Source organism: Streptomyces sp. NPDC093221 (genome assembly GCF_044753885.1).
GTDB lineage: Bacteria > Actinomycetota > Actinomycetes > Streptomycetales > Streptomycetaceae > Actinacidiphila.
Map to the genome: position 1 here is coordinate 284,518 of NZ_JBIVOA010000001.1, position 114,014 is coordinate 398,531.

Below are 114,014 nucleotides of genomic sequence, written 5' to 3' on the forward strand. Positions count from 1 at the left end.
CCGCCCACACCAGACATATCAGGACACATCGACCGTCGCGCCGCCTTCGCTGATCCGCCCTTCGGTGAACGCGACCCCGACTCCGTACGAACGTACGGAGTCCACCCCCCAAGGGGAACGCCCCCGCCCGCCCCGGCCGCCCCCCGCGCGACGAGATCAGGCCACGCTGGCCAGCCCCGCGAGGTAGGTCGCGTTGAGGGACGGTTTGACGTATTGACGGGATGATGGTGTCATTGCGTCATGTTGTATGAAACGCCTGGCCTGGACGACGTGGATGAGCGGGTCCTCGGTGAGATCGAGGGGATGCGCGACCGGCTCCGGCTCCACCTGCGGACGCCGCGCCGTTGGGAGGGGCAGCTCCGCCGCAATCTGACAGCGCGGGCGATCGCCGGCTCGAACACGATCGAGGGATACGCGGCGAGCGTCGCCGATGTCGAAGACATCATGCTCGGCGAGGCGCCGATCGAGGCCGACCAGACGGTCTCCGCCGAGATCGAGGGCTACCGGCAGGCCATGACGTACATCCAGCGACTGACGGACGCCGGGCCGGACTTCGCCTACGGCAAGGGTCTGCTCAACGGTCTGCACTTCATGATGCAAGGCCACCACCTGCTCAAACGTCCGGGCTGGTGGAGGTCCGGTGCGGTGTACGTGACCTCACCCGAGGACCCGACCATCGCGGCCTACACCGCGCCTGACGCCGACTCGGTGCCGGATCTCATCGCGGAACTGGTCGTCTGGCTCAACGAGGGCGACCTGGAAGCGCCCGCTCTGGTGCGAGCCGCGATGGCGCACCTCAATCTCGTCGCGATCCACCCCTGGGCGGACGGAAACGGCCGGATGTCCCGCGCGCTCCAGACCTTGGTCCTGGCGCGGGAAGGGATCGTCGCGCCGGAGTTCTCCAGTATTGAGGAGTGGCTGGGCCGGGCCCGCAACACCTATCGCTACTACGACGTACTGGCGGAGGTCGGCGGCCCGGTCTGGACGCCGGACCGGGACACCCGCGCCTGGGTCCGGTTCTGCCTGCGCGCCCACCATCAACAGGCCCAGGCCGTACAGCGGCAGGTCGAGACCACCCGCACGGTGTGGTCCGCGCTTGAGGAGGCCGTCGAGCGACAAGGGCTGCCCGAGCGCACGCTGTACGCCCTGTACCCGGCCCTGATGGGAAACCGGGTCCGGCGGGCGACGTACCAGGCGGACGCGGAGTTGAGCGAGCAGCAGGCCCAACGTGACATCCGTGAACTCGTCAGGGCGGGATGGCTGTCGGCCCACGGTGAAGCGCAGGGGCGCTACTACGCACAGGGCCCCGGGGTGCCGGAGGAGATCGTTCGCGGAGTACGTGATCCGCGACCGCTCATCGAGCCGTACTCCGCGACGTGAGCCCCGCGAGGTAGGTCGTGATCGCTTCGGGGGGCCAGGTGTGGGCTTCGCGGAGGCCCGCGGCGAGGTGGGCGAGGTAGGCGGGGGACGGGGGGACCGGCCGGGCGTCGGGGGCGTGCCAGGGGGCGGTGAAGGTGAGGAGGGGGTGGGTTTCGAGGTCGCCGAGGTGGAGGAGGGTTTCGTAGCGGCCGGGGCCGAGGCGGTCGCGGCCCTCGGCGAGGACCCGGGTGAGGTCGAGGTCGTGGCCGGGGGCGGCGTACATCTCCTGGGCGGCGATGTCCGAGAACTGACCGAGGGTCAGGAGGTGGGCGCGGGCCCAGGCGCGGCCGGGGGCCAGCGGGTCGTAGAAGGCGCGTCCGCCGTGCCAGACCGGCGACCAGGTGGCGAAGTACACCGTCCCCGGCAGCTCGATCCCCACCGAGCGCTCCGGCATCCGCGGGTCGCGGCAACCGGGATACGTACGCCCGCCGCCGTCCGCGGTGTCCTGGGCCGTGCCGCCCGTCAGGTAGCAACGCAGGCGCGCCAGCGACATGTTGGAGCCGTACGACACGTACCAGACCAGGCGCTCCGAGGTGGCGGGCATCGGTTACGGGCGGGGGGTCGTCGGTTCCGTCGCGGGCAGGCCGCGCGGGAGGACATCGGGGAAGAGGCCGAACCGCGGTTCGCCGTCGCCGGGTTCGAGGGCCTGGGGATTGCGCCGGTGCGGGCGCGAGGCGCGGGCCGCGTCACCCGGCACCGCGAGGAATTCGTCGTGCGTCGACCACCCCGGCCACCGCGGCGCGCCCGGCGCCGCGCCTTCGCCGGTCGTGGCATACACGGGGGAGGGCATGGCTCCGATTCTACCGGGGGAGCGGGCCGGGTTTATTGAGTAACCGCTGGTCACTGAAGAGGTGAGGCTTGGGAGCAGTGATGTCCCAGCTTCCTACTGCTGTTGTCGATGACTCCGTTCGCGGAAACGGGTTCCGACTCAATCGCTGCGCGCGGAGCTCAGCAGTGGTCCTCGACGTAGAGCATGCGGTGTCCCGGCTCGGCGCGGAACTCGTGAGCCAGGTAGCGGCCGGTCGACCATGTTCCGCCGGGGCCCATGTACTCGTCTTTGATCCGGTCCCAGAGCAGGGGACGTTCGGCCGCCGTCGTGAGCCGGGGGCTCATACCGCCCATGTCTCCCCAGAAGACAAGTGTGGTGGCGTCCTTGACCAGCCGACGGACGATGCGCAGGTCAAGCCGCTTGCGATGAAGAATCCAGCTCGTCCCTTCGTCGTCAAGGAGGGTCAGGGGTCCGCTCAGACTGTCGGGGCTGGCGGAAAAAGACTGCATACGTCGATTCTTCCATGCGCCTTCACCGCGGCGACGTCGGCGAAGGCCGCCAAGGCGTCTGGGAAGTCGAACCTGTCCAGGCTGCCACCGACGGCGGCGAGGAACTCGGCTCCGAGAGTCGTGCCGATGCCCGGGACGCTCAGCACGATGTCAGCGAGCTCGTGCTCGCGAAACCGGTCCTCGATGAGCTTGTCCAGCTCGACAACATGCTCGTTGAGGGCCATCGCCAGCCGAGTGACCCCGGCACGGCGGATCGCATGCGGAGTCTGGCAGCCCGTCAGCAGCCTGAGTGGGCCGGTGTTGGCCATGTCCAGGGCCCTCTCCAGGGCCGGGAACATGGACAGCGGGGTGCCGCGCAGGCGGTTGACCACGCGGGTGAGGACCTCCTGGCCGTGGCTGACCAGCAGCGCCAGCAGCAGCGCGGGCTCACCGCTGGTCACCCCTGGGCGACCCAACCCTACGAATGGCTCGATCAACCCGATCAAGAAGGTAGAGCCGTTTGGGGGGGGGCGACAGGCGCGCGGCGCGGCTTGGGAGCCATGCGCTCATGGATCGTTGTTCTTCGGCCGGTCCCGGAACGCCGCAGGCCGGGGCAAGTCCGCCTTGGCGATGGCCGCGGTGGCATGCAGACTCGCAGGAGCAACCGCGTCAGTCGGTTGCAGGCGCTTCACTGGCTCGGGTGCCGGTTGAACCCACCGTACGGAGGAGTCGTGACCGAAGCAGCGGACCCGCAGGTCTACGCACGTATGCGGAAGATCGCGGAGGAGCTCTGGCCGCTGGCGGACCGCTTGCAAGGGGCTTGGGCGATCGAGATCGGAGCTGCCGGGGTCGTCGTGATGATGAGCCCGGTCAACCGCCACGAGGCCATCGCCACCCGCGTCGTCCGCCAGCTGAACGCTCAGCTCCCGGCCACGCATCCGGACCGTGACATCGTCGCCCAGTCAGGTGCCGAAGTGGAGCACCCGGCGGTGGGGCGGATGCGCCGACCGGACGCCGTCGTCCTCCCGCTCGACATCCTGGAAGAGCCGAAACCGACAGTCGACCCCGCTGACCTGCTCGCGGTGGTCGAGGTGGTCTCCGAGTCCAACCCGGACAACGACTACGTCGAGAAGGCCGCCGACTACCCCGCGATGGGCATCCCGCTCTACCTGCTCATCGACCCTCGCAAGGGTCTCGTCTTCACCTACGCCGACCCCGCCCCCGGCTCCAGCGGCCCGCACTACTCCACCGTGCTCCCCTACGTCTTCGGCGACCAGGTCCCCTTCGGCCCCTGGACCATCGACACCAGCGACTTCAAGCGCTACGACGACGAGTAACGGCCACGAAGGGTTCCCCGGCGAACGGCCCTCCCCGTCGCCAAAGCGCTGACAACACCGCACGTGGCGTCGTAGTTCAGAACGTTCCGCACGACCTGGCCCGACACAACCTGTGAAGCGCACGCCTCTCGGCCTCGGGTGCTCACATCGTGCGATGACACGGCCCTGGCACACTTTCGGCATGCTGGCAGGACGCGGGGTACGGCATTTCTCGCTCGAAGAGCTGCTGTTGGCGCTGCAAGCACCCCTGGACGGGTGTGATCTGGGCTACTCCGTTTTGGAGGCTTGCCTGTCGTCTGTCAGAGGGCCCTGGTATAGACGCATGGCTCCGGTGCAGGTAGAGGGCTTTCGTTGTCATTTGGCATATGCCAAGAGCCCTGTGTGGCATAATCAAGCGCGATGATCATGACTGGCATGCCTGGTCGCGCGCGGTATCAGCATTCGATCAGGCCTAGATGCACATGCATTGCGGTGGCATTATGTAGAGGCGTTGGCCATGGGACGGGGCGGTGCCAACCGAGATCAACCGTTCGAGGTATTCCTCAATGGGTGAATTTCTGGTGTTCAAGGCGCCTAACCGACTGTGATTTGCGTCACAGTTACCCTCTGTGGCCTGCACTGATTGCACTTTGTGCGGCTTTTCCCTAGAGCCGGTTCGTCGCGTGTTCGTGGCGGACCAGGTCTCCGGCAAGGCAGTATGAGAGAGGCGCATATTTTGCGTGACGCAGGTCACATGCGGTGATTTGCGTTGCTGTCGGGAAAACTGCACAAAGAAGGAGCGCCCCGCCGCTGCATGCTTGGTCGGCCGCACGGCGAAGCGCTCCAGTCGCAAGACGTGACCCTTGCCGGGTGACCCCGGTAAGGGTCACGTCGTCACAGGTGCCGGCTGATCACCTCGATCGCGTGCGTGACGTCCGCAGCTGCGGTAACAACCGCGGCGACTGTCACGACGATGCCGACGGCAGTGCGGGCCCTGAGTCGGGTCCATGCCTGCCACTTCTTACGGTTCTTGCCACCCTCACCCTGATCGGGCATAGGGGTCCTGCCTTTCCTCTGCGCAAAGGGCTGCACGGGATCGTGGGCCCCCGGGGGTCACGTTCACCTGGTCGCGGTCCAGCTCAGAGGACGAGCAGTAGCAAGATGTTACTCGGCTCCGACGCGAACTCCCGCGTAACTTCGCGGTCTCTCAGTCGACATGTCGGCTGCTACAACGCCACTGAGTGCAAAGGGCAGTTGAGGTGTAGACCACCCTAAGCCCTTTGGCCTGCAAAGTGCCTGATGGGACCACAGGTTCCGTTACGGCACCCTGTGCCAATGCTTCGCGCAGAGTGATGAACATCGCATCGGGCTGAACCCAACGTGACTGCGACGGGACATCTCGGTATGGCGTGGGACAGTCCGCCCACATGCCTTGAGATAGTCGCTGCTTCGCCAAAGGACGCGACGGCCTCTCTGTCACCTGATGGCGCAGGTCTGTGCCTGCCAGGGGCAGTCTTGCCGGACATCAACACACAAGGCGCTCGCACGTCATGGCCGCCGATCGTTGGGGCGCTTGTGCAAGTCAAGTTGGGTGGGAACTGAGGCGGACGTGGCTGAGGGCAACATGGAAGTTCCATGTTGCCCTCAGCCACGTGTTGCTCGTGGCGGTAGCGGTGGGATTTGAACCCACGGAGGAGTTGCCCCCTCACACGCTTTCGAGGCGTGCTCCTTAGGCCGCTCGGACACGCTACCGAGAGAGATCCTAGCCCACGCGGGGGGGTGGTCAGAAATCGGTTGTACGGAAGAAGCGGGTGAGGAGGGCGGCGGAGGGGGTGGGGAGGACGTCGGGGATGACTTCGGGGCGGTGGTTGAGGCGGCGGTCGCGGACCACGTCCCAGAGGGAACCGGCGGCGCCCGCCTTGTCGTCGGCGGCGCCGTAGACGACGCGGTCGAGCCGGGAGAGGACGATCGCGCCCGCGCACATGGTGCACGGTTCGAGGGTGACCGCGAGGGTGCAGCCGGTCAGGCGCCAGCCGCCGACGGAGGCGGCGGCGCGGCGGATGGCGAGGACCTCGGCGTGGGCGGTCGGATCGCCGGTGGCCTCGCGCTCGTTGCGGGCACGGGACAGCACCGTGCCGTCGGGGGCCAGCACGACCGCGCCCACCGGTACGTCACCGGTGAGCGGGGCCTGTGCCGCCTCTTCCAGGGCCAGCCGCATCGCGGCGACCCAGGGGTCCTTCAGAGGGTCTGTCAGCGGACCGCCTCCAGCACGTCCCCGCACCCCAGCGCGTCGGCGATCTCGCCAAGCGCCTCACCGGTCAGCGCGCCGTCACCGCTGAGCGCCAGCAGTTCCCTGGTGCTCATGCCGAGATCCGTGAGGATGTCGGTTTCGCCGAGCGGACCGGTCGGCACATGGTCTTCCGAGGGGCCCGCCACGGCGTCCTCGGTCTCGTCGTCCTCGCCGTCCTCGGTGCCGTCGAGGTCCACGAGTTCGTCCAGGTCCTCGGGGTCGCGGCCCAGCACTTCGTCGGTGAGCAGGATCTCCCCGTACGAACTGCGGGCGGCGGCAGCCGCGTCGGACACATAGATCCTGGGATCCTCTTCACCGTCCACACGGATGACGCCGAACCAGGCGTCCTCCTGTTCGATGAAGACCAGAACCGTTTCCTCCTCGTCGCCGGCCGCGCGGGCCAGATCGCTCAGATCGGCGAGGGTTTCCACATCGTCGAGATCGGGTTCGCTCGCTTGCCAACCGTCCTCGGTGCGCGCGAGCAGTGCGGCGAAGTACACCGTGACTCTCCCACAGGGTCTCAGGCCGTCCGGACCGGATGGGGGCCGCTTTCGACTTCCGTTGGCCCCACCCACTCGGCATCGTGGCAGAAACCGGGGCGTTGCGAAGGGTCTTCTGCACCGCGACGTGCCAGGTCTTCGTCACTTCTCTGGAAAGTCCGGCCATCGGGGGCCCGGAACGGTCACCCGTACGGTACTGATCCGTCACGCTGTGTACGCGGCGCGTACGCGGCGTATACGTGATCCGTACCCGGTCACCCGCGCGGCGCGGTCACCAACGGAAGGTGCGCATCCGCATTTGCTGACGGAGCCGGGCGACCCGGGCGCGTCGCGGCTGGACCCGCTCGCGCAGCTCCTTTGCCTCGTTCAGCTCCCGCAGGAACAGCGCGCGCTTGCGGCGCCGCTCGATGTCCGTGTCGCGGGCGGGGGAACGGCCGGGGGACCGGTCCGCGGATCGGTCAGCAGTACGGTCCGCGGATCGGTCCTCAGATCGGTCCGCAGCGTCGGCGGGGGCGCCGTCGGAGGCGCGATCCGGAGTGCGGTCGGTGCGATCCGCGTCACGGTCGATGGCTCGGTCGGTTGCTCGCTCGGCTGCTCGGTCGGGCTCCGGCATCTCGGGCACCATCCCTGGGGCTCGCTTCACCCGGAAGGCACACCGGGCGTATCTGGCCAGTTTCCCTCGTTCGCGCCGTTTACCCCACGCCAGGCGCAGAAGGTGCGCGGAGCCGGGCTGCTCATCGCACTGGCGACGCGCCCCCCACCCGGCGGATACAGTCATATTCATGCGTCTCCATGTTGTCGACCACCCGCTGGTCGCGCACAAGCTCACCACCCTGCGCGACGAGCGCACCGACTCGCCGACGTTCCGGCGGCTCGCCGACGAGCTGGTCACCCTGCTCGCCTACGAGGCCACCCGCGACGTGCGGACCGAGCAGGTCGACATCCGCACCCCGGTCGGCCCGACCACCGGGGTCAGGCTCTCCTACCCGCGCCCCCTCGTGGTGCCGATCCTGCGCGCCGGGCTCGGCATGCTCGACGGCATGGTGCGGCTGCTGCCCACCGCCGAGGTCGGCTTCCTCGGCATGGTCCGCGACGAGGAGACGCTGGAGGCGGCGACGTACGCCACCCGCATGCCGGAGGACCTGTCGGGACGGCAGGTCTACGTGGTCGACCCGATGCTGGCGACCGGCGGCACCCTGGTGGCGGCGATCGACCTGCTGATCGACCGCGGCGCCGACGACGTCACCGCGCTGTGCCTGCTGGCCGCGCCCGAGGGCGTCGAGTCGATGGAGCGCGCCCTGGCGGGCAAGCCGGTCACCGTGGTCACGGCCGCGGTCGACGAGCGGCTGAACGAGCGCGGCTACATCGTGCCCGGCCTCGGCGACGCGGGCGACCGGATGTACGGCACGGTGAGCTGACAATCGGCCCGGCCCGACCCGGCGTGTCGCGGACGCCCCGGAAGGGCTGAACGGTCCGGACAAGCGCCACCCGCGCCAAGCCACCCGCCACGGCGGCGCCCGCCACGGCGGCTCAGTGCTTCGCCGGCGCGCCCGCCTTCGTCGTGGCCCCCGTCTTGCCGGGGGCGCCCCCCGACGCGCTCGGGCTCGGCGTCACGCACACCGGCTTCGGCGGCGGCGGGTTCGCCGCCACGATCCGGGCCTTCGCCACGTCGGTCGGACCGGAAAGCGCCGTGAAGGCCGTGCCGATCATCACATCGACGGTCTTGTCGGTCCGCTTGGGGTCGATCTTCACGGTCGAGCCCGCCACCTGGGTGCCCGCCGTGCGGGCCGCCGCCTCGCCCGCGGGCCCGGCGACGATCAGCGCGGACTCGCCGACCTTCTTGTCGTACGGGTCGGGCGCGTTGCCGAATTTGTTGACCTTGAAGCCGCGCTTGGCCAGCTCGTCGGCCGTGGTCTTGGCCAGACCGCCCTTGGCGGTGGCGTTGAAGACGTTCAGCGTGACGCCCGCGGGCTGCGGCAGCGGGGCCGGTTTACCCGTGGGGGCGGTGGGGGCCACGGTGACGCAGGGGCGGTTCTGCGGTGCCGCGTTCGCCTTCGTGTCGCCGTTGTCGTCCCCGCGGAAGACATGGACGAGTTGCAGCGCCCCGTAACCGAAGAGGCCGAGCACGACGACCGAGGCGAGCACGGCGGTGACGACACGGCCGCGGCGGCGCGGGCGGCGCATCCTCGGGTACTGCTTGCCGGTGACCCGGTACTTCCCGCCCATACCGGAGGGGGTCAGCATGCTCATGAGCGCAGCGTAAGCGGATTGTCAGTCCATCTCCAGGACCCGGGCGTGGAGCACCTGGCGCTGCTGGAGCGCGGCGCGTACCGCCCGGTGGAGTCCGTCCTCGAGATAGAGGTCGCCCCGCCATTTCACGACATGGGCGAAGAGGTCGCCGTAAAAGGTGGAATCCTCGGCGAGAAGTGTCTCCAGGTCGAGCTGTCCCTTGGTGGTCACCAACTGGTCCAGCCGCACGGGACGTGGGGCGACGTCGGCCCACTCGCGCGTACTCACCCGGCCGTGGTCCGGGTACGGCCGCCCGTTTCCGATGCGCTTGAAGATCACACGGAAAGCCTACCGGCCCGGCTTGTCCGGGCGCAGCACCGCTGCCGGGGTGCGATGGTGGCAAAAGCCTCATCGTCGTATGAATCGGGAGCATGTGATGACCGATCCCCAGCCGAATAGTTCCGCCGGTGAGGCCGTCACGGGTGAGGCGGCCGTGACACCGGGGTCGACTCCCGCACCGTCCGGGCCGACTCCCGCGCCGTCCGGGTCGACTCCCGCACCGTCCGGGCCGACAGCCCCACCGTCCGGGACGACTCCCCCACCGTCCGGGCCATCAGCGGCGCCGTCCGGGCCGACACTGCCGTCCCCCGCCGCCGACATCGCCCGCGGCTACGCCTTCACCGGCCCCGCGCTGGACCTCGGCGCGCTGCTCTGGGAGGGCGAGTGCCACCCCGACGCGCCGGTCCGCATCCCGCTCGGCATGCTCAACCGGCACGGCCTGGTGGCGGGCGCCACCGGCACCGGCAAGACCAAGACGCTCCAGCTCATCGCGGAACAGCTGTCCGCGCAGGGCGTCCCGGTCTTCCTCGCGGACGTGAAAGGCGACATCTCCGGCGTGTCGGCGCCGGGCCAACCGGGTGAGAAGGTCCAGCGGCGGGCGGCGGAAGTCGGCCAGAACTGGACGGCCACCGGCTTCCCGGCCGAGTTCTACGCGCTGGGCGGCCTCGGCCCCGGCATCCCGGTACGGGCGACCGTCACCGCCTTCGGCCCCGTCCTGATGTCCAAGGTGCTCGGCCTGAACACCACGCAGGAGCAGTCGCTCGGCCTGATCTTCCACTACGCCGACACCAAGGGCCTCGAGCTGTACGACCTCAAGGACCTGCGGGCGGTCATCGCCTTCCTGACCTCCGACGCGGGCAAGCCGGAGCTGAAGGAGATCGGCGGGATCTCGTCGGCGACGGCCGGGGTGCTGATGCGGACCCTGACGGCCTTCGAGGCGCAGGGCGCCGCCGCGTTCTTCGGCGAGCCGGAATTCGACACGAGCGAGCTGCTGCGTACGGCGTCCGACGGGCGCGGGCTGGTCTCCGTGCTGGAGCTGCCCGCCGTGCAGGACAAGCCGCAGCTCTTCTCGACCTTCCTGATGTGGCTGCTCGCCGACCTCTTCCAGGACCTGCCCGAGGTCGGCGACCTCGACCGGCCGAAACTGGTCTTCTTCTTCGACGAGGCGCACCTGCTCTTCAACGGCGCCTCGAAGGCGTTCCTCGACGCGATCACCCAGACCGTACGGCTGATCCGCTCCAAGGGCGTCGGCGTCTTCTTCGTCACGCAGACGCCCAAGGACGTCCCCGGCGACGTGCTCGCCCAGCTCGGCAACCGCGTCCAGCACGCCCTGCGCGCCTTCACGCCCGACGACGCCAAGGCGCTGCGCGCCACCGTCTCCACCTTCCCCAACTCCGCTTACGACCTCGGCGAGTTGCTCACCTCGCTCGGCACCGGCGAGGCCGTCGTCACCGTCCTCAGCGAGAACGGCGCGCCGACGCCGGTGGCCGCCACCCGGCTGCGCGCCCCCGAGTCGCTGATGGGTCCCGTGGACGCGGCCGTGCTCGACTCCGCCGTCAAGTCCTCGCCGCTGTACGGGCGGTACGCCGAGGCGGTCGACCGCGAGTCCGCCTACGAGAAGCTGGCCGCCGCCGAAGCGGCTTCCGCCGCGCGGGCCGAAGCCGCCGAGAGCGCGCCCAAGACCGCGCCGGAGAGCGGCCGTTCCTCCGCCAAGGGCGCCGCCGCCGACGCCGGAATCGTCGAACAGGTCGTCCACAGCGGCGCGTTCAAGTCCCTCGCCCGCTCCATGGGTACGCAGCTCGGCCGCGAGATCAGCCGCTCGCTGTTCGGCGTCCGCAAGCGGTAGCGACGCCAGGGGACATGGCGGCGGCGACGCTCACGGGCGCAGCGGGCGGCTCCATGCCTGGCGGGGGCCGTGGGTGTCGCCGAGGTAGGTCCACTCCCAGGCGCGCAGGGCGTGGACGGCGTCGGCGTCGGGCGCGGTGAGGACGGTGACGAGGGCCGCGTCGCTGCGCAGCAGGAGCTGGTCGAGCAGACCGGTCGCGATGCCCTGCCTGCGGTAGGCGGGCACGACCATCAGCTCGGCGAGCGCGAAGACCTGTCCCGAGGCGGTGAGCTCCTCGATGTCCGTGCCGTCGGGCCCCGCGCCGTCGGTGCCCGCGACCGTGAAGTCCCGCCACCAGCCGTCGGCGCGGTCGAGGACGTAGCCGTACGCGACCCCGGTCAGCCGCCGCTCGCTGGCCACGATCATGTCGAAGCCGGGCCGCTGCGTGGCCTCGGCGAAGCGCCCCAGGAAATCCTCCCGGTCGTGGAATTCCTGGCCCGGCACACCTCGGTACGCCTCGACGTAGACATCCGCGACGGCCTCGCGCTGCTGCTCCGCCTGCCATCTGGACATGCGGCGCGTGAAGACCTCGGCCACGTGTTCCCTCCCCCATCGGCCCCGTGTCCCGGCGGTCCGGAACGGTGACCTTCCATCATCGTCCCAGACACCCCGGACGGAGTAGGGTGAACGGACCGAGGGCATTCCGTACACCGGCACTCAAGTCGGCGTCGTTCGCGGTGAGCGACGGTGCCGGACCCGTTCCAGCGGGCCCGTGGACGGATTTGTTCCATGCTCTCCTCTCAGGATTCCGCACACCCCTCGGCGGTCCGTACGGTCCCGCGGCCCCCTCCCGCGCCCCCCGCGCCGCGGCTCTCGCTGTCGCCCGGCGTCAGCGCCCTGCGGATCGGTTCGGCCGAGCTGGGTCACGGACCGGGGCCGCTGGACGGCGCCTGGTGGCCCAAGTCCCGTGACCTCTCCCTCGAACTGCCGTCCCTGGTCGGCGCGTTGGACCTGCTGTGGGGACGGATCACCCGGGTCACCGTCAACCCCCTGTACTGGCCGACCGTGCCGAAGAAGGTGCCGGTCGCCGGGCACGTGGTGCATGTCGGCTGGTTCGTCGAGGAGCAGGACCCGCACAAGCTGCTGGTGCTCTCGTACCGTACGGGCCGCTGGGATCTGCTGATCGTCCCGCCGCAGACCCCGGCGGCGACGGCGGCCCGGCTGATGGCCGCGGCGGCGGACCCGGCCAATGTCCGTACCGCGAGCGAACTGATGGCCCAGGCCGACCCCGACCGCGGCGCGGACGCCGCCTGGGAGGCCGAGGGCGGTCCCGCGGGGCTGGCCCGGCCGGAGCGGGCGGCCTGATGCCCCCGCGCGAGAACGAGTCGGGCGAGCCGCGCGCGGCCGGTGCGGGGACGGGGGCCGATCCACGCATGGCGGGTACGGCCGGGCCGCCGCGGGGCCGTACCGGGGCCGGGCGCGACGACGCGGGGCGGGACGCGGCGGCGGCCACCGGCTCCGGCTCCGGCGGCGCGGAGCGGGCGCTGCCCGCGCCCGGCTTCGCCGAGGTCAGCATCGTGGCCGCGACCCCGGAGGCGGCCCGCAGGATCGCGCAGGTGCTGCGCTTCCGCTTCGCCGCGACCGAGCAGCCGCCCCCCGGCCGCCCGGTGGTGGACGAGGACGGCGGCACCCGGCTGCGGCTGACCGTGGACACCGTCCACTTCCCCGACGCGGGCCCCTTCCAGCTCCGCCTGGTCGGCGGCGAGGAGCGCGTACGGGACGGCACCGGGACGGCCGAGGTCACCGGCGTGACCGGCGTCACCGAGGCCGCCCAGAACCCGGACGCCGCCCAGGACGCGGACGCCGCCCAGGACCCGGACGTCAGCCGAGGCACGGACGCCACCGAGGGGACCGCCGCCGCCGACGTACCGCCGCCCGTACGTCCGCCGTCGCCGCCCCGCCCGCCGCGGCCCGCCCCGAACACGCGCTTGGCACCACCCACCACCCCGGACGAACCGTCCGGAGACAGGCCGACACCATGACGATCACCACCGCGACCGAGACACCGCCGCCGCTGCCCGCCTGCGCCCTGCCGGTCTGGGACGGGCCGCCCGCCCGGCTGTCCCTGATCCACCCGGGCGGCAGCCCCGTACGGATCGACGGCGCCTGGTGGCCGCGGACCCGTGACGTGACCAAGGAACTGCCGCCGCTGCTCGCCGCGTTGAACGGCCGCTGGGGCCGGATCACCGACATCACCCTCGACGCGGCGAACTGGCTCGACGGGCCCTCCGCCCTGCTGCTCGGCGGTCACACCCTCCGTATCCACCGCTCCACCACCACCGGCCACCGCGACTCGGTGTGCCTGCTCTGCCGGGGCGTCGGCCGCTGCGACCTGCTCGTCGTCCCGCCCGAGACCCCGGAGCGCCAGGCCCGTCAGCTCCTCACCACCTCGACGGTCCCCGTACGCGGCTGACCGGGCCCGGTCCTACACCGCTCGCGCGTACCCGTCCAGCGCGTCCCGTACATGGCGGGACATCGTGGCGCTGCCCTTGTGGCCCGCGTCGTCCACGACGGTGAGGGTGGCCTGCGGCCAGGCGGCGGCGAGGTGCCAGGCGGTGTCGAGCGGCGAGCTGAGGTCGAGGCGGCCGTGGAGCAGGGTGGCGGGGATGCCCCGCAGCAGGGGCGCGTCGCGCAGGAGGGCGCCCTCTTCGAGCCAGGCGCCGTGCGAGAAGTAGCGGGCGCAGATCCGGACCATGGCGAGCCGGGCGGCGGAGGGGCGGTCGCTGTACGGGCGGGCGGAGCCGCTGGGTTCGAGGGAGAGCACCGCGTCCTCCCACGCGCACCAGTCGGCGGTGGCCCTGGCCCGTACGGCCGGATCGGGGTCCTCGGTGAGGCGCGCGTACGCGGCGACGAGCCCGCCCGCGATGCCGCCCGCCGTATCGGACGCCATGCCGGTCGCTGAGCCGGGCGCCGTACGTGACCCCGTGCCGGATGCCGTGCCGGGCGCCGTACGTGACCCCGTGCCGTCGGACGCCGGACCGGCCGCCGCGCGGAAGGCCGCCCACTGTTCGGGGAAGAAGCGGCCGACGCCCCGGTAGAGCCAGTCGATCTCCGCCCTGCGGGTGGTCGTGACGCCGTTGATGACGATCTCCGAGACCCGTTCGGGATGCCGCTGCGCGTACGCCAGGATCAGCGTCGAGCCCCAGGAGCCGCCCGTCAGCAGCCAGCGGTCGATGCCGAGGTGGACGCGCAGGCGTTCCATGTCGGCGATCAGGTGGTCGGTGGTGTTGTGGGTGAGGTCGGTCGCCGGGTCGCTCGCGTGCGGCGTACTGCGCCCGCAGCCGCGCTGGTCGAACAGCACCGCCCGGTACCGCTCCGGGTCGAAGTCCTGCCGGTGCGACGGCCTGCACCCCGAGCCGGGGCCGCCGTGCACGACGAGCGCCGGCTTGCCCTCGGGGTTGCCGCAGGTCTCCCAGTACACGAGGTTCCCGTCGCCGACATCGAGCATGCCCCGGTCGTACGGCTCGATCGGCGGGTGGCTCCGCTGCGCCTCGGTCATGGCGGTCCGTTCCTCTCGACGGGCGCGACGCCTCAACCGTCGAAGCGCCGGGCGGCTGATCTAACAGCGCTGTTATATCAGCCCGCGCCCCGCGCCCCCGACCCCGCCGAGCCTCTCCGCCCCCCGAATCCCCGGACCCCCGGACCCCGTAGGACCGGCCGCCGCGCGGCCCCTCCGCCGTCCCGATTCGCGGCTCCGCGACCCTGCGTGCACTGTGGAACAGGTGAACGCGGATGAGTCGCTGTGGCGCGCGCTGCTGGAGGGGACGGCGGCGGGTGTCGCCGTACTCGGCCCCGACCTGCGCTACCGGTACGTCAATCCGGCGCTCGCCCGGATGAACGGCGTCGAAGCGGCCGCGCACATCGGCAGGACCATCGCCGAGACGGTGCCGGGCGTGGACGTGGGCGAGGGCGTCCTGCGGATGGTGCTCGCCGACGGCACACCGCGCGAGCTGCTCTCCAGCGGCCAGACCCGGGCCGATTCGCCGCACACCACGCGCTACTGGCAGTGCACGTACCACCGGCTCCAGGGCCGGGACGGCGGGGTGGGCGGGATCGGCGCGGTGATCATCGAGGTCAGCGAGGACCACGAGGCGCAGCGCGAGCTGGAACGGGCCAAGGAGCGGCTGCTGCTGCTCGACGCGGCGGCCGTCCGGATCGGCTCCACGCTGGAGATGGACCCGACCTGCCAGGAACTGGCCGACCTGCTGGTCGAGGTGATCGCGGACACCGCCACCGTCGAGGTGCTGGACAGCGGCCCGCGCGCCCGCCGCCGCCCCCCGCCGGACGGCGCGCTGCGGCTGCGCAGGGCCGCGATGGCCGCGCGGCCCGCGCTGCGCGAGCGGGTGCGGATCTTCGGGACGCCGGGGGAGTACGTGGTCTACCAGCGCGGCTCGGCGATCCCGACCTGCCTGGAGACCGGGCGTCCCGTGGTGCAGAATCTGCCGCGCGACGAGGAGATCGCCCACTCCGCGCCGAACGCCGAGCGGGTCGCCGCCTACCGCGCCGCGGGCATCCACTCCGTGCTGGTCGTGCCGCTGAGCGCCCGCGGCGACCGGATCGGCACGGTCACGCTGATCAGGGCCGGGACCTCGCCCGGCTTCGACGACGAGGACACCGCCATCGCCCGCGCGCTGGCCGACCGGGCCGCGATCAGCCTCGACAACGCCCGCCGCTACACCCGCGAGCACGGCATCGCGGTGGAGTTGCAGCGCGCCCTGCTGGCCACGCCCGGCGCCCCGCACCCCGGGGTCGAGGTGGCCACCCGCTATCTCCCGGCGGGCGCCACGGACCTGGTCGGCGGCGACTGGTTCGACACCCTGGCGCTGCCCGGCGGCGTGACGCTGCTGGCCATGGGCGACGTGATGGGGCACGGCGTCGAGGCGGCCGTCGAGATGAGCCACTACCGCTCGATGCTGCGCGTGGTCGCGGGCGAGGGCGACGCGCCGGACCGCGTCCTGCGCCGGATGGACGCGCTGCTGGCCGCCGCGGGCGCCCAGCGGCCGGGCACCTGCCTGCTGGGCCTCGCCGACCCGGCGCGCGGCGGCTGCTTCTTCGCCAGCGCGGGCCACCTCCCGCCCGCCGTCGTCACCCCCGACGGCCGTGTCCGGCTGCTCGCCGTACCGCCGGGACCGCCGCTCGGCGCGGACCTGCGGGGCACGTACGAGACGGTGTACGTGCCGTGGCGCGCGGGGGAGACGCTGCTGCTCTACACCGACGGGCTGGTGGAACGCCGTACCGAGGACATCGACGCCTCGCTCGCCCGGCTGGCCTCGCTCGTCCTCCCGCCCGACGGTGAACCGCTGGACGCGCTCCTGGCCCGGATCGTGCACCGCCTGGCGCCCTCCGCCGCCGAGGACGACGTCGCCCTGCTGGCCGCGCGGGCGCGGCCGTAACCTGGTACGTACGCCACCCGCTGCGTGCGCCCACGTGAGGAGCGAGGTATGACCGACCGCAAACCCGCCGGTGTCTCCTTCGAGACGTGGGTGGACAAGCAGATCCGCGAGGCGGAGCAGCGCGGCGACTTCGCCGAACTGCCGGGCGCGGGAAAGCCGTTGGCCTCGCTGGACACCCCGTACGACGACTTGTGGTGGATCAAGGGCAAGATGCACCGCGAGGGCCTGTCCGCGCTGCCGCCGACGCTCGTGCTGCGCAAGGCGGCGGAGGACGCGACGGCCGCGATAGCGCGGGCGCGCTCCGAGCGGCAGGTGCGGCAGATCCTCACCAAGATCAACGACCGCATCCGCGAGGCCCTGCGCCGTCCCCCGGAGGGACCGCCCCTCAACCTCGGCCTGTTCGACGTCGAGAAGGTCGTGGCGGACTGGCACGCGGCGCGGGCCGTCGGTACGGGCACGGACGACAGCGCGGATACGGATACGGGTACGGGTACGGATACGGGTACGGCCGCCGAAAGCGATACCGATACCGATACCGATACCGATACCGATTCCGGCAGGGGCGGGCGGCGGACGGGGTTCGGACGGCTGTTCCGCAGGGACCGTTCCGCCTGATAAGGATGGGCCGTGCGCTTTGACTCCGTGCCGATGCCGCCGACCGTCGAGGTCAGGCCCCGCGACCCGCGCGGCTACCCGGTGCCCGCGATCACCCCGTGGCAGGACGACCAGCCGCAGTTCGCGCTGACCGACTACGACCGCAGCGCCAACTGCGCCCGGCAGCGGCTGTGTTCGGTGTGCGACACGCTGATGCCGCGCGGCCCGGTGTGGCGGGTGGTGGGCGGTTCCGAGAGCGCCGCGATCGGCGAGGCGCTGGCGGCCGGGCGCCCGTACCGCAATCTCGCGCCGACCCTCGAAGGGCCCGGCCACCGCGCCTGCATGCTCTACGCCTCGATGGTCTGCCCGTACCTGGCGCGGCCCAACGCGCGGCGCGGCCTGGACGCGCGGAACCCGGACGACATGACCGCTCATGTCGTCCGGGGCGCGGTGCGCGGCACGCTGGGCGCCGTCGTCGGTTTCGCCGACTACGAGTTCGCGGTCACCTCGTCACAGGTGCTGTTCCGCTTCGTCGACGTGGTGGAATTCCTGCCGCACGACACCGCCGACGCCCATCTGGACGCGCTGCGGGCCGAGTTGGCTCAGGCGCGGTAGGCCGGGAGCCCGACGTAGTCGGAGACCTTGACCGGCGCCTGCGAGCCGTCCACGGGCAGCCGCACGATGCCGTTGGGCGTACGGGCCACGACCGTCCTGCCGTTCGGCTCGAAGGCGGGCTCGGTGTAGTCGGTGGTCGCCCGCGGGGTCAGGTCCTTGTACACGGGCGCGCCGTCGTGGGGCGTCTCCAGGAACAGGTGGTCGTGGCCCCCGACGGACCGGACGAAGACGATGCCGTCGTCCTCGGTCGGCCCGATGGCGGGCTCGGACCCCGGGGTGAGCGCGTAGCCCTGCTGCCGCAGGTAGTCGTCGCGGATGTAGACGTTGCCGTCGCCGGTGTTGGCGTAGACGGCGGTGCCGTACTTCCCCGCCGAGCTGGGCCATACGTTGCCGGTCTGGGGCAGCGGCTTCACGTTCTCGTCCGACTCGTGGTTCAGGCTCAGCACCTTGGGCGTGCCGCCGTGCGCGGTGGCCGGGACGCCGTACAGCCGGGCGGTGCCGCCCCGGCGGCCGGCGAAGAGGATGTTGTCGAGGGCGGGAAGGCCGTTCTGCGGGTCCTTCGCGCGCACCTGCCAGGTCGGGTGCGACCAGTTCTGGTCGCCCGGGTTCCTGGCGACGATCACGCGTCCGCTGCCGTCGGGGTCGCTGACCGCGAGGTCGCCGTCGCCGTCGATGAAGGCGGCCTTCGCGCCGTTCGGCGACCAGGCCAGGTCGCGGACCTCGGTGCCGAAGTCCACCCGGGTGCCGTTCATGACGACGTAGCGGGTGCCGTCGCTGATGGTCAGACCGGAGTGCGCGGTGCCGTTGAGCTTGGTGCTGCTGCCCACCGGGCTGGCCCCCGAGCCGTTGGCGCCGTCGTCCCCCGCGTTCCCCCCGCTGCCGCCGCTGCCGCCCTTCCCGCTGGGGGTGGGCTGACCGCTCGCGCCGCTCGTCGCCGAGGGCGCCGGGTCGGAGGCGGTGCCGTCCGCGGGGCCGCAGGCCGACAGGAGCAGGGCGGCACCCGCCGTGATCCCGGCGGTGAGCGCGATGGCGGCGGCGGTGCTGCGACGGCCACGGGCACGAACGGACATATCGGGTTCCCCCCAGGAACGGATGCGGTGCGGCGTTCTCCGGCCGCTCGCGGCGGTGTCCCGCTGTTCCGGCCGGCTCCGGCTGCTCGTGCCGGTGACACAAAGAGTGCTCCCGCAACGTCCGTCTCCTGTGCTGCCGTTGTCACGCCAGTGCAACAGCGGGGGCGCGCGCGGCGGGAGGGCCCGCGGTCCCGCGCCGACCAGGACCGGTACGGTCCGCGTGCCCTGCGGGCGGTTCGCGCGTTGTATCGATCATGAACGTAAGCCGAATCCTCACCACTGCCGCCGCCGGTTCCTTCCTGATCGCGGCGGGCGCCCCCGCCGCCATGGCCGCCGAGCAGTCCGCCGACCTGGGCTCCACCCTGAGCAGCACCGCGATCACCGCGAGCGCCGCGGGCGAGCAGGCCAAGGGCGCCACCGCCAGCGTGCTCGGCGACTACAAGGTCGACCAGAAGGTCCAGGACGTGAAGAACGTCGCCCAGGCGGGCACCGACGCGGTCACCGCCGCCAACGACCTGGTCCACTGACCCGAGCCGGACGCCGTACGCACGGGACGCGTGCGGGCGCGTAGGCACAGACCCACCACACGCAGGGGCGCCCCGCGGGACTTCTCCGGTCCGGCGGGGCGCCCCTGCGCGCGGGTTTCGGGCTCTAACCCTTGAGGGTGCCCACCGGCACCAGGCAGTGCGCGGCGGTGCCCAGGACGTCGGTGTCCCCGGCGAAGCCCTGGAGGGTCTCCTCGGTCACCGGGGTGCCCGGCTTGGCCTCGGGCCACGGGCGGGTGGCGAGGATGAAGTACACCGCGCCCCGGTCCTGCGCCGCGGCCACCCACTGCTCGGGCACCGGGCACGCGGCGTGCAGGTACGGCATCGTCAGCACGGCCTTGCCGCCCTCGACCAGCACCTTCACCGGGACGTTCGGCGCCTGCTTGACGTCGAGGATCGCGCCGCCGACCGGCAGCCCGACCTCCTCCGCGACGGCCAGCGCCGCCTCCTGCCCCGACTCCGGGCCGTCCGGCCCGTCACCGAGCGAATAGGCCATCAGGAACGGCATGTCGCGGCCGTCCTCATGGTGTTCACCGGCCCACGGAATCACCACGAGGGTGCCGAGTCGGCGCTGGAGGGCGGAATTCAGGGCGGTATTGGTCTGGCTCATGCGCCGGACCCTAACCGCCGGGAGAGCCCGGCCGGGGCGGATATCACCTCCGCGGGCGACCCGAGGCTCCCGGATTCCTCCGTTAGGGGAGAAGTCGGCCGCGCGTACGCACCCTAACGGCCCATCAGGGTGATGTGGATCGGCAGCGGTTGAAAACAGGAAATCCGCAGTTCACACAGTTCGCGCCGCCACCCTCGTGGGCGGCGGCCATTCTCAGCAGTTGCGGTAATACCGTCTGCTTTTCACGGTGGTGGCGTAGCTGTTCACCACCGAAGGGAACTGTTTTCCATGCGTACCCACCGGATCACCGGCGTGGTCGTCGCCTCCGCGCTCGTCGCCACCATCGCCGGCGGCGCGCTCACGACGACCGCCGCTGCCGCCACTCCCGCAGACACCAAGCCCGCGGGCACCGTGACGGCACCGGCCGCGCCGGACGCGACCGCGCTGCTCGCGCAGGCCAAGTCACTGGGAGACGTGGCAGGCGTGCTCACCCCGGTCACGAAACTGGTCCAGGACGTGCTCGCCAAGCCCGGCACCGTCAAGCCCGAGACCATCACCGCCGACGCCGCCGGGGCCAAGTCGGCGATCGACGCGGCGAAGGCCGCCGCGCCGGCCGCCCCCGCCGCTCCCGCCGCCCCTGCGGCTCCCGCTGCCCCGGCGGCTCCCGCGGCTCCTGCCGCCCCGGCTCTTCCCGCCGCTCCCGCCGCCCCCGCGGTGCCGAGCCTCGGCAGCCCCTCGGGCAAGGTCGCCACGCAGCCGTCGGCCAAGCCGTCCGCCACGCGGGACCTGAAGGCCGACGCCCTCACCGCGCTCCAGACGGCCGTCGACAACCTGGTCAAGGCGTCCACGGCCGGTGACCCGGCGGGGCTGCTGACCGCCGCCACGGCCGTCGTCACCGGCCTGGTCAACGTCGTCGTCGCCACCGTCCTCGGCGGTGGCCTGCCGGCGCCGAACCTGCCCGGTCTGCCCGCCCTCCCGTCGCTGCCCGGCGGCCTCCCTTCGGCCCCCGGCCTGCCGCTCTGACCGAGCGCCGGGCGTAGCCGGAGCCGTGGTTCACAGGGTTCCCGAGCGGCGCCACGAGCCGTGCTCCGGCCGGATGTGACACCCGAAGGGGTGAGCGCGAACAGCGCTCACCCCTTCGGCCTATTTTGATACGCCGTCACCGATTCAGCCCAACATGCGTGACTATTCGTGATCTCCCCCCGTTGCGCACAGCGTCAACGCCGCAGGTATTTGCGGTTGGGTTTCGTCTCAGGGAGATCTTGATGTCGCGTATCGCAAAGGCGGCGGCCGTCACCGCCGCGGCGGGTGCCGTTCTGGCCGCCGGCGCCGGTATGGCTGTTGCCGACTCCGGCGCGCAGGGTGCCGCTGTCGGTTCGCCGGGTGTGCTGTCCGGCAACCTCATCCAGGTGCCCGTGCACGTCCCGGTCAACGTCTGCGGTAACACCGTCGACGTCATCGGCCTGCTGAACCCGGCGTTCGGCAACCAGTGCGCCAACGTCTCCGGGCACGACGGCGGCGAGTGGTAATTCCGCGCCACCGCGGCCTCCCGTCACCTTGTGTGCGGGAGGCCGTTTTCTTTTCCCTCGGCGCGTCACCCTCGGCGCGTTTCCCTCCGCCTGTCACCCGCGGCCCGTCACCCGCGGCGCGAGCGCGTCAGCTCTCCTCGTAGCGGTAGAACGAGCGGTGGTCGAAGTAGTCCGACGGCTTCTCGTTCCACGGCGGCATCAGCTCGTTGCTGCTGATCACGCGGCCGTGCTCGGGGTCCTTGGCCGACAGCGGCATGGACGGCAGGTACGCCGACTTCGGGTGCAGCCGCTGCCAGCGGATCCACACCAGGTCGAGGAAGGCGTGGTGCATCCAGAACACCGGGTCGTTCGGCGAGGTGCCGCCGATCATGTGGCCGCCGACCCACTGGTGGACCCGGTTGTGCAGGTAGCCGCCCTTGGTGTCGCTGACCGTCCAGCCCTCGATCTTGTTCCTGAAGCCCTTGGTGGACGGGGCGGAGTTCCACGGCGCGACGTCGTAGACCGGCATCGCGAGCGCGTTGTCCAGCTCCGCCTTCGTCGGCAGCACGATCGGCCGGTCGGGCCGCCCCATGTTGCGGGTCAGGTACTTCTCCTGCGTGACCCCGTAATTGATCGGCCAGTCGCCGGTCTGGTACGCGAACGGGCCCGTCATCACCTGGCCGTCGCTGTCGCGGCCGTTGCCGCCCATGAAGTCCGGGCCCCACAGAGAAGAGCTCTGCGCGTTGTCGTACGTCCAGTCCCAGTACGGGATGGTGACGCCCGGGTCGAACATCTGGAGATCGGCCTCGAACTGGAGCAGGAACCGGCGGTGCCAGGGGAAGAAGGTCGGCGCCATGTGGGCGACCCGCAGCCCGCTCTCGCCGTCGGCGGCGAAGTACTTGCCGTGCGTGATGACGTACTTGTCGTAGCCGCCCACGCGCTTGAGCTCCAGCACGGCCTCGACGAACCGGGAGCGTTGGCTGCTGGTCAGATGCCGCTGATTCATTCGCGTGTACACAGGAACTGACCCCTCGGCGGTCGTACGGCGCTCAGCCGTCAGTGGTGGCGCGTGGTGCCGCGCTCAGTGGTGGCGCTCAGTGCGGGCGCCCGTGGACGGCGCTCAGTGGTGGTGCTCCGCGGTCGTGGACAGCTGGGCGCGGCCGAGCACGTCGACCGCGCCGCGGGCCGTGCCGAGGGCGGTGGGGAAGGGCTGGTAGTGGTTGGCCATGCTGATGAAGCTGCCGTCCACGCGCCGCATCACGTGCAGCGGGCGCCCGTCGATCCGGATGTCGACGCCGCTGTCCCGCGCGGAGCTGAACCCCTGGATGCGGCGTCCGCGGTAGACCTCGTCGAAGAGGGCGGCCCCCGCGCCCGGCACGGGAGCGGGCTCGTACCCGGCGGCGGCGCTGTCGTACCCGGCGGCGGGCTCGGCGACCGCGGTGTCCGACTGCCTCGCGGCCAGCATCGGACGCAGCGCCGCGGTGGTCCCCGATACGGCGGCCACGGTCGTGATGCCGCGCCTGATCAACCGCCGTCGCGTCGCCACCCGGGGTCGTGAGTGTTTTCCGCTGCCGTTCTCGATGGCTTCGCTCATGTCCGACACACTCCTCTCCTCCGGCCGTTTCCGCGGCTCATCATGCCGCCGTAGGGGTGAGTCACCCGGATAATCGGTGGGCGATGCAAGGAATTTCATCCGCCCGAGTGATATCGCGATCGGCCCGGTGCCGGTATTGACGGACCGCCAGGTTGTTTGAGGCCGGGTAGGAACTGTCGTGGGAACCGCTTTTGGTCTACGTCAGGGGGCGCGCTTATTACTCATACGTTATGACTGATCGTTAGGAGTCCGATTTCCGTGCGGTCGCACGGCGGTCACCGCACGACGCACCACGCACAGCGGACAGCGAACGAGGAGTGACCATGGCCAACCGACGCCAGTGGCTGACGGGTGCGGGCGTCGGGTTCGTGTCGGCCGCCTTGATCGTGTCAGGACTGTCCGGCATCGCGGGTGACCCGCCGGGCGCGGGCCGCCGCCTGGTCACCGCGCTCGCCGGTGCCGTCGGCGCGGAGGGCGCCACGGGACCGGGCGGCCCGGACGGCGTCAACGGGTCGAGCGGCGCCAGCGGATCGAACGGCCCTGAGGGCCCTGACGGCCCTGACGGCTCGAACGGTCCCGCCGGTGCTTCCGGGTCCACGCCCACGCCCCCGCCGCGCGCCTCGTACGCCCCCATGGGCGCCTTCACCGACTCCGGCGCCGAGGGCGTAGCACGGATCGGCGCCCTGGAATCCTGGCTCGGCGGTACGGAGGCGACGGTCGGCCATACGTATCTGCCCGGTGACGACTGGTCCGGCATCGAGGGCAGCGGCGGGCTGCTCCAGCCGTGGGCCGCCTGGAAACGCGCGAAGCCCGACCGGCTCTTCGTCCTCAACGTGCCGATGCAGGAGCACAACGAGGACCGCGTCCCCGACCGCGACGTACGCGAACTGATCCAGGAGGGCGCGCGCGGCGACTTCGACGGCCACTTCACCCGGCTCGCCCACCGGCTGGTCGACCTCGGCGTGCCCGACACCGTGATCGTCCTCGGCTGGGAGATGAACGGCACCACGTACACCCACCGCTGCGGGCCCGACCCGTCCGGCTGGAAGACGTACTGGAACCGGATCGTCAAGGCCATGCGCGCCGTCCCCGGCCAGCGCTTCCGCTTCGACTTCACGCCCAACCGCGGCCAGGACGCCATCGGCTGGACCGAGTGCTACCCCGGTGACGCGACCGTCGACATCGTCGGCATGGACTCCTACGACCAGCCGCCCGGCGAGACCTTCTACGACCAGGTCAACGAGGCGTACGGGCTCCAGGCGCAGGTCGACTTCGCCGACCTGCACGGCAAGGAGATCTCGTACCCGGAGTGGGGCCTGTTCAGGAACGGCGACAACCCCGACTACATGCGGCAGATGCTCCAGTGGATCAACGACCACCAGCCGGTGTACCAGACCATCACCGACTACTGCCCGCACGGCGTGTGGCAGTGCACGGAGAACCCGAAGTCCTCGAAGGTGTATCGCAACGCGCTGTTCGACCTGAAGCCGGCGCCTGCTCCTTCAGAGACGCCGACGCCTACGGATACGCCCACGCCTTCGGAGACTCCGACGCCTACGGAGACCCCGACGCCGACCGGCACTCCGACTCCCACGGACACGCCGACCGTCACGCCGACCGTCACGCCGACGCCCACGGATACGCCTACGGTGACGCCGACGCCCACGGATACGCCTTCGGGCACGCCCACGGATACGCCGACCCTCTCGGTCAGCCCGTCCGCGACGCCGACCGAGACCCCGACGCCTACGGACACGCCCACGGTGACGCCGACGCCGAGCGGCACGCTCACCCCGGAGCCGTCGCTGTCGCCGAGCCCGACTCCGACCGCGCCGACGACGCCCTCGGTGTCGCCGTCCCCTGACCTGTCGCCGAGCCCGGCGGTCAGCCCGAGCGCGAGCCCGACGCCCAGCGTGCTGCCGCCCGTGACACCGACCCCGGCGCTCACACCCGTGGCCGTACCGACTCCGCTTCCGGCCGTCACACCGGGCCCGACGCCGGTGCCGCAGGCCGGGCCCTCGCCGCTGCCGCCCGTGGTGGAGGCGTGCCTGCCGCTCCAGCTCAGCGAGGAGATGCAGAAGCAGTACGCCAGCGGTCAGGTCTGCATCAAGCTGCAACCGAAGGCGCCGGGGGAGCAGACGGCGACGCCGACGCCGAGCGCGTCGACACTCGGTTCGCCGACGCCTGGTTCGCCGACGCCGACCGCGCCGACGTCCGAGTCGCCGACGCCTGAGGCGCCGACTCCGGCCGTGCCGACGACACCGACACCCACGTTGCCGCCGACGGCCACGTCCGCCGTGAAGCCGGAGTCGGTGCAGGAGGCCGCGCCCGCGACGAGCCCGACGCCGCCGGCCGGGTAGCCGCAGGGCGGCTTACGCGCCCTGAGCCTTGCCGCCGCGCCTGGCGAGCCGGTCGTTCAGCCCGGCCCGCCAGGCGCGCAGCACCGGCAGGCGGCGCTTGGCGGTCGCGGCCAGGCGCGTGCGGGCGGCGGCCAGGGCGACGCGGCTGTGGAGGACGACGGCCAGCGGGCGGGTGGTCAGCAGCAGGCGGCGGTTGGCGAGGTGGTCGGGGCGCCAGTGGAATTTGTGCGGCTCCGCGCCGCGCAGCAGGCTGAGGGCGGCCCGGCCGCCGTCCTGGGTCTGCCGGACGCCGTGCCGCATCAGCAGCGTCGTGACGTCGACCTTGGTGGTGCGCAGGTCCGGGTGGGCGCCGTAGAGGTAACCGCCCGCCAGGCTCGGGCAGAGCACGGTGAGATTCGCGGCCACCACCTCGCCGCCGAGGCTGAACTCGGTGACCGCCGCGTCACCGTTCGCCACCATCAGCCGCGCGGCGCGGGTCAGGTGCTCGGCGAAGCGCGGGCGTACGTGCTCGGGGGTGACCCCTCGGCCCTGCCACTGGAGCAGGTGCAGCCGCAGCATCGTCTCGACGGCGGGCGCCACCTCGTGCGCGGGCACCGCGCGTTCCTCGACGCCCGCCGCGTCCAGCTTGCGCAACTGCGAGCGGATGCGCTGGCCGCGCGAACTGCCGACCCTCGCGATCAGGCCGTCCATCGGCAGGCCAGGCAGCTCCAGGCAGACCGAGTCCTCCAGGTCCTTGCGCGGGCCGCGCCACGCGCCGTACACCCGCTCGGCCGCCGCGCCCGGCCGTACCTCGCGCAGGTCGATCACCGCCGTCCGCGCCAACCGCCGCAGCGCCCCGGTCAACGCCGCCGCGTACGCCGGATCCGCGTCGTCCACCAGCACGTCCGCGTAGTCCGTGATCGCCCCGCCGAGCGCCACCAGCACCGGCACCGGCCGGTACGTCACCATCAACGGCGCCGCCGCGACCAGCTCCTCGCCCCGCCGCACCACCACGACCCGCAGCCGCCCGCGCCTGCCGTACGACAGCCACCACGAATACAGCCACGCGTGACTCTGGAACGGCGTCGCCGCCCCGCACCGCCCGTACAACCGCCCCCACTGCGCGGCCATCCCCCCGAACGCCTCGCCGTCCCGGCACACCTCCACCCTGAGCCCGCCCCCGTCCCCGTCCGGAGCCCCGCCCCGGTCCGCGCGATCGGCGACTGCCCGCCGTGCCCGCGCCGACGCGGGCGGGGTCTCGCGCCCGTCCGGTGCGCCGATGTCGGCGCCGGGGGCAGTGCGTGGCTCGGATACGCGTCCGGCCGCGTTGCCGCCCGTGCTGCCGGTGGTCGCTTGCGGTGCCTGCGCTGGCGCGGGCGCAGCCATCGGGGTCGTCGCAGGCCCGGAGGTGGGCGGGGTCTTCGGGGGGGTCTCGGGCGTGGGCCGGGGGTGGGCGGCGGGGGTGGTCATACGGATTCCCTGGGGATCGCTGTCGGGGCGTGGCCCGGGGTGGGGGCCGGGAGGGAGGCGCCGTAGGCGGGCTCGCGGCGGGAGCGGGGGCGGACCAGGAGGAAGAGGGCGCCGAGCAGGCCGCCCGCGCTCGCGCCGACCGCCGCGGACAGGGCGGTGGAGGGCGAGGAGGGAGAGGTCGGGGCGGTGGCGGGGGAGAAGACCAGCAGGCGGACGCCGGTGCTGCCGGCGTTGCGGTTGCCGGTCGCGGCCAGCGAATCGGCCACGGCGTTGGCGACCTTCGCGGCGGTCGCCCCGCGCCGGGCCGTCCCCGTGATCGAGATCATCGGCGCGTCGGGCGAGGTCGCGGCCTGCACGCTGCCCTTGAGGTCGTCCACCGCCATCCCGGACGCGGCCTGCGCCCCCGCGAGCACCGCGGAACCGGTGACGACCCGCCCGTACGCCTGCGCGAAACCGGTGGTGGTCGTCGCGTCGCCGTGCTGCGGCACCACGATGACGTAGCTGGTGGCGGCGTACTGCGGGGCCGCCGTCAGGCCGTACCCGAGGCCGCCCGCGAGGCCGATGCCCAGGCACAGGGGCAGCGGCAGCCAGCGCGGCGGCGTCCGCCACGAAGCGCGGCGCCCGCGCCCCTGCCCGCCCGCGGGGGCGCGGCCCTCGTCGCGGATCGCGGCCTTCTCCTGCACTGTGGTGTCCTGCATGAGCGGTCTCATTTCTTCTGTCCCGGCCCCACGCCGGATGCGGATGCGGATGCGGATGTGGTTGCCGTTGCGTACAGCCGCATCACGCGGTCGGCGGTGTGGGCGATGTGGTAGCTGTCGACGGCGGCGGGCACCGGCAACCGCCGTACGCCCGTGCCCTGTTGGGCGTGGAGCGCGGAGACGAGGTCCCGCGGGCCGGTGCCGATCCGGCGGGCGCCGGGCGCGCTGTCCGGCGGCAGGTCCTCGATCGCGGGGCACGCGGTGTGCAGCACCGGCAGCCCGGCCGCCAGCGCCTCGACCATGGCGAGCCCGAAGGACTCCTCGCGCGACGCGGACACGAAGACGTCCATCGCGGCCAGCAGCGCGGGCATGTCGGGCATGACACCGCTGCCGTCCTCCCCGCCCGCCGCGCCCACCAGATGCACGCGCGGCGCGACGCCGGTCGAACGGGCCAGCCGCAGCAGGGCGTCGTGCTCGGGCCCGGTGCCCGCGACGAGGAGATGGGCGTCCGGGACACCGGCCAGCGCGCGGATGACGGTGTCGAAGTTCTTGCCCGGTACGAGCCTGCCGACCCCGCCGACGACGAACGCCCGCTCGGGCAGACCGAGTTGGGCCCGCGCGGCGGCGCGCACCGCCGGGTCGAAACGGAAGCGGGCCGGGTCGATGCCGTTGGGCACCAGGTGGATACGCGGGTCGGGCACGCCCCACTCGCGCAGCCTGCGCGCGACCGTCGAGGAGACGGCGACGGTGGCCACGCCCAGCCGTTCGGTGGCCCGGTACAGCGCGCGGGTGCCACGGGTGAGCGGGCGGCCCTCGATCTGGGAGTCGCCGAGCGAGTGCTCGGTGGCCACGACCGTACGCACCCCGGCCAGCCGCGCGGCGAGGCGGCCGTAGACGCAGGCGCGGTAGAGGTGGGTGTGCACGACGTCGTACCGGCCCGCCCTGATCTGCCGGGTGAGCCGGGGCAGCGCGGACAGGTCGCGGTTGCCGGTCATGCCCAGGTGCGTGACGCGTACGCCGTCGGCGCGCAGCGCGTCCGCGACCGGGCCGGGGTTGGTGAGGGTGATCACCTCGCTCTCGCAGGAGGCGGGCAGGTGGCGTACGAGCAGCCGCAGTTGCTGCTCCGCTCCGCCGATGCCCAGACCGGTGATGACGTGCAGGACCCTCACCTGGGCTCCTCCGGAGCGGCCGTCCCCCGGCCGGACCCCGGGCCGGACCGCGCGCCGTCCCGAACGCCGGACTGGCCGCCGTCCCGCACGCCGTCCCGCCCGCTGGTCTGCCCGCCGTCCCGCACGCCGGGCAGGACGCTGATCCCGTCTCCCGGCACGGGCGTCGGCGCGGGCGCGGCGGGCGGCCCTCCGGCGGCCGTCGCCGTCCGCAGCTTGTGCAGCAGCCGCTTGGCGTTCAGCCGCCCCGCCGCGTCCCGTTGGCCGACGTACGCGCGCGGCAGCGCGAACGTCCCGGCGAGCGGGCCGGGGTCGACCGAGCACGCGTAGCGGTAACCGGCGCTGCGGGCGGCGGCCACCGTGCGGGCGTCGGTCGCGCCGTACGGGTAGCAGAAGCCGTCGGGCTCGTAGCCGGTGATCTCCCGCAACAGCTCGCGGCTCTCGGTGAGTTCGACGGTCAGCTCGTCCTCGTCGACCGCGGTGAGGTCCAGGTGCAGCAGGCCGTGCGAGCCGACCTCCATCCCGGCCGCCGCCGCCGCGCGGATGCCGTCGGCGGTCAACAGCGGCTTGCGCGGGCCCTGTTCGTCCCAGGCGTTGACGCCGCCGAGCCTGCCGGGCAGCACGAAGACCGTCGCGGTGTGGCCGTACCGGAGCAGCAGCGGGACGGCGTAGTCCAGGAAGTCGGCGTAGCCGTCGTCGAAGGTCAGCCCGACCATGCGGCTCGCGCGTCCGGCCGCGTGGGCGCGCATCAACTCGCCGACGCCGACGCCGGTCAGGCCCCTGCGGCGCAGCCACTCCAGTTGGCGGCCGAGCCGTTCGGGCGAGACGGTCACCAGATACGGGTCGTCCCGGCAGTCGCCCACCGAGTGGTACATCAGCGTCCACGGCAGCGCGGCCTGCCGCCTGCGGCTGCGCGCGGCGCTGTGCGCGCGGGCCCGGTCGGCGGCGCTGTCGGGCCGGGGACCTGGGACGGGTCCTGAGCCGGAGCGGGCGCCGGAGACGCGCACGGGCGACGGGCGGAACGCGGTCGTCCGCGCGGTGGTGCGTACCGAGGCCGGTCCGCTGGGGGACACGGGCGCGGATTCGGGGGCCGGGCCGGGGGACGGCCTGCGTACGGATCGGAGGACGGATTCCGGCGCGGAGCCGGGCATGGCGTTCGAACTAGGCATGGGACAGCCTTCGTTTCGCTGTGGCGAGCAGGTGCGGAACCTCCGGCACCCGCACCGCGGCGGCCGCCGCGGCGAAGGTGACGGGCACGGCGATGCAGCACACCGCCGTCGCGGCCAGCGGATCGGGGATCAGGGATCCGAGGCCCCAGCCGGCGACGGTGGCCACCGCCGCGGCAAGCGTGATCCGGCCTACGCCGGTGAGGAGTTGGCGTGCGCCGATCGCGATGGTGTGCGCCGCGAGGCCGCGGACCAGCAGTCCGGCCGTCACGGTGATCCCGGCGGCGTTGCCCGCCGCGATGCCGTACGCGCCCCACGCGCCGACCGTCGCCGCGTCGGCGCCGATCGTGACGAGCAGGCCCGCGGACATGGCGGCGGCCGGGTACCAGGTCGGCCGGGCGGCCGAGAAGTACGGCCTGATGAGCGCGCCCACCAGGCTCTGGCCGAGCAGCCCGAGCGCGTACACCCGCATCACGGCGGCCGTCGCCGCGGTGTCGGAGGCGTCGAACGCGCCGCGCTGGAAGAGCACCTGGATGATCTGCGGGGCGCAGCCGATGATGAAGGCGGTGCCGAGCAGCACCACGACGCACACCACCGTCAGGTCGCGCTGCACCTGCCGTCTGGCCCGCTCCCGGTCGCCGCGGGCGAGCGCCTGCGAGACGACGGGGAAGGTGACCGTGCAGATCATCACCGACAGCACCATCGGCATCTGCGCCACTTTCTGCGCGTAGTTGAGGTGCGAGATCGCGCCCGACGGCAGGGGCGCGGCGAAGAACCGCTCGATCAGCACCTGGGCCTGGCGGCTGACGGTGAAGAAGATGACGGGCGCGACCAGGGCGAGGCCGAGCCGGGACGCCTTGGGCCGCGTGGGGAGTTGGGTGCCGGTCCGGACGCGCGGGGCCCGGTGGGACCGGGCTCCGGCGCTCGCTCGGCCGCCTGCCGGGGCGGATTCGCGTGCCAGGGAGAGCGCTTCGGGCCCGGACCGGCCCGCGTTCCTCAACTGCCCCTCGCGTTGCGGCTGTTCGGGAATGACCGCGGTCTTCGCCGGTACGGTCTGCCGCCCGGTGCGCAACTCGGCCAGAAACGCCGGCAGTTGGATGAGCACCATCAGCAGGCCGCCGACCGCGACACCGGCCGCTGCGGCCCGCGCACCCCAGCGGGCGTGCAGCGCGAACAGCGTGCCGATGATGCCGACGTTGTACGCCACGTAGATCGCGGCGGGCGGCAGGAAGCGGCGGTGCGCGCGCAGCGCGGCGCTCAGGTACCCGGCGAGGCCGAAGGTGAAGACCGTCACGGCGGTCAGCCGCGTGCAGTCCACCGCGAGGCGGTGGTCGGTCAGTCCGGGCGCGAGCACGTCGACCACGAGCGGCGCGGCCACCGCGATGGCGGCTCCGACGGCGGCCAGCAGCAGCGTCAGCCGCGGCAAAGTGGCGGCCAGCAGGGCCCGTACGGGATCGCCCGTCCGCCCCGCCCGCCCGTCGGCCGCCCTTCCGTCCGCCCGCCGGCTGAGGGCTGCGGCGAAAGCCGGTACGAGCAGCAGCGCCATCGCGTCCTCGATCAGGACGGTCGCCGCCAGCTCCGGGACCGTCCACGACACGAGGAACGCGTCGCTGGCCGCCCCGGCTCCGAAGAGGTGGGCGATGGCTTGGTCGCGTACCAGCCCCAGCACGGAACCGGCCACCGACAGCACGGCGGTGACCAGGGCGGCCCGCGCGAGCCCCTTCGACCCCCGGTCGCCCCCGGAACCGGAACCGGAACCGGAGCCGGAGCCGGGACCGGAACCGGAGCTCGGGCCGGATTCGACGCTGGTGTCGACACCGCTTCTGGCGCCGCTTCCGGTGCCGCTTCCGTTGCCGTTGCCGTCGCCGTCGCCAGGAGCCGGGTCCGGGACCCGGAGCGTACGGCCGGTCGGCGCGTCGTCCTCGTGGGCGGCGGTCGCCGCACTCGCGGTCATCGGCGGCGGCCGTCCGTGGCGTCGGCGCCGAGGTCCGCGTCGGCAGCGGCGTCCGCCGCGGGCGACAGCGCCCACCAGGCCGTCAGGCCGAGCAGCACCGCGGTCAGCACGGTGGAGGGCCCGCCGATGTCGGCGTAGAGGAAGTCGACGCACTGCCAGATCAGTAGCCCGACGGCGGCCAGTCCGCTCGCGGCGGCGCCCGGTGCGCGGTTGCCCGCGCGGCGGGCGCGCAGCAGACGGTCGGTGCCGCGGGTGAGGAAGGCGGCCCAGCCGCCGACGAGGAGAGCGAAGCCGATCAGGCCCTGCTCGCTGAGCGCGAGCAGATACATGTTGTGCGGCGACAGCAGCGGTTCACGGGTGAAGCGCTGCCCGGCCCCCGCCGTGTCGCTGCCCGACGACAGCGCGAGCGAGGCGTGCCCGTCGCGCTCGTCGGGGAAGCGCTTGAGGCCGACGCCGGTCGCCGGGTGCTGGCGCCACATGCTGACGGCGGCGGCCCACAGCGTGTACCGGTCGGTGACCGAGGGGTCAGGGTCCGCGGTGACCTGCGTGATGCTGCTGACCCGCTGCCCGATCATCTGCGAGCCCACGCCGAGCCCGCCGACCAACAGCACGGCGGAGGCGGTCAGTACGCCGAAGACGCGCAGCGCCTGACGCCGCCCCGACAGCACGATCATCGCCGCGCACGTGACGGCCGTGGCGATCCACGTACCGCGGCTGAAGGACACCGCCAGCGGTACGAGCAGCGCCGCCGCGCAGGCCAGCGCGGCGGGGCGCAGCCAGCGGGGCGCGCCCGCCGCGGCCGGTACGAGCGCGCAGCCGGTGGCGATGACCAGGCCGTACGCGACGACCGTCGCCATCCCCATGATGTCCGAGGGGCCGAAGGTGCCGACCGCCCTGATGTCCTCGCCCATGTAGGAGGCGCCGGTCGCGGTCGCGTACTGCCACACGCCGATCGCGCCCTGGACGAGGGCGACCGCGACGACGGCTCCCGCCACCACCGCGAAGTCCCGCCGGTCGCGCAGCAGCAGCACCAGCGAGGCGGGCACCAGCACGAACACCTGGGCGTAGCGCAGGAATCCGGCGAGCCCGGCCGCCGGGTCGACCGAGGTCATCGCGGACAGCGCGAAGCCGACGACGGGCGCGCCCAGCACCACCGCGGCGGTCGCGGTCAGCGGCCGTGCCCGGTCGCGCAGCAGCCGTACGGCGACGGTCAGGATGAGTACGGCGGAGGCGGCGTCGGCAGGGGTGACCTTGCCCGAGGTGCTGACGTCGCCCGTGCTGACCGGCGCCGCGAGCAGCAGCACGGTCGCCAGGGCGGGCAACAGCGGTGCCAGCCAGCGGTATCGGGCGAGGCCCGGGGGGATACGAGGGGCGCGTTCGGCTCTGTGCGCGGGCGCCGTGTTTCGCGCGGGCGCGGGCGTGGCGATCGTGGCCATGATTCAGCTCCCACCGAACCGGAAGAGCGAAGTCGCCGTGCGGGCGAGGATTCTGACGTCCTGCCAGAGCGACCAGCTGTCGATGTAGTGGTTGTCGAACCGCGCGCGGTCGGCGATCGAGGTGTCGCCGCGCAGCCCGTGCACCTGGGCGAGCCCGGTGATGCCGACCGGCATCCGGTGCCGGTCCTGGTAGCCGGGGTGGGTCTGGCTGAACTGCTCCACGAAATAAGGGCGTTCGGGGCGCGGACCGACCAGGCTCATGTCGCCGCGCAGCACGTTCCAGAACTGCGGCAGCTCGTCGAGCGAGGTGCGCCGCAGCAGCCGGCCGACCGGGCTCACCCGGCGGTCGTGCGCGATGCTCCACCGCGTCGCGGACTCGCCGGGGTCGGCCGGCCGCAGCGTACGGAACTTCAGGAGCGTGAACGGCCGTCCGCCCAGGCCGATGCGCTCCTGCCGGAACAGCACACCGGGGCCGTCGGTCAGCCGTACCGCGAGGCCGCAGCCCGCGAGGACCGGCGCGAGCGCCAGCAGGGCGGCCGAGGCGAGCACGATGTCGAGGGCGCGCTTGCCCCAACGGCCGGGCGGCGCGGGCGGATACGGGTCGAGGCGGCGGCACGCGAAGCCCCACAGGTGGCCGGGGGCCGCCTGGCCGTCGCCGGGGCCGGGACCCGCGGTGACCTGCCACACGCAGGCGCCCTGCGCGGCCAGCAGCCGTACCGTCGCGGTCGTACGCGCGTCGAGCGGCTGCGGGCCCGCGACGACCGCGTACCGCACCGAGTTCTGGATCACCGCGCGCGTGATGTCGCCGTGGCCGGTCAGCACCGGCAGCGGGAAGTCGTCGGGCGCGGTGCCGTGTCCGGGCCCCGGGCCCTGCTCCTGCCCCGGCACCTGGCCGGTGGCCGCGATGCCCACCGGGTGCATCCCGTACTCGGGATGCGCGTGCAGCACGGCGGCGACCTCGCGTACGGACCCGTCGCCGCCCACGATCAGCGTCGATCCGGGGTGCAGCCGCGCGTACCGGCGCCGCGCGCCGTGCACGACCCCGCGCAGCACCCATTGGCCCAGCACGGTCAGCACGAGCGCCGTCAGCAACTCGCCCCACCCGAGAGCGCTTTCGGGCGCGGTCGCCGCGGCCGTCACGGCCACCAGGCCCCACGCCAGCGTCGCGCACAGCGCCAGCGCCGGCACCTCGTCCGACGCCGTCGGCGCGAACCCCGGCCGGTACAGCCGCGCCCTGCGCAGTGCCGGGACCAGGCACCCGAGCAGCGGCGCCAGCAGCAGCGGCCCCACATCCGCCCGCACCGCGAACGCGCCCATCAGCGCCGCCGCGCAGTCCGCCGCCACCAGTGGCCCCGCCACCCGCTGCCGAAACGCCCGGTGCCGCGGTCGGGACACCGTCGCGGGCGTCTGCCGCGGTGCCGACGCGGGCGTCTGCCGCGACGCCAACACGGGAGCCCGCCCTCCGCCGTCACCGCCCTGCCCCACGACCACCCCGAGCACCCGCCCGGCCGAGGACGCCTCAGCCGCCTGCCCGTTGCCCCGCCCGGCTGAGCCGGTCCCGGGCCCCGTGTCCAGCGCGACACCGACCCCCCGGTCGACGGCCCGCCCGGGCGCCGGGCCCGCAGCGGCTTCCGGCTCCTGGCCGCGCGTGACGGCGCGGGGGCGTTCCGGGGCGCGGGTGGCAGTCGCGGGGGTCGTGGACTCGGGGCGTGGGCCGAGGGTGAAGCGGAGGCTGCGGTCGCCGCCCCACCTCGGGGGCGTGCTGGACGCGGTGTCGGAGGCGGGGGCGAGCGCGAAGCTGAGCCTGCGGTCGGCGGCGCGCGCGGGCGCCGGTTCTGGCCCGCCTCCTTGGGCGCGGTCACCGCCCTGGCCGGGCGTCGCCGTGGTGTTCTCCGCAGCCTGGCCGACGACGCCCAGCACGCGCTCGCCACGGCCCCCGCTCGCGGGCGCGCGGTCGGCCGTACGGGCCGCGGGTGCGGCTGCGCGGTCGGACGTACGGGCCCCGGGTGCGGGTGCGCGGTCGGCCGTACGGGCCCCGGGTGCGGGTGCGCGGTCGGCGGGGCGGCTTCCCGACACGGGCGCGCGGTCGGCCGTACCGCCTCCGGACGCGGGTTCGCGGTCGGCCGTACGGGCCCCGGGTGCGGGTGCGCGGCTTCCCGACGCGGGTTCGCGGTCGGGCGTACTGCCTCCGCGGTCGGGCGTACGGCTCCCTGGCGCGGGTGCGCGGTCGGCGGGGCGGCCTCCTGAGGGGAGGGGGCGGCCGGTGGGGGTGGGCGGCGGCACGCGCGCGCTCTCCCACGTCATCGGGTGACCCTCTCGGTGGGGCGGCCCGGCTGGGGCAGCGCGAGGACGTCGCGGTAGAGGTCGGCGACGGCGGCAGCCGTTCTTCGTACGTCGTGCCGTTCGCGGACGTGCGCGAGCGCGCGGCGACCGGCGTCGGCGCGCCGTACCGGATCGGTGAGGAGCCGCAACAAGGCGTCGGCGAGGGCGCGTTCGTCCTCGACCGGGACGACGGAACCGGCGGCGTCGGCGGGCGGCACGCTCTCGCGGGCGCCGCTGACGTCGGTCTGGACGACCGGCCGTCCGCAGGCCATCGCCTCCAGGGGCGCGAGCGCCATCCCCTCCCAGCGGGACGGCAGGACGACGACGTCGGCCGCGCGGTACCAGGGCGCGGTGTCCACGGTGCTCCCGGCGAACAGCACACCGGGCGGCGCGTCCCGCAGCAGCGGCCGCAGCGCGGGGCCTTCGCCGACGAGCACGAGACGGGCGTCCGGCAGCCGCTCGCTGACCCGGGGCCACGCCCTGAGCAGCACGTCCTGGCCCTTCTGCGTGCAGAGCCTGCCGACGCACACGACCAGCGGGGTGTCGGGCCCGAGGTCCGACAGCGCGGGCAGCGCGGCCCGCGCCGAACCGACGTCCGCGGTGGGCGTGAAGTGCGTGAGATCCACGCCGTTCGGCACGACCGCCCACGTACCCCGTACCCCCGCGTCCTGTCCCGCGCGCCGCTCCGCGTCGCTGACGCACAGCACCCGGTCGGCCCAGCGGGCGGCGTACCGCTCCCAGCGCAGCGCGGCCCGCGCGGTCGGTCCCGTGACGGCGTCGAACGACCAGGCGTGCGGCTGGAAGACGGTCGGCAGGCCGCCGCGGACGGCCAGCCGTACCGCGAGCCCGGCCTTGGCGCTGTGGACGTGCAGCAGGTCGGGGCGGACGGCGCGGATCAGCCGGGCGACGGTACGGACCTCGCGCGGCAGGCCGGGCCCCGGCGAGCGGCCGGCCTGCCACCGTACGACGTGGCCGCCGGCCGCCGTGACGGCCTCGGGGAGCGCGCCGTGCGGCGGACAGGCCACCACCGCGCGCGTACCGCCGTCGAGCTGGGCCCGGACCAGGTCCGTGACGACGCGGGCGACTCCGCCCTCGACGGGCTGGGTCACATGGAGCACCGTCAGCCCGGCGAGTTCGTACTGGTGTTGCGGCATCGCGCGCCGTCTCTCTGTCCGTGACCATCTCCGTGACCGTCTCCGGTGGACCGACCGGGGCCGAGGAGAAGCCGATGGGTTTGCTGCGTGTCATGTGCGCGCCCGCGCGTTCGAGCGGGCTGCGTGGAGTCAACGAATCCCGTGCCTGTCAGGTAATCCTCGTGAAACAGGAATGCACGGTCGCAGACCTCGGCGCACGATTCACGTAAGGCGCGCGGCCCGCCGAGCAGGACGAATGTCTTATGACGATCACATGACCGGTGTTGACGAGACGTCAACCCACGTCACCGCCGTCACCCTTCCGATACGCCCTGGCGCCCGGCCTCCGGGGGTTCTATCCATTCGGGTGAAACATCATTACTAATCGCCTGGGAGCCGGTTGGTCAGTGCGACCCATGTAGACCCATGTACAGGGCAATCTCACCCAAGAAGGACCAACCGTGATCAAGAAGTTCCTCGCCACGGCCGCCGTCGCCGTCTCCATCGCGGGCGTCTCGGCGTCGGTGGCCCCCTCCGCGATGGCCATCGGTGACGACCACGGAACCACCACCGCCAACGGCAACGGTTCCGAGCAGAGCTACGGCAACACGTACACCAGCGGTTACATGAGCCCGTCGTTCGCGCTGGTCCAGGGCTCGCTCAACAAGCCCTGCCTCGCGCTGCCGCTCAAGGGCAACGTCGGCTCGCTGGTCGGCGTCGTGCCGGTCACCGTCCAGGACATCAACGTCCTGTCGTCGCCGCAGAACCAGCAGTGCACCGAGAACTCCACCCAGGCCAAGGGCGACGAGCCGCTGTCGCACATCCTGGACAACATCCCGGTGCTGTCCGGCAACGGTGCCGCCAACCACTGAGCCATTCCCCTGGCTCCGTACGGCCCCGGCCGTCGACTTTCCGTCGACGGCCGGGGCCGTACGCGTTTTCCGCGCCGGGATTCTGCTCCGGGCGGAAAAAGCCGAGCCATTCGAGTGGATGATGGAAGGCGCCGCACGCTGGGGAGTTGCTTACGGTCGGCACCCGTCGTTAGCCCGGTCGGTAGTGGTGTTCACGGACGCGGATTTCCTGTGTCCGGCCCGTACGAAGGACGTGCTGGTGCCAGACACCGCTCCGGAAAGGGAGCTCAACGTGAAGTACTCGAAGGTCGCGGCGGTCGCTGCCGGAACGCTCATGGCTGTGGGTGTCGCGGCCCCCGCGTTCGCCGACTCCGACGCCAGTGGCATCACCTCGCACTCCCCGGGCGTCCTGTCCGGCAACAGCATCCAGGTGCCGATTCACATCCCCGTGAACGTGTGCGGCAACACCGTCAACGTCATCGGTCTGCTGAACCCCGCGTTCGGCAACACCTGCGTCAACAAGTGACGAAGTGAAGTGACGTCGTCCTGTCAGGCCGTCAGGTTCTGATCCCGGACCGCCCCGGAGCGTGTGCGTCGCGCTCCGGGGCGGTCCGTCTTACGGGGATGGGCACGGGACGGCCGCGGGACGTATTCGGCGCAGCCGAAGAACCGAGCGGAGAAAAGAAGTCGATGCGACACATCTTGAGCCGGAGCCTGCTCACCGTCGCCGCCGCCAGCAGCATCCTCGCGGCCACCGGGGGGTACGCGAACGCGGATTCCGACGCGCAGGGCGGTGCGTCCAACTCACCCGGCCTGCTGTCGGGCAACAGCGTCGAGGCACCGGTCGACGTCCCGCTGAACGCGTGCGGGAACAGCGTGAACGTCGTGGGAGCCGACAACGCCGCGCTGGGCAACCACTGCTCCAACGAATCGCATTCCCACCACCACACCGCTTCCGGCGCCCCCTCCTCCGCCCATTCGTCGGGCACCCAGGGCTCCGCGGGCGTGGCCTCAGGGAACTCGGTGCAAATTCCGGTCGACGTTCCGCTCAATGTGTGCGGAAACACCGTGGACCCCCTGGCGCTGCTGAATGCGGTGTCCGGGAATTCCTGCGACAACGACGGCACGGGCGCGCACGCGGTCACCGGCACCGACGCCAGTTCGGTGCACACCGATCCGACGGTCGACGTCCGGAGGCTTCCGCCGGCTCCCGAGCCGAACCACGCGGTCCCCGCCGTCCTGGACGGGGTTGACCAGCGGTCGCTCGCCGAGACCGGCGTCGCCGGCGGCGAGTTCGGGGCGGCCGGGGCGACCAGCGCCGCGCTGCTGCTCGGCGGCGCCATGCTCTACCGCCGCGGGCGCGGACCGCGGGTCGCGCACGCCGCCGCCCACGGCGCGCACGCCGCGTCGGGCGCCCACGCGGCCTCCATGGCCCGTATTCGGCGCACGTATTCGTAACCCTGGGCAACGGAATTAATACGAGAATTGGGCGAGGCGGCTCTCACGTTCGGGTGATTGTCGAGAGGCCGGTTTACTCCTCGTTTCCGTTGCTATCCGCGGTCGTTGACCATGCCGACAGACACCGGCACTGAAAGGGTGGCAATGAAGTACTCGAAGGTCGCAGCAGTCGTGGCCGGATCGATGATGGCGGTCGGCGTCGCCGCGCCTGCCTTCGCCGACGGTATGACGGCGCCCGAGATGCCCACCGCGGCCACGATGCCCACCAGCATCAACGGCGGTGTCGAGCAGGCCCTGAACGAGCAGCCGCTGCAGCAGCTCAGTGACGGCCTCAAGGTCGACTCCGCGCTCCGGACGGTCAGCGCCGCCGCCGACCGCCTGCGCGGTGAGACCTCGACCGACGCGCTCCTCGGCCAGGCCACCTCCGCCACCAAGGATGCCGCCACCTCCACCGTGACCGGTGCGGTGCCCGGTGCCTCGCTGCTGGGCGGACTCCCGCTCGGCCGCTGACCCGGCCCCGGCTCCCCCACCTGCCGCGCGTCGGCTTCGGCCATCCTCGCGGCAGCACTCCGCCATCGGAGTGAATCGCCGGAACCAAACCCCACGTGAGCGGTTGATCAGATCGCTCCAGAACCGTGCAATCGAGCACCAAAAAGGGATTTCAGATGATCAAGAAGATGCTGGCCGGCGCTGCGCTCGCCGCCTCGGTTGTTGCTGTCGGCGTCACCGCCGCCCCGCAGGCCATGGCCCTCGGCGACGACCAGGGCACGACCACGGTGAACGGCAACGGCGCCGAGCAGAGCTACGGCAACACCCACACCGGCGGCACCCAGAGCCCGCAGATCGGCCTCGTCCAGGGCACCCTGAACAAGCCCTGCCTCGGCGTCCCGGTCAAGGCCAACGTCGGCTCCATCGTGGGCCTCGTGCCGGTCACGGTCCAGGACATCAACGTCCTGGCCTCCCCGCAGAACCAGCAGTGCGCCGAGAACAGCAGCCAGATCAAGGGTGACGAGCCCGCCTCGCACATCCTGGACCAGATCCCGGTCCTGTCCGGCAACGGCGTGCACAACGGCTGATCCGCCCCCCACGGCTGATCTGCTCCACCGCACCGCACAGCGAACTGCCCGACCCGGCCGCACCGGCCGGATCGGGCAGTTCGTCGTTGAGAGGTGTTCCTAGCGCAGCGTGGACGCGTCACGGCGGCGGCTGACGCGGGTGACGTACCAGTGGACGAGCAGGCCGGTCGCCATGACGATCGTGACGATCTGGGACCACACGGCGAGCTTCTTGTCGTAGAACCAGACCGGCTCGTACATGTTGGGGAACGGGCCGTGCGCGCCGACGTCCACATAGCGGTAGAGCATCAGGGCGAAGAGGCCGCCCGCGGCGACCAGCCAGGCCAGGGCGGCGCTGAGCGGGCGGCGCCAGACCAGGATGAGCAGGGCCGCGAACGACGCCATGCCCGCCTCGATCCGGAAGAGCGTGCCCTGGCTGATGTCGGCGGACACCGCGTCGTACTGGTCGGCGAGCTTGGCGTGCACATAGGCGTCCACGGCGAGCCCGGCGGCGGCGACGAGGCGTGCCGCCAGGTCGAGCGCTCGGCCGGTGGAGCTGACCCCGGCTGACGGCATGACGGATCCTCGTTTCCTCGTACGGCGCGTACCGGTCGTACGGCCACGGTGGGGGGAGCGGAACGCGCGGTGATCCGACGGCGCGTCAGTTCACGGTGAGCGTGCCCTTCATGAACTGGTGGATCGTGCAGATGTAGTCGTACGTGCCCTTGGCCGAGGGGGCCTTGAAGGTCACCGTCTTGCCCGGCGCGATGTCATTGGTGTTGAACTGGCCGCTCTTGACCGAGGTGACCGTGTGCGCCGTCGAGTCCTTGTTGGTGACCGTCACGGTGGCGCCGGCCGCGACCGTCAGCGACGCGGGCGTGAAGGCGAAGTTCTGGATGACGATGGTGTCCGCGCCACCGCCGCTGGAGGCCGACGCGGAACTCGACGCGGAACTCGACGCGGACGAGGACGCCGACGTGGCAGCCGCCGACGTACTCGTACCGCTACCGCCGCTCGAACCCGAGCTGGAGCAACCGGTCAGGGCCAGCGCGGCGCAGGCGGCGGCCAGCAACGGCGCACGGCGTACGCGTACGGGGACGCGCGAAGGCACGCGTACGGGGACGGGAGCGGTGCGTGCGTGGAGCCGGGTGACGATCAACTCGGGCTTTTCCCTTCGGAATTCGGGCGAGGCACGGGACGGCCCGTGTGGGGGTGCGGGCCGTCCCGTACAGGTGGGGTCAGACGGTGAGCAGGGTCGGGCTGGCCGCCTTGTCCACGGGCAGGAAGTCGTCGGGGACCGGGTACTGGCCCAGGACGAAGTTGAGGATCGCGGCGTGCTGCGCCTCGACCGGCGCGATGGTGGCGGCGGTCGCGATCCCGGCGGGGCTGGTGACGTTGTAGGTCGCGAAGAGATACGTCTGCGCGGCCTGGTCCTCCAGTTGCAGGGCCAGCTTGGCGACGGCGCCGTAGGTCTTCGCCTCGCCGAGCGCCTTGAGGGTGGCGGCCTGGTTGGACAGCGGCACATTGGTGATGGCGGGCTTGCCCGCACCCGTGAGTACCGCGTTCCACGCCTTCGCGTGGTCCGCGTGCTGAGCCATCGCGGTCGTCACGAAGGTGGCGACGGCCGGCGGCACCGTACCGAGCTTGCCCGCCTTGGCCGCCTCCAGCGTCGCCTTGTAGGCGCCGACGGCCTGGTTCTCCAGCGCCGTCGCCAGCGCGACGACCTTCAGGTCACCGGTGTACTGGCTGCTCCCGGACGCCGACGCCGAGGCGGTCGGCGAGCCGCCGGGCGCACCGGTCGCGGAGTCCGCGGAGGTCTTCTTGTCGCTGCTGGAGCACGCCGCGAGCGCGAACGCCGCCGCCACCCCGCCGGCGCCGAGCAGGAAACGCCGCCGGGAGGCGTCGGCCACCCCGCCGCGCCGGTCGCTTTGTGCCTTCTCGCGCTGTTCCGCTGCGAGGTCCGCGGCCGCCGCACGCATCGCGGGCAGCGTGTCGCGGTGGGCCTCTTCCATGTCCTGGGTGAGACGGGCGAGCTCGCGCTCGCTGATCTGCAGCTCCCAGCCGTCGCGTGCGGTGGTCACTTCACGGCCCCCTCAGAGATCGGTGAAGCGTTCTTGGTCGGGTAGAAGGCGTTGGGGAAGCCGACGCTGCCTGCCGCGGCGGGCAGCTTGGCGACGTCCGTCGGGATGGCGATCAGGTCGCCCATGTTCCCGGCGAGCAGCGCCTGTACGGCCAGCAGCGTCGCGCGGTGCTGGGCCTCGACGGGCGCGACGGAGGCGAAGAGCTTGCGCAGGTCGCCGTTGCTGACCTGGCTGACGTTCTTCGTGTACGTCTGGGCCGCGACGTCCTCCAGCGTGATCGCCAGCTTCACGACGTCCGCGGGGGTCTTGATCGACGGCAGCGCCTGCTTGACCACGGCCGCGTACTTCGGGTCCGGCTGGTCCTGCGCCTTGCCGCCCGCCTGGGTGGCGGCGGAGTTGAACGCCTTCGCGTGCGCCTGGTGCTGCGTGGTCGTCTTGGCGATGAACGCCGCGATCGTCTTGTTGCCGTCCTTGATGAACGGCAGTCCCGCGGCCGTCTGGTAGACGCTGATCGCCAGGTTCTCGATCGACGCCGCCGTCTGCAGCGCCATGATGTCGTCGCTGGAGGAGGCCGCGGCGACCCGCGAGGTGTGCAGCAGAGCGGCGGCGCCCGCCACTCCGGCGACCGCTCCGCCGCGGTGCCACCAGCGGCGCGAGGACGCCGGCGCGGGCTGTGCCGCCGCGCGGAAGTCGTCCAGCGCGCTCGCGGTGATCCGCAAGGCGTCACTGTTCAGGTCTTGTGACTGCTCCGTCAGTTCTTCGAGCAGCCGGGTGTCGATGCGCTCTACGCCCATCACGCCCCATCTCTCACGGTGCCCGCTCTTGTGAGGGCACTCCTGCGACAGGTTCGTGGCGGCGGCTCATCCGGATTGGTCCCGTCCTCCGTACGGGCACCGAGACCACTCTTCCGGGTGACGGCAGGGGGCCGTTCCGCCCAGTAAAAGCGTCTGTACGGTGCGTGGCGGTACCGCCAGGTGTCACATCGGGCCCGTCCGGCGGGTCACTGCCACGACGACGAGGTGACGGAAGTGGGTGGCCCGATGGACGAGCACGAGTTCCTGGCGGCGCGTTTCGAGGAGCAGCGCGGCCGGTTGCGCGCGGTGGCGTACCGGGTGCTCGGCTCCACCGGCGAGGCGGACGACGCGGTGCAGGAGACCTGGCTGCGGCTGAGCCGGATCGACGCCGACGAGGTCGACAATCTCGCCGGGTGGCTGACCACGGTGGTGGCCCGGGTGTCGCTGAGCATGCTGCGCTCGCGCGGCAGCCGCCGCGAGGAGCCGCTGGAGACGCCCGCGGGAGGCCCGGTCACGCGCGCCGCCGCGGCCGAGGACACCGACCCGGAGCAGCAGGCGCTGCTCGCCGATTCGGTCGGGCTCGCCCTGCTCGTCGTCCTCGACACGCTCGGTCCCGCGGAACGGCTCGCCTTCGTCCTGCACGACATGTTCGCCGTTCCCTTCGACGAGATCGCGCCGATCGTGGAGCGCTCGCCCGCGGCCACCCGTCAGCTCGCCAGTCGCGCCCGGCGCCGGGTGCAGGGGGTCGCCGTCGTCGACGAGGAGCGCTCCGCGGTACGGCGCCGCGCCGTGGTCGACGCCTTCCTCGCGGCCTCCCGCGGCGGGGACTTCGAGGCGCTCCTCGAACTCCTCGACCCCGATGTCGTGCTCCGGGCCGATCCCGCCGCCGCCCTGTCCGGCGCCACCTCCGTCCGCGGCGCCGCCGCCGTCGCCACCACCTTCCTCACCCGGGCCAAGGGGGCTCGCCGCGTCCTCGTCGACGGCGTCCCCCAGCTCGCCTGGATCCACGACGGCCGGGCCCGCGCCGTCTTCGCCCTCACCGTCAGCCCATCCGGGCGCGTCGCCGAAATTCACGTCCTCGCGGACGAGGCCCGCCTCTCGCTTCTGCGGGTCGTCGTCGTGGACGAGTGACCCTCCCCCGCGCCGCGAGGACGGTTCCTCTGCCGTGGGGGGCGCCGATGGTTTTCAGGGGCTCGCCCCTGGGCGGTTCTTCTGCCGGGTGCCGGGGCCTAGCGGGCGCGGTAGGCGTCGATCGCCGCGAAGGTCGCCTCCGGCTGCTCGATCTGCGGGAGGTGGCCCGCCTTCGGGACGACCTCGAAGCGCGCGTCGGCGAAGGCGGCGGCGTACGCGGCCCCGTACCCCGGTGTGAAGACGCGGTCGCTCTCGCCCCAGAGGACGAGGGTCGGGACGCGGACGTCGGCGAGCCGTTCGCGCAGGCCGGGCGTGTGCATGTACGGGTCGCCAGCGATGATCCGCATGGCGGCCATGTTCGCCTGGCGCGCGGCCAGTTGACCGGCCGGGAGGGTGGCGGGGTCCACGAAGAAGCGGTCGGGGTCGTGGAAGGAGTGCTCGGCCACGCCCCGCGCGTCGAGCGCGAAGAAGTCCGTCATCGGCTCGCCCTCGACCAGCACTCCGGCCGCGTCGATCAGGACGAGCCCGGTGATCAGGCCCGCGCCGTCCCGTACCGCCATCTCGGCCGCGATCCAGCCGCCGAGCGAGGAGCCGACCACCAGGACGTCACGCAGCCCGCGCTCCCGAAGCAGCTCCAGGTACGCCACGGCGAGGTCGTCCACGCCGTCGTACGCCTCGGGCCGGGGCGTGCCGTCCCAGCCGGGGAGGGTCGGGGTGAGGACACGCGCGGTACGGGCGAGGTGGGCGCCGAGGCCCGCGACGGTGAAGGGGCCTCCGCCGCCGTGCAGCAGCAGTACGGGGCGGGCGGCGGCGGCATCGGTCCCCGCGTCGGTGGGGCCGGTCTCGGCAACGGTGAGCTGCGATGGGGTCGTCATACCGTCGACTGTAACTAAGGATATTTATATAAGCAAGCTTAGTCGGAGTGTTAGGCTGTGCCCATGCCCGTTGAACTCCAACTCCTCGGACGAGCCGTCAAGCAGGCGCAGTACCGCCAGCACCGCGCCCTCGACAGTCGCCTGGCCACCGTCGGCACCACCCTCGCCCAGTGGGACGCCCTGCGCGCCGTCGCCCGCACGCCCGGCGCCTCGGCCCGCGACCTCGCCGCCGCGACCTTCCAGACCGAGCAGTCCTTCGGCACCCTCGCCACCCGCCTCGCCGACCGCCACCTCATCGACCGCCGCCCCGGCCGTGGCCGCCGCATCGAACACCACCTCACCCCCGCCGGCGAAGCCCTCCTCTCCGCCGGCCACCGCATCGCCGACGACGTCCTCTCCTCCGCCTTCTCCGCCCTCGACGACACCGAACGCGCCACCCTCCTCGCCCTGTTGCGCCGCATCGGCGAAGAACCGACGTGAGCCCGTGACCCTGTTACGGGTCACGGGCTCACAAGAAGGCGCGGTCGCGTGGCGTCAACGACCCGTGCGGCTCAGTCCAGTTCGGTCAGCCGGGTCAGGGTGTAGCCGGCGATGCCGTGACCGGCTGCCACCGAATCGGAGTCCTTGTTGCCCGCGGCGCCGGTGTTGGGACCGGCAAGGGTGGTGTAGACGTAGCGGCCGTGGACCGCGTGGGTGACCGCGCAGGGCACCTGCTTGCAGAAGTTCGGGATGCCGGGCTGGCCGGTCAGGGGGATCAACTTGCCCTTGAAGCCGGTGTCGACGGCCTTGGCCTCGGCCTCGGTCGGGAAGACCAGCACGCCCACGCTCACCGAGTCCTTGCCCGAGACGTAGGTGGCGAGCACGATCTGGGTGCAGTGGTTCTTGTCCAGGACCGGGCCGAGTCCGCCCTGGGTGCTCTTCCAGCATGGCGTGCGGTGGCTGGTGGCCTTCCGCGCGAAGCTCTGCCCGTTGATCGTGAGGGTCTTCGCGGTGAAGAGGTCGCTGCCCTGCAACGTCGGAGTCGAGGACGGTCCGGGGGTGCCGTCGGTCGGCGAGGTGTCCGCGGACTCGGTCGGCTGGACGGACGGCGCTGTCGTCTGCTTGTCCTTGTCGTCCTTGGCGACGGTGCCGTCGTCCTTCTTGGACCCGCCCATCAGGAACAGCGCCGCCGCGCCCGCCACGGCGACGACCAGGACGGCCGCCACGCCGATGATGAGCATCCGCTTCTTCCGTGCCCGCTGCTCGGCCACGTGCTGGTCCGCGAGCGCCGACCAGTCGGGCTCGTTCGGATTGGGCACGTAGGGCTGCGGCTGCGGGAACTGCGGTACGCCCGGCCGGATTTCGTACGGGTAGCCCTGCTGGACCGGCTGCGGATGCTGGGTCGGGGGGTAGCCGTAACCCGGTTGCGCCTGCTGCGTCGGTCGCGCGGCCTGCGTCTGCTGCTGGTCGACCTTCGGTACGGCACCGTTCTGGTGCGGTATGCGAGGATCCTGGGGCCCCGTGGGAGTACTCATGGCCTGGGGGAGTTCGCCCTTCCGTCACTCATTTCGGTGAATCATAGCGTCCGTCATGGACTCGGGGTGGCTTCTCCCGTTACGGCACCTTCACAGGACCTTCGGTTCTCAGACGGCTCACAGACAGCCCGCGGACTAGTCACGCGGGCGGCGTTCAGGACCCTCCGGCCGACATCGGCCAGGGCCGCAGGGTGAGCGAGTCGAGTCCCTTGCGGAATGCCGTCTTCGTCTGCGGCGAGATGTCGAACCGGTAGTCGTACTTGCCGCCCTCGTCCTTGCTGTACTGGAACCAGATGAAGCCGATCACGTTCGGCGTGCGCTTGATCCAGCGGAAGAGATCGGCCGTCCAGCCTGCCTGTTGCGGCCCCGGCGCGCTGCCCGTCTCGCTCACCAGGATCGGCTTGTGCGAGAACTTGGTGATCTCGTCCACCGTGGGCTGAAGCACCTCGGTCGCGGTGCGCTCGCCGAAGCCGTAGCCGTCGAGTCCGATCCAGTCGACGTACCCGTCACCGGGATAGAGCGGATTCAACGCGACGCCGTTCGTGCCGCGCAGCACATTGGGACTCCAGACCCAGATCACCTCGGAAGCTCCGACGATCTGAAAGAGATCGTGAATGTGGCGCCACGCCTTCACATAATCTCCATATGAATTCCCGCTGTTCTTCTCTGACCACGGGTACCAGTCGCCGTTCATCTCGTGTGCGAAACGCAGACCAATCGGTTGTCCGATCGCCTTGACCTGCCGCGCGAAACGGATGATGTAGGCGTCGTACGTGCCCGACGCGATCCGCTTGAGCGCGTACTTCGGCTGGTCGGCGGAGCGTGAATCGCCGTACGGCTCCCAGGTGACCAGCGGCAGCGCGCCCTGCTGGTAGGCGAGTTCGGCGTCGGAGGCGGAGAAGTCCCGCCGCCAGTCCTGGTAGTACTCCAGGATCCTGGGCGGGCGGCCCGCGGCGGCCGAGGCCGAGGCGGTGGTCGCGCGGTTCGGCCCGTGGAAGGTCGCGAGGCCGAAGTAGAGGCCGTCGGGGTGCAGATACTCGGCTTTTGTCAGGGTCTTGGTGCGGGGCGGCGTTCCGGGTGATGCCGGTGATCCCGGCGTTCCGGACGCTCCGGGCGCCGTGGCCGATCCCGTGGGGCCGCTCGGCGGGGCTGTGGTGACCGGTACGGCGTCGCCCGCGATGGTCGTCCCCCCGCCGCCGTCGGAGGAGCATGCGACCAGGCTCAACAGCAGTGCGCCCACGAGCAGGCACGCCGGCAGGGCGGACGTGCGCCATATCCGTCGTGTCAGGACATTCATCCCCGGTATCCCCGGCCGTTTCTTCTCCGCGGAGTCGCGGATCGATGGATCCGCGAACCGTCAGCGTCTCAGCGAACCGTCAGCATCTCATCCGACGACCATACGGACGACGGCGCGACGGGCTTGTCCGGGTAATTCACGGAGCGGGGCGAAATGCGCGACATCGGTGTGCGGTACGCCACATGTATGTGTGTCAGCTGTGTGTCAGGTCGCAGGTACCGGCTGTGTTACAGGTGATGACCGAATTGGGGGACGCTAAGGATCATATGATAAAAATCGTGTCACCACTTACGTTCTCTGCGGCGTGCCGCCTTGTAGGTGGCTCGGGGGAATCGGCGCGATAGGAAGACATGCTGGCGTTCTTGCTGGAGATCCGTGAGTTGCGGCTCCAGGGGGTGGTGTACCCCTTCGCCGCCTTCATGGCGCTGATCTGGCTGCTGTGGCTGATCAAAGTCGTGTTGGCGCGTCGGTACAAGCCATGGAAGCGCCCGTTCCAATCCACCACTTCCGTGATCATCCCGGTCGTGGACGAGCCCGAGGACCTGTTCCGCGAAGTTGTCGGCCGGATCATCGACCAGCGGCCCACCGAGATCATCGTGGTGATCAACGGCCGCCGCAACGAGGCACTTGAGCACATCTGCGACGACCTCGGCGTGTTCTGGAAATGGACGCCCGTTCCCGGCAAACGCAACGCGCTCAAGGTCGGCCTGGCGGAATCCAGCGGCGAGATCGCCGTACTCGTCGACTCCGACACCATCTGGACCGCCAACACCCTCAGTGAACTGGTCAAGCCGTTCCGCGACCCCGAGGTCGGCGGGGTGACGACCCGTCAGCGCATCCTCCAGCCGAGCCGCACCGTGCTCACCCGCTGGGCGGACTGGCTGGAGAGCGTGCGCTGCCAGTACGCGATGCCCGCGATGAGCGTGCTCGGCACCGTCGGCTGTCTGCCCGGCCGCACCATCGCCTTCCGCAGTCACATCCTCTTCGACTGCATGGACGCCTTCCTCGGCGAGAAGTTCCTCGGCGTCTTCCTGGAGGTGAGCGACGACCGCACGCTCACCAACTACACGCTCAAGGCCGGGTACAAGACCGTCTACCAGTCCACGTCGCTCGTCTACACCGACGCCCCGCTCCAGTTGAAGAAGCTGGCCAAGCAGCAGTACCGCTGGGCGCGCGGCTCGCAGTACAACACGCTGCGGATGATGCCCTGGATGCTGCGCAACGCGAAGATGCTCGCGCTGTTCTACTTCACCGACGTGGCCGTGCCGTTCGTGCTCCTCGGCACCTTCGCCTCCTGGCTGGTCGCCGCCTTCCACCGCGGCCGTCCCGGCATCTACCACGACCTGCCGCTGCCCGGCGACCCCACCAAGGCCCTGGTCCTGCTCATCGCGCTGGCCGCCGTGATGTCGCTGTTCTCGCTGATGTTCCGCTTCGGGCGGCACTTCGCCTACCGGCCGCAGGACCTGCTCTTCCTGCCCGCCTTCATGGTGATCAACACCCTGCTGCTGCTCCCCGTGCGCCTGCTCGGCTTCTTCCGCTGCGCGCACAACGCGAGTTGGGGCACCCGCGCCGACAGCTTCGCGGGCGAGAAGTCGCACAGCGCCCTGGTCCTGGTGCCGTACGTGATCGGCGGCCTCATGCTCGGGGGGTCGGTGATGATGAGTGTCTAGCAGCCAGAACACCCCGGCGACACCGCCCCCTTCCGACCCCCGGCGACCGAGCGCCAGCCGACGGCGCAAGAAGCCGGCGCACTGGTGGAACCGGGGCACCGGCATCCGGCTGCGGATCTGGATGGCCGTCAACGCGGTCCTGCTCTCCGCCCTGTCCTACGGCGTCTACGCGGCCGTGGTCTCCAACGCGGAGGGCACCGGCTACTCCGGACTCGGCGGCGGCAGCAGGACCAACCCCGGCCTGCTGGAGCGGCTCAAGGGCAGGACCGAGCCCGGCATCCCGACCAAGGCGCAGTTCCTGCACCCGGACGGCGTCTACTTCGGGGCGGCCACCACCAACGCTCCCTACGACGCGGCGGAGGTCGACAAGCTGACCGTCGACGCGGGCGGCATCCGGCCGACGATGACGTCCTTCTTCCTGTCGTGGAGCCAGAAGTTCAACCCGTACGCGATCACGGCGGCCTACGAGCACGGCACGCTTCCGGTGCTGAGCTGGGAGCCCTGGCAGGGCGGCGCGCAGAATCCGGAACCCGACCAGATCCTGAAGTCCAATATCGACCAGCCCGCGTACCGGCTCGCCAACATCACCGCGGGCACGTACGACACGTACATCACGCAGACGGCGAAGGCCGTCGCGGCGGCCAAGTGGCCGCTGGTGATCCGCTTCGCGCACGAGATGAACGGCGTCTGGTACCCGTGGGCGGAGCGGGTGAACGGCAATCACCAGGGCGACTACGTCAAGGCGTACCGGCACGTCCACGACATCTTCCGGAAGGTCGGGGCCACCAATGTGATCTGGGCCTGGTCGCCGAACATCGTCCGGCCGGCCAAGAAGGTCTCGCTCAAGGCGCTCTACCCCGGTGACGACTACGTCGACTGGGTCGGCATGACCGGCTATGGCGTACGCGAGTCGACGCCGGAGATCACCTTCCGGGCGACGATCGACCAGATCAGGACCTTCACCGACAAGCCGCTGGTCATCATGGAGACCGGTGCGCAGATCGACGCGCAGCAACTGAGCTGGGTCGACGCCTTCTTCCCGTGGCTGCGGAAGAATTCCGAGGTGATCGGGTTCGTCTGGATGCAGAAGGACCGCGACTCGGGCGCGGGCGGGAACTGGCGGTTCACCTCCAGCAAGGCCGAACAGCAGGAGTTCCAGGCGGGCTTGGCCACGCTGCGTCTGGCGACGGGTCACGCGGGCGCGCCCGCGCCCTCCGACTCCCCCGCCGGGAGCACCCCATGAGCGAGCGGGAAGTCCTCGAATCCGACGCCGACTACCCCGATCACCCCGACACCATTCCCATCTCGATCATTCCGCAGCCGCGGAACTCCCATCACGACGAGGGCGAGTGGGAGATCCAGGACGACAGCACCGGGGAACGCCCCGCCTCGGGGGGGCGCGCCTCGCGGCGGCGCCAGGAGGAGAAGCGGCGCGGGATGGGCCGCGCCGCGATCATGCTGCCGCCGATGCTGGTGACGCTCGTCGCGGGCGGGTACCGGGTGGGTGCGGCGCAGGTCAGGGAGGACGAGGCGGCGACGTGGTGGGCGGCGCATCTGTCGTGGTCGGACCTCGGGCGGCTGCTGGACAACACCGATGTGGTGCTGGCGCCGTACTACGTGCTGATGCACTTCTGGGTCTCGGTCGCCGGGAGTTCGCCCGCGATGCTGCGGGTGCCGTCGGTGGTGGCGATGGCGGTGACGGCGGGACTGCTGGCGCTGCTCGGCCGCCGGATGTTCGACGCGCCGACCGGGCTGGTCGCGGGGCTGGTGTTCGCGGTGCTGCCGGTGACGACGCGATTCGCGCAGGAGGCACGGCCGTTCGCGCTGGCGGCGCTGTCGGTGGTGGCGGGGGCGCTGCTGCTGTACCGGGCGCTGGACCACGTGGGCGCGGACCGGTGGGGCGGATACGCGTTCGGGATGCTGTGCACGGGGCTGTTCCACCCGGTGGCGGCCACGGTCGTGGTGGCGTATCTGCTGATCACGCTGGCCACCGAACGCCAGCGCACCGGGGCGTGGTTGGCGGTGACGCTGGTGCCGGTCGCGCCGCTCTTCGCGGTGCTGATGCTGGCGCGCGGCCAGAACCACCAGGACCCGCAGGGCGGCACCGATGTGCACGCGCTGCTGCGGCTGCCGCAGGAGCTGCTCGGCTCGCAGCACGTCGCCCTCGCCGTGGGCGGCCTCGCGCTGCTCGGGGTGCTGCTCGGCCGCAGGAACGGCGTACCGCTGCTGGTGTGGGCGGTGCTGCCGCCGGTCGCCCTGTTCGGACTGCGCTCGTACGGCAACCTGTTCACGCCGTCGTACTTCGTCTTCACCGTGCCCGCCGTCGCGCTGCTCGCGGGCGCCGGGGTGTGCGGTCTCGCCAAGCTGCTGCCGGGCAGGGAGCGCGGGGCGGCGACCCGGCAGATCGTGCTCGGCGCGGTCGCCGCCGTCGCCGTGGCCGCGGTTTCGCTGCCGGCCTTCAACGGCCTGCGCACCGACCCGCGGCCCGGACTCCCCGACTACCAGGCGGCGTCGGCCTGGCTGCGGACGCAGACGCGCGGCGGCGACGGGGTCGTCTACAGCGGTGAGCTGGACAAGGCGATGCGGGGCACCGCGTACCAACTGCGCGCCGTGGCCGACCCGCCGGACGCGGTGTACGTGACGGTGTCGCCGCAGCGGGACGGTACGTACACCGGACAGCCGTGCTCCGCGCCCGTGGTGTGCACCAAGGACGTCCAGCGGATCTGGCTGGTGGCCACCGCGCCGCGCACGCCGTACGCGGGGATGACGGCCGACGAGGGGAGATTCCTCCAGACCGAGTACAAGGCGGGCACCGCGAAGGACTTCGCGGGCGGCCTGCGGATTACGCTGTTCGACCGGCTGCCGCGGAAGTTGGCGCGGTAGCGGGCGCGTTGGGCGCGCCGACCGGGCCGGCCGCGGGCGTGGCCGGTCGCGGACGTGGCCGGGCCCGACGGGGGCGGGGCGCGCGGGGGCAGGGTGCGCGGGGCGTTCAGGGAATCGTCGGGGGTACGGGTGACGGAGGCGGGGGAGCATGCTCGGGGGAAGACGCGACCGGTGGACGCGCGGAGGTCCGCTCGTCAACTGGCCGGGGCGGCTGTCCAGCCCCTTCTACGGCCAGGTCTGGAGCCGGGCGAAGTACGTCGTGCCCGCCGCGGTCCTCGCGCTGCTGATCGGGGTCGCCGCGCTCGCCTGGGGTGACGGCGGGGACGGGGGCGGCGACCGCAGCGCGGGAGCCGACCGGGCGGCCGACAGCGGCGTGGGCGACGACGACGGGGTGTCGACCATCGCGCCGGGGCCGCCGCGGACCGCCGTGCCCGACAAGGACGCCATCCGCCGACCGCCCGCCGGGACCACGTACTTCGGCGTCGCCAAGCCCGACGCGCCCTGGAATTCGGCCGTCCTGGCCGGAGTCGGCCGCGACGCGGGCGGCGTCACGCCCAACATGGTGGAGTACTACGTCAATTGGACCCGCGGCTTCGACCCGGACCCGGTCCGCGCCGCCTACGCCCAGCACGCCGTGCCCGTCGTCTCCTGGGAACCGTGGGCGGGCTCCGCGAAGGGCACCGAGCAGCCCTCGTACGCGCTGCGCACCATCATCGACGGTGCGCACGACCCGTACATCAGATCCTTCGCCGAGGCCGTCAAAGCCAACCGCTTCCCGATCGCGCTGCGCTTCGCCCACGAGATGAACGGCCACTGGTACCCGTGGGCCGAGCCCAACGGCGGCAACAGACCCGGTGAGTACGTCGCCGCGTGGAAGCACGTCCACGACATCTTCCAGCAGGCCGGCGCCACCAATGTGATCTGGGTCTGGGCCCCGAACACGCTGCGCGGCGCGGGCGACATCAGCCTGAAGTCCCTTTATCCGGGCGACGGTTACGTCGACTGGGTCGGCCTCGACGCCTACGGGGTCGCCGAGCGCACGGCGGGCGAACTCCTCGACCCGTCGGTGAACGCCCTGCGCGCGTTCACCGCGAAGCCGCTGCTCATCACCGAGACCGGCGCCCAGCCGGGTGGGCGCAAGGCCCCCTGGATCGCCAGCCTCTTCCCGTGGCTGGCGAGCCGCCACGACGTCATCGGCTTCATCTGGTTCCAGTACACCCACGCCGAAGGCGGCGGCTCCGACTGGACGTTCATGTCCAGCGCCGCGGCGCAGGAGTCCTTCACGGCGGGAGCGAGGACGTTGCGGCTGGCGCAAGTGCCGTGACGCGTAGGGCTGTTGGTGCGCGGGCCGCCCCCGGCGCGTGCACCGGGGGCGGCCCTGGACGTTTACGTGCTTACGTGCTTACGTGCTCACGTGCGCACGCGGTCCTGACGGTCAGGTGCCGAGCACCTGGAACTCCCAGAGCGAGTAGCCGTACTGCGTGGCGCGCGCCGTCCCGTACATTCGCACGTACCGCCCGGTGCCGGTGACGTTCAGCGTCTGATTGCCGCCGGTTCCGGTGGTCGTGGAGTAGACGTCCGTCCAGGTGGTGCCGTTCGCGGAGGTCTGGATCCGGTACGCCGTCGCGTACGCGGCCTCCCAGTTGAGCTTGACCTGGCTGACGGTGTGGCTGGCGCCGAGGTCGACCTGGAGCCACTGCGGGTCGCTGAAGGTGCTGGACCAGCGGGTGCCGGGGTCGCCGTCCACCGCGCTCGCCGCCGTGAAACTGCCGTTCTCACTGGACGAGGCCGTGGCCGTCTTCCCCTGCGACAGCAGGGTGGGCGTGCCGGGTCCGCCGGGGTCGCCGCCGCCGGACGTCGGTGTGCCGTACAGCGCCAACTCGTACAGCGAATCGCCGTATTGGGATGTTCTGGCGGTCGCGTAGACCCGCACGTAGCGGGCCGTGGCCGACAGCGCGGTGTCCTGGATGTCGGCCGGACTGTTGTTGTTGGAGTAGACCGTCGTCCAGGTCGTGCCGTTGGCCGACGTCTGTAGCTGGTAGGCGGATGCGGCCGCCGCCTCCCAGACCAGACTCGCGTGCGTGAGGTTGTAGGACTGGCCGAGGTCGACCTGGACCCACTGCGGGTCGCTGAAGCCGCTCGACCAGCGGGTGGTGACATCGCCGTCGGTCGCGTTCGACGCGGGGAACTGCGCGCTCTCGGTCGAGGAGGCCGTGGTCGGCTTGCCCTTGGCGATGTTGGTGCCGGTGCTGCCGGGCGCGGCCTTGTTGTAGACCGCCACGTAGTCGACGTTCAGCGAACCGCCGCTGACCGTGGCCGCGTTGGGGCCGCCACCGAAGGCGGCGGGGAAGCCGCCGCCGATCGCCAGGTCGAAGATGATGTAGAAGCTGTGGTCGACGGCGTTGGCCCACGCCGTGGCGTCCACCTGGTTGGAGCTGAGCGTGAAGTAGTTCGCGCCGTCCAGGTACCAGCGGATCTGCTCGGGTGACGTCGAGCGGTCGATCTCCACCGCGTACGTGTGGTAGCCCGTCTGGCAGCCGGAGCAGGCCCGTTCACCGCTGCCGACGCCGCTGGACTCGTTGCACGCGCCGCCCGGATTCGTCCCGCAGTGCAGGGTGCCGAACACCGAGCTGCGGCCGTTGATGTCCTCCAGGATGTCGACCTCGCCGGAACCCGGCCACGGCACGCCCACGCGCAGCGGCGACCCCAGCATCCAGAACGCGGGCCAGTAGCCCGCGCCGTTGGCCGTGGTCACGTTCGGCTGCTGGATCGACGCCTGCATCCGGACCACGCCGCCCGGCTGCGCGCCGAAGCCGTCCGCCTGGGTCTCGACCCGTCCCGACGTCCAGCCGGTGTTCGGGTCCGTGCCCGAGTGCAGTGCCTTGAGCACCAGATGGCCGTTGCCGTCCTGGTAGACGTTGGCCGTGCTGTTCGTCATCGTCTCGATCTCGCCGGTCCCGAAGGTCCAGCCCTCACCGGCGTCGTAGCGCCATGTCCCGGTGTCCAAGCCGGTGTTGGCGGCGCCGTTGAAGTCGTCGCTCCAGGTGGTGGTGAAGCCGCTCGGGGCGGCGGGGACGGCGTTCGGCTGTACGGCGGCCGGTTGTGCGGCCTGTCGCGCGGCCTGGTGTGCCGCCGGTTGTGCGGCCGTTTGTGCCGCCGCGGTCCGGGTCGCCGTCTGTGGGGAGACGGTGCCCTTTCCCGCGGCCGACGCCGACGCGGACGCCGACGCCTGCGGCGAACCGGCCAGCGCCACCGCGGCCATCGCGCTGACGGCGACTAATCCGACGCCCAGCCGTTTCCGCAAGCGCTTGTCTCTCATCGACATGCCTGCTCCTTGTGTGGGGGGTTGCGTGAGAGCGCTCTCTCCACGCGAGAGTCGGCCTTGCCCCAGCCCCTGTCAAGGCTTCCGGCAACGTTTACGGAGCCGTCCGCGCGCCGTACGGGAGGAGGACGGTGCCCCGCCAGGGAGGTATGCGGCAGCGGTGTGCACCCAGTGCAATTCCGGGCCGTGGCCGTCCCCGTGGGGCGCGGGTCTGCGTAGCGTGGCAGCTCTGTCCGTCGAGGGGAGTGCGCGGTGTCGGGACGTCCGGAGAAGGAGATGGCGCCGGGCGACGACCCGGTACGCCAACTGGCGCGCGAGCTGCGCGACTTGCGGGAGGCGGCGGGCAAGCCGACGTACCGGACGATGGCCAGGGGCGCGGGTTTCGGCGCGAGCACGCTGTCGCGGGCCGCCTCCGGCGAGACGCTGGCGACGCTGCCGGTGGTCCTGGCGTACGTCCGCGCGTGCGGCGGCGATCCGGCCGACTGGGAGCGGCGCTGGCGGGCGGCGGCCACGCGGGCCGCGGGGCCGCGGGACGCCGAGGACGGCGACGATCCGGCGCCCTACCGGGGCCTGGCCCGGTTCGAAGCGGGCGACGCCGACATCTTCTTCGGCCGCGACCGCCTCACCGACCGCCTGCTGGAACTCACCGCCCGCCGCCGCTTCACCGCCGTCTTCGGCCCCTCCGGCAGCGGCAAGTCCTCCCTCCTGCGCGCCGGCCTCATCCCCCGCCTCCAGCAAGTCGCCGACCCCGCCACCCGCCCCGCCGCCCTCCGCATCCTCACTCCCGGCGCCCATCCGCTCCGCGACCACGCCCCCCACCTGACGCCTGCGGCGAGCTCCACGTACGACCCTGCGGCCAGCACCGCGGGCATCCCGGCCCCCGGCCCGGCGGGCGGTCGTGCGACGGGCACGTCGGCCGATCCGGAGCGAGGCCCGGAGGGTGGTCCCGCGACCGCCTCGGCCGCGAGTGCGGCGACGGATTCGACCGATGGTCGGGCGGCTGGGCACGCGTCCGGCCCGGAGCCTGGCGTGGCGGGCGGTCCGGCGACTGGGCACGTGATCGGCTCCGAGCCCAGCCCGGAGGACGGTCGCCCTGCCGGGCACGCGTCCGGTTCGGATCGCGGCCCTGCGGGCGGTCGTGCGACGGGTACGACGGCCGATGCGGAGCGAGGCCCGGAGGCCGGTCCGGCGGACGGGCACGCGTCTGGTCCGGTGACCGCCTCGGCCGCGACCGCGGTGCCGGATTCGTCCGATGGTCGCGTGGCTGGGCTTGCGCCTGGTTCGGGGTCCGGCCCGGTGGGCGGTCCTGCGGCTGGCTACGGGGCCGGTCCGGCGTCCGGCTTGGAGGGCGGTCGTCCGACGGACACCGCTGGTCCGGCGGCTGGGCATGTGACCGGCTCCGAGTCCGGCTCGGAGGGCGCTGGCGCGGCTGGCTTCACGGCTGGTACGGCGATCGGCGCGACCGGCGGTCGGGGGGCTGGTCCGGGACTCGGGCCGGTGGGTGGTCGGGGGGTTGGTGCGGGGTCCGGTGCGGAGGGTGGCGGGGGGGATACCTGGCTGATTGTGGATCAGTTCGAGGAGCTGTTCACGCTGTGCGCCGACGCGGCGGAGCGGGAAGGGTTTATCGAGCGGCTGTTGGCCGCGGCGCATCCGGCGGGGCGGACGCGGGTGGTGATCGCGGTGCGGGCGGACTTTCTGGGGCGGTGTGCGGAGCATCCGCGGCTGATCGGGGCGTTGCAGGACGCGACGCTGCTGGCGGGGCCGATGGACCGGGACGAGTTGCGGGAGGCGGTGGTGCGGCCGGCGCAGGCCGCGGGGCTGATCGTGGAGCGGGCGCTGTCCGCCCGGGTGGTCGCGGAGGTCGTGGGGGAGCCGGGCGGGCTGCCGTTGATGTCGCACGCGCTGCTGGAGACGTGGCGGCGGCGCGCCGGCCGGGCGCTGACCGAGCGGGCGTACGACGAGGCCGGTGGTCTGCACGGCGCCATCTCCCGTACGGCGGAGGACCTTTACCACCGGCTCACCGCCGAGCAGGCGGCCCTCGCGCGCCGCGTGCTGCTCCGCCTGGTCATGCCGGGCGACGGCACCCCCGACACCCGCAGACCGGTGGCCCGCGCCGAACTCGCCCTGGGCGCGGACGACACCGCCGTCGTCCTGGACGAGCTGGCCGGGGCCCGGCTGATCACCGTGGACGACGGGACCGTCGACCTCGCCCATGAAGCCCTCATCCAGGCGTGGCCACGGCTGCGGTCCTGGATCGACGCCGAGCGGACCCGGCTGCGCGTGCACCGTCGGCTCACCGACGCGGCGGTGATGTGGCACGAACTCGACCGCGAACCGGGCGCGTTGTACCGGGGCTCGCGGCTCGCGGCAGCCGAGGAGGCGTTCCCGGCCGGGGAGGCGTTCCCGGCGGCGGAGGCGAACGGCGGACCCGACGAACTGACGCCCACCGAAAGGGCGTTCCTCGACGCGAGCACCGCCGCCCGCCGCCGCGAGGAGCAGGCCGCCGCCCGAGCCACCCGCAGACTCCGCGCGTTGACGGCGACCCTGTCCGTACTCCTCGTCCTGGCCGTGGCGGCCGGGGCGACGGCGTGGACGCAGAGCCGCAGCAACGAGCGGCAGCGCAGGGCCGCCGACGCCGCCCGGCAGGTCGCGCTGTCGCGGCAGCTCGCCACCACGTCGGACGCGCTCGTCGGCTCCGACCCCGAACTCGCCTCGCTGCTGGCCGTCCAGGCGTACCGCGAGAGCCCCACCACCGAGGCGGTGGTCAGCCTCGAAGCCGCCGCCGCGCTGCCCCTCAAAGCCGTCCTGCGCCCGCCGGACCGCGAACACGACGTGGAGTCACTGGCGTTCAGCCCGGACGGCCGCACCCTCGCGACCGGCGACAGCGCGGGCACGGTGATCCAGTGGGACGCGGCGGGCGGCCGGGTCCGCTCGAAGGTCGGCCACCCGAGCGCGGGCGCGACCGCGCTGGCGTACGGCGCGGACGGCCGTACCCTCGCGATCACCGGCTGGAAGGGGGAGTTGGACCTGCGTCCGGTGTCCGCCGAGGGCGGCCGGGGGGCCAGGACCGTGGCCCTCGGCCCTGAGCCGCCGCTGGACTGGGAACTCGGCCCCGACGCCCGCACCGCCGTCACCGCGGACCGCGGCGGCGCGATCAGGCTGTGGGACGTGGCGACCGGCCGCGACCGGCGGATCGTCACCAGCCGCGAGAAGATCCCGGGACCGATGGCGTTCTGCGCGGGCGGGCGCGTCGTGGCGATGTCCGACGCCGGGCGGATCCGCGAGTGGGACACCAGGACCGGCCGCCCGCTGGCCGACTTCGCCGCCAGGTCGCAGGCCCACGAAGTCCCGGACGACGGAGGGGACTTCCTCGACCTCGCGTGCGGCCCGGACGGCCGCAGCGTGGCCACGGGGGACTTCGCCGACGGCAAGGTGCGGATCCGGGACGCGGCGACCGGCCGCGTACGCGCGGTGCTGTCCGGGCACGCGGGCCAGGTCGGCGCGCTGGCGTTCAGCCCGGACGGCCGCACCCTCGCGACCGGCGGCGACGACCGGACGGTACGGATCTGGGACGTGGCCACGGGCAGGGCCCGTGCGGTGCTGTCCGGTCACACGGGCACCGTCCGCGCGCTCACCTTCAGCCCCGACGGCCGCACCCTCGCGACGGCGGGCGCGGACCGCACCGTACGGCTGTGGGACGTGACGAACGGCCCCGCCGTCCTGCCCGGCGTCGCGGCGGCGGCCTTCGGCGGCGGTGGCGTCGTACTGGCCGGAACGGACGGCGGACTCCGGCTGCGCGACACGGCCACCGGACATGTGCGCGTCCTGGCCGGTCCGTCCTCGGGACCGCCGCCGGTCGCGGTCGCCGTCACCAAGGACGGTCGCGTGGTGGCCAGTTGGGACGGCGACGGCTCGGTGCGGCTGTGGGACACCGTGTCGGGGCAGGTCACCGCCACCCTTGCGGCGGCCGGGAACGCGGGCGGCCTGGCGTTCAGCCCCGACGGCCGTACGCTCGTCATCGCCGACTACGACGGCCGGTTGCGGCCGTGGGACGTGCGCGCGCACCGCTTCCGTACGACCTTCCGGGTGTGGATCGCACCCGGCACGGGACCCGTCTTCGGCCCGGACGGCCGGATCGTGGCCGCGCAGACCGTGGACGGCGCGGTCGCGCTCGTCGACCTGGGCACGGGGGAGACCCGGTCCATCCTCAACGGCGCTCCTGTGCACGGCAGTTCGGGCAGCATGCCCATGGTGGACTCGGGCGTCGCGCTCAGCTCGGACGGGCGCACGGCCGCCGTCGGCACCTGGGACGGTCACGTCCTGCTCGCCGACCTGACGACCGGCCGCACCCGCGCGCTGGCCACCGGCCGTACCGCGCCCGTGACGTCGGTGGCCTTCACCCCCGACCGCCGGACCGTCGCGGCGGGCGACTGGGACGGGCCCGTGCACCTCCTGGACGTGGCCGCCGGACACGTGCGGGCCACCCTCACGGCGGCGCCCCGCTCCGCAACCGACCTCGCCTTCGGCCCCGACGCGCACACGCTCCTCGTCCTCGACCCGCAACAGACCGCGCGGCTGTGGGCCGTTGACCTGCCGGACCCCGCGGCGGCCGTCACCGCCGTCTGCCGCGCGGTCGGCCGCGACCTCACCCGGCAGGAGCGCGGCACGTATCTCCCCGACGAACCGGCCCACCCGGTCTGCGGCACCACCACGGACCGCTGAGGTCCGCCCGGTCTGCGGCACCACGGCCCGCTGAGGCCCGCCCGGTCTGCGGCACCACGGCCCGCTGAGGCCCGCGCCGCGCGGGCCCGGCATTGCGCTCTCGGTCAACTCCCTTGCGCACAGGGCCGATGACGGGCGGCTCGGTCCCCGGCAGACTCGGTGGCCCGGCGCACGGGGGAGGGTGCCCGGGGCCGGTGGGCCGAGAGCGCGGCGCGCGGTGCGGGTCGTCAGTGGCGACGACGATCGGGGAGGACGACCGCAGTGAGCCGCGATGGGGGCAGGGGTCGCGCCTCGGCCGACCGGTCGTGTGGGGGCGGGGAGTTCGGGCTACGGTCGCCCGCTCGGCGGGCGTGTGCGGGGGCGGTGTGGACGCTCACGCGCTCAACAGCCGCCTGCGGTAAGCGCCGGGCGCGACGCCGTACTCCTTCTTGAAGGCACGGCCGAAGACCGCCGCGTCCGGGAAGCCCCACCGCGCGCAGATCCGGCTGACGCTGCGGTGCGCCATCCGAGGGTCGGCCAGATCGGCCCGGCAGCGGTCGAGCCGTTCGGCGCGGACGTGTCCGCCGACCGTACGGCCGCCGTCCTGGCGGAAGAGGTGGTGCAGGTAGCGCACCGAGATGTGGTGCGCGGAGGCGATGGCGGCGGGCGACAGCCAGGGCGCGGCGAGGTGGCGGTCGATGTACTCGCCTATGGCGCAACGGAGTTCGAGGGTGCGGGACGCGGGTACGGCCGCCGGGTCCGCGAGCTGGGCCAGGAAGGCCGTGGCCAGGCTCAGCGCCGCCGAGCCGAGGCGCGCGCCTTGCGGGGCGAGCACGGAACCGGCCGCCTGGTCGGCGAGCCCTTCGACGTAGTGCGCCAGCAGCGCGGCGGGTCCGGTGTCGGAGGGGAGCGGGCGCGCGACCAGGTGCCTCAGCGACCTGGCGGGCACCGGCACCGCCTCGCGCGGCAGGTGCAGCACGATCGCCCGCCCTCGCGGCGCGGCGGACTCGACCGCCCTGACGAGCAACGGCCGTGAGGGCTCCCACAGCCCCAGCTCGCCGGCCTCCAGCCGCGTACCGGCCCGGTCGCGCTCCGCGTCCCCGCCGAGGTCTCCGCCACCGGTCCGGCCGACGTTCGCGGCACCGTTCCCGGCAGCGCTCAGGTCCCCCCGGTCCACCCCGTCCGCCCGGCGCAGCGTCAGCGGCCCCTCCGACACCAGCGCCAGCCGCCAGTGGTCGACCCCCGGCCCAGGCCCATGCCCCGGTCCATGCCCAGGCCCATGCCCCGGCCCACGTCCAGGCCCCTGCCCAAGCCCAAGCCCCGCCCCCGATCCCCGCCCCGGCCCCGGCCGTACGGTCAGCGGTCCCGGCGGGCGCACCACCGTCAGCCAGACCTGCCCCAACTCCCATGCGTGCGGACGTGCTTCGTCCATCGGCGGTGCTGCCCTTCCGCGACGATCCCCGCGGACCCCCGTATGCGACGCCCGCGAGATTGATTCCACGGCAGCGCGCATTGATGGGCAGCCCCCGCCCGCCGGGTGAATCAATTCCGTTCGGGGCGACGGCCGTTCGCCGGGAACGTCTCGACCAGCTCTTGCGGCGCCGCCTGCTGCCACGAGTCGAGCAGGATGTCGTACAGCTCGCCCTCGTCCTCGAGCGCCGCCAGCCGCGCCCGTACCCACGACGAGTGGGCCTCGTGCGCGGGCACCCAGAACTTCTCCGGCTCCGAGGCGATCAGCTCCGCGCGCTCGTGCCGCGGACAGCGCACCGCGAACGACGTCCCGTCGTCGGGCACCGTCACATACATCCGGCGGCCGACATGGAACGTGGGATGTCCCCACAACTCCTTCTCGACGGTCCCGGGCAGCCCGAGCGCCACGCGCCGCACATCCCCGCTCCCCAGCACTGCCCGCCGCCCCACGACTCTCCCCATCCCGGCTCCGTCCGCGTGCCCGCGCGCCCGCCTCGCTCGAACGCACCCAATTCCACCACGGCGGGGCGCGCGTGCGGGGGAGGCCGCCGCCCGGCGCCGCGGGCGGCCCTACGGGTGCAGCACGATCTTCCCCACGTGCCCCCTGCGGGCCAGTTCCTCCTGCGCCCGCGCGGCCCGCGCGAGCGGGAACGTCGCGGCGACGACCGGCCGGACAGCGCCCTCGCGCGCCAGGTCCATGAGGAGCCCGAAGTGCGCGGGCGTGTGCATCGAGGAGCCGATCACCCGCGCGTTGTGCAGATACAGACGGCGTACGTCCAAGGTGACGCCGTACCCGCCGAGCGCCCCCGCGACCACCCACCGGCCGCCCTCGCGCAGCAGCGGCAGGCACGCGCTCACCAACTCCCCGGCGACGACGTCGAGTCCGATGTCGATGCCGTCCGGGGCGGCGGCGCGGATCTGCCCGGCGACATCCCGCGCGCGGTCGATGACGACGTGCGCGCCCGCCGCGCGGACCGCGTCGGCCTTGGAACCGCTGCTGACGGCGAGCACCTTCGCGCCGCGCGCGCGGGCGAGTTGGGTCAGGGCGAGGCCGACGCCGCCGGACGCGCCGGAGACCAGGGCGGTCTCGCCGTCCCGCAGCCCGCCGCGCTCGATCATGCCGAGCGCCGTGCCGTACGCGGTCGGCAGCGACGCCAACTGGTCGTCCGTGAGCGGGGATTCGGTCATGTCGTGCACGCGGCCGACCGGCGCGGTCACGTACTCGGCGTAGCCGCCGTCGCGTTCGCTGCCCATGAGGCCGATGGGATTCGCGTCCTGGCGGTCGGAGTCGTAGACGGCCGGGTCGATGACGACGCGGCGGCCGAGGAGGCCCGCGTACGGGTTCGGCTCCGCGGCCGTGCCCCGGGCCGCCGCCTCGGCGGCCTTCCCGGCGACCGCCCGCGCCGTATCCCGGTCAACCGCCCGCACCGTATCCCCGTCAACCACAGCGCCCCCGTCGAGGCCAGTGCCCCCGTCGAGGCCAGTGCCCCCGTCGGCGGAGACGTCCTCCCGTGGCCCGACCGCCACGACCCGCCCGGCCACGTCGGCCCCCTGGATCCGCGGAAAGTCGATCGGCCCGCGCCAGCCGGACAGCGCCGTCGCGTCCTGCGGGCTTCCGTACGCGCCCTCGCGCGTCCACAGGTCGGTGTTGTTGAGCGCGACGGCGGCGACCTCGACCAGCACCTCGCCCGCCCCCAGGGCGGGCACAGGCACCTCCACCGCCTCCAGCACCTCCGGCCCGCCGTGACCGGCGATCCGTACCGCACGCATGGTCCCGGGCACGCTCATCGCTCCACCGTCCTCCTGAGTACACTGATCTGTGAACATCAACCCACGGTACACCGATCAGTGAAGGGGGGGCCCGATGCCGGAGGTCCAGGAGACGGAAGCGGGCGACGTACGGCCCATGACCGCCGCGGGCCGCCGTATCGCGGCGGCTGCCGAGGAGCTGTTCTACGGGCGCGGGATCACGGCGGTGGGCGTGGACCTGATCGCCGAGCACTCGGGCGTGACCAAGCGGACGCTGTACAACCAGTTCGGCTCGAAGGACCGGCTCGTGGCGGTCTACCTCGGCGAGCGCGACCGGCGCTGGCGGGCCCTCGTCCGCGCCGCCGTCGACGCCTGCGACGACCCCGTCGAGGCCGTCACCGCGCCCTTCGAGGCGCTGCGGACCTGGAGCGCGACCAACACCCGCGGGTGCGCGTTCATCAACGCCCTGGCCGAACTCCCCGACCCCGCGCACCCCGCGCACCGCGTCGCCGCGGACCAGAAGCTCTGGCTGCTCGGGCTCTTCGAGCGCCTCGCCACCGCGGCGGCCTGCGCGTCCCCCGCCGCCCTGGCCACCCGGCTCCTCCTGCTGCACGAGGGCGCGCTCGCCACCCAGCCGCTGCCGCTCGACACGCTCGCGGAAAGCGTCGGTCTGGCACGGGAGTTGGTACGGGCGAGCGCGCCGTCCTCCGGCGCGGCCTGAGCGCCGACGGGTGAAGTCGGCTGCTAGCCAGGGGTCTTGGGCGTGAAACCGTCCGGGTCCTGCGCCAGCAGCCCGTGCACCCGGCCGACGAGGCTGCTGTCCTCGGACGGGCTCAGCCCCTCGCGCGCGGTGCGGAGCACGGCTTCCACCAGGTGCCAGCGCTCCTCCAGGCGGTCGTACGCGCCGGAGGGGATGGCCGAGGCGGCGTCGATGTCGCGCTTGCGGGCCGTGAGGTCGCGCAGCTCCTCGGCGGCGTCGGGGCGGCCGACGTCCTCGAACTGCTCCGGGCGTACGCCGACGACATGCGCCATCCGGGCCAGCGTCTCGTCACGGCCGCGGACGGGGACCGGTGTCCCGTCGACCGACTGGTAACCGCTGACGATCTGCCGCCACCGCGTGTCGCTCATGCCGGCTCGCCGCGAGGCCTCCCGCTGGGAAAGGCCGGACGCCGCGAGCGCGACCTTGATCAGCTCCCCCTCGGGCGGCGCGTCCGGGCGCTCAGTCATGCGGCGAGCTTCGCACAACTACGCATTATGCGTCCAGCGATACGGCGAAGAGGGGCGGGTATCGGCCGGTCTGGCCTGCGCATATGCGCGGCGGCAACGTGCGCAGGTGTGCGTAGTTCCCGATAAATACTTGTGCTACGCGCTACTACGCGCTAGTTTTTGCCCATGTCGCACCGCACCCGGCCGAGCAGGCTCCATCAGGAGCCCGAGGCCGTCACCTGGGCGCGGGAGAAGTCCGGGCTGACCAAGCGGGCGCTCGCCGACCAGGTCGGCATTTCGGAGCAGCTCATGGGTGAGATCGAGTCGGGCTGGCGCAGCGCCACCCCCGCCAATCTCATCAAGATCGCCGATGCGCTGAACTGCCCGCTCGTCGTCCTGGAGCGCAAGCGCCACGCGGGCGCGGTCCGTACCGCCGCTCCTGAGGGCGCGGCCGAATGAGGCCGGGGCGCGCACGTCGCGGCCGAATGAGGCCGGGGGGCGCACGTGAAGGAACGCTCGACGCGTGGATTGGCATATGCCAAAGTCGCGCGACTCGCGGCCTGCGGGGCCGGGGCGGCACATCATGAGATGAGTACGCGGAGGCCGCCGCCGCATCCCACGAAGACGGCCCCCGCCCAGCCGGATTACCGGTCGTTGACGTGCTGATGGATCCAGACGGCAATCTGGACGAGCCACCAGCCCATGCGTAATCGATCGGTAGTCCGCAGCCTCTTCGGCCTGCGGTGACGCGCCACTGCACTGCTCCTCTCTCCGGACACCGCCGAATGCGATGTACGGAGAGGGCACCAGAGTCCAGGCGCCCGGCTGACGGTCAGGTTACGCGGCCGTACTCTCCGTGTCCGGCGGTCGGTGAATTGCCCCGCTTGACCGTTTCTGCCGGTGCCATCGCTTGTTTTCCGGTGCCATCACTTATTTTTCCGGTGGTGCCGCTTGTCCTCCGGTGGCGCCGCCCGTCCTCCGGTGCTGCTGCTTGTCCTCGGTGGCGCCGCCCCCGTCCGCGTACGGCTTCGGGCGCGGCCCCGCGTATGGCTCCGGGCACGACGCTGCCCGCCGTCCCCGGCCGGGTGCGGAACCGGGGGTGGCGGGCAGTGGGGCGATCCGGAAAGGAGAAGGGGCAGGTCAGGCGGTGGCCCCGGCCTCGCCGTGGACCAGCAGGACCGACACGGGAGACGACTTCGCGACGGCGCGGCTGACGCTCGGGTGCAGAAGCGCGGAGATGCCGCTGTAGTGGCCGGGGCCGACGGCGATGAGGTCGCTGCCGAGGGCTTCGGCGCGCTCGACGAGTATCGCGGCCAGGTCCTCGGTCAGGCCCTCGTCCACCTCGCCGTCGGCGGTGATGCCGTCCGCGCGCAGCCGCGCGAGCGCGTCGTCCACGACCTTGCGGCTCTCGGCGCTCTCCTCCACCGGCACCACTGTGCTGGTGATCCCCCCGGAGATCACCTGCGACGGCCGGATGTGGATGACCTGCACCGTCCCGCCGGTCAGCTTGGCGAGCGCCGACACCGCGTCGAGGACGGCACTGCCGTGGGCCGAACCGTCGACGGCGGCGAGGATCTTCTTGTACATGGGGTCAACTTCCTTGTCCGAAGGGGTCTCACGGGAGGTGCGGCCTCCGTACTCCCTCAGCCTCCGGCCGCCGGGCGCGCATTCCCGGAACGGTGGTGACCATGGCCACTTCGTACGTTTCCGCTCTCCGTCGCCCGTCACCGTTGCCTCGCCGTGCGGGGAGCGCGAGGACTGACTAGCGTGGAGACGTACGTAAGTGACGTACGTCACATTCGTGGGGACGGAGTCGCGGGTCATGACTGATTTCCCGGAAGGCGCACCGTGCTGGGTGGACGCCATGTTCGTGGACCTGGAAGGGGCCAAGCGTTTCTACGCCGACGTGCTGGGCTGGACGTTCGGGGAGAGCGCGAGCGAATTCGGCGATTACGCGCAGGCGTTCTCGGACGGGGAGGCCGTCGCGGGCGTGGTCCCGCCGATGCCGGGAGAAGAGGGGAAGTCGGCCTGGAACCTGTACTTCGCCACCCCGGACGCGGCGGCGACCGCGGAGAAGGTGAAGGCGGCGGGCGGCGAACTGCTCATGGAGCCCATGCAGGTGGGCCGGCTCGGCACGATGGCGCTGGCCAAGGAGCCGACCGGCGCGGCCTTCGGGCTCTGGCAGCCGGACCAGCACAAGGGCTTCGCGAAGGTGGGCGAGCCGGGCGCCTTCTGCTGGGCCGAGTTCTTCACGCGCGAGCCCGACGTCACGGACGCCTTCCTGACGAAGGCGTTCACGTACTCCGCGCAGCAAATGACCGACGCCGGGGTGGACTTCAAGGTCTTCAAGGTGGGCGGCAGCCCGAATCCGGTGCTCGGCCGCATGACCATGGGTGACGAATTCCCGCCGGAAGTACCGGCGTACGTGAACGTCTACTTCGCGGTCGGCGACTGCGACGCCGCCGTACAGAAGGCCGTCGACCTCGGCGCCACCCTCCGCTTCGGCCCGATGGACAGCCCCTACGGCCGGTTCGCCGCCGTCACCGATCCGCAGGGCGCGAACTTCTCGGTCATCGACACCGCGCGGACGGTGGGGGAGATGCCGGCGCCGGCGGAGGCGTAGGGGTTTCGCCGCCGCTTGTCCGCCGGGCCAGGGTGGCACGGGCGGGGCCGGACCGGTCCCGGGGGCGTGCGGGCGGCAGGTCGGCGCGGGCGCGGGGCCGGGCCGGTTCCGGGGGCGTGCGGGCGGCAGGTCGGCGCGGGTGCGGGGCCGGGTTTCGGCGGGCGGCCACGTACGCTCGATGGGGGACGGGGCTGGGATCGGGAGGTGTGCGGTGCGGCGTACGTACCTGCTGTGGGCGACCGCGGCCGTCGGGCTCGTGGTGGACCAGACCACGAAGGCCGTCGCGGCGGTCGTGGTCGAGGGGCACGAGGCCAGCCACGCGTTCGGTGGCGCTGTGACCTTCACCGCCATCCGCAACTCCGGCGCGGCCGGTTCCTTCGCACCCCGCGCCACCCTCGTCTTCACCTTCCTCGCCCTCTGCGTCCTCGTCTTCATCGCCCGCGTCGCCCCCGCCGTCCGCTCCACCGGCTGGGCCCTCGGCCTCGGCTTCCTCTTCGCGGGCGCGGGCGGCAACCTCGCCGACCGGCTCTTCCGCACCCCCGCCTTCGGCCGCGGCGCCGTCCTCGACTTCATCCAGGTCGGCAACGGCGGCATCTTCAACCTCGCCGACCAGTGCGTCACGGCCGGCGCCCTCTTCGTCCTCGTCCAGGCCTTCCGCGGCGTTCCGATGCGCGCCGCCAAATCTCCTGCCGGAGAGCCGGACGCGGTGGGCAGCGCGTAGCCCCCTGGCGGGTCGCCGTCTTGACGCGCGTCCCGGGCTGGACGCGGGGCCGTCCTTCGACGGCCACGTGGTGCGGCCCCGTCCTTCCACGGCCTCTTGGCGCGGCTTCTTGGCGCGGCCTCGCCTTTACGTGCCACGTATGTCCTGGTCAGGGACCAGGGACCAGGGACCAGGGAGCAGGGAGCAGGGAGTCAGACGGCGCTGTCTCCGCGCGCCCCGGTGTGCCTCCGCCCGCGTGTCGCGGAGGCGGGGAATCGGACTGGCGTGCCATGGGTGAATATGCGCGGATCGGGATGTGCCGGAGGCCAAGTGCCAGGACGCTGTGAGGTGTTGATCCAATTGCGGTGACGGTGACGGCCGGGGGCACCTGTGACGGTGGAGCGAGACAGCGGCACTTCGGTCGTATGGGACACCGGAGTCCGCGTGGGCAGACAGCCGCGACGGGCCACGTCACTGGACCCGGCCCCGCGGCACGTCGCGTGTGTGATGGACGGGAACGGCCGCTGGGCGGAGAGCCGTTCGCTGCCGCGGACGGCGGGCCACCGCGCGGCGGAGACGACGGTGATCGATGTCATCGAGGCGGCGCGCGGAGCCGGGGTGGAGTGGCTGAGCCTGTACGCGTTCTCCACCGAGAACTGGAGCCGCCCGAGCAACGAGGTCGACTACCTGATGCGCCTGGTGCGCCGCGTCGTACGCAAACACGCGGCACTCCTGCACGCGCGCGGCATCCGCTGCCGCTTCCTCGGCGTCGCCGACCCGAGAATCCCGGCCCCGCTGGCCCGCGACTTCGCCGACCTGATGACACTCACCCGCACGAACCGCGGCATGACCCTGACTGTCGCGTTCGACCACGGCGGACGCGGCGACATCGTCGAGGCGGCCCGCTCCCTGATCCGCAGCGGGGTGTCCGCCGACGCCGTGGACGAGAGCCACTTCGCCGCACACCTGCCCTTCCCCGACACACCCGACGTCGACCTCGTGATCCGGACCTCCGGTGAACAGCGCATCTCCAACTTCATGCTCTGGCAAGTCGCTTACGCGGAATGGACCTTCCCCTCGGTGCTCTGGCCCGACTTCCGCGCGCCGCACTTCCTGGAGTGCCTGCACACGTACCAGCAACGCAAGCGCCGCTTCGGCGGCGTGCCGCCGCACGCGAACGGAGAGTCCCGCACGTGACGGAGACAGGCAGTAGCAGCAGCATCAACCGGCCTTCCAAGCGCGTGCGTTCGCGGGCGGCCGGGGCGACCGGCGTGACTGGGGCGGTCGGGGCGGCCGAGGCGGTCGGCACTGTGAAGCCGGACGCGGCGAAGCGGAAGGCGGTGAAGCCGCGGGCCGTGAAGCCGGACGTCGTCGAACCGCGGGCCGTCAAACCGCGGGCCGTGAAGCCGAAGCCGGTGCAACCGGTGAAGCCGGTGAAGCCGGTGAAGCCGAGAGCGTCGAAGCCGGACGCCGTAGGCCCCGACCCCGTAGCACCGGACGCCGTAGGACCCGATCCGGTAGCACCCGATCCCGTAGCACCGGACCCGGCCAAGCCGCCCGCAGGGCCACCTCCGGAGACGCCCGCCCCGCGGATCGAATCCCTCTTCGGCCCCGACTCCCAGTTCCACCGCTTCTTCAACGACCCCCGCTGGGGCCTGGCGGTGATCAGGGCGACGGTCCTGGAGGCGGCGCACCCGCAGATCGGCGCGGCCCTGGCCGACAACTCCACCTTCGTCGCGCACCCGTGGCGGCGGCTGCGCAACACCCTCGTCAGCCTCCAGCGGATGTTCGGCGCGGACGACGCGGTACGGCAGCGGGAGGCGGCGCGCCTCAACCGCCTGCACGCGCGGCTCAACGGCGCGGACGCCCGGCACCGTCCGTACGACGCGATGGACCCCGAGGTCCGCGCGTGGGTGGTCGCGACGCTCTTCGAGAGTTCGGTCACGATGTGCCGGCTGAGCGGGCAGCCGCTCGACCAGACGACGATGGAGCAGCTCTACGCCGAATTCCAGGCGTTCCTCGGTGCCTTGGGGGATCCGGCGGGTCAACTGCCCGCCACACTGCCGGAGTTCTGGCAGTACTTCGACCGCATGGTCGAGGAGAAGCTGGAGAACACCGAGGCGCTGCGCATCATCCTCTACAAGCTCTTCGACCACCTCCCCGCGCCGCCCCTGCTGGACGGCCTGCCCACCGTCTGGGCGGCGGGCCGGTCGCTCGCCGGGCCCGTCATCGGGCAGATCACCGTCGCGTCCCTCCCCGAGCCCTTCCGCCGCCGCGCCGGTCTGCCCGAGATCCCCGGCGCCCAGACGCTGATGCAGGGCGCCTACATGGCCGCCGGCCTGGCCCGCTTCCTCCCCGAGGGCTGGATCAGGACCGAGACCCTCACCAACCTGATGGCCCTCACCTCCGACAGCGACGACCCCGCCTACGCCACGGTCACCGCCGTGCGCGACCGTATGAAGCAGGCGGGCGCCTTCATCCGCCTCGTCACGCCCTTCCCCGCCCAGCGCGAGTCCGCCGACGACGGCCCCACCGCCACCGGCACCTCCGCCACGGGCGGATCGCGGCGCAGCGCCGACGAGTTCTTCAGCGAAGTCCTCGACCAGACCGGCGACGGCTTCCTCGACTGGCCCGATCTCGCCGCCATGGCGCGCGAGTTGTCCTCCCGCCTCGACCTCGACGAGCCCCAGGAGACCAAGCTCTACAACGCCTACGCCGACTGGTGGCGCGAACTCCAGTCCGCCCTCGACACCGACGGCGACGGCCGCGTCAGCAGAGCCGAATACACCGCCGCCGCCCCCACCCTCGCGGGCCCCGCCCTCATCCGCGTCGCCGAAGTCCTCTTCGACGTCACCGACAAGGACGGCAACCAGACCATCGACGCCACCGAATACCGCGCCCTCTTCCGCACGGCCTTCACCCGCACCGTCCCGGCCACCGCCTCCACCTACACCCGCTCCGCCTTCATCACCGACTTCCTCACCTTCATGTCCGCCCGCCACCGCTCCACCCCCTACGACCCCCTCCTCGCCGACGCCTGACCCCGTTCCGGCCCCGGGGCTCATGGACTGTGGTATTCGTGGCCGGTCGACCTCAGAGGGGCGGGGGAGCGGATGACCGATCAGTCGGTGTTCGTGCTGGGTGCGGATCTCCAGGCTCTTGAACCGGCCGGGTTCGAGAGTGAAGCCGAGTTCCAGGAGCTTCTCGCGCGGCATCCCAGGGTGCTCGACTTCGGTTCGCTGGCGGACGGTCAGCCGCTGCGGCTGGTGCTGGTCACCCGGGAGATGGCCGTACCGACGAGCCCGGACGGTGGTTCGGCGTACTGGCTGGACCACCTCTTCGTCGACGCGGACGGTGTGCCGACGCTGGTGGAGGTCAAGCGCGCGAGCGATACGCGCATCCGGCGTGAGGTGGTGGGCCAGATGCTGGACTACGCAGCCAACGGCGCGCGTTACTGGCCCGCGGCACTGCTTCAGCGTTCCTTCGAGGAGACCTGCGCCGCCGACGGCCGGTCGCTGGAGGAGGCGTATGGGGAACTGCTCGGTGCCCGCGCGCCGGAGGACTTCTGGGCGACGGTCGAGGAACGGCTGGCCGCCGGGCAGATGCGTCTGCTGTTCGTCGCGGACCGGATCCCCCTGGAGTTGAGGGCGATCGTGGAATTCCTCAACCGTCAGATGCGGCAGACCGACGTGTACGCGGTCGAGTTGACCCAGTACCGGGGCACCGGCGACGTCCGCGTCCTCGTGCCGCGCATCCACGGCGAGGTCGCCACCGCGGCCAAATCCCCCTCCGGTCGCCGTACCGCGCAGCGCACCACCCGCGCCGACATGGACGCGGCGATACGGACCCGCCTGTCCCCGGAGCCGGGTCTCATCGCGACCGCCGTGCTCGACCACGCTGCCACTCTCGGCCGATTGGTGAGCGGCACGGCCAGGTACCTCAGCATGTCCGGCTACTACCCGATCGGCGGTAAGCAGGTACCGATCTGGACCGTGTCGCTCTTCGACGACACCGGCAAGGCCGAACTCGCCTTCAACTTCACCTCGGTCACCCATCACCTGGGCCTGGAAGCGTCCGCCGCCTTCGCCGACTCGCTCTCGGCCGTCCCCGCGCTCACCGAGAAGCTGCGTGCGTTGCGCACCAAGAGCTACACCGGCTGGCCGACCGTCCCCCTCACTGCCCTCGCCGCCGACCCCGCCTCGACAGAGGCGATCATCAACGCGATCCAACACCTCATGGACGCCCACGAGCCGTCGGCCTGACCGTCCCCCGGTCAGCCGGGGTCGATGCGCTGGACCCGGGGCGGAGTGGGGGGATGGGTGGGGGTGTCAGGGTTTCAAATACGTTTCAATTGGGTGGGGTTGATGCTTTGTGGTGGGGCTCTTGACCTTCGGTGGGTGGCCGCTTAGGTTCGCGGCCACGGACTTGAAACGATTTTTTCGTGGGCGACGCGTGGGGTCGACGCATGGGGAGATCGTGCCGAAGCAGAGATGCAGAGGAGACCCCGGTGATCGTGCGTGTGGTGACGGCGGTGCTGAGCTTGGTGGTCGTGGGGGTGGCGCCCGCGCAGGCCGGTGGGGCCGGGCACGGCGGCGGGGGCGGCGGGGTGCGGGCCGGGGGGTTGACGGTGGAGCATCAGACCGAACGACGTCACCAAGTCCCTACGCGGCGGCGGCAACACGCTCGGCGTGAGCCTCGGCCGCGGGTACTACGCGATGACGAACCCCGACGAGTGGAACGCCTCGCCCTGGCACGCCGAGCCGAAGCTGAAGCTCGAACTCGACATCACCTACACCGACGGCAGCACCCAACAGGTGACCAGCGACGGCAGTTGGCAGGCCGCCGACGGCCCGACGCGCACCGAATCCGTCCTGTACGGCGAGACGTACGACGCGCGGCTCGAACAACCCGGCTGGAACAAGCCGGGGTTCGACGCCACCGCCTGGAAGCCCGCGCTCCCCGTCACCGCCCCGGGCGGCACCCTCCGCGCGCAGGCGTTCCCGCCGATCAAGGTGACCGGCACCCTCCCGGTCAAGCAGGTCACCACGCCCAGGAGCGACGCGACGAGCACCGTCAAGGTGTACGACTTCGCCTCGCCCACGGCGGGTTGGGCGGACACCGCGCTGCGCGGCCCCGCCGGCTCCGTCGTCACGATCACGTACGGCGAGAAGCTGCTCGCCGACGGCACGGTCGACAACGCCGGGCTCCAGACGTACACGTACACGCTCAAGGGCGCGGCGAGCGGCGAGAGTTACCGCCCCAGCTACAGCTACGACGGCTTCCGCTACGTACAGGTCGCCGCGCCCGCGGGCGTCACCGTCACCTCCGTCAAGGGCGAGCGGGTGCACACGGCGGTCACCGCCACCGGCGACTTCAGCAGTTCGAGCGACCTGCTCAACCGCTTCCAGGACGCCCAGGCGAACACGACGCTGAACAACCTGCACTCGATCCCGACCGACACCCCGATGTACGAGAAGCGGCCGTACGACGCGGACGCGCACCTCACCGCCGACTCCGCCATCGCCAACTTCGACATGGAGAACTTCTACGAGAACTGGATGCGCGCCCACCGCGACGACCAGAACGCGGACGGCACGCTCGGCCACACCGTGCCCGGCACCGTCGGCGCCAAGGGCGTGAACGACCCGGTCTGGTCGGCGAGTTTCGTGCTGATCAACTGGGATCTGTACTGGTACTACGGCGACATCCGGCCGCTGGCGGACAACTACGCCGCGATGAAGCTGTGGCTCGACCACTACGAGCAGACCATCGCGAAGACGGGCAACGTCTACACCGGCTTCAGCTACGGCGACTGGGTCGCGCCCGGCGCCGCGTTCCCGCCGGAGGGCACCCGGCTCTCGGGCACCGCGTACATCCACCAGACGGCCACCATGATGGCCAGGATCGCCCGCGCCCTCGGACACGGCGCCGACGCCGCGCACTTCGACGCCTTCGCGACGACGACGGCGAACGCCATCAACGCGAACTTCTACGACGCCAAGGCGAAGGCGTACTACGACAACAAGGACGCGGGCTACCGGCAGACGTCCAACCTGCTGCCACTCAGCCTCGGCATCGTCCCCGCGTCCGAGCGCGCGGCCGTCGTCGCCAACCTCACGAACGACATCAGGACCCGTGGCCGCCACCTCAACACCGGTGCGCTCGGAACCAAGTTGATCCTCCCCGTCCTCACCGACACCGGCAACGGCGACCTCGCCTACGACGTCGCCACCAACCCCACCTACCCCGGCTGGGGTTACTGGTTCCAGGGCCTCGGCGCCACGACCATGTGGGAGGAGTGGCAGGACACGTCACGCTCCCACGACCACGCCTTCCTCGGCACGGTCGACGACTGGCTCTACCAGCGCGTCGCGGGCATCGAGCCCGCCGCGCCCGGCTACACCCGGATCACGATCCGGCCCCACCCGGTCGGCGACCTCACCGAAGCCTCCGCCCACGTCGAGTCCCCGCTCGGCCGCGTGGCCTCCTCCTGGACCTTCGGCCACGGCCGCTTCACGCTCCGCGCCACCGTCCCCGTGGGCGCCACGGCCCAGATCCTGGTCCCGGCCCGCACCCGCGCCGCCGTCCACGCCCCCTCCGACGCCCGGTTCACCGGCCTGAAGGACGGCTACGCCGCCTACGAGGTCGGACCCGGGGACTACGTCTTCCGCGTCGCCGGCTGACGGCGGAGCGGCGGGGCGGCGCGACTGCGGAGCGGCCCGACTGCGGGGCGGCCCGGCGGCACCGGCCCGCCGCCAGGGCGGCGATATCCGGCCACGGCGGCAGGGGCCGGTGAGGGGGCCGCGCGAGGTGGTTCCCGTGGGGAAAGTGGGGCCAGGGCCGGGGGCGGGAGAAATGGATTTCCCGTGCGTGGCGGGGCGCCGCCCTACATGTGTATGCGGCATGGCGCATGCCAAAACACCGTCCCGCGGAATCTGTCGACCGTGTGACGGGCGGGGTGGATGTTTTGGCTGAGGCCGGTTGGGGCCCGTTGGGGCCGGGCTGAGGGAAAAGGGAATTCGGCGGGCGGAAATTCACCGACGGGCAAATTCCGTCCGCATATTCCGTCCGGCAGGGCCGGGGGTGCCGGGGGTGCCGGTGGACCCCGGGGAGCCGGTGGACCCGACGCGGCGGATGGAGCAGGTGGAGCAGGTGGAGCAGGTGGAGCGTATGGGGCGGGTGGAGCCGGTGGGGCTCAGACCTCCAGGCCGTTCTCGACCTGCTTGAGCACGTGCCGCGCCAGGGCGAGGTTGGCCCGGCTCCGGTCGAGCGCGAGGTAGAGGAAGAGCGAGCCGGTGCTGCTGCCGAGCAGGCGGATCAGGTGGTACTGGGTGCCCAGCGTGATGAGGATGTCCTCGATCGTGTCGTCGATGGCGAGCATCGACAGCGTGCGGACCTTGGCGCGTACGACCTCGGTGTTGCCCGCCGCCGCCACCTCCAGGTCCAGGCCCCGGCCGCCGCCGAGCGTGCCGAGCGCCATGCCGCTCTCGTAGTCGACGAGCGCGACCCCGATGGCGCCTTCGACGGACATCGCTTCTTTGAGTGCCGACTCAATGTTCACGGGAATTCCCTTGGTTGTGCAGGTCCATGGGTGTCGCGGACCGTACGGGCGAGGATCGGCGTGAGCGGAAAACAGCTATGCGCGATCACAGGTGAAAGAGTTCGGCGTTAAAGTACTCTGCCAGGTGTTCGAAAGTGAAGGGGTGCCTGTGGACGCGCTGGAGTCGGTACTCGGCGAAGTCCTTTCCGCTGCCGGGACGTCAGGGACTGCTGGGACCTCGGGTGCGTCCGGGACGTCCGGTGCGGCCCTGGTCGACGCGGTGACCGGTCTCACATACGCCGAGAGCGGGGACTGCGCGGTGGCCGGAAACGGACCTGAGGTCTGCCGTCTGCTGAGCCTCATCGAGGACGGGCTGCACGAGGCGGGAGCGGAGGGCGAGTTGGAGAGCGTGGTGGTGACCGGGCGGCGGACGTACCACGTCGTGCGGGTCGTGGCCCGGCAGGGCGACCCGGTGCTGATCTCCACGGTGCTCGACCGCGCCGACACCAATCTGGCGCTGGCCGCCCGGCACATCGCCACGGCCGCCGAGGGCCTGTTCGCATGACGGCTGACAGCGGGACCGAGCCCGACGACGTGTCCGAGCCCGAGTCCGTGTCCGTGTCCGAGCCCAAGTCCGAGCCCTGGGCAGGGTCCGAGCGGGAGATTCCGTCCCCCGCCCCCGCCCCCGCGCGCTCCGACGCCCCGGCCATCGACCACCCCGACGCCGAGCCCGAGCCCGAGCCCTCGCCCGATCCCTTGCCCGACTCCGACTCCGACCCCGAGCTGCGCGTGCCCCGGAACGTCCCCGCTCTCCTCGCCCAGCTCCGCCAGGAGCGCTTCACCGGAGCCGTCACCGTCGAAGGCGGCCCCGGCGGCACCCTCTTCCTCCGCGAAGGACTGGTCGGCGCCGTCGAGACACCCGCCGCCCCCTCCGCCCGCTCGCTGCTGTTGAAGTCCGGGCGGATCGACGAGCGGGAGTGGGAGGCCGCGCTGGCCGCGCTCCCCGAAAACGGCGAACTGGGCGCGGTGTTGACCGCACGCGGATCGGTTACGGCGGCGGAGCTGTTCGTCGTCTGCACCGCCGCGCTCTTCGACGGCGCCTTCGCGATGGCCCTGCAACCGGTGACCGGCTGGCGCACCGACCCGGAGCACGGCCCGGGACACGGTCCCGGACGCGGCCCCGAACTGGCCGCCTGGCCCGGCCAGGAGCCCGCCCGCCTGACCGAGGAGACCGCGCTGCGACTGCGGACGCTGCGCGAAATGGTGCCGTCCGTAGGGGAATTCGCGCGCGGCGCGGTCCGCGCGGAGGCCAGGTCCGACGCGGACCGTATCGGCGAGCGCGGCCGTACGCTGCTGCTCGCCGCCAACGGCCGCCGCACACCGCGCGATCTCGCGTTCGCGCTGGGGCGCGGGGTGTACCCGGTGATGCTCGACCTGGCCAGGATCGCGACCCGCAGGGCCGCCGCGCGCGACGACGACCCGCTCGCGCCGCGCCCGCTGCTGACCGCGCGGGCCGCCGACCGGCAGTCACCGCCGCCGCCGCCGGGCGCCGACGACAGGCCGCTTCCGCGCCGCCAGCCCGGCGGCCAACTGCCGTCCACACGACCGCCGTCGGAGCGCAAGCCGCCCGGTCACCCCCATCACTCGTCACCGAACCACCCGTCACAGAACAACCTGTTGCCGTGAGCGGGACAGCGACCGGCCTGCCCGAGGAGAGTGCACCATGACCAGTGCCGCCCCTTACGAAGCGCTCGTCGCTTCGCTCAAGTCCCTGCGTGAACGCGTGATGGGCGTCAACGAAACGGTGATCTCCACCTCGGACGGGCTGCTCGTGGCCGCCGACACCGCGACCGTGCAGCCCGAGTCGGTGGCGGCGCTCGCCGCCGCGAGCCTCGGCGTCGGCCGCCGCACGGCGGCGGAGGTCGGTCTCGGCGGGCTGCGCGACGTCGTCGTCCGCTGCAACGGCGGCTACATCGTCGTCCTGTCCGTAGGCGAGCACGCCCTGTTGGTGATCCTCGCCGACGAGGGACTCGACCTGCCGGGCCTCCACCGCGAGTCCCCGGCGACGGTCGACCACCTCGTCTCCCTCCTCAGCGCCGCCTGACGCCTTCGGCCCGGACGACATCCCGGCCCGACACCGCCCGACACGGCCCGACACCGCCCGACACGGTCCGGACACCGACGCGGCCATGACACCGACACGGACGCGGCCCCGACATCGCCCCGCATCGGAAGCGGGGCGGAAGCGCCCGGCGGGTACCCGCGGAAGCGCCCGCCGCGGTCGACTGAGGTGTGCGCGGCCGGCCGGGCCGACGCCTCGGGCGGGACGGGGACGGGCAGATGGGCGGGTACAGCCGGTCGTACGGTACGGGCTCGGGGACGCGTACGGTCGCGGCTACGGCTACGGCTACGGTCGCGGCGACGACCACGCACCCGCCGTCATTCGCCCAGGTCCGCCCCCGCGAAGGGCTCCGGGACCTTCTCCGCGCGCCCCGCGACAGCCCCCTCCGCGACCCTCTCCACCACCGGCCGCCCACCCGGCTCCGCCGCCGCCTCCCCGTACCGCTCCTCGAACTGCCGCTCCACCGGGGACAGATCCGTCCTGCCCAGCTCCTCGGGCCTGATGACGATCCGCAACTCCGGTGTCAACGCCGCGTATCGACGGCACGCGCCGATGAACGAGTCGACGATCAGGGCCGCGAGCTGACCGCGGTCGAGGTCGGTGACGCGCGCGAGTCCGGAGCCGATGAGCGGGACGGCCAGCGGCTTGAACAGGCCGTGCACGGCCACCGAGGCCCAGAGGCTGTCCAGGCTGGCCCGCAGGTCGTCGTGGCCGGAGTGCGCGACGAGGTCGTTGCCGATCCGCGAATACGCCGTCGCGAAGACCCGCCGTCCGTCCACCGGTACGGCGACGGTCGTGCCCACCGGGTAGCGCACGCGCCGGCCGCGCGGTTTGGCGCGGCTGCTCTCCGTCCCGACGGCGGGCACCGCGCGCAGCCCGGCCCGCAGCTTCTCGTCCAGCAGGCGGCGCTGGCCGGCGAACAGCCGGTCCACGAGCTGGCCCTGGACGCTACCGCGGCTGATGACGACGTCCTCGTCGGTCGCGGTGTCGAAGGTGTCGGTGAAGCCGACCACCAGATTGGCGTCCGTCTGGTCGAACAGGTCGCCCTGCACGAGCACGACATCCACCTGTCGGCCGGGCAACGGCACCGCGTGGCGCAGCAGTTCGGCGCCGTGCCGCGCGCGCAGGGCGGTCCGCAGGGCTTCGAGCGTGCGGGCCGCGTCCGGGTCGCCGGGATGCTCGCGGGCGATCAACTCGGCCACCGGCAGGGCGAGATCGGGGCGGCCGAGTTCGGTGCGGGAGCGGACCAGGCCGCGCCGGGCGGAGTCCTGGAGCGCGGTGAGCCGCCGGACGAAGTCGACAGCGAACGCCTCCCCGTTGACCTCGGCAAGCGGCCGTCCGCGCACCATGCCCAGCGCCTCGGCCAGCCGGTGGGCCGCGGTCGCGGGCGGCGCGAGCAGCGCCTCGCCGACGACCGCCGTGAACCGCGCGCTGTCCAACTCCTCCGCGCGCGGCACCAGTCGGTACGCGGTCTCCGCCCCGCCCACGGTGACCTGCTGCTCGGTCCGCAGCAGCCGGGCGGCCGTGCCGTCCTGACCCGGGTCGAGGGCGCGCCGCAACTCCAGGACACGCTTTTGCACCTCGTTGCGATTGCGCTGTGCCTGATGCCGCGGCTCGTCGGCCAGCCCCCAGACGTCGCGGCGCAGTTGACGTACGGGAACGGCCTCGCCCTCGGCGGCCACCAGCCGGACCAGCAGCCGGGTCGTGAGCGGTGTCAGCCGTACCGGAAGACCGTCGACTTCGAGCAGTACGGGCCCCAGCACATTTATCCGAACGTGCGTCATTGCTTTCCCCACCCGTTTCCGCCTCCCTCGACGCAAACCCCCGGAGGCGAATGCCAGATTATCAAGCTGCCTTGGAAAAACCATGAGTTCCGCTGATCCCACAGGCCCGGTTCCGGCCCTCCCGCCGACAGGGGTGCGGCGCAGGATGCGCGTGCGCGCGCGGTTACGCGTGCGGTTACGGCGCGGATCGCCTACCGGGCCGCGTTCCCCGTCGCTTCCCCCGTCGCTTCCCCCGTCGCGTTCTCCGTCGCGTTCCGTGTTACGGACTCGGCTCCGCGCTCGCTTACGGTTGCGTGTGGCGCGGCGCGCCCGGCAGATCTTCGTGCGCAATGCCATTGCGGCATTCGGCGGAATATCCGCGGTCCTCCAGTTCGTGGGGCAGCTCTTTCCCCAGAGCTTTCCCGATCCGGCCCCGGTGACCGCGGCATCGGTGGCGGCCTGCGTGCTGTGGGGCATCGGCAGGGCCCGGCCGGTCACGCGCGTGCGGCAGGAGTTCCGGCGCCCCGACATGACGGTGGTGGTCGAGGAGGGCGACCTGTTCGAGCAGGCCGCGCACCTCGTGATCGGCTTCACCGACACCTTCGACACCGCCCCCGAGGGCGGCCTGGTCATCAACGAGGCGAGCGTCCAGGGGCAGTTGCTCGCCCGCCGCTACGACGACGACCTCCCGCGCCTGGACGCCGAGTTGGACGCGGCCCTCGGCGCGGTGACGCCCGTCGCGCGCGAGGACCGGGCCCGCAAGCCGCTGGGCAAGCTGGACCGCTACCCGATCGGCACGGTGGCGGTCCTCGGCACCCGCCCGCGGCTGACGTTCGCGGCGGCGTACAGCCGTATCGGCAACGACTACGTGGCCGCGTCCAGCGTGGAGGACCTCTGGTTCAGCCTCAACCGGCTCTGGGACACGGTGAGTCGGTACGCGCGCCCGGAGGCGGTGGCGATGCCGCTGGTCGGTTCGGGGCTGTCCCGTCTCGACTACCTCGACCAGGACAGCCTGTTGCGGCTGATCCTCATGTCGTTCATCGCCAGGTCCCGCGAGGGCGCGGTCTGCCGTGAGCTGCGGGTGGTGGTCAGGTCCGCGGACCTGGAGCGTGTCAACATGCCGGAAGTGGCCGCGTTCCTGCGGACGTTGGCGTCGGGCGTCGACCGCGCGTAAGGCGGACGCCGGATGGCGCGTGCGGACCGTACGAGAAGGGGCGGCCGGTCTCCGGCCGCCCCCTGCTCCGTCCTGCGAGGTGATGCGGTGCGTGTCCGGCGGGCCGCGGGTCAGGCGAGCCGCCGATAGGCCGACAGATTCTCGAAGTACGACGTGTCGCGCCAGTCGGAGCGGCTGTCGTCCACCGGGCACTCGGCCACCTTCAGCCGGGCGACGACCTTCTCCAGCGACGACTGCGAACCGTCGAAGCGGATGACGTTGAGGCCCTCGATGTCGGTGGCGTGCCGCAGCCGGCCCACCTCGACGATGACCGTACGCGCGCGGTACGCCATCAGCACCATGCCCAACTCGATCAGCACGTTCTGCCGGGGCTGCCCGGTGTACTGCACCTCGTCCACCCGCTCGTAGTCACCGAGGAGTTCGGGGTGCAGCTTGGCGGTGTCGTCCGGGGTGAGCAGCACGAGCGCGGCCTGCGCGAGCGACGGCGCGTTCGCGATCACCTCACCGATGTAGGGCGAGGTCTTGCCGGTCGCCCGCACCAACTCCTCCCACTCCAGCGGGCGCAGGTCGAGCCGCCGCAGCAGGCCGAACATCGCGAGCCGCGCCTGTTCGTCCCGGCCGTGCACGACGAAGACGTTGCGGCTGCGGAGGCCGTCGTACGGCGTCGGCGCCGGGGAGTCCGGCCGCGCGGTCCCGGTGGCGGCCGGCTCCCGCGCGGCGGCCAGAACAGGACGGTATTCGTACCCGAAGTGCTCATTTCCGGAACCGGAAACGGTCATGCGCTTGTCCTGGTGATCCATTTCGTCGCCCATGCCGCTCAATCCCCTTGGCCGTTCGCGGTTCCGCCGTTGCCCGGCGCGTACTCGTAGCCGAAATTCCTGTTGTTGTCGCCGGAGACGTGCATGCTCTTGTCCTCGTAGTTGAGGATGTTGTTCTGCGCCCTGTCGTGGTCGGTGAGATCCACATTGTGGTCGTTCAGGAACGTCCGGATGATTTCCAGCAGACGGCGCTCGACGATCTGCGTGTACTTCACGGCGTCGGACTTCTGGAAGAAGGCGTGGTAGTAGTCGTTCGTCGCCAACTCGCGCACGCTGGTCAGCGCACCGCAGTTGACCGACTTGGTCACGTAACGCCCCAGGCGGAATTCGCTGCTGTCGACCGAGGTCACGCTCGTGCCGATCCGGATGGAACTGGGGCCGCGGCGGCCGGGCCGGACCAGGGAGCGCAGCGGCGACGGCAGGAAGCGCTCGGGCAGCAGCCGCAGCGGCGAGAGCAGCAGGCTGAACCCCCAGCGCGGCGTCGCCTTGACCATGTCCCAGGCCACCCGCGCCGCCAGCCGCCCGTCGAAGGCGTCCGGCAGCCGGTCGACCAGGTGGAAGTCCTCCACGAGCGGCCCGAGGACGTACGGGTAGAACTCGGTGTGGAGCGTGTTCCCCTTGAGGTCGAAGCCGACGAAGATCGAGGTCACCAACTCCTCGTTCCACGAGCCGATCCGCACGCACAGGTACTCGCGCGCCGAGTCGTAGTCCTCGCGCCAGTGCAGGTCCGGCAGATCGCCGATGCCCGGCAGCCGGGACCAACCCTCGCCGCTGGTGCGGTCGTTGGTCCGAATCGCCGTGGTGAAGCGGCGCCGCTCGACGGCCAGGCCCTCGATGCGCTCGCCCGGCTTGGCGCCGTCGCGCAGTTCGGCGGCCATCCGCTCGCCGACGTATGCGGTGATCTTGTCCACGGTGAACGGCAGGAGCGGCTTGCGCTCGTCGGTGTCGAGCCCCGGCGCCGTCCCCTCGACGTCCCGCTTCCCCTCGTGGTCCCTCGACTTCAGGCGCAGCTTCCGCGCACCGATGAGGAGTTGGGCGTTCGCCCAGTCGCGCAGCGGTTCGCCCGCGCCGACGAACGGCCGGAAGCCGCCGTAGAAGACCAGGCTGTCGCTGGCGGACTGCTCCCGGTCGATCTTGTGGATCAGGGTCTCGGTCAGGCGCGCGTTCGCCGGGTACGCCCCGTCGAAACCGCCGTCGGTGCCGGTCTCCTTCAGCCGCGTCATCAGGATGTTCAGGGTCACGATCCGGCGCAGGTACGCCAGCGCCCACAGCGCCCAGAACACCAGCAGGACGGCGATGACGGGATTGACCGCACCGCTCGCGGTCAGGATCAGCGCGGCGACGACCGATCCGGCGCCCAACCACCGTTGCAGACGCCGCAGTCGGCTGGCGGCGAGGGCGTGCGCGAGGACGGACACGTTGTCGTAGCCGTAGGACGGCGCGACCACGCGGAAGCGGTTGCGCAGCAACTCCCTGATGACGGTGCCGCGGTAGACGGGGTCGAGGTACGTGCCCGCCGACAGCAGACGGGTCGCCTTCGTACGGGCGTACGCGCGGGACACCGGCGGCGCCTGCGGGGGCTCGGCGGTGTGCGGGAGCACGGTCCGGGTGACGGTCATGGCGGCTCAGCGCTCCGCTCTCAACAGGTCGTCGGCGGCGAGGCGGTGCGCGGGCGCGCCGTGGGCGGAGCTGACGCCGGTGCGCGCACCGGAGGTAAGGCCGCTCGTCGGGTGCAGCGCCGAGCCGGCGACGAGGGCGATCAGCGCGATCAGCAGCAGGGGCGCGGCGGCGACGACCAGCCCCCACCCGCGCGCGGGCCCGGCGCTCGGTATCAGGCCCACGTGCCGGTACGGCGTCGGACCGGGCGCGGACACGTGCGCGGGGAACTGCGCCGGTACGGAGGCCGGTTCGGAGGCCCGTACGGGTACGGGTGCGGACGGCGGTGTGGACGGCGGTGTGGACGGCGGCGCCGATGGCGGCACCGGCAGGTCGGCGGATCTGGGATACGAGTACGGATTCGGGTCGGGGGACGGCAGGCCGGGGTCGCTCATGGACCACTCCAACGGTCGGTGCGGTGTGCGCCCGATCCCGCGCGGCACGCTGGCGTACGCGCCTGCGCGGAAGGGCTGTTGACACCTCAGATGCGACCAGTGCCGCCGCTTCCCCGGCCAGAACCGGACCGCTTCCGATCCGCTTCCGCCGCCCGTTCCGGCTGGACGCCGCCCGTTCCGGTTGGACGTCAGCCGTTCCGGCTGGACGTCAGCCATTCCGCCCGGACGCGGCCCGTTCCGGGGCGCGTGGCAGCGTGTCCGGATGTCGCCGGAGCCGTCGGCGTCACCCTGGAGGACTCCCTCGCGGCGGGCGGCGTACGCCGAAGCCCGACGCCGACAGCATCTTCGTCCCCGGCCTCGTCGACCTGCCCGCCGTGGCGGCCCTCGTCCGCGACAGCCCGCTGCCCGTCTACGTCATGGCCGGTCCCGGCTCGCCGTCAGGGGCCGACTTCTCCGCCGTCGGCGTCCGTCGGATCAGCGTCGGCACCGCCCTGGCCCAGGCCGCCTGCGGTGCCGCCCGGCGGGCCGCCGCTGAACTGCGCGGCGAAGGACCGTACTTCGGGATGGCACACGGCCTGGACTTCGGCGCGCTCGACGCCGCCGTCAACAGGGCTGCCGGGAGCGGGCGTTCGTACTCGGCCCGGTCCGCCCGTCCGGGTCGCGGGGCGGGCCGCCGCCCGGAGGAGGTCCGCCAGGAGCCGGGCCGAGGGGAGGGGGGACGGGGGAAGCGCGGTGTGGACGGTGCGGCGGGGGAACGGGGGCGCCAGGGGGCGGAGGGCGAGGTCGGGCGGGACGGCCCACAGCGCGAGGGAGGGCACGAGGGCGACACCGAGCCCGGCGGCGACGTAGCCGAATTTCCCGCTCCACTCGGCGACGCGGATCAGCTTGCGCGGCGCGAAGCCCGCCTGCGCGCAGGCGTCGAGCAGGAGGACCGGGTGCCCTCCGGCGGGCGCGTCCTGAATCCAGGACTCGTCGCGCAGGTCGCCGAGGTGGACCGGATCCGCGCTCGCGGCCAGCCGGTGGTCGCGCGGCAGACCCACGTACAGCTCGTCCGCCAGCAGCGCGTCCGTCGTGACGCCCTCGGCCGACGGCAGGCCCGACGGGTAGTCGCTGACCACGGCGATGTCGAGCGCGCCGTCCGCGAGGCGCTGGACGAGCGCGTCGCTGCGGCCCTCGACCGCGACGATCTCGACCTCGGGACGCGCGCGGGTGAAGGCACGCAGCGCGGCCGGTACGAGGGCGATGTTCGCGGTGGCGAAGGCGCCGACGCGCAGGGTGCCGCCCCGGCCCGCGTGGATGGCGGCCAACTCGGCTTCCGCGCGGGCCAGTCGGTCCAGCACCTCGGTGGCGTGCCGGTGCAGGGCCGCTCCTGCGGGCGTCAGCCGTACGCCTCGCGGCAGACGGACGAACAGCGGTCCGCCCGCCTGCCGTTCGAGCGCGGCGATGCGGCGGGAGACGGCGGACTGCGTGTAGGCGAGCCGCTGCGCGGCGGCGGTGAAGGAGCCGGTGTCCGCGACGGCGAGCAGCAGCCGCAGCGCGTCCGTACCGAAGGTGTCGCGCACGCCATTCCCTCTCTGCATGGGTCACATGAAATGTAGTCGCTGGTGGAATGGGGCGGGGGTTCCTACCGTCGAAGGGACCGAACGGGGCCTGGTACGACCGGACCTGAGCCCGATCCCTCTGACGCGGGAGTCGCCATGGCGCAGCCGAAGTCCGAACCCCCTTTCTCCTTGCGCGAGATGCTGTCCGACCTTGAGGAGCTGGTCGTCTGCGAGTCCTTCTCCGCCGACCACGTCGCACTCGCGCGCAGCGCCGACGTGGTCGGCGCGCTGGGCGCCCGCCTGCTCGGCGCCGAGCCGGAGACGATCGTGAGCGACGGCGTACCGCACCTGCGGTGGGCCTTCGGCACTCCGCGCGTCCTGCTCGTCGGGCACCACGACACCGTCTGGCCGGCCGGCACGCTCGCCACCCACCCCTGGTCGGTGACGGACGGGATCGCGCGCGGCCCCGGCGTCCTGGACATGAAGGCCGGGCTGGTGCAGATGTTCCACGCGCTCGCCTCGCTGCCGTCCCTCGACGGCGTCTGCGTGCTGGTCAACGGTGACGAGGAGGTCGGCTCCCCGACCTCCCGCGCGCTGATCGAGGAGACCGCGCGGGGGTGCGCGGCGGCCTTCGTCCTCGAGGCGTCGGCGGACGGGACCGGCGCGCTCAAGACGGCGCGCAAAGGGACGTCACGCTACGAGGTGGTGGTGCACGGCCGCGCCGCGCACGCGGGACTGGAGCCGGAGAAGGGGGTCAACGCGGCGGTCGAGGCCGCTCACCAGGTGCTGGCGCTGGCCGAATTGGCGGCGCGGGAATCGGAGTTGGGCACGTCGAGCGTCACCCCCACCCTGCTGTCGGCGGGCAGCACCCGTAACACCGTTCCGGCCCAGGCCGTCGTCTCCGTCGACGTCCGCGCGCCGACGCGTGCCGCGCAGGACCGTATCGACGTCCTCATGCGCGGCCTCACCGCCCGTACCCCCGGCGCCCGGCTCTCCCTTCGCGGCGGCCCCCGCCGCCCCCCGATGGAACCCGCCTCCTCCGCCGACCTCTTCGCGCTCGCCGCCGCCCTCACCGCCGCCTCGGGCCGCCCCCCACTGCGCGGCCTCCCCGTCGGCGGCGCGTCAGACGGCAACTACACGGCCGCCGTCGGCTGCCCCACGCTAGACGGTCTGGGCGCCGTCGGCACCGGCGCCCACGCCCCCACCGAACACGTCCTCACCTCCGAACTCATCCCCCGAGCCCGCCTCCTCGCCGCCCTCGTCACCCGCACCCTCCACCCCTGACCCCGGCGCCGCCGTCCCGCGCGGCCTCCACGGACGGCACACCGCCCCCCGCCCGGCTGCCGCAGCCGTACGCTCTACGTGGCCACGAGCGGGGATGGCCCCTCCTCGGTCCAGTCGACGGCCCGTGACGTGACCTGTTCCCCGCCCGCGCGGGGATGGCCCCGTGATCCAGGAGATCGCGCTGATCGACGTGAACTGCGCCCCGCACAGGCGGGGATGGCCCTGAGCTGCGTGACGGCTGGTTCGGTACCGTCCACGGCTCCCCGCATGCGCGGGGACGGACGCCGGGCCGGGCCGCCGAGGGGCCTCTCTCGGTTCGTGCGGGGAGGCTGCTACCAACTGCCCGTGTTGCGTTGGGCGATCGCCAGATTGCGGGCGATGTCCTCGCGGAGCGGATGGCTCGGGGGGAGGCGTTGGGCGGAGGCGTGGGCTCGGCGGAGGAGGGTGAGGCCGTCGGAGCGGGCACCGGCGGTGAAGAGCGTGGCGCCGAGGGTGTTGGCGGTGGTCAGGGTGTCCTCGTGGGCGTCGCCGAGGCGGCGGACGCGGCGCTGGAGGGTGTCGTCGAGGACGGAGACGGCGTCGGAGGTGCGGCCCTGGACAGCCAGGGCCGCACCGTAGTTGTGGGCGTAACCGAGCGTGGCGGGGTCGTCGGACCCGAGGACGCGGGCGGCGCGGGCCATGGCCTCGCCGTGCAGGGCGGCGGAGGCGCCGAGCTTGCCCTGCTGGTAGAGGACGGAGCCCAGCAGATTGCGGAGGCCGATCGACTCGCGGTGGTCGCCGCCGAAGGCGTCGTCGCAGTCGGGCATGAGGCTGCGGAGCAGCGCTTCGGCCTCTTCGAGGGCGCCCTCGTCGAACAGGGCGCGGGCCGTACGGACCTGCCGGTGCAGCCGCCTGCGGGTCGAGCCGTTCCCCATGGCTGCCCCCCTCCCTCGCCGCGCGGGCGTGACCAACAAGCCTAACGGCCGGGCGGTTCGGTGGCACGATGGAAGCACCTGGCCACGCCGCGGAAGGAAGCCGATGATCGAATCCCTGGCGACGCTTGCCGCAGCCGCGTCCACGACGCTGGTCGCCGCGATGGCCACGGACGCCTGGCAGACGGCGCGTACGGGAATCCTGCGGGTGCTGCGTCGCGGAGGCGAGCACGAACCGGCCGCGCTGGCGGCGCAGTTGGACAGCGAGGCCGCGCTGGTGGTGGCGGCGGACGACGCGGGGGCGGCCAGGGAGAGCTTGCAGCCGGGCTGGCGGCTGCGCCTGGAGCAGTTCCTGCGGGACAACCCCGAGGCGGCCGAGGCCATTCGGGAGTTGACGGTACGGCTGGAGGCCGAGCTGCCGGGTTCCGAGCAGCAGTGGGTGCGGTACCACCAGAACGTCGAGGCACACGACAACGCCCGCGCCTTCGGCGTCCAGAACGGCAACGTGATCATCCACGAGGCCCCGGCGGCGGGCCCCGTCACCCCGAGCGCCGGAGGCGTGGCCCCGAGCCCCGTGACCCCGAGCGCCGACCCCGTCACCCCGACGCCCGACGCCCCATCGCCCGACGCCCCAGCGCCCGACGGCCAGGCACCCGGTGCCCGCCGCGACGGCGGACCCATGACGTGACCAGCCAGAATGTCACCGCGGTCGGCGGCTTCGCCTACGGCGCCATCGGCGCGGACATCCACGTCTTCGGCGACGGCACCCCCCTCTACCTCCTCAGGCAGTGGTCCCCGGCCCCGGAGCCCGCGGCTGAGTGGCTGGCCCAGCAGCCCAGCCGGATGCTCAACGCCCGTTACGCCGTGGCCCCCTTCACCGGCCGCGACACCGAACTGGCCTCCCTGCACGCCTGGTGCGCGGACGGCCCCCGGCGCGCGGCCCGCTGGCTGCACGCGCCCGGCGGCCAGGGCAAGACCCGCCTCGCCCAGCAGCTCGCGGGGCAACTCGCCGAGCAGGGCTGGAAAGTGGTCACCGCGGTCGAGGGACCGGGCACCGTACTTCCGCCGCAGGGCAGCCAGGATCTGCGGCTGGACGACGCGGCGGGACTGCTGCTCCTGGTCGACTACGCCGACCGCTGGGCGCTGACCAGCCTGACGTGGCTGTTCAGCAACGCGCTGCTGCACCGGCCGGACGTGCCGACCCGCGTCCTGCTCCTGGCGCGGAGCACCGACCCCTGGCCCGCGCTGCGCGCCGCCCTGAGCAATGAGCAAGTCGACGTCTCCACGCAGGCGTTGGGCCCGTTGGACATGGAGGAGGGCTTCCGGCGCCGGGCCGGTGACCCGCGCCGCGACGACCGCGGCCCGATGTTCCGCGCGGCGCGCGACGGCTTCGCCGCCCGTTACGGCATCCCCCCGCCGGACCGCCAACCCGACTTACGGCCGCCCGACTTCGGCCTGACCCTCGCCGTCCACATGGCCGCGCTCGTGGCGGTGGACGCCGAGGCCACCGGCCGCCGCGCCCCGGAGGACCTGGCCGGACTGACCGTCTACCTCCTCGACCGCGAGCAGTTGGGCTGGACGCTGCTGCACGGGACACCGGGCCGCCTCACCGTCCCGCCCGCGGTGATGAACCAGGTGGTCTTCGCCGCCTCGCTGGGCGGCGCGCAGCCCACCGCCCGCGGCACGCTCCTGGTGGACGAGTTACGCCTCGGCCACCCGCCGCCGACCGTCCTCGCCGATCACGCGGTGTGCTACCCGCCGCCCGAGGAAGCGGCCGACACCGTACTCGAACCGCTCTATCCCGACCGCCTGGCAGAGGACTTCGTCGCCCTCACGCTGCCGGGCCACCCGGCCGACTACCCCGCGCAGCCCTGGGCCCCGGAAACGGCGGCGACCGTACTGCGCCGCTGCGGCGGTCCCGCCCGGCCGGTCACGGCGCTCGCCACGGCCGCGGGCCGCTGGCCGCACGTCGGACGCACGTGCCTCTACCCGCTGTTGGCCGCCGAGCCCGCGCTGGGCGTCGCGGCCGGGGGCGCCGCGCTCACCGCCCTGGCCGGTCTGCCGGACATCGGGCCCGACCTCCTCGAAGGCGTCGCCGCCGAGCTGCCGGAACCGGTGCCCGCGGACCTGACGGTGGGTCGGGCGGCGCTGCTGGTACGGCTGTTCGAGCACCGGCTGGCGGCGGCGGACGACGTGGACGCGCGAGCCAGGCTGCACGTCAACCACGGCAACAACCTGGACGACCTGGGCCGTACGGAGGAGGCGCTGCGGGCCACGCGGCGCGGCGCGGACCTCTTCGCCGAGCTGGCCGCGACCGACCCCCGGCGGTACGAGGAGCACGTCGGCCGCGCCCTGACCAATGTCGCCAACCACCTCGTCTCGCTGGGCCGGTTGGAGGAGTCGCTGAGCACGCAGCAGCGGGTTGTGGACCTCTTCGAGCGGCTGGTCGCCGAGGACCGGCCCGATGACGCGTCCGCTCCGGTGACGGACTACGTGTCCGCGTACACCCCCCACCTGGCCACCGCGCTGGCCAATCTCAGTACGCGGCTGGAGGCGGCCGGTCGCTGGGAGGACGCGTACCGCGCCAACGAGCGGGCCACGCGCACGTATCGGACCGTCGCCGCGCGCGATCCGTCGTACCGCAGGGGGCTGGCCATCGCCCTGGTCAACGGCGCGACGCTGACCTTCCGTCCCCCGGCGGGCGCCGACGCGCTGCGCGAAGGGGTCGCCCTGAGCCGGGAGTTGGTGGCCGGGGGCGAGCAGGTCGAGGACACGCCGCTCGGCAGGTCGCTGTCCCTGCTGGGGCGGCAACTGACCGCCGAGGGACGGCACGACGAGGCCGTCGAGGTGGCGGAGGAGGTGGCCGCGATCAACCGCCGCCTCGCCCGGGCCAACTCCCGGCACTACGAGGAGGCTTGTGTCACCTCGCTGAGGCTGCTGCACTCCGCCCTCCTCGACGCGCGCCGCCCCCGCGAAGCCATGGAGGTGGGCGAGGAGGCGATCGTGATCCTGCGGCGGCTCGTCGAAAAGGCGCCCGCCACCTACGAGATGGAGCTGGTGGGCGCGTTGCACGCGCAGAACGACGCGCGGCGGTCGGCGGGCCTGGCGCAGGACCCGGAGGCCGACGCCCGCTCCCGGCGCGTCGAGCTGAGGGATACGTACACGGTCCCGGGCGTTACCGTCACCGTGCACGGCTGGCAGCCGGAGTTCCTGCCCCGGCCGTCCCCGCCAGCCGCCGCATTCGGCGCGGAGGCGGCGCGGCTCGCGGACGCGCGGGACTGGCCCGCGTACTGGGAACGGATCTGCGCCGCGCCCCTGGCCGAGGCGGTACGGCTGGCGCGCCGCGTTCCCCGGCGCGGCTGGCTGCCCGCGTCCCGCTCGGACCAGGAGCTGCTGGCCTGGCTGCGCGAGACCTCGCCCCGCAAGGCCGAGGCGCTGATCGCCGAGGCCGCGAAGGCCGCCACCCGCCCGCTGCCCGACGACCTGACCTTTTTCTCGCCCTCGTTCTCCGCCTTCTCCCACGGCGGCGACGTCCTGGCCCTGGTCCCGATCGACTACGTGCCGGAGCGGGGGGACGCGGAGGCGACCGAGCGGATCGAGACCCTCGACCTCGGCTCGGGACGGAAGCACCTCGCCTCAGGGCCGGAGCACCTCGGCTCGGGGCCGGAGCACCTCGGCTCAGGACGGAAGCACCTCGGCTCGGGACGGAAGCACCTCGGCTCGGGACCGGAGTCCGGCCCGGAGGCGGGACTCGACCGCGCCCGGCGGACCGTCCTGTACGAAGGCCCCGCCTGCCACAGCACCCTGGCCTGCCTGAGCGCCACCGAGGTGATCGCGGTCCGGCGGCGGGCCGGACGCGACGCGGGCACGGAGCTCGTCCGCCACGGCCCGGACGGCACGACGGTCCTCGCGCAGGGCACCCAACTCCTGGGAACGCGGCTGGCTTCCACCGCCCGCGGCTGCGTGGCCACCCTCGCGCTCTATCCCGCGGCGCTCACGCTCGGCCCCAACGGTCGGCTCGAACAGGTCAACCTGGAGGCGTGGGGCCTCGGTTACGACAACCGGATGGCGGTGACGCCCCGTGGCGACCGCCTCGTCCTGTCCGACGGCGGCCGGATCATCGCCACCGACGCCACGCTCAGCAGGGTGTTGGCCGTGGGCGCCGTGCCCCGGTACCACGCGCCGGTGTCGGAGCTGGTCTTCGCCGACGACGACCTGCTCATGACGGCGGGGCGCCAAGGCGGCCTGATGGTCTGGCAGTTGGACGGCACCGAGCTGACGCCGGTCGCCCACCGCGACACCGTACGGCTGTCCGGACTCTTCGCCGTGCCGCAGTGGGGCGTGACCGGCGGCCAGGCGGGCTCCGAGGACCGCGTGCACTTCTTCGACCCGGCCGACGGTCTCGCACCGGTCGCCGCCCCGGCCGCCTTCGTCGGCGACCCCGGCCACCTCAAGGCCGTGATCACCTCACCCGGCGGGCGCCACGTCGTCTACTACGGCCAGCTCGATGTCACGGCCCCGGCGCGCCGCCGCTCCTTCGACTGGATCAGCAGGGTCCACGACCTCCAGCACCCCGGCGCGCTCCTCCAGCGCCCCCTCGCCGCCCTCGACGCCCCGCAGCTCGACGTCCTCGCCCGCGCGACCGCCGCCGACCCCCGCCACCGCGACCTCCTCCGCCTCGCCCACACCCTCGGCGCCCGGCCCCGCCCCGGCATGATCTAGCGCTGAACGGGCTCTGACCAGCGCGAACACCGAACGGACGGAGACGCGTCATCGCGGACAGAAGCTGACCGCAACGGCTCCTAGGGTGGTGATCAACGGGGGACCGAGCAGCACTGCGAAGGGCGTGGATCATGAGCGAGACCATGACGGTGGACGCGGCGGAGAGCACGGCGGAGAGCACGGCGGCGAAGGCTGCGGAGGAGGCCGCCGGGGCCGTCACCGATGAGCGGGCGGACCTGCTGGCGATGCTCGCCCAGCACCGGTACTTCCTGCGCGTCACCACGCGGGGCCTCACGGACGAGCAGGCGCGGCAGCGGACGACCGTCAGCGAACTGTGTCTGGGCGGCCTGATCAAGCACCTGACCGGAGGCGAACGGGCCTGGACGGACTTCATCGTGGCGGGCCCGTCGGCGATCGGGGACGCGACGGCCATGACCGAGGCCGACTGGCAGCGGCGGACCGACGAATTCCGTCTGCTGCCCGGCGAGACACTGGCCGGGGTGCTGGAGGAGTACGAGGAGCAGGCCCGCATGACCGACGAACTGGTCGCGGCACTGCCCGACTTGGACGCCTCCCAACCGCTCCCGAAGGCACCCTGGTTCGAGCCGGGCGCTCTCTGGTCGGCGCGGCGGGTGCTGCTGCACCTCATCGCCGAGACCGCCCAGCACGCCGGTCACGCGGACATCATCCGCGAGTCGTTGGACGGCGCCAAGACCATGGGCTGAGCGGCGTACGAGGTACGGGGACAACGGGGACAACAACGGGAGTACGCGGACAACGGCAGTACGCGGACAACGGGAGTACGGGCCCGCGCGCGGTACGGGGGTTCGGGCCGTGGGGGTCTGCCTCGGGGCCGCCCCGGCTTCGCGCTCGGCGCAACCGCACCGCCCCCACATCTGTTGTCCGCCGTGCGGACCTGGGACAGCATGCCGTAGATGGGATCCCTCCTCCGCACCGAAGCCGCAGCCCGCGCCGCCCTGCTCGACGTACGGTCGTACGCCGTGGCCCTGGACGTCACGCGCGGCGACCGTCTCTTCCGCAGTACGACCACGATCCGGTTCGGCTGCGCGGAGCCGGGCGCGTCGACCTTCGTGGAGATCCAGCCGGAGACGCTGCTGCGCGCCGAGTTGAACGGCAGGCCGCTCGACCTCGCGCGACACGTCGACAACAGGCTGGAGTTGGCGGACCTGGCGGCGGACAACGAGCTGCTGGTCGAGGCCGACATGGCGTACTCGCGTACGGCGGAAGGGCTGCACCGCTTCACCGACCCGGCGGACGGTGCCGTCTACGTGTACTCGGCGTGCGCGCCCGACCTGGCCTCGAAGCTCTTCGCCTGCTTCGACCAGCCGGACCTGAAGGCGCCGTTCACCTTCACCGTGACCGCGCCCGAGGGCTGGACGGTGGTCGGCAACGGCGCGTCGTCCCCACTCGAGGACGGCCGCTGGGAGATCGCGCCGGTCGGCCCGATCTCCTGCTACCTGGTCGCCGTGGCCGCCGGGCCGCTGTACGCGGTCCGCGCCGAACACGACGGCATCCCGCTCGGCTTGTACGCGCGCCGCTCGCTCGCCGCCGAACTCGACCGCGAGGCACCGGACTTGTTCGCGGTGACCCGAGCGAGCTTCGACCGGCTGCACGGGCTCTTCGAGGAGCGCTACCCCTTCGGCGGCTACGACCAGGTGTTCATGCCCGAGCTCAACTGGGCCGCGATGGAGAATCCGGCCTGTGTCCTCTTCCAGGACGAGATGCTGTTCCGGTCCGCGCCGACCGACACGCAGCGCGCGCTGCGGGCCGTCGTGGTGTGCCACGAGATGTCCCACATGTGGTTCGGCAACCTCGTCACCCTGGCCTGGTGGGAGGACGTATGGCTCAACGAGTCCTTCGCCGAGGTGCTCGGCTACCGTATCGCCGCGGAGTCCACGCGCTACGACAGCGCCTGGACGCTCTTCTCCCGCCGCAAGAGCTGGGGTTACGACGCCGACGAGCGCCCCACCACCCACCCGGTCGCCGCCACCGGAGCGGAGTCCGCGGCCGAGGCGCTGTCCGCGTTCGACGGCATCTCGTACGCCAAGGGCGCCTCCGCACTGCACCAACTCGTGCACTGGATGGGCGATGAGGCGTTCTTCGCCGGGCTCAACAGGTACTTCGCCGCGCACCGTTGGGGCAACGCGGATCTCCGGGACTTCCTCGCCGCGCTCGCCCTCCCCGCCGGCCCGGCGGGCGCACAGGGACCGGACGTGTCCGGCTGGGCCGACGCCTGGCTGCGGACGACCGGCGTGGACACGCTGCGCATCGAGGTCGAGGCCGAGGCCGAGGCCGATGTCAAAGCCGAGGCCGACGTCGAGCCTGAGGCCGAGGCCGACGTGGATACGGCGCCCGGCGTCCTGACCTCCGCCGTCCTCGTCAACGACGGCACCCGCCCGCACCGCGTACGCGTCGGCGTGTACGACCGGGACGGCGCGGCGGTCGTCCCGCGCCGACAGTTGGACGTCCAGGTCGCGCCGGGCGGCCGTACGCCGCTGTCCGAACTGGCAGGCGCCCCGCGCCCCGCCCTGCTGCTGCCCAACGACGGCGACTTCACCTGGGCGCGGCTGCGCCTGGACGCGCACTCCGCGGCCACCGTCGCCGCCTCGCTGTCGGCCGTCACGGACGAACTGGCCCGCGCGGTCCTGTGGGAACACCTCCGCGACCTGACGCGCGGCGCCGAGACATCGGCCGCCGCGTATCTGGACCTGGTCGCCGCGCACCTGCCGGGCGAGACCTCGGACTGCGTCGTCGAGGCGGTGCTGGCCTTCGCCGCCGACCACGTCATCGGCCGCTATCTCGCCCCCGCCGACCGGCCCGCCGCGCTCGCCCGGCTCGGCGACACCGCCCGTGCCGTCCTGGCCCGCCCGGCCGCGGCCACGGGCAGGGGTCTGCGGCTGGCCGCCCTGCGCACCGCCGTCGCCACCGCGTCCGGTGACGCGCAACTCGCCGAGCTTGAGGGCTGGTTGGCGGGTGTCGACGGGCCGGACGGCATCGCCTTCGACGCCGATCTGCGCTGGGCGGCGCTGGCCCGGCTGGCGGCGGCCGGGGCGGCCGACGAGGAGCGGATCGCGGCCGAGCTGGCGGCCGACCCCGGCAACGTCAGCGAGGTGGGCGCGGCCCGGGCCCGCGCCGCGCTCCCGGACGACGCCGCCAAGGAACGCGCCTGGCACCTGCTCTTCGCCCCGGGCGAACTGACCATTCATCAGCTCGTCGCGACCGCCGAGGGCTTCTGGCGCTCGGGCGCGCCGGAGGTCCAACGAGCCTACGTACAGAGGTACTTCGAGCGGCTTCCGGCGGCCGGTGAGCTCGGCGGCGCGGTGGTCCAGGCGCTGAGCCGGGCGCTGTTCCCGGTCGGTGCGGCCGACGCCGACACCGTACGCGCGGCCGAGGAATGCCTCGCCCGTACCGATCTGGTCCCGTCCATGCGCCGCCAGCTCGCCGACGGCCTGGACGACCTCCGCCGCGCCCTCGCGCACCGGGTCTGAGCGCGGCCCTGCCGAGCGCGGCCCGCCCCTGACCTGAGGGCGGCGTTCCGCTTCCCCCTTTAACGGCGCCTTTTTCTCATTTTTTCTAACGATGCAAAGAGCCGCGAGGCGCGCGGGGACGGCCTCCGGCGGGGAAGGTGCCGGGCCGGAGGACTCCGGTGCGGCCCTCGTATGCCCGCGCGCCTTCGCAGTCCGCACCGCCCGTGGCTCCCCTGTGCCCCATGTGGTGAGCCGTGCCTGGTGTGATCGGGCCGCTCGATTTTTCACAAACTTTGCGCGGAGGGTGGACGGCGCTGAAGCCTGCTGGTTTCATGCTCCCGGTCCAGGTTTCTAACGTTGGAAAGTCGGCAGGGCCCCCAAGGCGCTGTCGTGGAGCCGCACGTCCTCACCCGCTTCCTGGACGCCGAGTTCTCTTACGGAGAGGTGTATCCGCAGTGAGATCAGGCATATCCCGCACAACGAACAGCCGCCGAGCGGCGGGCAGCACGGGGTCGTCCCGGCTGTCCCGGACGGCCCGGCTGACCGCACTGGTGCCGCTGATACTGGGCGCGGCGCTGCTGTCCCCGGCCGCGGCGGGCGCGGCCCCGGCCGCCGCGCCGGCCTCGTCCACCGCCGGGGCGTCCGCCGCTCCGGCCGACACCGCTCAAGGTCTGCGCGGCGACTACTACCTGAGTACCGACGCCACCTCGCTCGACTTCGCGCAGTACAGCAGCACCGCGGTCGAGCCGTCCTTGAACGTGCCCGACCTGATCCCCACGCTGCGCGGCTACGCGGGCTCGACGGAGAACGTCGCCGTGCACTGGACGGGCCAGCTCGACGTCCCGGCCGACGGCACGTACACCTTCTACATCAAGGGTGACAACGGCTTCCGGATGTCGCTCGACGGGTCGAGCGTGATCGACCACTGGACGACCGACTGGGACGTGCAGACGACGTCCGAGCCGGTCACCTTGACCGCCGGCGCCCATCAGTTGGCGTTCGACTACAACCAGGGCAACGGCGGCGCGTACATCAAGACGGAGTGGTCGGGTCCCGGCATCGCCCGCCAGGCGATCCCGGACGCGGCGCTGCATCTGCCGGTCGGCTACGCGCCGTCCGACGTGAACGCCGTGGTCGCCCCCTCGGGGAAGACCGCCACCGTGCAGTTGGCGGGCCCGGTCACCGCGGTGCCGTCCGACATCACCAAGCACCTCGCGGTGATCGCGGGCGCGGGCCGGTGGACGCCGGGCGTCTCCGTGAACCCGGCGAACAGCTCCCAACTCCTGCTCACGGCAGGGGAGTCGGACACGCCGGTCTCCCTGCACTCCGATGTGCGGATCAGCTACGACGGCCTCGGCGGCCTGACGACGTCCGCCGGTCCCGTACCGCTCTTCTCGGGTCTGGCGACCAACAACTCCACCTGGTACTTCGCCAGCAAGTACGCCAAGGACGTCGACCCGTCCCACGTGCTCCCGGACTACCCCCGGCCGCAGTTGACGCGGGACAAGTGGCAGAACCTCAACGGGACGTGGCAGTTCCAGGGCACCTCGGAGAGCGCGCCGCTGCCCACGTCGAAGCTGAGCGGCAAGATCCTGGTGCCGTACCCGATGGAGGCGCCGCTGTCCGGCGTCGCCGAGCACCACGACTGGTCGCTGTACCAGCGCACCTTCTCCGTACCCGCCAACTGGCGGATCGGCTCGGGCCAGCGCCTGCACCTGAACTTCGGCGCGGTCGACTACGAGACGTGGGTGTACGTCAACGGCCGCCAGGTCGCCCACCACGTGGGCGGATACGAGGCGTTCACCGCCGACGTCACCGACGCGCTCACCCGCGGCGGGCCGCAGACCGTCCTGCTGAAGGTGAAGGACACCACCGACGACGGCACGCCCGTCGGCAAGCAGTCGCGCAGCCCCAGCGGCATCTGGTACACCCCGACCTCCGGAATCTGGCAGACGGTGTGGCTGGAGCCGGTGGCCGACGCGAGCATCGACTCCCTCGTCCTGACGCCGGATGTGAAGGACGGCACGCTGTCCGTCACGGTGCGTCCCGCGGCCGGTACGTCGTCCTCCTCGCTGGTGGCCGCCGTCGCGTACGCGGGCCACAAGCCCGTCGGCGCGGCCGTCGGCCGCGCGGGCGCCGAACTGCGGCTGCGCATACCGCACCCGGAGCTGTGGAGCCCCGACCACCCGTACCTGTACAACCTCCAGGTCACGCTCACCAACGGCCGCTCGATCGACACCGTCGGCTCCTACTTCGGGATGCGGTCGATCTCGGTCGGCAAGGTCGGCGGCGTGAACAAGATCGAGCTCAACGGGAAGCCGACGTTCGTCCTGGCCACCCTCGACCAGGGGTTCTGGCCCGACGGCATCTACACCGCGCCGACCGACGCGGCCCTCAGGTCCGACCTCGAACTGCACAAGCAGCTCGGCTTCAACGCGGTGCGCAAGCACATCAAGGTCGAACCCGCCCGCTGGTACTACTGGGCGGACAAGCTCGGCCTGATGGTCTGGCAGGACATGCCGAGCCGCAACACCGGCCCGGACTCCACCCCGGCCAGCGACGCGGCCTTCACCAGCCAGGTCCACGAGATCGTCGACCAGCACATCAGCAGCCCGTCCATCGTCATCTGGACCATGACGAACGAGGGTTGGGGCGAGAAGACCAAGGAAGCCACCGGCGCCCTCGCCGACTCGGTCAAGGAACAGGACCCGAGCCGCCTGGTCGACCCCGCCTCCGGCGTCAACTGCTGCGCTTCCAAGGGTGATTCGGGCCGAGGTGACCTGATCGACTACCACCTCTACCACGGTCCCGCCTCCCCGGCCCCCGACGCCACCCGCGCCGCCGTCGACGGCGAGCACGGCGGCTACTCCCTCACCGTCCCCGGCCACATCCTCGGTGTCTCCGGCGGCCAGAACTACGGTGACGTCCCCACCATCGAGGAGCTCACCAAGGCGTACGTCGCCAACACCGCTCTTCTCGTCCCCGACGCCTCCACCGACCTCTCCGGCTCGGTGTACACCCAGATCAGCGACGTCGAGGGCGAGTTGAACGGCCTCATCACGTACGACCGCGAAGTCCTCAAGGTCCAACCGGGCCCGGTCCGCGACATCAACCGCAGGCTCATCGCCGCCGGCGCCGCGGCAGGCACCACCGGCTGACCCCCCTCCCTCCCCGAGCCCTCGCGGGCGGCCCGCACCCCGGGTCGCCCGCGAGGGCTCTTTCACAGGCGGCGGGCCGCTTCCGCGACCTCAGGCGTGGCGGCCCCACTGGCCGCGGTGGACGACCTCTCGGGGGTCGCGGCGGCGGTCGCGGGTGCGGGGGCTCTGCGGGGGAAGGTCGTCGGCGCGGTAGCCGATGGTGATGCCGCCGAGCGGCGCGTAGGCGTCGGGGACGCCGAACTCGTCCCGGAACGGCTGGAGATGCTCGGGCATGATGCCGAAGAAGCAGGCGCCCAGGCCCTCGTCCACGGCGCTCAGCAGCATGAGCAGCGAGGCCATCCCCGTGTCGATGTACCAGTACGGCGCGGGCCAGCGCGCCTCGGCCCGGTCCTCCCAGCCCTTGTCCGGCTCCGCGTACCGTTCGAGGTACGTCGCCTTGTGGGCCAGGGGCACCACGACCAGGGGCGCGTCCTGCATGGTCGGCGTGTTCTCGACCCGCGTGGGCACGAAGGGCCAGAACCGCGCACGGTCGGCCGCGTCGGTCAGCGCGAGGAACGCCCACCCCTGCGAGAAACCGGCCGAGGGCGCCCGTAGCGCCGACGCGAGAATCCGCTCGGTCACCTCGGGGGCCAACGGCTTGTCGGAGTAGTGCCGGATCATGCGTCGACGGCGGACGACCTCGGAGAATTCCATACCCCCAGATGCTGCCACGCCGCCCCCGCCCCGCGGCACCCGCGGCGCCCGTCCGCCCCCGGCCGTGGTCACCGCGAGGAGCTGGCCCGCCATTCCAGCGCCTCGGGCTCCTCGGTGAACTCCACCAGGTGCTGTCCCGCGTAGCGTTGAAGGGCGTCCCGCACCTCGGCGGGAGTGACCGGAAAAGTCCCGGCATTGTGACCTTGTCGTAATTGGTGGGGATGAGCCCGCCCCGAAGCCCGGGCGCGCACCTCGGCCGAGGGCGGAACCTCGCGGTCACGTCCGGGGCTTGGGGTGGGATGGCGGAGAAAGGGCGGGAAACGGGTACTTGTGGTGGGGGATTGGGGCGTGGTGCCCTGGGGGACTGCGGGGCAACTGGTTCTGAGGAGGTGGGTGAGTCTCATGATCACGCGAATAGTCGCTGTGGCGGCGCTGATTCCGGCCATGGTGGGCACCGCGTCCGGGGTCGCTTCGGCGCAGGCCGAACCGAAGGCGGCGACGGCGGTCGTCACCTTGACCTATGACGCCAGCCAGGCGGGGCAGTGGGCGGCGGCGATCACGCAGGGGGTGCAGAACTGGAACAGCGCGGTGCACAACGTGCGGCTGCAAGCGGCCAGTTCGGCGGGCTCGGCGAACTTCGTGTACAAGGCGACCAGCGGTTGGCCGCAGACGACGTTGGGGCCGATCGTGCCGGGAGGCAGCAGGGGACAGGTGCAGTTGGGGCAGGAGGCGGTCAACGAGGGGTACGACGTGACCCGGATCGCCGCGCACGAGACGGGGCACATCCTCGGGCTTCTCGACCACTACAGCGGCCCGTGCTCGGAGTTGATGTCGGGGCACGGCCCCGGCACGGCGTGCCTCAACGCCAAGCCGAACGCGGCGGAGGCGGCCCAGGTCGACCGCAACTATGCGGGCCGCGCGGCGGCGGTCCGCCCCGAGCGGCAGCAGATCGTGATCGACATCTGGTCCCCCTCGGCGTCCACGGCTCAGCGCTGACCGACGCTCAGCGCTACCGGCGTTCAGCGCTGACCCGCCACCGGACGCGCGGTACGGGCACGGGCTCCGTACCGCGCGTCCGGCATGTCCGGTCGGGAGGCGTATCGGGCCGGAAGGCGTGTCCGGCGCCATGGCACGCGCGGCCGGAAGGTTGTAGGAGCCCAGGGACCGAATCGGGCACGGTACGGCCACCGCGGGGACAAGGCGCCGTGACGGATCGGCGGCCCGCGCCAATGCGATGGCCCGCTGTCACAGCCGTGCCTTATCGTGCTCATGGTCAGCGCCGCGAGCAGGCCGGATCCGCATCGGAACCCGCGCTCGACGGCGCGCCCGCATCGTGCCGGAGGACGTCCGGCCCCGCACGTGTTCCTGGGGGGAACCCACTTTGCTCACCCGTCATGTGGCGGGCGGGACGGCTCTGTCCGTCCTGCTCGCGACCGCGTCCCTGCTCGGGGTCGCGGCCGAACCGGCCGCCGCCGACAGCGCGGCCACCCTGCCGATCACCTCGTACTCCGACATGGTGGTCGACGGCGCGCACCGGCGCGTCTTCATCAGCACGACCGACAACAAGGTCGTCGTCGCCGACTACAACGGCAAGACGGTCGCCCAGATCACCTCAGAGCCGGGCGCCGCCGGGCTCGTGCTGTCCGCGGACTCCTCGACGGTGTACGTGGCGCTCCCGAAGGCCGACGCGATCTCGGCGATCGACACGGCCACCCTGCGTGAGACGGCCCGTTACCCGCTCGGTGTCGCCCCGCGCCACCTGGCGATGACCAGGCACACGATCTGGTTCGGATACGCGGCGGACGGGTCCGCCGACCTCGGCTCCCTGGACCTCGACCCGGAGACCGACCCGACGACCCCGCCGACGACTCCACCGCCGACGACCCCGCCCACGACTCCTCCGACGGACGCCCCGACTCCGACCCCGACGGACCCCGAGTCGACGCCGACCCCCACCCCGACGGACACCACGGCCCCGAGCCCCAGCCCGTCGGACACGCCGACCGATACCCCGACCGATACCCCGACCGACACGCCAACGGACTCACCCTCGGACCCGCCGGTCACCACCTCCCCGACCCCGGACGCCACCACCCCGGCGCCCCCCGCCCCCTTCGCCGCCGACACCCCCACCCGGACCACCAACGGCGCCGTCGTCACCCTCGGCCAGGGCGGCCCCCACACGTGGAGCACCGCCCCGATGCTCGCCTCCTCGCCCGGTAACCCGGACGTGGTGGCGGCCGGGACGCCCGTCCAGAGCCCGATGGAGCTCCAGGTCTACAACGTGTCGTCGGGGCACGCCGAGCCCCAGGCGTACCGGTGGAACGCCAACAACGCGGGGAACATGCAGGACATCGCGCTGTCCGCGGACGGCAAGCAGGTGCTGGTCGCCAGCGGCGCCCCGTACTTCCAACAGGCGTACCGGACATCCGACTTGGCTGACGACGGCCGCTACACCACCGACGCGTACCCGAACGCGGTGGCGGTCGCCCCCGACGGGACGATCGCGGCGGGCATCGACGGCGCCTACGAGCCGGACGTCTACATCTTCCGCCCGCGCTCCGACCACCGCGTCCGCACCTACGACTTCGGCGTCGTCGGTAACCCCGGCACCGCCTCCGCCCTGGTGGCGGGCGGCCTCGCGTGGGCGCCCGACAGCAGCCGCCTGTTCGCGGTCACGGTCGACGTCTACGGCCAGCACCCGACCCTGCGCGTGCTGACCGACCCCACCAAGTCGGTCACCGCCGTCACGGTCAGCGCTCCGTCGACCGCCAAGCGCGCCACGAAGATCACGGTCAGCGGCAAGCTGACCGCCACCACGGCGTTCCCCGCGGGCGCCAAGGTCACGGTGACGCGTACCGACCTCACCTCCCCCAAGGGCACGTCCCTCGGCGCCAAGTCGGTCGCGGCCAACGGCACGTTCAGCTTCACCGACACCCCGACCACCGGCGGCGGCGTCACGTACACCGCCACGTACGCGGGCGACGCCACGCACACCGCCGGCTCCGGCAAGCGCGTCGTCCAGGTCTCGCGCCTGGCCACCGCGGCGAGCGTGAAGACCAACCGCGCCACGTACGCCTACGGGTCCACCGCCACCGTCACCGGGCACCTGGGCAAGACCGGTAGGAGCCGCGTGCTCTCGATCTGGGCCCAACCGGCGGGCGGGCAGAAGAAGTTGGTCAAGTCCGCGAAGGTCAACGCGGCGGGCGACCTGAAGGTGACCTACCGGCTCAGCCGCAACACCACCTTCTGGGCCTCGTTCGCCGGTGACGCCGTCTCCGCGCCGAAGTCGGTGGCCCGCTCGGTCGGCACGCAGGTCAGTGTCTCGCTGGCCGTGTCCGGCAACTACCGCAAGGGCAAGGTCGGTTCGACCTCGTACTACTGGTTCCACAAGAAGAAGTCCGCGCTGTTCACCACGCACATGACGTACGCCAGCGGCCGCTCGCAGCGCCTGGACCTCCAGGTCTACTACAAGGGCCGCTGGTACTCCTCCGGCAGCGAGTACTTCCGGCTGGCGATCACCGGCACCTCGCGGGTGGGGCTCGCGGGACCCGGCGAGTCCGGCATCCGGGCCCGCGTCCGCGCGGTGTACGTCAAGGGCTCCTCGGGCGACCGCCTGAACACCACGACGTCCACGGGGTGGAAGTACCTGTACTACACCAACTGACGGCGCCCGCCCGCGCCGTACGGACGAAGGCCCCGCTCACCGGAGACGGCGAGCGGGGCCTTTTCGTCAGCGCCCCTTCGTCAGGGGGCCTCTTGATCAGCGGGCCCTTTCGTCAAGGGCTCTCGTCGAACTGGCGCGTCAGCGCTTGAAGGCGTAGTCCATCAGCTTCTTGGCGTCCGTCGCCCGCTGGTTCACCGAGCTGGACGACAGGACGGTCCCGATCACGGTGCGGTTGCCGCGGGTGGCGGCGAAGACGAGGCAGTAGCCGGCCTGCGGGCCCGAGCCCGTCTTGAGGCCGATCGCGCCGCTGTAACTGCCCAGCAGGGTATTGGTGTTGGTCCAGGTGTAGTAGCGGTAGCCGTTGCTCTTGGTGGTGGCCTTGGTCTTGATGGAGCGGGTCTTCACCACCGAGCGGAAGTCGGCGCTCTTCATGGCGGTGCTCGCGAGCTTCGTCAGGTCGCGCGGCGTCGAGTAGTTGTTCCCGTTGCCGATTCCGTCGAAGGAGTCGAAGTGGGTGTTCTTCAGGCCCAGCGCCTTGGCGGTGGAGTTCATCTGGCCGACGAACTGCTTGACCCGCGCGGCGCGCGTGGAGCCCACGCCGTACTTGTCGGCCAGCGCGTACGCCGCGTCGCAGCCGGACGGCAGCATCATCCCGTACAGGAGCTGCCGCACGGTGACCTTGTCGCCGACGATCAGGCGCGCCGAGGAGGCGTTCTTGCTGACGATGTAGTCGCTGTACGCCTTCTGGACGGTGACCTTGGCGTTCAGGTTGAGCTTCTTCTGCCGCAGCACCACCTCGAAGGTCATGATCTTCGTGGTGGAGCCGGTGGACCGCTTGGTGTCGGCGGTCTTGGTGTAGTAGGTCGTGCCCGTCGAGTTGTTCATCACGTAGCCGCCCTTGGCCACGATCGATGGCGGCGCGGGCGTCGCCGCCTGGGCCGTGGAGCCGAGCGCTCCGACGGTCAGTACGGCGCCCGCGGTGACGGCCACCACGGACGTACGACGAATGGCCTTGCTGCCGGTTATCACGTTGATTGCTCCAAATGCCCCTGCGGCGCGGTCACACGAGAGTGTGCGGCTCGAAGGTGAGACGCGCCACCCGGCCGGATGGATGTGGTGCCCGGCCGGTTCTCACCGAGTCGTTATCCACCGGAGATGTGGCGATGACGATCAACACCTTCGGCTCGCCGTCGGCGGCACTCGTTTGTGGTGTTTCGTCACGGGACGAGACCGCCGACTGCGCTGTCGAGAGCTTGTATCTGCCAGGGCCAGGTTGTACGGACGTGCTCCGCGAGCGTTCCCGCGTAGTGAGCAAGCAGCCTTTCTGCGTCAGTTGGGGGTTCCAACTCCAGATATTTCCACCAGACCCACTTGCCCCACGGGCGTTCGTCCGCCACTCCCCATGTGGCACGCAAGGACGCGCGCACATCCGGATCGTGCGCGTATACGCCCCAGAACGGGCACTCTTCCTGGATATCGGGATTCGGCCTGGTCCGTTGACCGAAGCCCATTCCGAACAGGGCTCTGCCGTCCGCTCCGAGCCACCGCTGTCGTGCCAGGAGTACGGCGTCCTCGGTGTATTCCTTGCCGGCCGAACCGACTACTTTGGATGGGAAGGAGCTTGCCACGAGACCGTCTCCAAGTTCGGGGGAGACGGATTCCAGCGCGGTGACTACGTACTGGGGCAAGTGGGCGAGGAGTGCTTTGGCCGCCGCCTGGGCCTGGAGGAGATTCCGACCGTGCGCGAGCCAGAAGCGCGCTGCTTCTTGATCTGCGGGATCCATGGCGAGCATCTTCTCCAAGGTGGCCAGGTAGTCGTGGGCGACGGCTCTGCCCTTGGCTGCGGTTGGTGTCCGCGGCTTTGGCGCGCTCTCGAGGCACTGTCGTAGGTCTGTCGCGAAATCGGTGAGCCCCAGCGGCTCGAAGCGCCGATCGGTGGGCTGTTGGCAACGGCGCGTGAGAAAGACCAGGACAGGATGGGGCATGTTCGCGTGATCGTCCGCCTGCCGGGTGGTCTGCCCTTCACCCTCGGGGGAGTTGATCTTGAGCTCGATCACAAGAGTGTGCTTTGGCATTGTCACCACGATGTCCGGCCGGCTGGACGCGGCGACGGCTTGAGTCCTGACCCGTGCCCCGATCAGCTCATCCGTCGACGGCGAATCGGCCGCGAGGAAGCGCTGGAGCAGCGCCCGCAGGACTGTTGGCCCCAGATAGTGCGGTGCGAGTGGGTCGAGAAGCCAGGCGATGAGACGCTCATGGTGTATCTCGACCTCGGACTGCCCAAGCACTTCAAGTGTGGTCGCGGGGCCCGGTAACCAGAGTCCCTTCACCGCCAGGACATCCAGTTCTGCCTGGAGGGCTGCCCAATAGGAAGGATCGGGTATCGCGGTGCTGTCGGGAGCCGTCGGCACGGAGTCCCCTCCGGAGAGTGATGGGTAGCGGCGCGCCCGTTCAGATGACGCCCGGGCCGGTCGATGAGTGGCGTTGGGACGGCTGGCCGCAGGGCTCTCAGGTTGCAAGAGGAACATTTCACAGCCACGGATGGCACGTCCCATGAACGGGCTTTCCCCCTGGGCGTATTGATGAGGATGAGGCAGGCAGGGGCTGAAACGGGACCTTGCTCGGCAGGAATCGGCATCGTCAGGAGCGGTGCTACGCAGGCCGCGTGAGCACCGTGTCAGCGGCGTCGAGTACAGCTGAAAGGTCGGCATACAGCTCCTGATGGAGGGTGCTCGCTCCGAGGGCGCAGGCTTGGGCCAGACCGTGGAAGTGCTGGGCTTCCCTGGCAGTGCTGAGAGAGGTGGCCAGGGGGTGCGCCAGGAGTTCGCGGGCTGCGTAGCCGTCACCGGCGTCTGTGGTTCGGCGGACCAGGCTCGCGGTGAGGCGGCGCGCCTCGGGATGATCTGCGGTGCTCATCGTGTCGAGGACGGTGAGGCCGAGGCGGATGTCGAAGACGGTCAAGCCCGGTTCCGCCTCGTGGGTCAGGTAGGCATTGACCAGGTCGGTGATGTGCTCCTCAACCGGCTGGCCATTGTCGTTGCGGCACAGAACCATGAGGCACGCCGTGACGATCTGCTCCCATGGTTCGCCGGGTGATGTGTTGGTGAGCAGTTCGGTGGCGCGGTTGGTGTTGCCTTCGACCAGGGCCGCGACGACGGCGACTTGGCGGCCGTCGAGCATGCGGGTGCCGATGCCGCGGTGTTGCTCGATGTGGGCCAGGGCTTCGGGCCAGCGGCCTGTGGTGGTGAGGGTGCGGGTGCCGTCGGCGAGGAGGACGCGCCAGAGCCAGGCGTGGACGTCGCGGCGGTCTTCGTCGGTGGGGGTGAGGTTGGCCGGGACGGTGATGCCGTCGAACGTGGCGGGGGTGGCGGTGCCGACGGCTTCGTAGAGGGCGAGGAGGCGTTGGCGGGCGTCGTAGGGGTGGCCGGCGCGGATCTGTAGGCGAGCGAGGTTGATCAGGGGTTCCAGGGCGCGGATGGCGCTCGTGGCGGGGAGTGGACAGGCGTTGAGGTACGCCTGGGCGTGGCGGTGGCACAGGGAACGGGCGAGGTCGGGGAGGCCGACGTCGGAGGCGAGGAGTGCCGCCTGGTTGAAGACGGCGGAGGCCAGGCCCTGGTCGTTCTGCGCCGCTGACCGGTCGGCGAGGTCGACCAGGGCTTGGACGCGGTTGGGCAGAGGGAGGCAGGCCGGGCGGAAGCGGGCGACGAGTGGGAAGCGTTTTGCCATGGGGCCGTGCGGGTCCATAGATCCGCCTGTCGGTGGCGATGGGGGTTGGGGGCCAGGAGGCCCGGCGGGTGCGCCCTGCGGGCCCCTGCGTGAGCTGGCGTTACCGCCAGTCGATGACGATGCGGTTCAGCGGAGTGTCGACGGCGAAGAGGCCGGAGCGCTGCTCGATCGCGGGGGCGTCGAGGGGCTGGATCCCGAAGGAAGCCTCGCGGCCCCGGTAGTCGTGGTCCCAGGTACGGATCACATCGGCGACCTTCGCGGCCAGTTCGCCGCCTCCGGACCCGTGGCTGATGACACCGAACTCCCAGAGCTTGCCGCCGTCCGGCGTGGTCTTCTCCGAGAGACGGCGGGCCAGGTAGGTGACGGCCGCCTTGTCGACGGCCGCCGTTGAGGACGGGTACGGGTCGTCGGTGAGCAGCGTGCCCTTGGCCTGGGCCGGGAACAGCATTCGGCTCAGACCGGAGGGCAAGGAGCAGGAGACGAACAGTTCCATCCACTCGGCGGACTCCGAAGCGGCGAACAGCGTCCCGGTCCACACTTCGGAGCGCGGCTGTTCCAGGACTCCGGCCAGGGCCTCGGCGTCGATGGGCTGTCCGGCGGGGGCCTGGAGCCGTACGGTCCCGTCCGTGCTGAGGAGGATGACGCGGCGGTCGTCGTCGGCGATGCCGCGCCGCAGGGGCATGAAGGTGTTCATCTTGCTGCTGACGCTGGTCCAGTGGCCGTCGCGCTGCTCGTAGGCGATGGAGCGCGACACGCTGCCCTTGAGCCGTTGCGGGACGACGAGGCGTCCGCCGGGTGCGAGTTGCTGCATCCAGGCGTGCGGGACGCCGTGTGCGCCGACGGTGGCGATGATCCGGTCGTACGGTGCCCCCGCGGCGTGGCCGACGGCGCCGTCACGGGTCAGAACGTCGACGTTGGAGACACCGGCGGTAGCCAGGTGTGCACGGGCGCCTTCGACAAGGTCGTCGTCGACGTCGATGGTCGTGACGTAGCCGGTGTCGCCGACCAGGTGGGCGAGAAGGGCGGCGTTGTAGCCGGTACCGGCGCCCAGTTCGAGGATGCGTTCGCCGGGGCGGGCGTCCAACTGGTCCAGCATGAGGGCGACGACTCCAGGCTGGGAGGCGCAGGAGATCGATGTGCCGTCGGTGTCGTACTTGATGTTGACCGGCGCGTTGGCGTAGGCGTCTTCGAGGGACGCATCGGGTACGAACAGGTGGCGGGGAACGGTACGCAGCGCCGTCTCGACAACGGTTGTGCGGGCGTATCCGGACGCGCGGATCTGGTCGACCAGGGCGTTGCGGAGCCGGGCGGCTTCGGCGTCGTGTGTGGTGGTCGTGTCGGTGGTCACCGCCTCGACGCTAGTGGTCCGGGGCGTGCCCTTGGCGGACGACGCGGTGTAGTCACTCGATCCCATGACTGCCTCTCGTGCGGTGGTGAACAGGGCGCTCTGGTCGCCCAAGGGGAGACCGGCGCGGTTGGCGTGGAAGATGACGTGGTGGGCGATGACGGCCCTTAGGCCGCGGGTGAGTCCGCCGGCGGCTGCGAGGTGCGCCACGGTCGAACCGGCCCGCTCGAAGGCGGTCACCCACTCGGCGTGCCCGTCGAGCGCACCGTTCGGGACGCACAGGCTGTGGACGTCGACTGTCATCAGGGCGCGCATCGCCGGTATCAGGGCGGCGGCCCGCTTCAGAGGGAAGTCGGTGACCGGTCGCAGTGCGGCGGCCTTCGCCCATACGTCACCCTGCTCGTACCAGTCCAGGTTGGCGGCGCGCATCATGGCACTGGCCAGAAGGACAGCGGTCTCCCGGCGGCCCAAATGCACTTGGCCGGGCCGGTAGGTGAGCAGGTGGCGGCTGTCCAGGTGGAACAGGTCGTGGGCGGCGTCCATGGCCTCCGCACCGCCGAAGGCGGTTATCTCCGGCTCGTAGACGCAGGGCAGCCACGATCGGACCGAGCCGCTGCCGACAAGATCGCTCAGCACCGATTCGACCAGAGGCGACGGCTCGTCGGCACGGTAACGCAGCGGCCAGGGCTGTTTGTTCATGAACCACCAGCCGGTGAGCTCCCCCTCTTCCTCGGCCCCGAGCAAGGCCGGACCGAGCCGTTCGACGAGGACGCGGTTGCCGGTCGTGCGATCGGTGAAGGTGATGTTGTGCTGCTGCCAACGGTCCGAGGGCATAAAGGCGGTCCTTCGATCGAGGGGCGTCAGGCGATGAGCAGGCAGGCGTCCCAGTCGGAGACGGGCGGCGCACCGGCAGCCGGGGACTGGAGTGCCAGGGCGATACCGGCCGCGCCGTCGAGGAACCCGGGGCCGACCCCTTTCACCAGGGCGCCGGCGGTCTCGACAGGGTCGGTCTCCTGGGGGCAGACAGCTGTCAGGAGAGCCGGAATCGTCGCGCGGAGCCGCACCTCGGTTGTGTGGTGGGCGTCGTCAGCGGTCCTGGCGGCAACGTGAGCGAGACCGGCGAAGCCGTGGCAAAGACCGCTGTCGGTAGTGGCCTTGAGCTGTGCGGGATCGGTATGGGCGGCTACGAGAGCCGTCTCCGCCTCGATTTGGCGGTCGATGTCGCCGAGCGCGAGAGCGGCGAGTTGCTGGGCGCGGGCGAGACCCGCGGTGCCGTAACACCATGACGGTCGCCGTGGCCGGGCAGGGGTGAGACGTCCGGTCCGCAGCTCGTCGCGCGTGACCCAGTACGGCCAAGCCAGGTCGGGGCCGGTGCTCTTGGGCCAGAGGTCGAGCCAGTCCAGGATCGTACGGAGGGCTTCGCGATGGCCGCTCACGACCGTGCCGCGGCGGGCGGCGACGGCCAGCAGCGCGAGCACGCCGCCGATGCCGTGCGCCATTCCGTTGTTGGCGTGGCCGCCCCGGTAACGGTCGTCGGGCCGACCGGAGGGTCCGGTCGCAGTCCACCAGCCCGGTAGGAACTCACCATGGTGGACGACCGGCTCGGTGAGCCGTACGCAGTAGTCGAGGACGGCTCGTGCTGTGGAGCTGGACGGGTCACGTCGCAGGAGATAGGCGCCGTAGCCGGTCAGGCCGCGCATCGCGTCGAACTCCGCCAGCTGCGGAAGGCGGCCGACGTCGATTCGCCGGTGTGCCGCGTCGAGGCGGCGCTGAACGTCCGTGGCGATCCGGGCGTCGAGGGAGGCAAGGGCGCGGTGGTAAGTGGTGCCGGCCTGGTGTTCGGCGGCGCGGGCCACAACATGGGCGAGGGCGGGGGCTCCGTAGAAGGGGTGGCTGTCAGGGCCGCTGGTGAACGGCTTGCTGGTCGTGACGGCCAGCCAGTCGTGGGCACGTTGCCACGGGCCGAGGTCGCGAGCGGCCCGTTCGATATGGAGCAGGGCGATACCCAGCGGACCGTAAGCGAGTTGCTGTCGTTCGCTGGTCAGTGTCCGAGGGGCCATGGGCGCGGTGCCGGGGTCGGCCAGAAGGTCGGCGATGGCGTTTGCCACTGAAGCTGCGCAGGTTGCGGTTGCGAAGTGCTGAGTCACGATGCCCGCCGGGACATCCAGGCCAGGGCGGCGGCGCGCGTGAGGCGGAGACAGATCTCTTCCTCCGGGAAGTCGACCGCCAGGTGGCGGACGAAGTGCACGTGCAGGAGCGAGGAGAGGACATCGTCCAAGCGGATGCCGTGGGTGTCCGGGCCTGGCAGGAGCGCCCGGTAGGCGGCGAGCGCCTGGTCCCGGTCGGCCCACGCGTCCACGACGGCCTGCCCACCGGGTACGCCTCGCAGGGCCGCCCAGCCGTCCGACGGATCTGCCAGGCGAACGACCTCCGCGTACTCCGGCCGCGACACCGGCCTGGACGGGGCGGAAGGTCTGGACGGAATGTGGTCGATCAGCCAGCGCATCCCGGCTTCGGCGCTTCCGAGGAACGAGTTGGCGATGGCGATCGTGTGCGCGGCGACCAGGACACGGTGGTGAGGACGCTGTGGCTGGCCGAGTTGGGCGACGACGGCGCGGGAGTCCGCGCGGAAGACTTTTTCGGCAGCCTTCCACGCGGTGCCGGAGCCCCAACGGCCCATTTCACGGTAGGAGGTGGGGAAGCGCAGGTCCGACAGCAGCCGGGCGGCGCGCAGTTCGTTCGACCAAGCGGCGACGATACGAGCGGTCTCGGCGAAGGCTTCTGGACGGGGCAGCACGATCCGTACACGCAGGTGATGGTCGGGATCGCGGAAGCGGATGAACCACCACGGCGGGGCGCCGAGCCGGTTCAGCAGTTCTGGGATGTGCTGGCCCAGCAGCGCGTCTTGGCGGCGCGGGTCGCCGTACAGGGTGGCCAGCAACAGGCAGGAGACGCCAGGGGGTTGGATCTGCTGCCCTGAGAAGGCGCGAGCGGGGGTGGGGGTCGGCAGGAGCGGCCAGGCCGGCGGTCGTGTCGCTTTGAGCGGTACGACGACCTCGTGCGCCCGCCCGCCGCACCAGCCGTACGCGTCGGCGGCTGGGGCTTCGACGAGGACGGCCGAGGACGCGCGGAGGTGATGGTGGCGCAGCAGGCTCCGGTGCGCGGCCTGGGCGAGGTCCAGGTACAGGCGCCGATCGGACTCGGCGAGTTCGACCCGGCACGGCATCCGTCGTCTGGTCCGCCACTCTTCAAGTGCGGCGTCCCACTGGGCCTGGGCGCTGGCGCGGCCGGGCAGTTCGCAGGCGTCCAGCCGCCACCGTGCGGGGGCGAGCACCGTACGCCCGTAACGGATCCTCGGCAGGTACGGCATCGCGTTCGCGGCGCCCCAGTCGAAGGTCGTGACCTGCGCGCACTGGGCACGCGACAACTCGGCGACGAAGCGGACCAGCGGTGGGGTGTGCGTGACGAGGTTCAGCGCGTGCATGCCCACCGCTTCAACCCGGACCCCGTGTTCAGGCGCGGCGAGGTACATGCGGCGGCCGTCGCATGCCACGGCCAGGTCGTCCGGGGTGAGTACGCCGGCGCTGGTGGCGCGGTGTTCCTGGACACTGATCACGGTGGGCAGGACCTGCGGGGCACGGGTGACATGGGCGCTCGACGCGAGCAGCGGCGGGAACGACAACTGCGCGGGGACGGTACCGGCGTCGGCGGTCGGCAGATCCGCCAGTTCCGCTGACAGGTGCTCGCGGTCTTCAGTCGTCAGCACGCCGAGGAACCGCCCGGTAGTGACGCCGAAACCCCGTGACACGCTGACTACTTCGAGGCGGAATCGACCACGGGCCAGCTCCTCCGCGGTGTCCGCATGCACCCGGACGCCGATCTCCAAGTGCGGTGGGATGCGCGGGTTTTCGGGGCCGAGGCTCATCGCGTCGATCAGCTCGTCCGTGAGGACGACCTCGTCGCGGCCGTCTAGGGCGGCTGCCTGCGCAAGCCGTACAAGCGTGTCGTCGCGTACGGACAGCCGGGAACGGCGGGTGTCTGCGGCCGCGCCCGGATAGCCGTCGGGGAAGCCGGTGCCGCTGTCGGCGACCACTTCCTTGAGCGGGACCATCGTGCCGATGCCGTACCGCTCGTAGAACCGTCGCTGGTACGCCTTCCACGCCTCGGTCCCGTACGGGGCGGTGCTGACCCGGGCCAGGACGAAGGCGGCCCGCTCGACCTCCCGGGCCACTTGCTCGGGCAGTTCGGTCTCCGCGTCAAGGCGAAGGTCCAGCGCCAGGGGGTGGCCGCGAAGTTCCGGCACCAAGGCACGCATCCACGCGGCAACACCGGCGCGACCCTCGCGGGAGCCGCAGCCGCGCAGGCCGGTCCGCACAGCGTGCAGCGTCTCGACCGCCTCTGCGACTGGCGCCACCGTGGCCGCCTCCACCGCGTCGAGCTGCTCCACCGTGTAGGACAGGGCGTCCGTCTCGGTGCTCGGGGTGCGCAGGTTCGTGATCAGGACCTCGTTGCGAATCAGCTCTCGCACAAGGTGACGGGCTCGCTCCGCGTTCGCGGTGGGGAAGTCGGATACGAGCTTGTCCACGAGTACGTCGGCGCGGATCGGCTCCGAGGCCATTTCGAGCACCGCCCGCACCGGTTCGGTCAGAGCCACGGATGCCTCGACCCTGCGCGTCCGAGCGCTCGTGGTGTCGGACCGGTACGGCACGATGAGGCGATCACCACGGTGGGCAGCGGCGTTGTTGACGACCACCAGCAGGCGGTCCACCAGTTCGGGGCAGGACTCCAGCCGCTCGACCACGGCCGTCAGCCATTCGGCGCTCGCCCGGCCGATCACCGCGTGGTTCGTACCCCACCTCGCGCTCGCCCCCGACCCTGGTCCCAGCGCGGCAGTGGTCACCCCCGCGAACAGGCCGAACGGCGTGGGCCGGTGCTCGGCGCGCAGTACGTAGCGGGCCACGGACACGACCGCGCGACGCACGTCGGACGCGGCGGGGCCGTCGGAAGAACACAAGGCACGTACCTGGGAGGCGAGATCGGGGCTGGCGTGGGCCAACGCCTCGGCCATGTCCTCCTCGGACCACACGTGCCGTAACCAGGCAAGGCGGGCGGCCTCACCGCAGGCCGACGTGTCGTCGATGCCCGGGCAGGGCGGAATGGGAAGTTCGGGCCGGGCCACCGCACGTACGAGCGCGGTGCGACCGGCACGGAACGCGGTTGCGGGCATAGCGACCTCCTGGTCCCGATCTGGCGGCCGGTGCCCTCACGCGGTGAGCGGTGAAGGCACCGGACAGAACTGTCGTGCGGCTTGGATCAGGCGACGCTGGACACGCAGGCGCCACAGGTCGAGCCACAGCCGTCGTCCGTCAGGTTGACCAGACCGGCGGTGTCGCCGATCTCGACCAGGGTGACGTCCAGCTCGAAGTCGTCCTGCGCGGTCGTGCCCACGGTCGCGGGCCCCGCGCCGATGGTGTGCGTGATGTTGGCCATGCCAACTCCTCCTGGTGGGTTGTGAATACGGACACTGCTTCTGCCAACCGCCATGCGCAGCGCGGGAGAGCCCCGTCAAGGCGTGGGCGGTCGCTATGGGTTTGCGCTGGGTTGGTGTCCCGGGGCTGATGGGCCCGAACGGTTGACGCAGCCGCCTGGCTGCGCGGAGCGCAACGTTTGTGTTCCTACGAGGACATGGATGAGGGAGGTTCCGGGAACTCCGAGTTGCTGTCCGTCCGGGCGTCCTGGTCCCGCACGGGATGGTGGGCTTCCCAGTCTTTGCGGGCGGCGAT

Annotated in this window: 95 protein-coding genes, 1 tRNA gene and 5 pseudogenes (1 of these 101 running past the window's edge); 47 read left to right on the forward strand and 54 right to left on the reverse strand. The window is 72.1% G+C overall.

The window, feature by feature from the left end; all coding sequences use genetic code 11:
• The first annotated feature begins 240 nt into the window (after positions 1-240).
• Complete coding sequence (locus tag ACIQCJ_RS01280; RefSeq protein ID WP_355336530.1) at positions 241-1,380, forward strand: Fic family protein; 1,140 nt, start codon at positions 241-243, stop codon at positions 1,378-1,380.
• Here the strand turns inward: ACIQCJ_RS01280 and ACIQCJ_RS01285 are convergent.
• The 4 genes and pseudogenes from ACIQCJ_RS01285 to ACIQCJ_RS01300 form a co-directional block, all read right to left on the reverse strand.
• Positions 1,355-1,963, reverse strand: coding sequence for a histone deacetylase (locus ACIQCJ_RS01285; RefSeq protein ID WP_401718204.1), 609 nt, complete (start codon positions 1,961-1,963; stop codon positions 1,355-1,357). The two genes, ACIQCJ_RS01280 and ACIQCJ_RS01285, sit on opposite strands and share 26 nt — an antisense overlap.
• A gap of 3 nt (positions 1,964-1,966) precedes the next feature.
• Positions 1,967-2,209, reverse strand: coding sequence for a hypothetical protein (locus ACIQCJ_RS01290; RefSeq protein ID WP_402710339.1), 243 nt, complete (start codon positions 2,207-2,209; stop codon positions 1,967-1,969).
• Positions 2,210-2,367: 158 nt separating this feature from the next.
• A complete protein-coding gene (locus tag ACIQCJ_RS01295; RefSeq protein WP_355336527.1) occupies positions 2,368-2,697 on the reverse strand; it encodes a hypothetical protein in 330 nt (109 codons plus the stop codon).
• A gap of 29 nt (positions 2,698-2,726) precedes the next feature.
• Positions 2,727-3,137 (reverse strand): annotated as a pseudogene (locus ACIQCJ_RS01300) (transposase); the annotation flags it as partial.
• Positions 3,138-3,407: 270 nt separating this feature from the next.
• Between ACIQCJ_RS01300 and ACIQCJ_RS01305 the strand changes: the two are divergent.
• Entirely contained in the window at positions 3,408-4,013 is a 606-nt protein-coding gene (locus ACIQCJ_RS01305) for a Uma2 family endonuclease (RefSeq protein ID WP_355336526.1), read from the forward strand.
• An 873-nt stretch (positions 4,014-4,886) separates the two neighbouring features.
• Here the strand turns inward: ACIQCJ_RS01305 and ACIQCJ_RS01310 are convergent.
• The 5 genes from ACIQCJ_RS01310 to ACIQCJ_RS01330 form a co-directional block, all read right to left on the reverse strand.
• The gene (locus ACIQCJ_RS01310) at positions 4,887-5,048 is read right to left on the reverse strand and encodes a hypothetical protein (RefSeq protein ID WP_401305263.1); all 162 of its coding nucleotides are present in this window, start codon (positions 5,046-5,048) and stop codon (positions 4,887-4,889) included.
• A 606-nt stretch (positions 5,049-5,654) separates the two neighbouring features.
• Positions 5,655-5,744: transfer RNA gene (locus tag ACIQCJ_RS01315), tRNA-Ser, on the reverse strand.
• Positions 5,745-5,775: 31 nt separating this feature from the next.
• A complete protein-coding gene (locus tag ACIQCJ_RS01320) occupies positions 5,776-6,210 on the reverse strand; it encodes a nucleoside deaminase (protein WP_355336525.1) in 435 nt (144 codons plus the stop codon).
• A gap of 32 nt (positions 6,211-6,242) precedes the next feature.
• Positions 6,243-6,782, reverse strand: a complete 540-nt coding sequence (locus ACIQCJ_RS01325) for a hypothetical protein (protein ID WP_355336524.1) — start codon at positions 6,780-6,782, stop codon at positions 6,243-6,245.
• A 271-nt stretch (positions 6,783-7,053) separates the two neighbouring features.
• The gene (locus ACIQCJ_RS01330; RefSeq protein WP_402710837.1) at positions 7,054-7,350 is read right to left on the reverse strand and encodes a hypothetical protein; all 297 of its coding nucleotides are present in this window, start codon (positions 7,348-7,350) and stop codon (positions 7,054-7,056) included.
• A gap of 214 nt (positions 7,351-7,564) precedes the next feature.
• On the opposite strand from ACIQCJ_RS01330, the gene upp reads away from it, so the two are divergent.
• Positions 7,565-8,200: a uracil phosphoribosyltransferase gene (gene upp / locus ACIQCJ_RS01335; protein ID WP_355336522.1), complete on the forward strand. Its 636-nt coding sequence runs from the start codon at positions 7,565-7,567 to the stop codon at positions 8,198-8,200.
• A gap of 112 nt (positions 8,201-8,312) precedes the next feature.
• Here upp and ACIQCJ_RS01340 read toward each other — a convergent pair whose 3' ends face one another.
• Both ACIQCJ_RS01340 and ACIQCJ_RS01345 read right to left on the reverse strand, forming a co-directional pair.
• Complete coding sequence (locus ACIQCJ_RS01340) at positions 8,313-9,032, reverse strand: LytR C-terminal domain-containing protein (RefSeq protein ID WP_391042312.1); 720 nt, start codon at positions 9,030-9,032, stop codon at positions 8,313-8,315.
• A gap of 21 nt (positions 9,033-9,053) precedes the next feature.
• Positions 9,054-9,350, reverse strand: coding sequence for a type II toxin-antitoxin system VapB family antitoxin (locus ACIQCJ_RS01345; protein ID WP_188284476.1), 297 nt, complete (start codon positions 9,348-9,350; stop codon positions 9,054-9,056).
• 298 nt (positions 9,351-9,648) lie between these two features.
• On the opposite strand from ACIQCJ_RS01345, the gene ACIQCJ_RS01350 reads away from it, so the two are divergent.
• The gene (locus tag ACIQCJ_RS01350) at positions 9,649-11,196 is read left to right on the forward strand and encodes a helicase HerA-like domain-containing protein (protein ID WP_402710838.1); all 1,548 of its coding nucleotides are present in this window, start codon (positions 9,649-9,651) and stop codon (positions 11,194-11,196) included.
• A 30-nt stretch (positions 11,197-11,226) separates the two neighbouring features.
• On the opposite strand, the gene ACIQCJ_RS01355 is transcribed toward ACIQCJ_RS01350, so the two are convergent.
• Positions 11,227-11,748 carry a GNAT family N-acetyltransferase gene (locus ACIQCJ_RS01355; protein ID WP_355336519.1) on the reverse strand — a complete coding sequence of 174 codons (522 nt, stop codon included), beginning with the start codon at positions 11,746-11,748 and terminating at the stop codon, positions 11,227-11,229.
• 216 nt (positions 11,749-11,964) lie between these two features.
• Between ACIQCJ_RS01355 and ACIQCJ_RS01360 the strand changes: the two genes are divergently transcribed.
• The 3 genes from ACIQCJ_RS01360 to ACIQCJ_RS01370 are packed head-to-tail and all read left to right on the forward strand — an operon-like array spanning position 11,965 to position 13,648.
• The gene (locus ACIQCJ_RS01360; protein WP_355336518.1) at positions 11,965-12,540 is read left to right on the forward strand and encodes a DUF5994 family protein; all 576 of its coding nucleotides are present in this window, start codon (positions 11,965-11,967) and stop codon (positions 12,538-12,540) included.
• Complete coding sequence (locus ACIQCJ_RS01365) at positions 12,540-13,217, forward strand: hypothetical protein (RefSeq protein ID WP_402710340.1); 678 nt, start codon at positions 12,540-12,542, stop codon at positions 13,215-13,217. The genes ACIQCJ_RS01360 and ACIQCJ_RS01365 overlap by 1 nt, the downstream gene beginning before the upstream one ends.
• On the forward strand, positions 13,214-13,648 hold the full coding sequence (locus ACIQCJ_RS01370; RefSeq protein ID WP_355336516.1) for a DUF5994 family protein: 435 nt from the start codon (positions 13,214-13,216) through the stop codon (positions 13,646-13,648). The genes ACIQCJ_RS01365 and ACIQCJ_RS01370 overlap by 4 nt, the downstream gene beginning before the upstream one ends.
• A gap of 12 nt (positions 13,649-13,660) precedes the next feature.
• On the opposite strand, the gene ACIQCJ_RS01375 is transcribed toward ACIQCJ_RS01370, so the two are convergent.
• Positions 13,661-14,734 (reverse strand): alpha/beta fold hydrolase, encoded by a 1,074-nt coding sequence (locus ACIQCJ_RS01375; protein WP_402710341.1) that lies wholly within the window; start codon positions 14,732-14,734, stop codon positions 13,661-13,663.
• Between the two features lie 223 nt (positions 14,735-14,957).
• On the opposite strand from ACIQCJ_RS01375, the gene ACIQCJ_RS01380 reads away from it, so the two are divergent.
• From ACIQCJ_RS01380 to ACIQCJ_RS01390, 3 genes and pseudogenes are all read left to right on the forward strand, one after another.
• The gene (locus tag ACIQCJ_RS01380) at positions 14,958-16,628 is read left to right on the forward strand and encodes a SpoIIE family protein phosphatase (RefSeq protein ID WP_355336514.1); all 1,671 of its coding nucleotides are present in this window, start codon (positions 14,958-14,960) and stop codon (positions 16,626-16,628) included.
• A gap of 48 nt (positions 16,629-16,676) precedes the next feature.
• Positions 16,677-17,069 (forward strand): annotated as a pseudogene (locus ACIQCJ_RS01385) (DUF1992 domain-containing protein); the annotation flags it as partial.
• A 186-nt stretch (positions 17,070-17,255) separates the two neighbouring features.
• Entirely contained in the window at positions 17,256-17,837 is a 582-nt protein-coding gene (locus tag ACIQCJ_RS01390; RefSeq protein ID WP_391126729.1) for a hypothetical protein, read from the forward strand.
• Here ACIQCJ_RS01390 and ACIQCJ_RS01395 read toward each other — a convergent pair.
• Positions 17,825-18,907, reverse strand: coding sequence for a hypothetical protein (locus ACIQCJ_RS01395; RefSeq protein WP_402710342.1), 1,083 nt, complete (start codon positions 18,905-18,907; stop codon positions 17,825-17,827). The genes ACIQCJ_RS01390 and ACIQCJ_RS01395 overlap by 13 nt on opposite strands.
• Positions 18,908-19,161: 254 nt before the next feature.
• Between ACIQCJ_RS01395 and ACIQCJ_RS01400 the strand changes: the two genes are divergently transcribed.
• On the forward strand, positions 19,162-19,434 hold the full coding sequence (locus ACIQCJ_RS01400; RefSeq protein ID WP_188284469.1) for a hypothetical protein: 273 nt from the start codon (positions 19,162-19,164) through the stop codon (positions 19,432-19,434).
• A gap of 124 nt (positions 19,435-19,558) precedes the next feature.
• Here the strand turns inward: ACIQCJ_RS01400 and ACIQCJ_RS01405 are convergent, their stop codons facing one another.
• Positions 19,559-20,062, reverse strand: a complete 504-nt coding sequence (locus tag ACIQCJ_RS01405; RefSeq protein WP_355336511.1) for a DUF5949 family protein — start codon at positions 20,060-20,062, stop codon at positions 19,559-19,561.
• A gap of 288 nt (positions 20,063-20,350) precedes the next feature.
• Between ACIQCJ_RS01405 and ACIQCJ_RS01410 the strand changes: the two genes are divergently transcribed.
• Together ACIQCJ_RS01410 and ACIQCJ_RS01415 are read left to right on the forward strand one after the other, a co-directional pair.
• Complete coding sequence (locus tag ACIQCJ_RS01410) at positions 20,351-21,085, forward strand: hypothetical protein (RefSeq protein WP_402710343.1); 735 nt, start codon at positions 20,351-20,353, stop codon at positions 21,083-21,085.
• 242 nt (positions 21,086-21,327) lie between these two features.
• Positions 21,328-21,591, forward strand: a complete 264-nt coding sequence (locus ACIQCJ_RS01415; RefSeq protein WP_188284466.1) for a chaplin — start codon at positions 21,328-21,330, stop codon at positions 21,589-21,591.
• 127 nt (positions 21,592-21,718) lie between these two features.
• Here ACIQCJ_RS01415 and ACIQCJ_RS01420 read toward each other — a convergent pair whose 3' ends face one another.
• Both ACIQCJ_RS01420 and ACIQCJ_RS01425 read right to left on the reverse strand, forming a co-directional pair.
• Positions 21,719-22,588 (reverse strand): tyrosinase family protein, encoded by an 870-nt coding sequence (locus ACIQCJ_RS01420; RefSeq protein ID WP_355336509.1) that lies wholly within the window; start codon positions 22,586-22,588, stop codon positions 21,719-21,721.
• Between the two features lie 102 nt (positions 22,589-22,690).
• A complete protein-coding gene (locus ACIQCJ_RS01425; protein WP_355336508.1) occupies positions 22,691-23,164 on the reverse strand; it encodes a tyrosinase family oxidase copper chaperone in 474 nt (157 codons plus the stop codon).
• Positions 23,165-23,487: 323 nt separating this feature from the next.
• Here ACIQCJ_RS01425 and ACIQCJ_RS01430 point away from each other — a divergent pair, with 323 nt between their 5' ends.
• Positions 23,488-25,524: a glycosyl hydrolase gene (locus ACIQCJ_RS01430; RefSeq protein WP_402710344.1), complete on the forward strand. Its 2,037-nt coding sequence runs from the start codon at positions 23,488-23,490 to the stop codon at positions 25,522-25,524.
• Positions 25,525-25,536: 12 nt separating this feature from the next.
• Here the strand turns inward: ACIQCJ_RS01430 and ACIQCJ_RS01435 are convergent, their stop codons facing one another.
• The 8 genes and pseudogenes from ACIQCJ_RS01435 to ACIQCJ_RS01470 form a co-directional block, all read right to left on the reverse strand.
• Complete coding sequence (locus ACIQCJ_RS01435; protein WP_402710345.1) at positions 25,537-26,634, reverse strand: GNAT family N-acetyltransferase; 1,098 nt, start codon at positions 26,632-26,634, stop codon at positions 25,537-25,539.
• A gap of 335 nt (positions 26,635-26,969) precedes the next feature.
• Positions 26,970-27,671 (reverse strand): lipopolysaccharide biosynthesis protein, encoded by a 702-nt coding sequence (locus ACIQCJ_RS01440; protein WP_402710346.1) that lies wholly within the window; start codon positions 27,669-27,671, stop codon positions 26,970-26,972.
• Positions 27,672-27,679: 8 nt separating this feature from the next.
• A complete protein-coding gene (locus tag ACIQCJ_RS01445) occupies positions 27,680-28,840 on the reverse strand; it encodes a glycosyltransferase (RefSeq protein WP_402710347.1) in 1,161 nt (386 codons plus the stop codon).
• Positions 28,841-29,028: 188 nt separating this feature from the next.
• A pseudogene (locus ACIQCJ_RS01450) lies at positions 29,029-29,712 on the reverse strand (polysaccharide deacetylase family protein); the annotation flags it as partial.
• A gap of 286 nt (positions 29,713-29,998) precedes the next feature.
• The gene (gene murJ / locus ACIQCJ_RS01455; protein ID WP_402710348.1) at positions 29,999-31,957 is read right to left on the reverse strand and encodes a murein biosynthesis integral membrane protein MurJ; all 1,959 of its coding nucleotides are present in this window, start codon (positions 31,955-31,957) and stop codon (positions 29,999-30,001) included.
• A complete protein-coding gene (locus ACIQCJ_RS01460) occupies positions 31,954-33,393 on the reverse strand; it encodes an O-antigen ligase family protein (RefSeq protein ID WP_401718238.1) in 1,440 nt (479 codons plus the stop codon). The genes murJ and ACIQCJ_RS01460 overlap by 4 nt, the downstream gene beginning before the upstream one ends.
• A 3-nt stretch (positions 33,394-33,396) precedes the next feature.
• Positions 33,397-34,710, reverse strand: a complete 1,314-nt coding sequence (locus ACIQCJ_RS01465; protein ID WP_391159573.1) for an exopolysaccharide biosynthesis polyprenyl glycosylphosphotransferase — start codon at positions 34,708-34,710, stop codon at positions 33,397-33,399.
• Positions 34,711-35,693: 983 nt separating this feature from the next.
• Complete coding sequence (locus tag ACIQCJ_RS01470) at positions 35,694-36,869, reverse strand: glycosyltransferase (RefSeq protein WP_401305230.1); 1,176 nt, start codon at positions 36,867-36,869, stop codon at positions 35,694-35,696.
• A gap of 440 nt (positions 36,870-37,309) precedes the next feature.
• Between ACIQCJ_RS01470 and ACIQCJ_RS01475 the strand changes: the two genes are divergently transcribed.
• The 5 genes from ACIQCJ_RS01475 (at position 37,310) to ACIQCJ_RS01495 (ending at position 40,233) form a co-directional block, all read left to right on the forward strand.
• Positions 37,310-37,720: a rodlin gene (locus ACIQCJ_RS01475; RefSeq protein WP_355336500.1), complete on the forward strand. Its 411-nt coding sequence runs from the start codon at positions 37,310-37,312 to the stop codon at positions 37,718-37,720.
• A 271-nt stretch (positions 37,721-37,991) separates the two neighbouring features.
• Positions 37,992-38,225 carry a chaplin gene (locus ACIQCJ_RS01480; RefSeq protein WP_355336751.1) on the forward strand — a complete coding sequence of 78 codons (234 nt, stop codon included), beginning with the start codon at positions 37,992-37,994 and terminating at the stop codon, positions 38,223-38,225.
• A 164-nt stretch (positions 38,226-38,389) separates the two neighbouring features.
• Positions 38,390-39,157 (forward strand): chaplin, encoded by a 768-nt coding sequence (locus ACIQCJ_RS01485; RefSeq protein WP_402710349.1) that lies wholly within the window; start codon positions 38,390-38,392, stop codon positions 39,155-39,157.
• A gap of 144 nt (positions 39,158-39,301) precedes the next feature.
• Positions 39,302-39,667 carry a hypothetical protein gene (locus ACIQCJ_RS01490; RefSeq protein ID WP_355336498.1) on the forward strand — a complete coding sequence of 122 codons (366 nt, stop codon included), beginning with the start codon at positions 39,302-39,304 and terminating at the stop codon, positions 39,665-39,667.
• 155 nt (positions 39,668-39,822) lie between these two features.
• A complete protein-coding gene (locus ACIQCJ_RS01495) occupies positions 39,823-40,233 on the forward strand; it encodes a rodlin (RefSeq protein ID WP_402710350.1) in 411 nt (136 codons plus the stop codon).
• 99 nt (positions 40,234-40,332) lie between these two features.
• On the opposite strand, the gene ACIQCJ_RS01500 is transcribed toward ACIQCJ_RS01495, so the two are convergent.
• The 4 genes from ACIQCJ_RS01500 to ACIQCJ_RS01515 all read right to left on the reverse strand — a co-directional run bounded on the left by ACIQCJ_RS01500 (position 40,333) and on the right by ACIQCJ_RS01515 (position 43,087).
• On the reverse strand, positions 40,333-40,788 hold the full coding sequence (locus ACIQCJ_RS01500; RefSeq protein ID WP_401718251.1) for a hypothetical protein: 456 nt from the start codon (positions 40,786-40,788) through the stop codon (positions 40,333-40,335).
• 85 nt (positions 40,789-40,873) lie between these two features.
• On the reverse strand, positions 40,874-41,323 hold the full coding sequence (locus tag ACIQCJ_RS01505) for a cupredoxin domain-containing protein (RefSeq protein ID WP_355336495.1): 450 nt from the start codon (positions 41,321-41,323) through the stop codon (positions 40,874-40,876).
• A 127-nt stretch (positions 41,324-41,450) separates the two neighbouring features.
• Positions 41,451-42,293 (reverse strand): ferritin-like domain-containing protein, encoded by an 843-nt coding sequence (locus tag ACIQCJ_RS01510; RefSeq protein WP_401718257.1) that lies wholly within the window; start codon positions 42,291-42,293, stop codon positions 41,451-41,453.
• The gene (locus tag ACIQCJ_RS01515; RefSeq protein ID WP_355336493.1) at positions 42,290-43,087 is read right to left on the reverse strand and encodes a ferritin-like domain-containing protein; all 798 of its coding nucleotides are present in this window, start codon (positions 43,085-43,087) and stop codon (positions 42,290-42,292) included. The genes ACIQCJ_RS01510 and ACIQCJ_RS01515 overlap by 4 nt, the downstream gene beginning before the upstream one ends.
• Before the next feature lie 246 nt (positions 43,088-43,333).
• Here ACIQCJ_RS01515 and ACIQCJ_RS01520 point away from each other — a divergent pair, with 246 nt between their 5' ends.
• Entirely contained in the window at positions 43,334-44,218 is an 885-nt protein-coding gene (locus tag ACIQCJ_RS01520) for a sigma-70 family RNA polymerase sigma factor (RefSeq protein ID WP_402710351.1), read from the forward strand.
• Between the two features lie 98 nt (positions 44,219-44,316).
• On the opposite strand, the gene ACIQCJ_RS01525 is transcribed toward ACIQCJ_RS01520, so the two are convergent.
• Positions 44,317-45,093: an alpha/beta fold hydrolase gene (locus tag ACIQCJ_RS01525; RefSeq protein ID WP_402710352.1), complete on the reverse strand. Its 777-nt coding sequence runs from the start codon at positions 45,091-45,093 to the stop codon at positions 44,317-44,319.
• Between the two features lie 63 nt (positions 45,094-45,156).
• Here ACIQCJ_RS01525 and ACIQCJ_RS01530 point away from each other — a divergent pair, with 63 nt between their 5' ends.
• The gene (locus tag ACIQCJ_RS01530) at positions 45,157-45,573 is read left to right on the forward strand and encodes a MarR family winged helix-turn-helix transcriptional regulator (protein ID WP_355336490.1); all 417 of its coding nucleotides are present in this window, start codon (positions 45,157-45,159) and stop codon (positions 45,571-45,573) included.
• A gap of 71 nt (positions 45,574-45,644) precedes the next feature.
• On the opposite strand, the gene ACIQCJ_RS01535 is transcribed toward ACIQCJ_RS01530, so the two are convergent.
• Both ACIQCJ_RS01535 and ACIQCJ_RS01540 read right to left on the reverse strand, forming a co-directional pair.
• The gene (locus ACIQCJ_RS01535) at positions 45,645-46,607 is read right to left on the reverse strand and encodes a hypothetical protein (RefSeq protein ID WP_401305219.1); all 963 of its coding nucleotides are present in this window, start codon (positions 46,605-46,607) and stop codon (positions 45,645-45,647) included.
• Between the two features lie 154 nt (positions 46,608-46,761).
• A complete protein-coding gene (locus tag ACIQCJ_RS01540) occupies positions 46,762-47,904 on the reverse strand; it encodes a glycoside hydrolase family 26 protein (RefSeq protein WP_401305217.1) in 1,143 nt (380 codons plus the stop codon).
• A gap of 350 nt (positions 47,905-48,254) precedes the next feature.
• On the opposite strand from ACIQCJ_RS01540, the gene ACIQCJ_RS01545 reads away from it, so the two are divergent.
• The 4 genes from ACIQCJ_RS01545 to ACIQCJ_RS01560 all read left to right on the forward strand — a co-directional run bounded on the left by ACIQCJ_RS01545 (position 48,255) and on the right by ACIQCJ_RS01560 (position 53,781).
• The gene (locus ACIQCJ_RS01545) at positions 48,255-49,574 is read left to right on the forward strand and encodes a glycosyltransferase family 2 protein (RefSeq protein ID WP_402710353.1); all 1,320 of its coding nucleotides are present in this window, start codon (positions 48,255-48,257) and stop codon (positions 49,572-49,574) included.
• The gene (locus ACIQCJ_RS01550) at positions 49,567-50,817 is read left to right on the forward strand and encodes a glycoside hydrolase family 26 protein (protein ID WP_402710354.1); all 1,251 of its coding nucleotides are present in this window, start codon (positions 49,567-49,569) and stop codon (positions 50,815-50,817) included. Before ACIQCJ_RS01545 ends, ACIQCJ_RS01550 begins: the two co-directional genes overlap by 8 nt.
• A complete protein-coding gene (locus ACIQCJ_RS01555; RefSeq protein ID WP_402710355.1) occupies positions 50,814-52,457 on the forward strand; it encodes a glycosyltransferase family 39 protein in 1,644 nt (547 codons plus the stop codon). Before ACIQCJ_RS01550 ends, ACIQCJ_RS01555 begins: the two co-directional genes overlap by 4 nt.
• Before the next feature lie 148 nt (positions 52,458-52,605).
• Positions 52,606-53,781, forward strand: a complete 1,176-nt coding sequence (locus tag ACIQCJ_RS01560; protein ID WP_402710356.1) for a glycoside hydrolase family 26 protein — start codon at positions 52,606-52,608, stop codon at positions 53,779-53,781.
• Between the two features lie 111 nt (positions 53,782-53,892).
• Here ACIQCJ_RS01560 and ACIQCJ_RS01565 read toward each other — a convergent pair whose 3' ends face one another.
• Positions 53,893-55,782, reverse strand: coding sequence for a discoidin domain-containing protein (locus ACIQCJ_RS01565; protein ID WP_402710357.1), 1,890 nt, complete (start codon positions 55,780-55,782; stop codon positions 53,893-53,895).
• A gap of 273 nt (positions 55,783-56,055) precedes the next feature.
• On the opposite strand from ACIQCJ_RS01565, the gene ACIQCJ_RS01570 reads away from it, so the two are divergent.
• Positions 56,056-60,501 carry a hypothetical protein gene (locus ACIQCJ_RS01570; protein WP_402710839.1) on the forward strand — a complete coding sequence of 1,482 codons (4,446 nt, stop codon included), beginning with the start codon at positions 56,056-56,058 and terminating at the stop codon, positions 60,499-60,501.
• A 373-nt stretch (positions 60,502-60,874) separates the two neighbouring features.
• Here ACIQCJ_RS01570 and ACIQCJ_RS01575 read toward each other — a convergent pair whose 3' ends face one another.
• From ACIQCJ_RS01575 to ACIQCJ_RS01585, 3 genes are all read right to left on the reverse strand, one after another.
• Positions 60,875-61,696 (reverse strand): helix-turn-helix domain-containing protein, encoded by an 822-nt coding sequence (locus ACIQCJ_RS01575; protein WP_402710358.1) that lies wholly within the window; start codon positions 61,694-61,696, stop codon positions 60,875-60,877.
• A 326-nt stretch (positions 61,697-62,022) separates the two neighbouring features.
• Positions 62,023-62,412 carry an MmcQ/YjbR family DNA-binding protein gene (locus ACIQCJ_RS01580; RefSeq protein ID WP_355336481.1) on the reverse strand — a complete coding sequence of 130 codons (390 nt, stop codon included), beginning with the start codon at positions 62,410-62,412 and terminating at the stop codon, positions 62,023-62,025.
• Between the two features lie 108 nt (positions 62,413-62,520).
• Positions 62,521-63,738, reverse strand: a complete 1,218-nt coding sequence (locus ACIQCJ_RS01585; RefSeq protein ID WP_402710359.1) for a zinc-binding dehydrogenase — start codon at positions 63,736-63,738, stop codon at positions 62,521-62,523.
• 118 nt (positions 63,739-63,856) lie between these two features.
• Here ACIQCJ_RS01585 and ACIQCJ_RS01590 point away from each other — a divergent pair, with 118 nt between their 5' ends.
• Positions 63,857-64,420 carry a TetR family transcriptional regulator gene (locus ACIQCJ_RS01590; protein WP_391159575.1) on the forward strand — a complete coding sequence of 188 codons (564 nt, stop codon included), beginning with the start codon at positions 63,857-63,859 and terminating at the stop codon, positions 64,418-64,420.
• Positions 64,421-64,443: 23 nt separating this feature from the next.
• Here the strand turns inward: ACIQCJ_RS01590 and ACIQCJ_RS01595 are convergent, their stop codons facing one another.
• Positions 64,444-64,926, reverse strand: a complete 483-nt coding sequence (locus ACIQCJ_RS01595) for a helix-turn-helix domain-containing protein (protein ID WP_402710360.1) — start codon at positions 64,924-64,926, stop codon at positions 64,444-64,446.
• Positions 64,927-65,091: 165 nt separating this feature from the next.
• Between ACIQCJ_RS01595 and ACIQCJ_RS01600 the strand changes: the two genes are divergently transcribed.
• Positions 65,092-65,364: a helix-turn-helix transcriptional regulator gene (locus tag ACIQCJ_RS01600; RefSeq protein WP_355336478.1), complete on the forward strand. Its 273-nt coding sequence runs from the start codon at positions 65,092-65,094 to the stop codon at positions 65,362-65,364.
• A gap of 681 nt (positions 65,365-66,045) precedes the next feature.
• Here ACIQCJ_RS01600 and ACIQCJ_RS01605 read toward each other — a convergent pair.
• Positions 66,046-66,492 (reverse strand): universal stress protein, encoded by a 447-nt coding sequence (locus ACIQCJ_RS01605; RefSeq protein ID WP_402710361.1) that lies wholly within the window; start codon positions 66,490-66,492, stop codon positions 66,046-66,048.
• A 235-nt stretch (positions 66,493-66,727) separates the two neighbouring features.
• Between ACIQCJ_RS01605 and ACIQCJ_RS01610 the strand changes: the two genes are divergently transcribed.
• The 6 genes from ACIQCJ_RS01610 (at position 66,728) to ACIQCJ_RS01635 (ending at position 74,911) form a co-directional block, all read left to right on the forward strand.
• Positions 66,728-67,528, forward strand: a complete 801-nt coding sequence (locus ACIQCJ_RS01610; RefSeq protein ID WP_401305196.1) for a VOC family protein — start codon at positions 66,728-66,730, stop codon at positions 67,526-67,528.
• Positions 67,529-67,739: 211 nt separating this feature from the next.
• On the forward strand, positions 67,740-68,249 hold the full coding sequence (locus ACIQCJ_RS01615) for a signal peptidase II (protein ID WP_355336475.1): 510 nt from the start codon (positions 67,740-67,742) through the stop codon (positions 68,247-68,249).
• Between the two features lie 423 nt (positions 68,250-68,672).
• Positions 68,673-69,425 carry a polyprenyl diphosphate synthase gene (gene uppS / locus ACIQCJ_RS01620; RefSeq protein WP_402710362.1) on the forward strand — a complete coding sequence of 251 codons (753 nt, stop codon included), beginning with the start codon at positions 68,673-68,675 and terminating at the stop codon, positions 69,423-69,425.
• A gap of 395 nt (positions 69,426-69,820) precedes the next feature.
• The gene (locus ACIQCJ_RS01625; RefSeq protein WP_402710840.1) at positions 69,821-71,269 is read left to right on the forward strand and encodes an oxygenase MpaB family protein; all 1,449 of its coding nucleotides are present in this window, start codon (positions 69,821-69,823) and stop codon (positions 71,267-71,269) included.
• A gap of 72 nt (positions 71,270-71,341) precedes the next feature.
• A complete protein-coding gene (locus ACIQCJ_RS01630; RefSeq protein WP_402710363.1) occupies positions 71,342-72,490 on the forward strand; it encodes a hypothetical protein in 1,149 nt (382 codons plus the stop codon).
• Positions 72,491-72,862: 372 nt separating this feature from the next.
• Positions 72,863-74,911 carry a family 78 glycoside hydrolase catalytic domain gene (locus ACIQCJ_RS01635; RefSeq protein WP_402710841.1) on the forward strand — a complete coding sequence of 683 codons (2,049 nt, stop codon included), beginning with the start codon at positions 72,863-72,865 and terminating at the stop codon, positions 74,909-74,911.
• Between the two features lie 512 nt (positions 74,912-75,423).
• On the opposite strand, the gene ACIQCJ_RS01640 is transcribed toward ACIQCJ_RS01635, so the two are convergent.
• Entirely contained in the window at positions 75,424-75,789 is a 366-nt protein-coding gene (locus ACIQCJ_RS01640; protein WP_355336472.1) for a hypothetical protein, read from the reverse strand.
• 259 nt (positions 75,790-76,048) lie between these two features.
• Between ACIQCJ_RS01640 and ACIQCJ_RS01645 the strand changes: the two genes are divergently transcribed.
• The 3 genes from ACIQCJ_RS01645 to ACIQCJ_RS01655 are packed head-to-tail and all read left to right on the forward strand — an operon-like array spanning position 76,049 to position 77,872.
• Positions 76,049-76,333: a hypothetical protein gene (locus ACIQCJ_RS01645; RefSeq protein WP_401851043.1), complete on the forward strand. Its 285-nt coding sequence runs from the start codon at positions 76,049-76,051 to the stop codon at positions 76,331-76,333.
• Positions 76,330-77,454: a hypothetical protein gene (locus tag ACIQCJ_RS01650; protein ID WP_402710364.1), complete on the forward strand. Its 1,125-nt coding sequence runs from the start codon at positions 76,330-76,332 to the stop codon at positions 77,452-77,454. Before ACIQCJ_RS01645 ends, ACIQCJ_RS01650 begins: the two co-directional genes overlap by 4 nt.
• 37 nt (positions 77,455-77,491) lie before the next feature.
• A complete protein-coding gene (locus ACIQCJ_RS01655) occupies positions 77,492-77,872 on the forward strand; it encodes a roadblock/LC7 domain-containing protein (protein ID WP_355336469.1) in 381 nt (126 codons plus the stop codon).
• 335 nt (positions 77,873-78,207) lie between these two features.
• On the opposite strand, the gene ACIQCJ_RS01660 is transcribed toward ACIQCJ_RS01655, so the two are convergent.
• Positions 78,208-79,674: a macro domain-containing protein gene (locus ACIQCJ_RS01660; RefSeq protein WP_402710365.1), complete on the reverse strand. Its 1,467-nt coding sequence runs from the start codon at positions 79,672-79,674 to the stop codon at positions 78,208-78,210.
• 322 nt (positions 79,675-79,996) lie between these two features.
• On the opposite strand from ACIQCJ_RS01660, the gene ACIQCJ_RS01665 reads away from it, so the two are divergent.
• On the forward strand, positions 79,997-80,827 hold the full coding sequence (locus ACIQCJ_RS01665; RefSeq protein WP_402710366.1) for a macro domain-containing protein: 831 nt from the start codon (positions 79,997-79,999) through the stop codon (positions 80,825-80,827).
• Positions 80,828-80,937: 110 nt separating this feature from the next.
• Here ACIQCJ_RS01665 and ACIQCJ_RS01670 read toward each other — a convergent pair whose 3' ends face one another.
• From ACIQCJ_RS01670 to ACIQCJ_RS01680, 3 genes are read right to left on the reverse strand one after another with little or no spacing between them, the layout of a single operon-like run.
• A complete protein-coding gene (locus tag ACIQCJ_RS01670; RefSeq protein WP_402710367.1) occupies positions 80,938-81,639 on the reverse strand; it encodes a nucleotide-binding protein in 702 nt (233 codons plus the stop codon).
• 5 nt (positions 81,640-81,644) lie between these two features.
• Positions 81,645-83,264: a hypothetical protein gene (locus ACIQCJ_RS01675; RefSeq protein WP_402710368.1), complete on the reverse strand. Its 1,620-nt coding sequence runs from the start codon at positions 83,262-83,264 to the stop codon at positions 81,645-81,647.
• Positions 83,265-83,270: 6 nt separating this feature from the next.
• Complete coding sequence (locus ACIQCJ_RS01680) at positions 83,271-83,696, reverse strand: hypothetical protein (protein WP_402710369.1); 426 nt, start codon at positions 83,694-83,696, stop codon at positions 83,271-83,273.
• Here ACIQCJ_RS01680 and ACIQCJ_RS01685 point away from each other — a divergent pair.
• A pseudogene (locus ACIQCJ_RS01685) lies at positions 83,618-84,175 on the forward strand (hypothetical protein); the annotation flags it as partial. The gene ACIQCJ_RS01680 and the pseudogene ACIQCJ_RS01685 sit on opposite strands and share 79 nt — an antisense overlap.
• A gap of 159 nt (positions 84,176-84,334) precedes the next feature.
• On the opposite strand, the pseudogene ACIQCJ_RS01690 reads toward ACIQCJ_RS01685, so the two are convergent.
• Positions 84,335-85,276, reverse strand: a pseudogene (locus ACIQCJ_RS01690) (LysR family transcriptional regulator); the annotation flags it as partial.
• Between the two features lie 117 nt (positions 85,277-85,393).
• On the opposite strand from ACIQCJ_RS01690, the gene ACIQCJ_RS01695 reads away from it, so the two are divergent.
• The gene (locus tag ACIQCJ_RS01695; protein ID WP_402710370.1) at positions 85,394-86,521 is read left to right on the forward strand and encodes a M20 family metallopeptidase; all 1,128 of its coding nucleotides are present in this window, start codon (positions 85,394-85,396) and stop codon (positions 86,519-86,521) included.
• Positions 86,522-86,853: 332 nt separating this feature from the next.
• Here the strand turns inward: ACIQCJ_RS01695 and ACIQCJ_RS01700 are convergent, their stop codons facing one another.
• Positions 86,854-87,435: a tetratricopeptide repeat protein gene (locus ACIQCJ_RS01700; RefSeq protein ID WP_402710372.1), complete on the reverse strand. Its 582-nt coding sequence runs from the start codon at positions 87,433-87,435 to the stop codon at positions 86,854-86,856.
• A 103-nt stretch (positions 87,436-87,538) separates the two neighbouring features.
• On the opposite strand from ACIQCJ_RS01700, the gene ACIQCJ_RS01705 reads away from it, so the two are divergent.
• From ACIQCJ_RS01705 to ACIQCJ_RS01725, 5 genes are all read left to right on the forward strand, one after another.
• A complete protein-coding gene (locus tag ACIQCJ_RS01705; protein ID WP_402710373.1) occupies positions 87,539-88,120 on the forward strand; it encodes a hypothetical protein in 582 nt (193 codons plus the stop codon).
• Positions 88,117-92,154, forward strand: a complete 4,038-nt coding sequence (locus ACIQCJ_RS01710; RefSeq protein WP_402710374.1) for a hypothetical protein — start codon at positions 88,117-88,119, stop codon at positions 92,152-92,154. Before ACIQCJ_RS01705 ends, ACIQCJ_RS01710 begins: the two co-directional genes overlap by 4 nt.
• A gap of 245 nt (positions 92,155-92,399) precedes the next feature.
• Positions 92,400-92,879, forward strand: coding sequence for a DinB family protein (locus ACIQCJ_RS01715; RefSeq protein WP_402710842.1), 480 nt, complete (start codon positions 92,400-92,402; stop codon positions 92,877-92,879).
• A gap of 210 nt (positions 92,880-93,089) precedes the next feature.
• A complete protein-coding gene (pepN, locus tag ACIQCJ_RS01720; RefSeq protein ID WP_402710375.1) occupies positions 93,090-95,663 on the forward strand; it encodes an aminopeptidase N in 2,574 nt (857 codons plus the stop codon).
• 434 nt (positions 95,664-96,097) lie between these two features.
• Positions 96,098-98,800, forward strand: coding sequence for a PA14 domain-containing protein (locus ACIQCJ_RS01725; RefSeq protein ID WP_402710376.1), 2,703 nt, complete (start codon positions 96,098-96,100; stop codon positions 98,798-98,800).
• 90 nt (positions 98,801-98,890) lie between these two features.
• On the opposite strand, the gene ACIQCJ_RS01730 is transcribed toward ACIQCJ_RS01725, so the two are convergent.
• Positions 98,891-99,493 carry a nitroreductase family protein gene (locus tag ACIQCJ_RS01730; RefSeq protein ID WP_355336458.1) on the reverse strand — a complete coding sequence of 201 codons (603 nt, stop codon included), beginning with the start codon at positions 99,491-99,493 and terminating at the stop codon, positions 98,891-98,893.
• 402 nt (positions 99,494-99,895) lie between these two features.
• Between ACIQCJ_RS01730 and ACIQCJ_RS01735 the strand changes: the two genes are divergently transcribed.
• Both ACIQCJ_RS01735 and ACIQCJ_RS01740 read left to right on the forward strand, forming a co-directional pair.
• Entirely contained in the window at positions 99,896-100,489 is a 594-nt protein-coding gene (locus tag ACIQCJ_RS01735; RefSeq protein ID WP_355336457.1) for a snapalysin family zinc-dependent metalloprotease, read from the forward strand.
• 385 nt (positions 100,490-100,874) lie between these two features.
• Complete coding sequence (locus tag ACIQCJ_RS01740) at positions 100,875-103,160, forward strand: YncE family protein (RefSeq protein ID WP_402710377.1); 2,286 nt, start codon at positions 100,875-100,877, stop codon at positions 103,158-103,160.
• Positions 103,161-103,298: 138 nt separating this feature from the next.
• Here the strand turns inward: ACIQCJ_RS01740 and ACIQCJ_RS01745 are convergent, their stop codons facing one another.
• From ACIQCJ_RS01745 to ACIQCJ_RS01780, 8 genes are all read right to left on the reverse strand, one after another.
• The gene (locus ACIQCJ_RS01745; protein WP_401718354.1) at positions 103,299-104,189 is read right to left on the reverse strand and encodes a D-alanyl-D-alanine carboxypeptidase family protein; all 891 of its coding nucleotides are present in this window, start codon (positions 104,187-104,189) and stop codon (positions 103,299-103,301) included.
• Positions 104,190-104,377: 188 nt separating this feature from the next.
• The gene (locus ACIQCJ_RS01750; RefSeq protein WP_402710378.1) at positions 104,378-105,571 is read right to left on the reverse strand and encodes a PD-(D/E)XK nuclease family protein; all 1,194 of its coding nucleotides are present in this window, start codon (positions 105,569-105,571) and stop codon (positions 104,378-104,380) included.
• A gap of 241 nt (positions 105,572-105,812) precedes the next feature.
• The gene (locus tag ACIQCJ_RS01755; RefSeq protein ID WP_402710379.1) at positions 105,813-106,904 is read right to left on the reverse strand and encodes a hypothetical protein; all 1,092 of its coding nucleotides are present in this window, start codon (positions 106,902-106,904) and stop codon (positions 105,813-105,815) included.
• A gap of 82 nt (positions 106,905-106,986) precedes the next feature.
• Positions 106,987-109,065: a methyltransferase, FxLD system gene (fxlM, locus tag ACIQCJ_RS01760; RefSeq protein WP_402710380.1), complete on the reverse strand. Its 2,079-nt coding sequence runs from the start codon at positions 109,063-109,065 to the stop codon at positions 106,987-106,989.
• Positions 109,066-109,091: 26 nt separating this feature from the next.
• Positions 109,092-110,291: a lanthionine synthetase C family protein gene (locus tag ACIQCJ_RS01765; protein ID WP_402710843.1), complete on the reverse strand. Its 1,200-nt coding sequence runs from the start codon at positions 110,289-110,291 to the stop codon at positions 109,092-109,094.
• Between the two features lie 83 nt (positions 110,292-110,374).
• Positions 110,375-113,299 (reverse strand): lantibiotic dehydratase, encoded by a 2,925-nt coding sequence (locus ACIQCJ_RS01770; protein ID WP_402710844.1) that lies wholly within the window; start codon positions 113,297-113,299, stop codon positions 110,375-110,377.
• Between the two features lie 245 nt (positions 113,300-113,544).
• The gene (locus ACIQCJ_RS01775; protein WP_402710381.1) at positions 113,545-113,721 is read right to left on the reverse strand and encodes an FxLD family lanthipeptide; all 177 of its coding nucleotides are present in this window, start codon (positions 113,719-113,721) and stop codon (positions 113,545-113,547) included.
• A 185-nt stretch (positions 113,722-113,906) separates the two neighbouring features.
• On the reverse strand, positions 113,907-114,014 hold the final stretch of the coding sequence (locus ACIQCJ_RS01780; protein WP_402710382.1) for a DUF6907 domain-containing protein. It continues 477 nt past the right edge of the window; only the last 108 of its 585 coding nucleotides appear in the window; its start codon lies beyond the right edge, outside the window; its stop codon occupies positions 113,907-113,909.

Bases quoted from the DNA above. Each gene is read 5' to 3' on its own strand.
- ACIQCJ_RS01280 (WP_355336530.1), top strand. From the start codon at position 241: ATGTTGTATGAAACGCCTGGCCTGGACGACGTGGATGAGCGGGTCCTC.
- ACIQCJ_RS01285 (WP_401718204.1), bottom strand. From the start codon at position 1,963: ATGCCCGCCACCTCGGAGCGCCTGGTCTGGTACGTGTCGTACGGCTCC.
- ACIQCJ_RS01290 (WP_402710339.1), bottom strand. From the start codon at position 2,209: ATGCCCTCCCCCGTGTATGCCACGACCGGCGAAGGCGCGGCGCCGGGC.
- ACIQCJ_RS01295 (WP_355336527.1), bottom strand. From the start codon at position 2,697: ATGCAGTCTTTTTCCGCCAGCCCCGACAGTCTGAGCGGACCCCTGACC.
- ACIQCJ_RS01310 (WP_401305263.1), bottom strand. From the start codon at position 5,048: ATGCCCGATCAGGGTGAGGGTGGCAAGAACCGTAAGAAGTGGCAGGCA.
- ACIQCJ_RS01320 (WP_355336525.1), bottom strand. From the start codon at position 6,210: ATGCGGCTGGCCCTGGAAGAGGCGGCACAGGCCCCGCTCACCGGTGAC.
- upp (WP_355336522.1), top strand. From the start codon at position 7,565: ATGCGTCTCCATGTTGTCGACCACCCGCTGGTCGCGCACAAGCTCACC.
- ACIQCJ_RS01340 (WP_391042312.1), bottom strand. From the start codon at position 9,032: ATGAGCATGCTGACCCCCTCCGGTATGGGCGGGAAGTACCGGGTCACC.
- ACIQCJ_RS01355 (WP_355336519.1), bottom strand. From the start codon at position 11,748: ATGTCCAGATGGCAGGCGGAGCAGCAGCGCGAGGCCGTCGCGGATGTC.
- ACIQCJ_RS01360 (WP_355336518.1), top strand. From the start codon at position 11,965: ATGCTCTCCTCTCAGGATTCCGCACACCCCTCGGCGGTCCGTACGGTC.
- ACIQCJ_RS01365 (WP_402710340.1), top strand. From the start codon at position 12,540: ATGCCCCCGCGCGAGAACGAGTCGGGCGAGCCGCGCGCGGCCGGTGCG.
- ACIQCJ_RS01370 (WP_355336516.1), top strand. From the start codon at position 13,214: ATGACGATCACCACCGCGACCGAGACACCGCCGCCGCTGCCCGCCTGC.
- ACIQCJ_RS01375 (WP_402710341.1), bottom strand. From the start codon at position 14,734: ATGACCGAGGCGCAGCGGAGCCACCCGCCGATCGAGCCGTACGACCGG.
- ACIQCJ_RS01395 (WP_402710342.1), bottom strand. From the start codon at position 18,907: ATGTCCGTTCGTGCCCGTGGCCGTCGCAGCACCGCCGCCGCCATCGCG.
- ACIQCJ_RS01400 (WP_188284469.1), top strand. From the start codon at position 19,162: ATGAACGTAAGCCGAATCCTCACCACTGCCGCCGCCGGTTCCTTCCTG.
- ACIQCJ_RS01405 (WP_355336511.1), bottom strand. From the start codon at position 20,062: ATGAGCCAGACCAATACCGCCCTGAATTCCGCCCTCCAGCGCCGACTC.
- ACIQCJ_RS01410 (WP_402710343.1), top strand. From the start codon at position 20,351: ATGCGTACCCACCGGATCACCGGCGTGGTCGTCGCCTCCGCGCTCGTC.
- ACIQCJ_RS01415 (WP_188284466.1), top strand. From the start codon at position 21,328: ATGTCGCGTATCGCAAAGGCGGCGGCCGTCACCGCCGCGGCGGGTGCC.
- ACIQCJ_RS01425 (WP_355336508.1), bottom strand. From the start codon at position 23,164: ATGAGCGAAGCCATCGAGAACGGCAGCGGAAAACACTCACGACCCCGG.
- ACIQCJ_RS01430 (WP_402710344.1), top strand. From the start codon at position 23,488: ATGGCCAACCGACGCCAGTGGCTGACGGGTGCGGGCGTCGGGTTCGTG.
- ACIQCJ_RS01435 (WP_402710345.1), bottom strand. From the start codon at position 26,634: ATGGCCGCGCAGTGGGGGCGGTTGTACGGGCGGTGCGGGGCGGCGACG.
- ACIQCJ_RS01440 (WP_402710346.1), bottom strand. From the start codon at position 27,671: ATGCAGGACACCACAGTGCAGGAGAAGGCCGCGATCCGCGACGAGGGC.
- murJ (WP_402710348.1), bottom strand. From the start codon at position 31,957: ATGACCGCGAGTGCGGCGACCGCCGCCCACGAGGACGACGCGCCGACC.
- ACIQCJ_RS01460 (WP_401718238.1), bottom strand. From the start codon at position 33,393: ATGGCCACGATCGCCACGCCCGCGCCCGCGCGAAACACGGCGCCCGCG.
- ACIQCJ_RS01465 (WP_391159573.1), bottom strand. From the start codon at position 34,710: ATGGGCGCGTTCGCGGTGCGGGCGGATGTGGGGCCGCTGCTGCTGGCG.
- ACIQCJ_RS01470 (WP_401305230.1), bottom strand. From the start codon at position 36,869: ATGCCGCAACACCAGTACGAACTCGCCGGGCTGACGGTGCTCCATGTG.
- ACIQCJ_RS01485 (WP_402710349.1), top strand. From the start codon at position 38,390: ATGCGACACATCTTGAGCCGGAGCCTGCTCACCGTCGCCGCCGCCAGC.
- ACIQCJ_RS01490 (WP_355336498.1), top strand. From the start codon at position 39,302: ATGAAGTACTCGAAGGTCGCAGCAGTCGTGGCCGGATCGATGATGGCG.
- ACIQCJ_RS01495 (WP_402710350.1), top strand. From the start codon at position 39,823: ATGATCAAGAAGATGCTGGCCGGCGCTGCGCTCGCCGCCTCGGTTGTT.
- ACIQCJ_RS01500 (WP_401718251.1), bottom strand. From the start codon at position 40,788: ATGCCGTCAGCCGGGGTCAGCTCCACCGGCCGAGCGCTCGACCTGGCG.
- ACIQCJ_RS01515 (WP_355336493.1), bottom strand. From the start codon at position 43,087: ATGGGCGTAGAGCGCATCGACACCCGGCTGCTCGAAGAACTGACGGAG.
- ACIQCJ_RS01520 (WP_402710351.1), top strand. From the start codon at position 43,334: ATGGACGAGCACGAGTTCCTGGCGGCGCGTTTCGAGGAGCAGCGCGGC.
- ACIQCJ_RS01525 (WP_402710352.1), bottom strand. From the start codon at position 45,093: ATGACGACCCCATCGCAGCTCACCGTTGCCGAGACCGGCCCCACCGAC.
- ACIQCJ_RS01530 (WP_355336490.1), top strand. From the start codon at position 45,157: ATGCCCGTTGAACTCCAACTCCTCGGACGAGCCGTCAAGCAGGCGCAG.
- ACIQCJ_RS01535 (WP_401305219.1), bottom strand. From the start codon at position 46,607: ATGAGTACTCCCACGGGGCCCCAGGATCCTCGCATACCGCACCAGAAC.
- ACIQCJ_RS01540 (WP_401305217.1), bottom strand. From the start codon at position 47,904: ATGAATGTCCTGACACGACGGATATGGCGCACGTCCGCCCTGCCGGCG.
- ACIQCJ_RS01545 (WP_402710353.1), top strand. From the start codon at position 48,255: ATGCTGGCGTTCTTGCTGGAGATCCGTGAGTTGCGGCTCCAGGGGGTG.
- ACIQCJ_RS01555 (WP_402710355.1), top strand. From the start codon at position 50,814: ATGAGCGAGCGGGAAGTCCTCGAATCCGACGCCGACTACCCCGATCAC.
- ACIQCJ_RS01560 (WP_402710356.1), top strand. From the start codon at position 52,606: ATGCTCGGGGGAAGACGCGACCGGTGGACGCGCGGAGGTCCGCTCGTC.
- ACIQCJ_RS01565 (WP_402710357.1), bottom strand. From the start codon at position 55,782: ATGTCGATGAGAGACAAGCGCTTGCGGAAACGGCTGGGCGTCGGATTA.
- ACIQCJ_RS01570 (WP_402710839.1), top strand. From the start codon at position 56,056: ATGGCGCCGGGCGACGACCCGGTACGCCAACTGGCGCGCGAGCTGCGC.
- ACIQCJ_RS01580 (WP_355336481.1), bottom strand. From the start codon at position 62,412: ATGGGGAGAGTCGTGGGGCGGCGGGCAGTGCTGGGGAGCGGGGATGTG.
- ACIQCJ_RS01585 (WP_402710359.1), bottom strand. From the start codon at position 63,738: ATGAGCGTGCCCGGGACCATGCGTGCGGTACGGATCGCCGGTCACGGC.
- ACIQCJ_RS01590 (WP_391159575.1), top strand. From the start codon at position 63,857: ATGACCGCCGCGGGCCGCCGTATCGCGGCGGCTGCCGAGGAGCTGTTC.
- ACIQCJ_RS01595 (WP_402710360.1), bottom strand. From the start codon at position 64,926: ATGACTGAGCGCCCGGACGCGCCGCCCGAGGGGGAGCTGATCAAGGTC.
- ACIQCJ_RS01600 (WP_355336478.1), top strand. From the start codon at position 65,092: ATGTCGCACCGCACCCGGCCGAGCAGGCTCCATCAGGAGCCCGAGGCC.
- ACIQCJ_RS01605 (WP_402710361.1), bottom strand. From the start codon at position 66,492: ATGTACAAGAAGATCCTCGCCGCCGTCGACGGTTCGGCCCACGGCAGT.
- ACIQCJ_RS01610 (WP_401305196.1), top strand. From the start codon at position 66,728: ATGACTGATTTCCCGGAAGGCGCACCGTGCTGGGTGGACGCCATGTTC.
- ACIQCJ_RS01630 (WP_402710363.1), top strand. From the start codon at position 71,342: ATGACCGATCAGTCGGTGTTCGTGCTGGGTGCGGATCTCCAGGCTCTT.
- ACIQCJ_RS01650 (WP_402710364.1), top strand. From the start codon at position 76,330: ATGACGGCTGACAGCGGGACCGAGCCCGACGACGTGTCCGAGCCCGAG.
- ACIQCJ_RS01655 (WP_355336469.1), top strand. From the start codon at position 77,492: ATGACCAGTGCCGCCCCTTACGAAGCGCTCGTCGCTTCGCTCAAGTCC.
- ACIQCJ_RS01660 (WP_402710365.1), bottom strand. From the start codon at position 79,674: ATGACGCACGTTCGGATAAATGTGCTGGGGCCCGTACTGCTCGAAGTC.
- ACIQCJ_RS01670 (WP_402710367.1), bottom strand. From the start codon at position 81,639: ATGGGCGACGAAATGGATCACCAGGACAAGCGCATGACCGTTTCCGGT.
- ACIQCJ_RS01675 (WP_402710368.1), bottom strand. From the start codon at position 83,264: ATGACCGTCACCCGGACCGTGCTCCCGCACACCGCCGAGCCCCCGCAG.
- ACIQCJ_RS01680 (WP_402710369.1), bottom strand. From the start codon at position 83,696: ATGAGCGACCCCGGCCTGCCGTCCCCCGACCCGAATCCGTACTCGTAT.
- ACIQCJ_RS01695 (WP_402710370.1), top strand. From the start codon at position 85,394: ATGGCGCAGCCGAAGTCCGAACCCCCTTTCTCCTTGCGCGAGATGCTG.
- ACIQCJ_RS01700 (WP_402710372.1), bottom strand. From the start codon at position 87,435: ATGGGGAACGGCTCGACCCGCAGGCGGCTGCACCGGCAGGTCCGTACG.
- ACIQCJ_RS01705 (WP_402710373.1), top strand. From the start codon at position 87,539: ATGATCGAATCCCTGGCGACGCTTGCCGCAGCCGCGTCCACGACGCTG.
- ACIQCJ_RS01715 (WP_402710842.1), top strand. From the start codon at position 92,400: ATGCTCGCCCAGCACCGGTACTTCCTGCGCGTCACCACGCGGGGCCTC.
- pepN (WP_402710375.1), top strand. From the start codon at position 93,090: ATGGGATCCCTCCTCCGCACCGAAGCCGCAGCCCGCGCCGCCCTGCTC.
- ACIQCJ_RS01730 (WP_355336458.1), bottom strand. From the start codon at position 99,493: ATGGAATTCTCCGAGGTCGTCCGCCGTCGACGCATGATCCGGCACTAC.
- ACIQCJ_RS01735 (WP_355336457.1), top strand. From the start codon at position 99,896: ATGATCACGCGAATAGTCGCTGTGGCGGCGCTGATTCCGGCCATGGTG.
- ACIQCJ_RS01755 (WP_402710379.1), bottom strand. From the start codon at position 106,904: ATGGACCCGCACGGCCCCATGGCAAAACGCTTCCCACTCGTCGCCCGC.
- fxlM (WP_402710380.1), bottom strand. From the start codon at position 109,065: ATGCCCTCGGACCGTTGGCAGCAGCACAACATCACCTTCACCGATCGC.
- ACIQCJ_RS01765 (WP_402710843.1), bottom strand. From the start codon at position 110,291: ATGGCCCCTCGGACACTGACCAGCGAACGACAGCAACTCGCTTACGGT.
- ACIQCJ_RS01770 (WP_402710844.1), bottom strand. From the start codon at position 113,299: ATGGCCGAGGCGTTGGCCCACGCCAGCCCCGATCTCGCCTCCCAGGTA.
- ACIQCJ_RS01775 (WP_402710381.1), bottom strand. From the start codon at position 113,721: ATGGCCAACATCACGCACACCATCGGCGCGGGGCCCGCGACCGTGGGC.